The following is a 111100-nucleotide window of genomic DNA, read 5'->3' as shown; positions in this document are numbered from 1 at the left end:
TCTGAAATCATCGTGCCATAGGCGACCGAGCTGTTCGAGCCGCAGTAATAGCCCGGCCCGCCATCGGCGCCATAGCGCGGGCGGCTGGCGCGGAACGTGCTGCCGCCGTTGAGGCCCGACAGGCTGGCGCAGGTCGCCGCGCCGGGATCGAGATAGTCGGTATATTCATCGGTGCGCAGGAACGTGCGGCGCGCCAGCCCGCCAACCGGATCGTCCAACACCGAATCCTGCCGCGCCCGCTGATACTGCCACAGCGGCTTTTGATAGAGGCCTTCCACCCCGATCACGCCATGAAACGCGCCGGCATTCCAGCCGGTGGTCAAGGTCAGCCGGTGCGAGGCGCCGCCGCCGTGCTGCGTATCGCCATAACGATAGTCGATCCGCGTGCCATCGACGCTTTTCTTGAGCTGGAAATTGACCACGCCCGAAATCGCGTCCGAGCCATAGATCGCCGAGGCGCTGCCGCTCAACACTTCCACCCGCTCGATCAGGCCGACGGGAATGTTGGAAATGTCGGTGAAATTGCTCTGCCCGTTGAACGGCAGGGGAAAATCGGCGATCCGCCGCCCGTTGACCAGCACCAGGGTGTGGTTGGGGCCAAGCCCGCGCAAGTCCACCTGCTGCGCGCCGGGCGTGAAGGCCGCGCCATTGCCCGATTGCTGGCTTTGCGTTTCGCCGCCATTTTGCGTGAGCGCGCGCAGCAGATCGGGCACCGACTGATAGCCGTTGCGCAGAATGTCCTGCGCGGTCACGGCGGTGACCGGCGCGGGGCCTTCCATTTCCACGCGCGGAATGCGGCTGCCCAGCACGACGATCGCGCTTTCGGGCGTGCCCGGCTGGTCTGGCGTGGGGGATGAAGATGGCAACTGGGTGATCGCCGGCGTGCCGGCAGGCGCCTCTTGCGCATGAAGCGCCCCAGCCAGGGCAAGGCCGCCCCATGCACACCCTGCAACCAACCAAGCTTTTGACGTGCGCATTGTTGACAGCCCCCTGTGATCGCGCTTCGATAGGGCGGTTATGGTTGCAGGTGACAACCACTTGCAACGTAAAATCGCCAATTAATTCAGTATCAATCACAAGTGTTACACGCTAACCACAGCCACAAACGGCAAAACAGGGGCTTGAAAATGCAGTTTTTGCGCCGGGGCTTGATCACAGTGGCAAGTGTACTGGCCATGGCCAGCGGCGCGGCAAGCGCCTCGGAAGCGGGCTATACCCGCTATGTGATCGGTGATCTTGCCGCCCCCACCCCGGCCAAGGTGGCACCGGGCCTGCTGCTGGCCGGCGGCGGAGAATGGGACAGCGATGCGTTCCGCTGGTTCGTGGCGCAGGCCGGGCATGGCCATATCGTGGTGCTGCGGGCATCGGGCGCGGGCGATGCCGGCGATGAGTTCATGCACAGCATCGGCGGCGTCACTTCGGTCGAAACCTTCGTGTTCGACGATCGCAAGGCCGCAAGCGACCCGGTGGTGCTGGCCGCCGTGGCCAAGGCCGATGGCGTCTATATCGCCGGGGGTGACCAGGCCCGCTATGTGCGCTTCTGGCAGGGCACGCCGCTGGCCACCGCGCTCGACCGGCTGGCTGCCAGCGGGCACCCGATCGGCGGCACCAGTGCTGGCCTGGCGATCCTGGGCGCGCATGTCTATGGCGCGATGGACGGCGGCAGCGCCACGTCAGGCCCGGCCTTGCGCGACCCCCTGGGCGAGGGCGTGACGATGGTGGAGGATTTCCTGCACCTGCCGCGTATGGACCATGTCGTCACCGACACCCATTTCACCCGGCGTGATCGCCTCGGCCGCCTGATCGCCTTTGTGGCCAAGACCCGCGCGACCACGGCCGACAAGGCGGCCGTGGGCCTGGGCGTGGATGAAGGCGCCTCGCTGATCGTCGATGGCGCGGGCAAGGCCCGGCTCAAGGGGCCGGCCGGTACCTATGCCTGGCTGGTGCAGCCGGTCGGCGCGCCCGGTGCCAAGCCAGGCCAACCGCTCGATTGGCCGGCGATCAAGGTAACCGGGATCGGCCCTGACAGCGTGCTGGACTTGGGCACCCTGGCGGTTACGGCGCCGGCCTTTGCCGGCACCGCCAGCGTCAAGCAGGGCAAGCTGGCCGGCGTGCCCTATCCCGCCGATGCCGGCTGGTCGCTGGCGATTCACGGTGGCGCCGGCGCCGCACCGCGCGGGGAAACCACGCCAGCTGAAGATGCCTCGTATCGCGCCGGCCTCAAGGCCGCGCTCGCCGCCGGATCGGCCGTGCTCAAGGCCGGGGGATCGAGCCTGGACGCCGTGGAAGCGGCCGTGCGCGTGATGGAAGACGATCCGCAGTTCAACGCCGGACGCGGCGCGGTGTTCGATGCCGAGGGCAAGAACCAGCTGGACGCCGCGATCATGGACGGCAGCACTGGCGAAGCCGGCGCCGTGGCGGCGCTGACCACCACCAAGAACCCGATCCGCGCCGCGCGCGCCGTTATGGAGCATTCCCGCCACGTGCTGCTGGCCGGCGCGGGCGCCGACCAGTTTGCCCGCGAACAGGGCATCGAGCAGGTCGATCCCAAGTACTTCTTCACGCAAAAGCGTTGGAACGACTATCTGGAGTGGAAGAAGGAGCACGTCAGCGCGCTGTCGCCGCGTGTGCTCGATGCCACGCCGCGGCCCGAGCACCGCTATGGCACGGTTGGCGCGGTCGCGCGCGATGTCCACGGCCACCTTGCCGCTGCCACGTCCACCGGCGGCCTGACCGGCAAGCGCTGGGGCCGGATCGGCGATTCCCCGCTGATCGGCGCGGGCACTTATGCGATCGATGGCAATTGCGCGGTGTCTGCCACCGGCACGGGTGAATACTTCATCCGCCAATCCGCCGGCCGCCAGGTGTGCGACCGTATCGCCTGGCGCGACGAAAAGGTGGGCGAAGCCGCGCAGGACACGATCGACGAAATCGCCGAAATCGGCGGCGATGGCGGGCTGATCGCGATGGACCGCGATGGCCACGTGGGCTTTGCCCTCAACACCGCCGGCATGTTCCGCGGCTCGATCAGCAGCAAGCAGGCGCCCGAAGTGGCGATCTACGCGGATGAAAAGCCCGTTCATCCCTGATCTTTTGCTCCCCCTCCTCTTCAGAGGAGGGGGCTTTTTGCCCAAACTTAGTCCAGGTTGGGGCGCAGCCAGCGTTCGGCCACGGCCAGATCCACCCCGCGCCGCCCGGCATAATCGGCCAGCTGATCGCGCCCGATCGTGGCCACGCCAAAGTACTGGCTGTCGGGGTGGGCGAAATAGAAGCCGGAAACCGCCGCCGTGGGCAGCATGGCCTGGCTTTCCGTAAGGACGATCCCGGCATTGCCCGGCGCATCGAGCAGGTCGAACAGGATCGGCTTGAGGCTGTGATCCGGGCACGCCGGATAGCCGGGCGCGGGGCGGATGCCGCGATATTCCTCGCGGATCAGTGCCTCGTTGGTCAGCTGCTCGCCCGGCGCATAGCCCCACAGCGTGGTGCGAACGTGACTGTGCAGGCGTTCGGCGAAGGCTTCGGCAAAGCGATCGGCCAGCGCCTTGAGCAGGATGTCGGAATAGTCATCGTGCCCGGCCTGGAAGCGCGCCAGGTGCGGCTCGATCCCATGGATGCCCACGGCAAAGCCGCCTAGCCAGTCACCGGCGGGATCGATGAAATCCGCCAGGCAATAGTTGGCGCGGCCCCGGCTCTTGGCGAACTGCTGGCGCAGGAACGGCAAGCGCACCATCTGCTCGTCGTCGTCGGGGTGCAGCACGACATCGTCGCCATGGCGCGCCGCCGGCCAGAAACCGCAGACGCCCTTGGCCGTCAGCCACTTTTCGGCAACGATCTTGTCGAGCATGGCACGAGCATCGGCATAGAGACTGCGCGCGCTTTCGCCCACCACGGCATCGTCGAGGATCGCGGGATAGGTGCCCGCCAGTTCCCAGGCGCGGAAGAACGGCGTCCAGTCAAAGCATTCGACCAGATCGGCCAGATCCCATTCGGCAAAGACGTGCAGCCCGGGCTGCGCTGGCGGCGCCGGCTTGTGCGCGAATTCGGCGACAAAGCCATTGGCGCGCGCGTCTTCCAGGCTGAGCAGCTTGGAGCCGCCCTTGCCCGCGCGGGCATCGCGCACGTGCTGGTATTCGTCGGCCGTGGCGGCGATGAAACCTTCGGCCTGGGTATCGGACAAGAGCTGGCTGGCGACGCCCACGGCGCGGCTGGCGTCGAGCACGTGAACCACCGGGCCGTCATAGGCCGGATCGATGCGCAGCGCGGTATGCACCTTGCTGGTGGTGGCGCCGCCGATCAGCAGCGGAATGGTCATGCCGGCGCGCTGCATTTCCTCGGCCACGGTCACCATCTCGTCGAGCGAGGGGGTGATCAGGCCGGACAGGCCAATGATATCGGCATCCTGCTCGCGCGCGGTGTCGAGGATCTTGGACCACGGCACCATGACGCCGAGGTCGATCACTTCATAGCCATTGCACTGCAGCACGACGCCGACGATGTTCTTGCCGATATCGTGCACGTCGCCCTTGACCGTGGCCATGACGATGCGGCCCTTGGGGCGCGCGCCGGCCTGCTTTTCCGCCTCGATATAGGGGATCAGGTGGGCGACGGCCTTCCTCATCACGCGGGCCGATTTCACCACCTGCGGCAGGAACATTTTCCCTGAACCGAACAGGTCGCCCACCGTGTTCATGCCCTCCATCAGCGGGCCTTCGATCACCTCGATCGGGCGCCCGCCGCGCGCGGCAATCGCGGCGCGGGCTTCCTCGGTGTCTTCGACGATGTACTGGTCCATGCCCTTGACCAGGGCGTGTTCCAGGCGGCGCACCACGTCCCAGCCGCGCCATTCCTCGGCGGCCTTTTCTGCCGCCTTGTCCTTGCCCTTGAAGCTTTCGGCCAGCGCGATGAGGCGCTCGGTCGCATCAGGGTGGCGCATCAGCAGCACGTCTTCGCAGGCATCGCGCAAGACCGGGTCGATCTGGTCGTAGATGTCGAGCTGACCGGCATTGACGATGGCCATGTCCATGCCGGCGGGGATGGCGTGATAGAGGAACACCGAGTGCATGGCGCGGCGCACCGTCTCGTTGCCGCGGAAGCTGAACGAGAGGTTCGAAAGGCCGCCCGAGATATGCACGTGCGGGCAGCGTTCCTTGATCTCGCGCGTCGCCTCGATGAAATCGAGGGCGTAGCGGTCGTGCTCCTCGATCCCGGTGGCCACGGCAAAGACGTTAGGATCGAAGATCACGTCTTCGGGCGGAAAGCCGATACCCATCAAGAGGTCATAGGCGCGGCAGCAGATTTCCACCTTGCGCTCGCGCGTGTCGGCCTGGCCCTTTTCGTCAAAGGCCATGACAACCACGGCGGCGCCATAATCCATGCACAGCCGCGCGTGGTGCAGGAACGCGTCTTCGCCTTCCTTCATCGAGATCGAATTGACGATCGGCTTGCCCGAAACGCATTTCAGGCCGGCCTCGATCACCTCCCACTTGGAGCTGTCGATCATCACCGGCACCCGCGCGATGTCCGGCTCTGCCGCGATCAGCTTGAGGTAGGTGGTCATGGCCTCGACCGCGTCGAGCAGGCCCTCGTCCATGTTGACGTCGATGATCTGGGCGCCGTTTTCCACCTGCTGGCGCGCGACTTCCACCGCCTTGGCATAGTCGCCCGCCAGGATCAGCTTCTTGAACGCGGCCGAGCCGGTGACATTGGTGCGCTCGCCCACATTGACGAAACGCGAGCCGGAATTGGTCATCCCGGTGGTGTTCTGTTCGGTCATCACTTGATCATCACAAACGGTTCGAGGCCGGCAAGGCGGGTGAGCGGTTCGGGCTGGGCTAGGCTGCGCGGCGCAAGGCCGCTGACCTTGCGCGCCATGGCGGCGATATGCGCGGGCGTGGAACCGCAGCAGCCACCCAGCACGTTGACCTGGCCGGCCACGGCCCATTCGCCAACGAGGCCGGCAGTCGTGTCGGGCTCTTCGTCATACTGGCCCAGTTCGTTGGGCAAGCCGGCGTTGGGATAGATCATGATCAATGTGTCGGCGGTTTCGGCCAGCGCCTTCACATGCGGGCGCAACTGGGTGGCGCCGAACGAGCAGTTGAGGCCCACGGTCACCGGGCGGGCATGGCGCACGGCACACCAGAATGCCTCCACCGTATGGCCCGACAGGTTGCGGCCCGAAAGATCGGTCAGCGTCATCGACAGCATGATCGGCACTTCGCGGCCCAGTTGCCGCTCCAGTTGCTTGACCGCCATGATCGCGGCCTTGCAGTTAAGCGTGTCGAACACGGTTTCCACCAGGATGAAATCGGCGCCGCCCTCGACCAGCGCCTCGGCCTGCTCGCGATAGACCTCCACCAGGAAATCCCAGTCGATCTCGCGATAGCCGGGATCGTTGACATCGGGCGAGAGCGACAGCGTCTTGTTGGTCGGGCCGATAGCGCCGGCCACAAAGCGCGGGCGGCCATCGCGCGCGGCAAATTCATCGGCAACGCGGCGGGCCAGGGCGGCCGATTGCAGGTTGATCTCGCGCACGAGGTGTTCAGCGCCATAATCGGCCTGGCTGATGCGGTTGGCCGAAAAGGTGTTGGTTTCGGCAATATCGGCGCCGGCCTCGAAATAGGCGCGGTGAATCGCCTCGGGCACGTCTGGCCGCGTCAGCGCCAGGATATCGTTGTTGCCCTTCTGGTCGTGGGTGAGGCCCAGATTGCCGGCATAATCCGCCTCGGTCAGCTTGCGGTTCTGGATCTCGGTGCCAAAGGCGCCATCCGTGATCAGGATACGCTGGCGCGCCTGATCGAGCAGCGCGGCACGCGCCTGGCTGGGGGCAAGAGCAGTCATGCGGCATTCTCCAGGCCGGCAGCGCCGTGCGGGCGGCGGCCCAGCAGATGGCAGATGGCATAGCTCAGTTCGGCACGGTTGAGCGTGTAGAAGTGGAAATCGCGCACGCCACCGGCGTAGAGGCGGCGGCAGAACTCGGCCGAAACCGTGGCGGCCACCAGCTGGCGCGAGGCCGGGTGCGTGTCGAGCCCGGCAAACAGGCTTTCCATCCAGGCTGGCAGTGCCGCGCCGCAGGCAGCGGCAAACTTGCGCGTCTGGGCAAAGTTGGACACTGGCAGAATGCCCGGCAGCACCGGCGCGGCGATCCCGGCCGCAGCCAGCTTGTCCTGGAAACGGAAGAAGGTTTCCGGCTCGAAGAAGAACTGGCTGATCGCGCGGCTCGCACCGGCATCCAGCTTGCGCTTGAGATTGTCGATGTCTGCTTCCTGGCTGGGCGAATCCGGGTGGCATTCGGGATAGGCCGCCACCGAAATATCGAACGGGGCAATCGTCTTGAGCCCGGCTACCAGTTCGGCGGCATTGGCATAGCCATCGGGGTGCGGGGTAAACGGCACGCCAGGCGCGCCCATGTCACCGCGCAGGGCGACGATGTGGCGCACGCCTGCTTCCCAATAGGCTTCCGCCACGGCCCGGATTTCGGCCTTGCTGGCATCGACGCAGGTGAGATGCGCGGCGGCCGGCAGGCGCGCCTCGCGGATGATGCGGGCAACCGTGTCATGCGTGCGGTCGCGGGTGGAGCCGCCCGCGCCATACGTCACCGAGACGAATTCGGGCTGCAGCGGCGCCAGCGTCTGCACCACGTCCCACAGCTGTGCCATCAGCGCATCGGTCTTGGGCGGAAAGAATTCGAAGCTCACCCGGATATCGCCGGGCAGGCCGGCAAAAAGCGGGGTATCGAGCGCGGTGCGCGCCTCGCGCAGCTGGTCGTAGCGGGTCATGGGTCTCAGCTCTTGGTAAAGGCGGAAGCAGGAGGAACGGCAGCGGCAGCGGGATCGCGGCGCCGGGCGGTCCACAGCTTGACGATCAGTTCGTGCCCGGCCAGCGCCTGTTCGGCGAGCGGGGTAAACCCGGCATCGCCCAGCAGCTTGGCCATCTGCGCATCGGAAAAGCCTAGACGGGCGTGGGCATGGGCCAGGCGCAATTCCTCGCGATCGTGCGCGGCGAAATCGACCACGGCAATGCGCCCGCCCGGGGCGGTAACGCGCGCGGCCTCGGCCAGCACGGCCTCGGGCGCCAGGGCATAGTGCAGCACCTGGTGGAACAGCACCGTGTCAAACCCGCCATCGGCAAACGGCAGCGACAGGAAATCCCCCTGCACCAGATCGACCTGCCCGGCGGGCAGGCCCTGCAGGCGCGTGCGCGCCAGGCGCAGCATTTCCGGGCTCTTGTCGAGCGCGGTGACGTGGCTGGCACGCGGCGCGAGCAATTGCGCCATGCGGCCGGTGCCGGTGCCAACGTCGAGCAGGTGGCCGAGCGGCTGACCCGCGCCAGCCGCATCGAGCAAGCCGATCAGCGCGGCCTCCACCGGGCCATCGGCGATGTGCAGGCTGCGCAACTGGTCCCAATCGGCGGCATGGCGGGCAAAATATTCGGCCGCGCTCGCCTCGCGCGTGGCGCGGATCGCGTCGAGATGATGGCGATCCTCGCGCACTTCGCGGGCGAAATCAGCGTCCTCCGCCTCGGCCGCGGCGAGCACGCGGGCCAGCGCCGTGCCGAGTGCCGAGGGCGCCCCGCGTCGCGCGGTTTCTTCGGCAATCGCCGCGCGCAGGAACACCCAGCCACCCTCGCGCCGCCGTTCAGCGAGGCCCGCATCGCACAGGATTTTTACATGGCGCGAAACGCGGGGCTGGCTTTGCCCCAAGACCTGCGCGAGTTCACCCACGGCCAGCTCCATGCTGGCCAAGAGGCGCATGATACGCAGGCGCGTGGGATCAGCCAGAGCGCGCAAGGATTCGAGCAGGTTCATGAGCAGTGGCATATAAAGCAACCTTTATATCGGTCAATCCATATAAAGAGTTCTTTATATCCGTAAGCAAGCCTTACGAACGGCGCTGATCCGCCAAGGATGCCCAGCCAAGTTTGCCATTGGCTTGACACTGGCGCGCCGGTAATACCCATAGGGCAAGGTTCGGCCATGCGCCGACAGGAACGAACAAGGAAGCCCCCACGATGAAGAAGCTCTTCCCGACGGCCATTGCTGGCGTCGCCCTGGTCGCCGCCGCGCTGTCGCTCTCCGCCTGCGGCCGCTCGGACGATGCCTCGACGGAAGCCTCGCCCGACAACGTGGAAATGCCGGCCGACGAACTGCCCGCAACCGATGTCTCGGCTGCCGCCCCGGCCCCGGTCGATGCCCCCGCCGCCGATCCCAGCGCGGCCGCGCAAACCGCCGAAGACGCCGCCCGCAGCGCCGCCGACAATGCCGCCGCCGCAGCCGATGCCGCCAAGGCAGCCGCTGCGGCAGCCGAAGCGGGCGACGCCAGCGCGAACGGTGGCGCCAACAGCAACCCCAAGATGTAACAGGCCCATGGCGCGAAGCTGTGCCTCGCACTCTTCGCGCCAGCCTGCCCCTCATCTGACCATGCGCGCATTTCTGGCCCTAGCCCTCGTGCTGCCACTGGCGGCCTGCCAGCAGGATAGCGACCCCGGCCCCGGCGGCGTCACCCGCGGCGAAGCCCGCGCGCTCGATGAAGCCGCCACCATGCTCGACAGCCGCCCGGCCCCGCCGCCGTTGGTCGATGCTACCGTGCCGGCCGACGCGGCATCAGCGACGCCTTAGGAAGATGTTTCGCGCAGAGGCGCTGAGGCGCAGAGAGAATGGAATCTCTGCGCCTCAGCGCCTCTGCGCGAACAAAAATCGCCCATGTGCGGGCGTTCTCGCATTTTGCACAAGCAGAACAGCTGGACCGCGGATCAAGTCCGGGGTCCAGCTTGATAACGCGCGCTCAGTCTGCGATCACCGCTCCAACAACAGCCAGCCACCAATCCCGGTAACCCCGCCAAACCCTTAAACCTCCAGCGAGCAACCGCCGCAATCGTCGGTTTCGACCTGGATCGTGGTATGGCCGATGCCGAAATCATGCTCCAGATCGTGTGCCACATGGGCCAGGAATGCGTCGCCCGGGTGGCCCTGCGGCATGATCAGGTGCGCGGTCAGTGCGGTTTCGGTGGTGCTCATCGGCCAGATGTGCAGATCGTGCACCCGCGCCACGCCCGGCATGGCGGCCAGCGCGGCACTGACCTTGTTCGGATCGATCCCCGGGGGCACGGCCTGAAGCCCCAGCTTGAGCGAGTCGCGCGCCAGGCCCCAGGTGCCCACGGCAATCACCACCACGATGACCAGACTGGTCAGCGGGTCGATCCAAGTCCACCCGGTCATCGCCATGGCGAGGCCGGCGAGCACGACGCCTGCTGAAACCGCCGCATCGGCGGCCATGTGCAGATAGGCGCCGCGCAAGTTGATGTCGTGCTTGCTGCCGCGCATGAACAGCAGGGCGGTGAACGTGTTGATGACGATGCCGATCGCCGCCACGATCATCACCGGGCCGGGCGACACGGCCTCTGGCTCCATCAGGCGGCGCACGCTTTCCACCAGGATCGCACCCAGCGCCACCAGCAGCAGCGCGGCGTTGCCAAGCGCGGCCAGGATCGAGCTGGACTTGAAGCCATAAGTGAAGCGGCCCTGCGGCGGCCGCGCCGAGAGCACGCTGGCGCCCCAGGCCATGAATAGGCTGAGCACGTCGGACAGGTTGTGCCCGGCATCGGCAACCAGCGCCATCGAGCCACTGACGATGCCATAACCACCCTCGACCACCACGAACGCGGTGTTGAGCGCGATGCCCAGGGCAAAGGCGCGGCCGAAGCTGGCCGGCGCATGGCTGTGCCCCGGGCCATGATGGTGGCCATGGTCGTGGCCATGGTCATGAGCATGGGCGTGGTGGTGATCGTGATGGTGGCCGGCAGACATGGCGCCGGCTTAGCCACAAAAACCGCGCCGGCAAAATGAATTGCCGGCCATTTGCATCACCCTTGGCGCCAGCGCGCGGCAAAGAACCCGTCGATGCCGCCCTCTTGCGCCAGCATGCCAGGGTCGCTGCGCAGCCACCCTTGCGGCGTGGGCACGATGCCGGCGGGCAATTCGCCGTCCTGGATCGGCGCCGGATCGAGACCGGCAAAAGCGGCGGCCTGCGCTTCGCCCTCGGCCGGTTCGAGCGAGCAGGTGGCATAGACCAGCGTGCCGCCCGGCCGCAGCCAGGCAGCGCTGCGTGCCAGCATCTGGGCCTGCAACGCGGTCAACTCGTCCATCGCGGCTAGGCGGTGCAGCACATCGGGATGGCGTCGGCAGGTGCCGGTGGCGCTGCACGGCGCATCGAGCAGCACGGCATCGAACGGTTCATCGGGCTGCCATTTCAGCGCATCGGCCTGCACCACCGTGGCCGTCAGGCTGGTGCGCGCCAGGTTGGCCGACAGCCGCTCCAGCCGGCGCGCCGACTTGTCGAGCGCGGTGACGGTCCAGCCGGCGGCGGCCAGTTGCATGGTCTTGCCGCCAGGCGCGGCACAGAGATCGAGCACGCGCCGCCCCTCGCCCGCGCCGAGCAGGCGCGCCGGCAGGCTCGCCGCCAGGTCCTGCACCCACCATGCGCCCTCGGGAAAACCGCGCAGGCTCTCCACCGCCTGGCCGCGCGGCAGGCGAACATGGCCGGGCAACAGCGATAGCCCGCCCAGTTCCTCCACCCAACGCGCGGTTTCGCCTGCGTCGCGCAGGCTGAGATCGAGCGGCGGCGGGGTGGAGATGCCGGCGGCGATCGCGGCGGTACGGCCGGGCCAGGCCTGATCCCAGCGCGCGGCAACAGCCGCCGGCAGGGTGGGCGCATCGGGCAGCGCCGCTCCACGCTTGAGCAGCGCGGAAAACACGCCATGGGCCAGGCGGCGCGGACCGCCCATCAGCAGCGGCAGGCCCGTGGCGATCACCGCATGCGGCGGCAGGCCCAGGCGCAGCGCCTGCGCCAGCATCAGTTGCAGCACGGCGCGCGCCTTGGCATCGTCGGGCAGCACGGTCTGCGTGGCGCTGTCGATCAGGGCATCGAGATCGGGCAGCCAGCGCAGCGCCTCTTGCACGATGGCCATGGCCAGCGCGCGGTCATCGCCACGCTCGATCGCGCGCAGCACCGGGGGCGCCGCCTGGTCCAGCGGGTCGCCACGGCGCAACACGGCATCAAGCAGGCGCAGCGCGGCGCGGCGCGCGGGCACGCCGGGGGTCTCTTCGGTCTGTCGGATAGGGGCCATCTTCGCGCCTATCGCGCCTTATGCCCCATTTGGCAATTGCGCGCGGGGGCGCAAAGGCGCATGGCCTTGGCATGGACAAGCCGCTTCCCGCCAACCGGCAGCGCGCGACGCAGCGCCCTGCGCCGTTTGCCAAGCCCGCCCACTGGACCGATGCGCCGGCCCCGCCCCCGCGCGTGGCCGAGCCGACGCAAGATCCTGACGGCCTTGACCCAACCCGCTATGGCGATTGGGAAAAGAACGGGATTGCGATCGACTTCTGAACGGAGTGTCGGGCCGCCTCAGGCCAGGCCGAGACGATCAGCATAGATCAGCCGACCGGCGGCCAGGCGCCACAGTGCCTGGGTGAAATCCGCCTCGGGCAGGGCAAAGCAGCCATCGCTGCGCCCCAGCTTGCCCCATTTGGCCAGCATGTCCGGGTTGGCATACCACGCAGGGTGCACCACGATCGCGCGGTCCTGCGCCATGTTGTTATCGGGATCGACCCCGGTCAGACGGATCGAGCTGCCATATTTGCCGCGATACCATTCGTTGGTCACGAATGCCCCGCGCGAGGTCGCCAGGCTGTTGATCTGGTTCGAGAAGAACTTGAGAAAGCCATCATGCTCGGGATCAGAGCCACGGCCATGGGCCACTAGGATCGAATCGACCCGGCCAGCCTGCAGATCGGCAAAGTGGAAGCGCGGCAGCGAAGAGGGCAGCGAGAAATCGGCAATGCCGACCACATCGGTGTGCCACAAGAGATTGGCCACGCGATCGCGCTGCTGGGCCGCCACCTCCAGTACGCGGCGATGCTGCTGCGGCATCGACCAGGCCTGGGCAAACACGCGCGGTGCGCTGGCCACGCCGGCAAGCGCACCACCGGCGGCCACCATGCCGCGCAGCAGGCCGCGCCGTGACGTGCCTTCGGCGCGCGCACTGCCGGCTGCGGCGCCGGTCTTGTCTGCCAGATGCTGCTTCATATTCCGATCATGCCATGGTTTTCATGGGTGAAAGCTGAACAAGGTTACCACGGATCAACCTTGGCTTACAGCCCCCAGTTGCTGCAACGCAGCACTGTCTACCCGCATGATCCGCCATTCGTCCATCATGCGTGCGCCCAGTGACCGGTAGAACGCGATCGACGGCGCATTCCAATCGAGCACCGACCATTCCAGCCGCGCACACCCGCGCGCCACGGCAAGCCTTGCCAAGGCCTGCAACAGCGCCTTGCCCAAGCCGGCGCCGCGCGCCTCGGGCCGCACGTAAAGGTCTTCCAGATAAATTCCCGGCTTGCCTTCGAACGTGGAAAAGTTGTGAAAGAACAAGGCAAAGCCCTGCCCCACGCCGTCCTGCTCAGCCACCAGCACTTCGGCCATGGGGCGCGGGCCGAACAGATGCTCGCCTAGCGTCGCTTCGTCAAAGCGCACCGCATGCGAGAGCTTTTCATAGGCGGCCAGATCGCGAATAAGCTGCGCCACCAGCGGCAGATCGGCGCGCGTGGCCGGGCGCACGAGAGTGGTCATGGTGCAGCCACCAGCGCGTCAATGCCGATCCAGATCGTCATCGGCTGCCCGCCCATCGGTGGCGTGGCGGTGATCACCGCATAGGCATGGCCGCCGTCGCGCCGCGTTTCCTCGCCGGTCACGGCAAAGCCGAGCAGCGCCAGCGCGGTGTCCTTTTCCGCCGCGCTCACCACGTTCCAGGCGCGCTCGCGCGTTGCGCCGTCCTGGCCGCCGGTGATGCCGCGCAGGAGGATCAGGATCTGGGCGTGGCGCAGGCGCGCCTCATCGGCGCGGCCCAGGCGTGGCAGGGCCTGTTCTTCGAGATAGAGCGCATTGAGATTGAGCGGATCGATCGCGCGTTGCGCCTGCGCCATGGCGAGGCTGCGCGCCGGATCACGCTCGATCGTGGCCCAAGCCGATTGCGCCTGGTCCCATTCGGGCACGGTGCCGCCCAGGCGCACACGGTTCTGCCAGCGCAGCGCGCGGGCATCCACACTGGCATCGCCCTGCTCGAACCGCGCCAGCCCGGCCTGAAACGCGTCCTGCGCCAAGGCCGGCGCGGCCGCGAAGATCAGCGGCGCAGCCAACAGCACCACGGACGGCTTCACTCCGCCGGCTCGCCCACTTTGGCCGCTGCGGCATCGGCCGCCGCTTCCATCTCTGCCGCCTTGGCCTCGACCAGGGCGACGATATGATCGAGCATCTCTTCGGACTGCACGGTGTGATCGGTCACGCCCGAGAGATAGACCATGTGCTTGCCATTGCCGCCGCCGGTCAGGCCGATATCGGTTTCGCGCGCTTCGCCCGGGCCGTTGACCACGCAGCCCAGCACCGACAGCGAGATCGGCGTCTTGATGTGCTGCAGCCGGGCTTCCAGCGCCTCGACCGTGCGGATCACGTCAAAGCCCTGGCGCGCGCAGCTGGGGCACGACACCACGCGCACGCCGCGGGTGCGCAGGCCCAGGCTCTTGAGGATTTCAAAGCCGACGCGCACTTCCTCTTCCGGCTCGGCCGACAGCGAAACGCGCAGGGTGTCGCCGATGCCGGCCCACAGCAGATTGCCGATGCCGATCGCCGATTTGACCGTGCCGCCGATCAAGCCGCCGGCCTCGGTGATCCCCAGGTGCAGCGGACAATCGACTGCTTCAGCCAGGCCCATATAGGCCGATACCGCCAGGAACACGTCAGAGGCCTTCACCGCCACCTTGTATTCGTGGAAGTCGTGGTCTTGCAGCAACTTGATATGGTCAAGCGCGGATTCGACCAGCGCTTCCGGGCACGGCTCGCCATACTTTTCAAGCAGGTGCCGTTCCAGGCTGCCACCATTGACGCCGATGCGGATGGCGCAGCCATTGGCCTTGGCCGCGCGCACCACTTCGGCCACGCGATCGGCCGAACCGATATTGCCAGGGTTGATGCGCAGGCAGGCAGCGCCCGCGTCAGCCGCCTCGAGAGCGCGCTTGTAGTGGAAATGGATGTCGGCGATGATCGGAATGCGCGATGCCTTCACGATCTTGCCCAGCGCCGCCGTGCTCGCCACGTCGGGGCAGGACACGCGGATAAGATCGGCGCCGGCATCCTCGCAGCGGCGGATCTGGTCGATCGTGGCCACGGCATCTTCCGTAGGTGTGTTGGTCATGGTCTGGACGGTGATAGGGGCATCGCCCCCGACCGGCACGCTGCCCACCATGATCTGGCGGCTCTGGCGGCGCACGATGGTGCGCCAGGGACGGATCTCGCTCATGCTGCGGGCTTATACCGCGTGCCCCGCGCCATGGCCACCCGGCATGAAGGGTGTTCAGAGCTTGCAGGCGTAAAGAAATTCCGGGTCACAGTGGTTGCCCACCCAAAATTCGATATCGGCAATCTTTTCAAAGCCAAAGCGATGGTAAAAGCGCTGCGCATCGGGGTTGTCGCTATAGACCGTGAGCTGAATCTCGTCAGCGCCGCGATCGCGCGCGGTGGCCATCGCCCAATCCATCAGCTGCCGGCCCAGCCCGCCGCCGATGTGCGCGGGATCGGTATAAAGCTGCTTCAGCTCCAGGGGCTTTTGCGGGTGCGTGTAGTCGCGCGGCAGCGTGCTATCGAGGACCAGCTTGCAGAACGCGACCAGGCGCCCCTCATCCTCGATCACGGCGATGCGCATGCCCGGATCGGCGATCTGCCGCGCCGTTACCGCGTCGCTATGCGCCTCTTCCATGAACGCGGCAAAGTCTTCCGGCTTGTAGAGATGCTCGAACTTGGCCGAGATCGCGCGGCGGGCAAGGTCGGCCAGCGGCAAGGCATCAGCGGGGGTGGCAAGGCGTAGCGTCGTCATGCCAGGCTGCATAATGGCCTAGCGCGGCAATTGCTACCAATGGTTGCCTGCTGCCACGGCCCGCTTTTCCGCCGCCGAACTCACCCGGCCGAGCACGGCGTTGCGGTGGGGAAAGCGGCCAAAGCGCCAGACCATGCGCGCGTGCGCCACGGCAAAACTGCGGATATAGCTGCTGCCCAGCGCGGTGAAGCGGGCAACGCTTTCGCGCTGCACCACGCGGTCTTCGCTGTGCATCAGGGGCATCAGCAGGAATTGCCGCGCATCGCGGTCCAGCCCTCGGTCCCAGCCCCGGTGCAGGGCAACGCGGGTGAGCGCCAGGGCCAGATCGTCATAGGCAAAGGCCTGGGCGCTATCGCGAAAGGCATTGCGCGGCACCTGGTCGAACAGCAGGATCGCCGCGCGCAGTGTATCCCGATCCTTGGCCAGCTCGGTGAGCGGCTGCGCTGCGATCGGGCCGAGCAAGGGCGCGAAACGATCGGCGATCGCCGCGTCGATTGCGGGATCGTTGGCAAAGCGGGCCTGGGGTGACAACGCACGGAACCAGAAATGCAGCAGATCCTGCGCCCAGAAACGCGGCGTCGTCACCATCGATTGGCCTATCCGTCAGTTCGCCTGCGCCACTTTGTCGGGCTTGGTATAGGGAATGAACTTGTCGAGCCCGACGAACCCGCGCCAGAAACCGCTGGTGCGATCGCGCAGTTGCACGGTGTCGATCGCGCAGAGTTCCGAACCGGTTAGCCGGGTGACCAGGATATCATCGCTGCGCAGCGATTCGGCGCCCGTGCGCGGCTTCTGGACATAGAGCGTGCGGCCCGAATCATAGACGATCGCGGTCTTGTCAAATACCTGCGATCCGGCGACGGTGGGCATGTAGATGCAATCCACCGGCTTGCCCGGCACGCGCCCTTCCAGGCGCTTGTCCAGTTCCTGTTGCGGGGTCAGCCGCGGCTTGGCTTCGGCCATGGTTCCGGCCAGCGCCATGCTGCCCACGGCGAGCGAAAGAGCCAGCATTTTTGCCTGCTTCATCATGATTCGCCTCTTGGTCTTGCGTGTCTCGATCTTATGCCCGGCAGAATACCATGCCGGCGCTGAACTCCACCTGAAAAATGCAGGCGTCAGGCCGTGCCCCCCACCGTCAGCCCATCGACCAGCACAGTGGGCTGGCCCACGCCGGCCGGCACGCTCTGCCCACCCTTGCCACACACCCCGACGCCTTCATCCAGCGCGAAATCGTTGCCGATCCCGGTCACCCGCGTCAGCACGGTGGGGCCATCGCCGATCAGCGTGGCGCCCTTGATCGGATCGCCCAGCTTGCCGTTCTTGACGCGATAGGCCTCGGTGCAGGTAAACACGAACTTGCCGCTGGTGATATCCACCTGGCCGCCACCGAACGACTTGGCAAAGATGCCGTCCTTGACGCGCGACAGCAGTTCGGCCGGATCATCGTTGCCGCCGCGCATGAAAGTATTGGTCATGCGCGGCATCGGCGCATGGGCATAGCTTTCGCGCCGGCCATTGCCGGTCGGCGCCACACCCATCAGCCGGGCGTTGAGCCGATCCTGGATATAGCCTTTGAGGATGCCATCCTCGATCAGCACGTTTTCCTGGGTAGGCGTGCCTTCATCGTCGATCGAGAGCGAGCCGCGCCGGCCCTGCCCGCCCAGGCCGAGCAGCGTGCCATCGTCCACCACGGTCACGCCGGGCGCCGCCACGCGCTGGCCGATTCGCCCGGAAAAGGCGCTGGTGCCCTTGCGGTTGAAATCGCCTTCCAGGCCATGGCCAACCGCCTCGTGCAGCAACACGCCGGGCCAGCCCGGGCCGACCAGCACGGTCATCTCGCCCGCCGGTGCGGCCACGGCCGAAAGGTTGGTCACCGCCTGGTGCAGCGCCTGGTCGATGCCGCGGTTCCAGGTCTCGGGCAGGAACAGATCGTCATAGAGCCGCCGCCCACCGATCCCGAACGAGCCGGTTTCGCGGCGGCCCTGCTCTTCGACCACGACAGACACGTTGAGCCGCACCAGCGGGCGCACGTCATGCGCGATAAAGCCATCGGCGCGCACCACCTCGACCACCGACCATGAGCCGGAGAGCGAGGCAGAGACCTGCACCACGCGCGGATCGCGGGCGCGGGCGGCGGCATCGATCTGTTCGAGCAGGCGCACCTTGGCCTCGAACGGCACGCCATCGAGGGGCGAGGCATCGGTGTAGAGATGGCGGTTGTTGTTGCGCGGTGGCGGCGCGGGCTGGCCCTTGGCCGGATCGAGCAGCTTGAGCGTTTCGCCCGCCCGAGCGATCGCGGCGGCCGAAACCTCGTTGGCATGGGCAAAGCCGGTCATCTCGCCCGAAACGCCGCGCAGGCCAAAGCCGGCGTCGCGCGAATAGTCCGCCGTCTTCAGCCGCCCGTCGTCAAAGCCAAAGCTTTCGCTGGCCACGAATTGCAGGAACAGCTCGCCATCATCGCACGCGCCCAGCGCACCGCGCACCAGGCGTTGCGCGTCATCGGGGGTGAGCAGGCCAGGGCGATAGAGCAGCGAGCGGGTGTCGGCAGAAAGCGTCATCCTACCGATATAGGCACGCGCATGGCCGCTGGCCAGCGGCGTCCTGCCGGTGCGCCACAATTGGTGCGGCGCAACCGGTTAGCACCGGTTCAGGCGGCCTGCGTGGCGCCCGTGTCGGCCGGGCCGCCCTTGAGCACGAAGCGCTTGTCGCAATAGCCGCATTCGACATAGCCCTTCTCGTCGATCTCGAGCCACACGCGCGGGTGGCCAAGGGCGGAAGGCTTGAATGCGCCGGTCGTGCGGATGCCGCTCGACCCGTCGCAGCTGACGCGGGTGGCATCGGTGAAGATCGTTTCGGGTGGCTGGATCATGCCCCGCCGCCTAGCAAATGCCACCGCGCCGCACAATTGCCGTTTTGCCCCATTGAAGCCTTTACCTTGCGCGCGACTGGGGGCAGGAAGCGCGGCATGAACGCCCCCGCCTCCATCCCCGAAACCGCCGCCGAACCCGCCATCCGCATCCGCGACCTGGTCAAGCGCTATGCCGCCACGGGCAAGGCGCCGGCCAAGCTCGCGCTCGAAGGCGTCAGCTTCGATGTGCCGCGCGGGGAAATCTTCGGCCTGCTCGGCCCCAATGGCGCGGGCAAGTCCACGCTGATCAACACGCTGGCGGGCCTGGTCCTGAAAACCTCGGGCACGGTGGAAATCTGGGGCCACGATATCGATGCCGATCGGCGCAATGCCAAGGCGGCGATCGGCATCGTGCCGCAGGAAATCGTGTTCGACCCGTTCTTCACGCCGATCGAAGTGCTCGATATCCAGGCTGGCCTCTATGGCGTGCCCAAGCATCTGCGTCGCTCGATGGAACTGCTGCGCGCGGTGCACCTGGCCGACAAGGCCAAGGCCTATTCCCGCTCGCTGTCGGGCGGCATGAAGCGCCGCCTGCTGATTGCCAAGGCGATGGTCCACACCCCGCCCGTGCTGGTGCTGGACGAACCGACCGCCGGGGTGGACGTGGAGCTGCGCCGCCAGCTGTGGGAACTGGTGGGTGAACTCAATGCCGGCGGCGTGACCGTGGTCTTGACCACGCACTACCTGGAAGAAGCCGAGCAGCTGTGCGACCGCATCGCGATCATCAACCACGGTCGGTTGATCACCAACAAGCCGACGCGCGAACTGGTTGGCATGGCACGGGAAAAGGTCGTGGTGCTGACGCTGGACAAGCCGCTGGCACAGGCGCCGCAGCACCCCGCCTTCATCAAGGCGACCCTTAACGAAAGACAGGTGGAAATCACCTATGACAAGGATCGCAGCAACGCGGGTGAAGTCATGGCCCTGGTCCAGGCCATGGGCGTGCAGATCCTCGACGTATCGACCCGCGAAGCCGATCTGGAAGACGTGTTTGTGAGCCTGACCGCCGGCGCCTGAGACGCCGCTTCAGCGCCATGTGCGCCCAGCAAAAAGGGGGTGCAGCCACTGTGGCCGCGCCCCCTTTTTTTCGTCGGAAAAACCCCGTTGTTACTGGGCCTCGGCACCCTTTTCGTCCAGCGCTGGCGCCCGCATGGCGCGCCAGCCACCACCCTGGCGACGATAGATCCGCTTGCCGCAATGCACACATTCGGAATTGTAGTTGAAGCCATCCCAGGTGACTTTATCGCGCTGTGGGCGATGGCGGTTGAACAAGCACAGGACACGACCGAATACCATTTTTCGCCCGACTCCGATGGCACTTTTCAGATGGCGCACTCTTAACATTCCATCTGGTGAAAACGAAATGAAATTATAAGATATCTATATCTTAAGTTATATATCTCCCGTTCCGGCCTGCGGCCAGCACGGGCCACCGCGCGGCAAATCCCTTTCCAAACCCGGCCCGCGCGGGCAAAGAGGCGCGCGTGAGCATCAAGACCCCCCCTTTCTCGCACGGCCCAGCCATGAGCGGGCACGACGTTCTCATCATCGGCTCGGGCGCAGCCGGGCTTACCGCCGCGCTGGTTCTGGCGGAACGCTGCCGCGTCATGGTGCTGGCCAAGGGCCGACTCGACGGGGGGTCAACCGCGTGGGCCCAGGGTGGCATTGCCGCCGTACTCGACGAAGGTGACACTTTCGAGGATCACGTGCGCGACACGATGATCGCGGGATGTGGCCTCAACCGGCGGGAAACCGTGGAATACGTGGTGGAGCATGCGCCCGAGGCGATTGCCCGCTTGGGCGAAATCGGCGTGCCGTTCAACGAAGAGGCCGGCAGCCTGCACCTGACCCGCGAAGGCGGCCATTCGCACCGCCGCATCGTCCATGTCGATGATGCCACCGGCGCGGCCGTTCAGCAGGCGCTGATCCGCGCGGCGATGGCGCACCCCAACATCACGCTCAAGCCCGACATGGTGGCGATCGACCTTGTCACCGACCGGCACCGCGCCCACCCCAAGGGCGATCGCCGCGTGTGGGGCTGCTATGCCCTCAACACCGCCAGCGGCAAGGTCGAATGCCTCACCGCGCGCGCCACGATCCTGGCGACCGGCGGCGCGGGCCGCACCTATCTGTTCAGCACGGCCCCGCGCGGGGCAACTGGTGATGGCATTGCCATGGCCTGGCGCGCGGGCTGCCGCGTATCCAACATGGAATTCATGCAGTTCCACCCCACCTGCCTTTACAATCTGGAGGTCAAGAACTTCCTGATCACCGAGGCGGTGCGCGGCGAAGGTGGGCACCTCAAGATCCCGCCCGGCTTCCCCGGCGGTGGCGAGCGCTTCATGCCGCGCTTCGACCCGCGCGAGGAACTGGCCCCGCGCGACGTGGTGGCCCGCGCCATCGACCACGAGATCAAGCGACTGGGGCTGGACTATGTCCACCTCGACATCAGCCACAAGGATCCCGAATTCGTTCGCGGCCACTTCCCCAATATCTATGAGCGGCTGCTGGGTCTGGGCATCGACATGACGCGCGAGCCGATCCCGGTGGTGCCGGCGCAGCACTATACCTGCGGCGGCGTGCTGGTGGACCTGTCCGGGCGCACCGATCTCACCGGGCTCTATGCCGTGGGCGAATGCTCGGAAAGCGGGCTCCATGGCGCCAACCGCCTGGCATCGAACAGCCTGCTCGAATGCTTCGTGTTCGGCGACGCTGCCGCGCGCAACATTCTCGATTGCTGGGACGAGTTTTCACCCCCGCCCGAAGTGCGCGGCTGGGACGAAAGCCGCGTGGCCGATTCCGACGAAGACGTGGTGATCAAGCAGAACTGGACCGAGCTGCGCCGGTTCATGTGGAACTACGTGGGCATCGTGCGCACCAACAAGCGCTTGGAGCGCGCCGCCCATCGCATTGCCCTGCTGCAGAGCGAGATCAACGAATACTATGGCAATGTTCGCGTCACGGCCGATCTGATCGAGTTGCGCAACCTGCTCCAGGCCGCAGACCTGATCGTGCAGAGCGCGCGGGCGCGGCGCGAGAGCCGCGGACTGCATTACAACCAGGATTTCCCCCAGGCGCAGCCCGCCGCGCGCGAGACGATTCTGGTGCCCGGCTGACCGGCGGCCGGGCCCCTGCCCGGCCCCGCCATCAAGACCCTACTACCAGAAGTGGCGGCCCAGATAGATCAACAGCATCGCGCCCAGTACCGAGGCGAGGCAACCGGCGCGGTTGAACCCCTCGCTCACGCTGCCGCGTCCCGCCAGGCTCGATGCCAGGCCGGCCACCAGCGCGCCGCCGATGCCCAGCGCGATCGTGCGGGCAAGGCCAATCTCCACTGCGCCGGGATAGAGAAAGCGGGCGGCGATGCCGACCAGCAGCCCCGACAGCAGCATCGAAAGGATATCGCGCATTACTCGTTCCTCCTGTGCGAAGGTGCCGCGCCCGGCAGCGGCGTGCCGCCCAGCCCTGTGGTCCTCCACTTAGTACACCCCCTATGGGTAGTGCGGCTGGGGATATCGTGCCAGTGCCTCTGGACATCGTATTTTCCACAGCAAAGCCAGCGGGTACGAAAAATATTTCGGACCCGTCATTTTTCCCTTGAAGCCTTGGAAAGCCCGCGCGTCGCTGCACTGCAGCATGAGTGGGGCAGCGACGAAGCGAATCGTACTTGCGACGAATCGCGTAGCCCTTGAGGGCATGTGCCACTTGCCTGCCAGACCCGGTTCAAGCACTATGGGTTGTGGTCGTGGCCACGGAGGGCAACCAAACCTAGTTATATGTCAGGATGCACCCCATATAGGGTGCATGTGGCTCGTCCACCGTGGCGGAGCCTTTGACGTTGCTTGGGTTTTCGGCGTCGCGGCATGGCAGACAGGGATTCTGTTCCCTTTCTGTTTCAATTTATGGCATGATCGCGGGCGCGTTGAGTCGTCTCTCGTTCTGCCACCGAAGTCAGGCTGCAAGGGCCAGCACATGCTGGATCGCGCGGCCATTGGCAGTGTCAGCAATATCCGGTCCGTCACTCGCGGCGGGCCTCGTGCAAACGGGGAATGGAAAGTGAATTTCAGGACCGGGGAAATGAACGATGGAACGGCTGTGATGGCGCAGGACGAACTGGGACTGGAAGGTGGCCTGGCCACCCTCGAACGCGACGCCGCGCCGGAGACCCCGGCAACCGCAACCAAGGCCACGCGCAAGGCTGCGCAACCGGCGGAAGCAAAGGCAGTGGACATGCAGGCAGACGACAAGGGTAGCGCGGATCTGGTTTCGGCCGCGGCCGCGATCATGGCCAGCGCGACGAGCGATGCCGCAAAGGCCCCGCCAATCGATTCCAAGTCGGTCAACCCGCGCCGCTTTACCATCGTCACCGATGCCGCGCGCGACGCCAAGCTGACGATCTTCGGCAAGGACACGCTCGACGATCGCTATCTGCTGCCCGGTGAAACCTACCAGGATCTGTTCGCGCGCGTGGCCGATGCCTATGCCGACGACCAGGACCACGCCCAGCGGCTCTATGACTACATCTCCAAGCTGTGGTTCATGCCCGCCACGCCCGTGCTGTCGAACGGCGGCACTGGCCGCGGCCTGCCGATCTCGTGCTATCTCAACTCGGTGGAAGACAGCCTGGAAGGCATCGTCAAGACCTGGAACGAGAACGTATGGCTCGCCTCGCGCGGGGGCGGCATCGGCACCTATTGGGGCAATGTCCGCGGGATCGGCGAAAATGTCGGCCTCAACGGCAAGACCAGCGGGATCATCCCCTTCGTCCGCGTGATGGACAGCCTGACGCTGGCCATCAGCCAGGGCTCGCTGCGCCGTGGCTCGGCCGCATGCTATCTCGACATCTCGCACCCCGAGATCGAAGAGTTCCTCGAAATCCGCAAGTCTTCGGGCGATTTCAACCGCAAGGCCCTGAACCTGCACCACGGCGTGCTACTGACCGACGAGTTCATGGAAGCCGTGCGGGATGGCGCCGAATTCGCGCTGCGCAGCCCTAAGGACAAGTCGGTGCGCGGCAAGGTCGATGCCCGCTCGCTGTTCCAGAAGCTGGTCGAAGTGCGCCTGGCCACCGGCGAACCCTATATCGTGTTCTCCGACACCGTGAACCGCATGATGCCCAAGCATCACCGCGATCTGGGGCTGAAGGTTTCCACCTCCAACCTCTGCTCGGAAATCACGCTGCCCACCGGGATCGATCACCTCGGCAATGATCGCACCGCGGTGTGCTGTCTCTCCTCGCTCAACCTGGAAACCTGGGACGAGTGGCAGGGTGACAAGCACTTCGTGGAAGACGTGCTGCGCTTCCTCGACAACGTGCTGCAGGACTTCATCGATCGTGCGCCCGACGAGATGGCCCGCGCCAAGTATTCCGCCGCGCGCGAGCGTTCGGTCGGCATGGGCGTGATGGGCTTCCACTCGTTCCTGCAGAAGAAGGGCATTGCCTTCGAATCCGCCATGGCCAAGGCGTGGAACCTCAAGATGTTCCGCCATATCGCCGCCAAGGCCGACGAAGCCTCGCTGCTGCTCGCGCAGGAACGCGGCCCCTGCCCCGATGCGGCAGACATGGGCGTGATGCAGCGCTTCTCGTGCAAGATGGCGATCGCGCCGACCGCGTCGATCTCGATCATCTGCGGCGGTACCTCGGCCTGCATCGAGCCGATCCCGGCGAACATCTACACGCACAAGACGCTGTCGGGCTCGTTCGTGGTCAAGAACCCCTATCTGGAAAAGCTGCTGCGCGAAAAGTCCAAGGATTCCACCAATGTGTGGAATTCGATCCTGGAACGCGGCGGCTCGGTCCAGCATCTCGAGTTCCTCTCGGCCGACGAGAAGGCGGTCTACAAGACCAGCTTCGAAATCGACCAGCGCTGGCTGCTCGAATTCTCGGCCGACCGCACGCCCTATATCGACCAGGCGCAGTCGCTGAACCTCTATATCCCGGCTGATGTCGACAAGTGGGACTTGCTGATGCTCCACTTCCAGGCTTGGGAAAAGGGCATCAAGTCGCTCTATTACCTGCGCTCCAAGTCGGTGCAGCGCGCCGGTTTTGCCGGTGGCGTGGAAGCGGACAACACCGCCGAGGCACGCCGGATCGAGCTTGACGTCAAGCAGACCGATTACGAGGAATGCCTGGCCTGCCAATAAGTGCTTGCCAATAAGGGCCAACCGCTGACCGCCTGGCGATAGGTATTTATCGCTCGAGGCGCTTCATCGAGGCCATTGGGGAAACGAGGGGGCGATCGGCCAGCATGGCACGATCGCCCCTTCCGGCCCCACCCAGCGGTCCCACCCGCCGGAATCGCGCCATTCGCTATCCTGCCCGTGATCGTTACCCAGTGAGCGTCACCCATGCCGGACCACGCCAAGACCCTGCCGATGTTACAGATGGCGACATTTCGCTGCTTGCCCCGGCCGGCAACACACCGTCACAAGGCGGCACGGCCCGGCGATGCCAATGCCGGTATCGGCAGCGGGCCACAGGACCATAGGGGATCGTTCAATGCGCAAGTGGCACCGCTGGATTTCGGTGTTTTTCGGAGTCTTCCTGTTGTGGATCGCCGTGACGGGCACGCTCAGCCAGGTTGTTCCGCTGCTCAGCGGCGGGGACGGCGACCGGCCGGCCAAGACCATGGCGGATGCAACCCCGGCCAAGCCGGCGTTCGTCTGCCCGCCGGACTATATGTGCCGGCCCAAGCCCAAGGGCGGCAAGTCGGTCGTCGGGTTGCTGCACCATCTGCATTCGGGCGAAAGCTTTGGGCCGGTCGGGGTGCTGATCAGCACGCTGTCGGGCTTTGCGATGATCTTCTTCAGCTTTTCCGGGCTGTGGATGTACATCCAGATGTGGCGCAACCGCAAGGATCGCAACCTCAAGCCGGGCTGGTTCTGGAACTAGGCGACCACGGAAAAAGCGCCTCGCCACTTACGACGTGGAGCGAGGCGCCTTCCGGTCGCCAGGGACGACCTAGCCGCGAAGGGGACGCGGCTTTTCGTGAAACTTTACCCAATATGGGAAGCGGAAACCTACTTTTCCTCTTCCTCAAAGGTCAGGGCGACGTCGGCGTTGGCCGAAAGACGCACCGTGTCGCCCTCGACTCCGGCCACCAGGCCGAGCGACAGGTAATGATGGTGCCCTTCGTGGGCGCCGCTCTTGGCCTTGGTCAGCTTGATGCGATGTCCATCGACATGATCGACCGTGCCGACCGGGGCACCGTCTGCGCCGATGACGGCCATGTGCTCGCGAATCTGGCTTGCGATGGGATTGCTGTCGTTGCCGGTCATGCCCAGCCTCCTGCATTGTGTGGTGGTATGAGGGATGCGGGCCGTGTTCGCCCGTTTGCCCCTGTGCCCACAATGCCGCGCCGGGCCGGCCGTTCCCGGCATTATACCCTGCGATCGCATGCCGCGCCCGAATGGGCAGACACCGCAGGTTGGCGCAAACCGGAATGCGCCCGTCGTGCCGCGCAGTGCCGCCGCGCCGGCGCCCCGCCGCTTCGTTCTGGCCGATGGCGAAACCGCCCTGGCCCCTTGCCCATGCCCGTGCCCTCCAGGCCGGCTTTCCTTGCCGCCTGAAACAGCCCATATTCTTTCGAATTCCAACAGGATTGCCACCCATGTCCCTTCTTGAAGCCCGCAAGACCTACAAGCCCTTCGAATATCCCTGGGCCTATGAATACTGGAAGCGTCAGCAACAGATTCACTGGATGCCGGAAGAAGTGCCGCTGGGCGAGGATTGCCGCGACTGGGCGCAGAAGCTGTCGGACCACGAGCGCAACCTGCTCACCCAGATTTTCCGCTTCTTCACCCAGGCCGACGTGGAAGTGCAGGATTGCTACCACGAAAAGTATGGCCGGGTGTTCAAGCCCACCGAAGTGAAGATGATGCTGGCCTCGTTCTCCAACATGGAAACGATTCACATCGCGGCCTATTCGCACCTGCTCGACACGATCGGCATGCCGGAAAGCGAATACGGCATGTTCCTCGAATACGCCGAAATGAAGGACAAGCATGATTACATGCAGAACTTCGGCGTGGACAGCGACGAAGACATTGCCCGCACCCTGGCGATGTTCGGCGGCTTCACCGAAGGCCTGCAGTTGTTCGCCTCGTTCGCGATGCTGATGAACTTCCCGCGCTTCAACAAGATGAAGGGCATGGGGCAGATCGTCTCGTGGTCGGTGCGCGATGAATCGCTGCACTGCGAAGGCATCACCCGCCTGTTCAAGGAATTCTGCAACGAGCGCCAGTGCCTGACCAAGGCGGTGAAGGAAGACATCCTCGATTGCTGCCAGAAGACCGTGCGCCTGGAAGATGCCTTCATCGACCTGGCATTCGAGCAGGGCCCCGTTCCGGGGATGAGCCCCAAGGAAATCAAGCGCTACATCCGCTATATCGCCGATTGGCGCCTGGGCCAGTTGGGCTTTGATCCGATCTACATGATCGAGGAGCACCCGCTGCCCTGGCTGACCCCGCTGCTCAACGGGGTGGAGCACGCCAACTTCTTCGAAACGCGCGCCACCGAATATTCCAAGGCGGCCACGCGCGGCAACTGGAACGATGTGTGGTCGAACTTCGACAACCGCCGCAACGCCAAGGCAGCCAACACGCTCGAAGAACCGACCGAAGAAGACGTCGACATGTTCGGCGCGGCCGGCATCGCTGCCGAATAAGGCCCCGAACAGGGCATAGGCCTCACGCCAACGAGAGCCTCGTCCCGTGCGCCGTGCACGGGGCGAGGCTCTTGCGCATGGAGCGGCTGATCAGGCCGGCGGCGCCATGAACGCGGGCAAGGGGCCGATATCCTTGCCCGCCTTGCGTGCGGCCGCGGCCGCGGCGGCGATGAAATCCCAGACCGGCTTGCTGAAGCCGGGATCGGCCTCGCCCTGCCAGTTGTCCATGTCGGCATAGAGGCGGCTCGCCCCTTCCCACATCATCGGGCTGGCCTGGCGCGTGAACGGTTCGAGCAACGCCAGCCATTCCCGCACCAGCGCCAATGCGGCATCGCTGGCAGGATCAAGCGGCAACTTGGCCGCGATGCGACGCCCCAGTGCCTGCCACTGCGCATGATAGGCTGCTTGGTCAAACGGGGCCGCCCCGGGCATCGCCGCCTGCCAGTGGGACTGCTCTTCTGCCGTATAGTAGCGATCGAGCACCTCTTTCCACGCCTGTTGTCCATCTGTCATCATCGTATCTCCCTTGCGGATCAGCGAGCAGAGCGTCGCGGCATCGAGCGGCTCGCCTCGGCCGACGCGGGACAATGCGGAATCGATCAGCGTCAAAGCCTCGGTGATCTCGGCGGCCTGCTGCGCCAGGCGCACGCGCTGCGCCGACAGCAGGGCGGCCAGATCGATCGGCTTGCGATCGAACAGGCGCTTGATCTCAGCGAGGCTCAACCCGGCTTTCTTCAACGCCACGATGCGGTGGATGCGCTCAAGATCGGCCGGGCCGTACCAGCGCCGCCCGGATTGGGTGCGCAGCGGCGCCAAGAGCCCGCGCGCCTCGTAAAAGCGCAAGGCGCGGGCAGTCAGCCCCGTACGGCGGACCACGTCATCGATGGCAAACGAATCATCCATGACCGCGATCTAGCGGTTGACCCTGCGTCAACATCAACCCCCTTGGCGCGCGGCGCCACGGCAATGGCTCGGTTTCCGATCCACCACGCGTTGCGATGCCGATGCAAAACCACGATCCCATGCCACACCCGGCGCGCCGCAACCTGGCTACCCGGAAGCGGACGCAAGGGGGCGCTGGCAGATGACAGATGGCGCGCGCGCTGGCGCGACGGATCTCGGCGAAAGCCAGCACGTTACACAGCGGTTTGGCCTGCTCGATGCCTTGCGCGGCGTGGCGGCGCTGGTCGTGCTGGCCTATCACCTGGTGCAGCAGCACAGCCTTTCGGCCCTGCCCCATGCCGGGCTGGCAGTCGACTTCTTCTACACGCTGTCAGGCTTCGTCATCGCCTTTGCCTATCACGCGCAGGTGCGCGACGGGCGCTTGTCGCGGGCCGGCTTTGCCCGGGCGCGGGCGCGGCGGCTCTATCCCCTGCTGGCGCTGGGCACGGTGATGGGCTTTAGCGTGTTTCTGGGCGCGGTGTTCCTGCGCCACAGCGTGTCGTTGCGCGATGCCCTGCTCGCGCTCGGCTTTGCCCTCGCCCTGCTGCCCTGCCCGCTGTTTCCACAATGGCCCACTGCCTTTCCGCTCAACATGGCGGCATGGTCCCTCGCGTTCGAAGCCTATGTGAACATGGCCTATGCCCTTATCGCGCGGTTCCTGTCGCAGCAGGTGCTGCTCGGGCTGATCGGCCTGGGCGCCGTGCTGGTGGTGACAGACATCGCCCATTTCGGCCGCCTGATGGGCGGAACGGACAAAGCCGATTTTGCGTTTGGCGCAGCGCGGGTGGTCTATCCGTTCTTCACCGGCATCCTCATCTTCCGCTGGCGGCGCAGCCCCACGCGCCAGCACCCGTTGCTCGCCCTCATGCTGTGCGCCGCGCTTGCTGCCGCACTGCTGATCGCACCGGAACGCGGGGTCGGCCTTGATCCCGCCCTCTATGACGGCGCATTGGCGCTGCTCGGCTTTCCGCTGCTGGTCTGGCTGGCCTCCGCCGTTCCGCTCGATAAAAGGATGGCGCAGGCCGCGCACTGGCTCGGCCTGCTCAGCTACCCGATCTATATCCTGCAAGGCCCCGTGCTGCGCCTCGGTGTGGAGCTGGCCCGCCACGCCCCCTTGCCCGCGCCGGCCCTCGCGTGGGCGCAAGCTGTGGCCGTCATCGCCGTGGCCTGGGCCGCCACCCGCTGGTTCGACGCCCCCGTGCAAGCCTGGCTGCGCCGCGCAGAACGCCGGCGCCACGCCAAGGCAACGCCTGCCAACCAAGCCCAACCACCATTCCCGCCCGCCTTACGCTCATCACGGAGCTGATTTGCCTGCGGCCGCTCTGCTGGTGCATGATGCGCCGTGTTGGCGATGGGCTGCCGCTGAAGGGCCACCCAACACCGAATGATTGCAGCTTACTGACGTTAGTTTTCTGGCGTTTCGGCGCTACGGCCGACCTGACCTACGGGCAGCGGGGGGTAGCTCGCGACCAGTTTACGCCGTTCTGGTTGGCGGTGAGAACAACAGGTTGAGACAAAAACGGTCATCGTCGGCGTTGATGGCTACTCCGCAGCTAATGTCCACCTATCGCTAAGCGTAGGATGTCATTAGGAGACCGTAAGCGACAATGCAGGGTCGATTCCAGTCATCTTGACCGACACATCCCACAGCCGCCTGGCGAGCTGCGGATTCCTTGCGTCTTCGGAGGTCGTGCTTTCTCCCGAGGGACCTCGCAGCCCTGAAAAGCCAGTCGGCCCGTAATAGCCACCAGGCCTTATCCGACCCGTAGCCGCGTGCAATGCTCCCCAAGCGCCCATGGCAGGCTTGGCGAACAGGGCACCGATCATGATCATCACGATATTGCCCCACCAGCTGCTCCGGGCGAGGTTTGTTCCAACGAGACCCGGATGGCAGGCCACCGCCTCGACCGGCACGCCCGCCGCCCGCAAACGTCGGTCGAGCTCGAAGACAAAGAGCAGGTTTGCCAGCTTGCTGGCAGCATAGCGTGGAAGCCACTTGTAGCTGTTCCTTGCATCGAGATCTTCCCACTCGATCTTCGCGCCCTTATGCTGCCCGCTGCTTGTGACGACAATGCGGGATCCCGGCGTCTCCATGAGCTTGGGCAGGAGCAGCGCGGAAAGCGCGAAGCAGCCGAGGTGGTTGACCCCGAACGTCTGCTCGAACCCCTGGGCTGTCCGCCTCAGCTTCGGGTCCTGCACACCGGCATTATTGATCAGCACGTCCAGACGGGGCTCTGTGCCAGCTCGTTCGGCAGCGCGTCGCACACTCGCCAGGTCCGCCAGGTCGAGTGGTATGAACGCGAGATCAGCTGCCGGAGTCTCCCGTCGGATCCGGCGCATGGCCTCGGTAGTCTTCGCCTCATCGCGGCAGGCCAGGAGCACGCGCCCGCGCCGCTCGGCCAGCAGGCGAGCAACCTCGAACCCGATGCCGGTATTTGCTCCAGTGACCATGAAGCACTTGCCGGCCTGATCGGGCACATCCGCAGTCGTAAAACCTTCTTGCAACATGGATATCTCCTCGCTCTCGATGTGCCTGAGGCCTGTCGCTCTGGTGGGAATTGGCGGATGCTCGCGAAATTCGGTCAAGCGGACGCTGGGATGGAAGCAGCCTGACGGACGGCCGTGGCGATCTCGTCTTCGCCGCGGCCGCCATGGATCGCGATCCGTCCGCCAAAGACGAAGTGGGGGACCGAACGAACGCCAGCGGCAGCGGACTGCGCCGCCTCCTCCTCGACCCGCCGATGTTGCGCCGGGTCCAGCGCAAGTGCACGGGCCGCCTCGCGCTCAAATCCGTGACCTGCGGCAATGTCGGCGAGGACATCGGCATCAGATATGTTCTTCGCCTCCAGGAAATACGCGTCGCTGATGGCAACCGCGAGGGCATGGCCCGTTCCCGACGCCTGCGCGGCCAAGATCAGCCCGTGGGCTGCCTGCGTTCTGTACGCCCAAGGCTGACGGCTGAGATCAAGGTCCAGGCCAGACGCCCTCGCTTCCGCTTCGGGCCGTGCGAAGGCGGCCTTGGGATCGGTCACCCCGTACCGCGAGCGGAGCAGGTCAGGGATGTACAGGCCTTCCGCCGGCGCGTCGGGAAGCAGGAGCACCGGATGCTGTCGGATGTTCACCGCCAGATCAGGGAAACGTTCGGCCAGCACCTTGTCCAGCCGGTAATGCCCGATGATGCACCAGGGGCAGGTGATCTCGGTATAGAGGTCGATGTGCAACATGATGTCGTCCTTTCGCGGATCAGGCGGCCTTCTTGAGCACGGCGTGGAGTTGGGCTTCAGTGGCGGCGATCGCGGCCTGGGCCGCCTCCGGCCCGAGGACGGTGCCTTCGACGCGGATGACCTCGACGTCGGTCAAGCCGATGAAGCCCAGCAGGTGACGCAGATAGCCCGTCTGGAAATCGAAAGCGGCCCATTCACCTTGCGAGAAGATGCCGCCAGCGGCCGTGACCAGATAGACCTTCTTGCCAGTGAGCAGGCCGTGCGGGCCGGCCTCGCTGTAGCCGAAGGTCACGCCCGGCCAGGTGATATGATCGAACCAGGCCTTGAGCGGTGACGGCAGGCCGAAATTGATCATGCCCGAACCCAGGACGATGATGTCGGCGGCTTTGACTTCGTCGACCATGGTCTGTGCCAAGCCAACCGCCTCGACCTGGTCGGGTGTGCGTGCCTCGGCTGCAGCGACTCGGCCGTCTATATAGGCCCGGCCGATATGGGGTGGCGGATTGGCGGCGAGATTGCGGGTAATCACTGTTGCGCCAAGCCGTGCCTTGAGGCCCTCTGCGATCTCGTTGGCGAAGCGGCTGGACAGGCTCTCGGCGCCGCGGGGGCTCGAGGTGACGAGGAGAATATTGGTCATGGTTGCTCCAGGAGGGGTATGCTGGTATTGAATTGTTACTGACACTATTAAAGTGACCAACCAGCCCCTCGCAAGAAGGCACTCTCATGACACCTGGTGACATGGATTTCCCTACCCCCCATCCCGCAGGCGATTGTCGGATGGTGCGGGAGATCTTGGATCTCGTCGGGGACAAGTGGAGCCTTTACATCATTGCATCGCTCAAGGACGGGCCCGTACGCTTCAACGAACTGCGGCGTCGCATTGAAGGCATTTCGCAGCGAATGTTGACGATCACGCTGCGCGGACTGGAGCGCGACGGGCTGGTGAAGCGGACCTTGTTCCCCACAATCCCGCCGCGGGTGGATTATGAATTGACGGATGTTGGACGGTCATTGCTCGAACCGGTCATGGCACTCACCCTTTGGGCAAACGCCAATCAGCTGAATATCCAGCACGCTCGCGCCATTTATGATGCGGGCTAAGCTACGACCGGTAAAGCCGAAGACGGCCATTCGGCACCATGATCCCGAATGGCAGGAAAGTTGTCTAATTGATTCCCACATTGCCCTTCCTTTTTTCCCGTTCGCCAATGGTTGTCTTCGAGGTCATCGGGCAGCTGTGGCAGCTTCAGGTCCGAGCCTTCATGATCGCGGCCGAGCGGAATAGGTGGACGTCTCTGAGTCCCAAACGAGGTTTGATCCTCTACTTTTCTGACGAGATCGTCCTGGGCATGGCTGAACGGGATGAGGAACGCCGAGGATCAGGCCCAGCGAAACTCGGTCTCGTTCAGCCAAAGCTAATGGAGTAATGCGGCGAGCTTCCGTGCGACGGCCGTTCTGGCACGCCTGGGCCCTTTGGCTTCGGCGATTTTCCTGCCCCATGCCTGAAGGGCAAATGGCCGCTTCACCTGCGACAGTGCGACGTTGGCCGCTTCGTAAAGCGCCTTGCGCAACATGGGATCTCCCGCCTTCGAGATATGTCCGCTCACATCGCGTTCTCCCGATTGACTGCGTCGGGGGACAAGCCCCGCATAGGCGCCGACATCCTCGCTCCTTGCGAAGCGGTGGGGGTCTTCGATGGTAGCAGTGAAGGTGAGAGCCGTGATCGGGCCGACACCACGAATGCTCATCAGCCGGGCGCAGACCTCGTCCGCCTTCGCCCGATCGTTGAGCAGGCGATTGGAGGCGCGCAGTTGCTCCTCGATGGCTTCCATGGCGGCAATAAGCGGGGCGAACAGCGCCTTCAGATCCGGGCGCTGGGCGTAGAAGGCGGCCAGGCGTTCAGCACGCCGGCCCGGTGTTCTGGCGGTACCCATGCGCAAGCCGAACAGCTTCAGGAGCCCACGCAACTGATTGGCCATGGACGTGCGCGCGGTGATGAGCTGCGCGCGAATACGCAGGGCTGCCCTGTCGATATGCGTGGCCGACGCTTTCATGTGAACCCTCTTGTACCAGCCTGTACGCGCCAGTTGGGCAAGCCCTTCCGCATCGTGCACGTCGCTCTTGTTCACGCGTGCCGAAAGGACCCCCTTCGCGTGCCGCGCGCAGATGCATTCTATCGCGACAACGCGCTCGACCAGTCCGTGATACAGGAAAGTCGATAGCGTTCCTGTCTCCAGCACCACGCGGCTCAGCTCGGCACAATGCCTGTTGAGCCATTTGGCTAAAACGTCGGGATCGCTCACAACAACATCGCGACGTAGTACCTTACCGTCGGCGTCGACCACGCAGATATGCGTCGTCTTGTCGCTCACAGCCAATCCTGCGTACAACGGCATCGGTCACCCTCCTGCATTGAAGCGCCAAGGCGACTTCGTACCATGCACGAGGGTGGCTACATCAATTACGCGGCGTTCCAATTTCAGACGCAACCGATGCGATCAGGGCGAAGCCGTTTCCGCATGATACGGCGCCGGACGTCGCGCGCCCCTCAGATCGCCATCAAAGTGCCGAAGCCCTGCCTTGCCCTTCGGGCGCCAGCGCAGGGCTGGCGGCCGGGAGGAACTGCCCGCAGCCGCCATTTGCACCTTGGCAACCCCCTCACCCCAGGATCAAACCAGCGCGTTGGCGGAGGAGCCGAGTTCGGCGAAGTAGCGGGCCATGGCGTCGGCGGCTTTATCGGTGAGGGTGATGAAGGCGCGGCGGCGGTCGGTTTCGTCGTCCACGCGCTGGAGCAGGCCGGCGTCGGTCATCTGGCCGATCCAGCGCAGCGCGGTGGTGGGGGGCACGCCCGAGGCGATGCACAGCGAGGTAACCGAGACGCGCACGTGCTCCACACGGGCGGCGGTCAGATCGAGCAGCATGTCCCACGCCGGATCGGCGAACAGGTCGCCCTCGAAAAAGCGGGCGCGCAGCTGGCGTTGGCGGATGATCTTGCGCACCAGGCGCGGATCGGGCAGCGGCGGGCGGGCGGTGCGCACTAGGCGATCGGTGCCGTCATCAAGCTTGGCGGGACCGGCTTCCCCACCCTCTCCGTTGAAGTGGAACGCGGAGGCGCTTTCCACGTCGGCCGGGCCGCCCGTGGACAGCTGCTCCAGCCGGGCGGCTATGTTGGTGACCTGCTCGGTGAGGCGGAGCAGAGTGAGGCGGTCTTCCTCGCCCAGTTCGCGCACGCGGTTGCCGGTGCGGGCGAGGACGCGGCCCATGGCGATCACCCGCTCGGCCCGGCTGGGGGTGACCAAGATCTGCGCTTCCGACTGATCGAGGCACCCATAGACATCGTCGAGCGAGCCGATGCTGGTGGATACCACCAGTTGCGACCCACTTTGTGCCGCGCGAATATCGAGCCGGGACAGCGCGGCCAGTTCCAGCCCGTCAATCACCGGGCAATCGACCAAGACGACATCGCCCAGCCCGGGCGCGGCGGCGTCGGAGACAAGCCGTTCGAGATCGCTGGTCTGCGCCACGCGCAGGCCAGCCGCAGCGGCATCTTCGGCCATTTCGGCGCGCAGATAGCCACGATCGGCAAAGATCGACACCGCAAGCGGCTGAACCCCGCGCCCTTCCCCGGCGCCCCAGCCGAGCGAGCGCTCCTGCACCTGCTCGCCCGTCGCCCCGCTTTCGCCGGAAAACCCGTAATCAAAACGCGCCGCAGCCTGCCCCATTGTCCCCACTCCGTAAAATCGCGTATGCGAACACTTGCAGAACAAAGCAGGATCAGGTCAATGCCAGATGCCTCGGTTTTGGAGCGAGAGAGCCAGAGAGAGCTACTCAGGGCACGATATCTATGGGCGTTCCGTCGCCAACGCGCTGCCAGATTTCCTCGATTTCGGAGTTTGTCAGCGCGATACAGCCTTCAGTCCAATCACCAGGCGCGCGCAACGGGCCAAAACCGTTGGGCTGGCCATGCAGAAAGATCTGCCCACCAGGCGCGCGGCCGGCCGCCGCAGCATAGGCGCGGTCGGCGGCATCGGGATAGGATATGTGCAGCGAGAGATGATAGGCGCTGGCCGGATTGCCGTGATCGATGGTGTAATGCCCCTCGGGCGTACGGCCATCACCCTCGAAATGCTTGGGTCCGGTTGGCGCCGGACCAAGCTGGATGCCGGTGAAGACGCGCAAGAGGCGCCCTTCCGCATCGAGCAGGATAACGCGCCGCGCGGCCTTTTCCACGCGCACCCGCGCCACCTCTGCCCCGTCATCGGCGCTCTGGCCGGATATGTCCTGCGCCCGCGCGGGCATTTCATGCAAGAGCGGCGGCAAGGCCCAGAGGGCCGCCGCCGCACATGCCAATGCCAAGAGGGCGATGGAGCGGCGCATTGCGCCATCCTATCGCCTTGACCGAGGCGATCAATCCACGAAGGGATCGCGTACGAGAATGGTATCTTCCCGCTCGGGCGAGGTGCTGACCAGCGCCACGGGCGTTTCGATCAGTTCCTGGACGCGCTGGATGTACTTGATCGCCTGGGCGGGCAGATCGGCCCACGAGCGGGCACCGGCGGTGGTGTCCTGCCAGCCGTCCATTTCCTCGTAGATCGGCTCGACATTGGCCTGGTCGGCGGCGTGGCTGGGGAAATAGTCCAGCACCTTGCCATTGAGGCGATAGCCGATGCAGATCTTCACCTTTTCGAACCCGTCGAGCACGTCGAGCTTGGTCAGCGCGATGCCGGTGACGCCCGAAATGGCGCAGGACTGGCGGGTGAGCACGGCGTCGAACCAGCCGCAGCGGCGCTTGCGTCCGGTGACGGTGCCGAATTCGTGGCCGCGTTCGCCCAGGCGCTGGCCCACGTCGTCGGCCAGTTCGGTGGGGAACGGACCGGAGCCGACGCGGGTGGTATAGGCCTTGACGATGCCGAGCACGAAGCCGGTGGACGCCGGGCCCAGGCCCGAACCCGAAGCTGCCGTGCCCGACACCGTGTTGGACGAAGTCACGAACGGATAGGTGCCATGGTCGACATCAAGCAGCACGCCCTGCGCGCCTTCGAACAGGATGCGCGCGCCGGCCTTGCGTACGGCATTGAGGCGCTTCCACACCGGCTGCGCGAACTGCAGCACGTAAGGCGCGATGTCCTTCAGCTCTGCCAGCAACGCCGCGCGATCGACCGGCGGCTGGCCGAACCCGGCGCGCAGCGCATCGTGGTGGGCGCAGAGGCGATCGAGCTGCGCATCGAGCGCGTCGAGATGGGCGAGATCGCACACGCGGATCGCGCGGCGGCCAACCTTGTCTTCATAGGCCGGGCCAATGCCGCGCCCGGTGGTGCCGATCTTGCCGGCGCCGGCGGCCGTCTCGCGCAGGCCATCAAGATCACGGTGCAGCGGCAGGATCAGCGGGCAGTTGTCGGCAATGGCAAAGTTGTCAGCGTTGATTTCGACGCCTTGCGCGGTGAGCTTTTCGATCTCGGCCTTGAGCGCCCAGGGATCGAGCACCACGCCGTTGCCGATGATCGACAGCGTGCCGGTAACGATGCCCGAGGGCAGCAGCGAGAGCTTGTAGACCTGTTCGCCCACCACCAGGGTGTGGCCGGCGTTGTGGCCGCCCTGGAACCGCACGACCGCATCGGCGCGGCTGGCCAGCCAGTCGACGATCTTGCCCTTGCCTTCATCACCCCACTGGGCGCCGATCACGGTTACATTTGCCACAGATACACTCCTCCACCTGCCAGGTGGACCCGAACAGCGCCCTTCGACAGGACTCGGCGCAGCGGGTGGGTTGGGCGCGATGACGCGCAGGATGTGTGCGGGGGGCGCCCTAGTGGCACCGCCCCGCCAGAGTCAAGAGCCTGTCATGCCGCCGCAATGGCGACCGGGCCATCTGCCCCCAGAACGTGCGTGCAGCCCAGGGCCGCGGGTTCGTCCCCGGCGTCGAGCGCGGCGACAGTGCGCCAGCCGATCGCACGCAGCCGCGCGGCTGCAGCGCGATCGTGGCCCAGCGGCAGGAACAGCTTTTCGGCCGGCGCCTCGGCACTGGCGATCAAATCGATCAGCGCATCGGGATAGAGCGAAAAGCCGGTCGCCACTTCGCCCGCGCCACCATCTGGCGCGGCGATGCGATAGGTACCGCCCCGCCCCAGCGCGCCGCGCACGCCGTCGGCATAGAGCACGAAGCCGAACCACGACTGGTATTCAAAGCCATGGCGTTCGGAAGGATCGAGCGTCAGGCGGGCACGCCCATCGAGCCGCGCGGCGATCTCGCGCAGGGCAGCGATACGCCCGGCGAGCGCGCCGCCGGCATCGATCGCCGCCAGCTTTTCGATCGCGGTGTCGAAATCGCCCGTGGCATAGAGCAGCGGCACATAGGCCTGCCCACCGGCATCGACGAGGCCGCCGGCATCCTTGGTATCCAGTTCGCGCCGCACGGCGTCGATCTGGCCGGGGCCAAGCGGCAGGGCCTTGTCCGCCAGGGTATCGACGAGATCGGGCAAAGTGAAATCGACGCTGACGCCGGTGGCGCCGGCGGCCTGCAGCGCCTCGATCGCCACGGCGACCACTTCGGCGGCGGCGGCGACGTTGTCTGCGCCGATCACTTCAGCGCCGCACTGCAGCTTTTCGCGCGCGGGATCGAGCCCGTCGCCCTTGATGGTGACGACCTGCCCGGCATAGCACAGGCGCAGCGGGCGCGGCGCGGCGGCCAGGCGGGTGCCAGCGATGCGGCCGATCTGCGGGGTGATATCGCTGCGCAGCGCCATCATCCGCAGCGATTGCGGATCGACGAAGCGGAACATGCGGCGCGAACTGATCCCGGCCATGCGGCTGGCAAGCGAGCGTTCGAACTCGATCATCGGCGGCAGCACGCGGTCATAGCCGTGGCCTTCCATCACGCCATGGATCGTGCGCATCACGCGCGTGGCGGCGGCCGCCGCGCGCGGCAGGCGGTCTTCCAGGCCTTCGGGAAGCAGATCGGCGGGCAGGAGATCGGGATCGCGGGTGTCCATGGCCCGCGCCTTTAGCGGCATTGGCCGGCGCCGGGTAGGGAAAAAGCCATGCTCCGCACCTGTCCCGCGCCCACCCCCATCGAAAAGGCGGTGGGCATGCTCGACTGGACCCTGGGCAAGCTGGGCGCCAACAACCTGCTTGATTTCTATCCCGACAAGGTGCCGGCCAGCCTGCTGGCCACCAACGGCGGCGTGGCATTTCCTTCCTTTTCACCATTCGGGTTCAACAGACGCTTTCTCTATGCCCGTCTCGGCGTGAACTGGTAAATCGGGCGAATACCATTGGAACCTGAGGAGCGGCTGGAAACGGCCGCCCTTTTTGCTGTGGCGGCATGGCCCAAAAGGGCAGGCGCGTGGCAACGCGACCTTAACGCGAATCATGCCACCAATTTGGAGACAAAAAACAGGGGTCGTCCGATGCGCCATGCTTTCGCGCAAGAATTTACGTGCGCCACGCCAGCCGTGGCCACGACATCGCTGAGCGAGATTCTCGGCGCATTCTCCTATGCCCTCGATCTGACCGAGGGGCAGCCGGCCGGCCATTCGCTCCGCGCATGCTGGATCGCCAGCCAGATTGCCGTGGCGCTGGGCCTGTCGCCGGCAGATCGGCGCACCATCTATTATGCCACGCTGCTCAAGGATCTGGGCTGTTCCAGCAATGCCGCGCGCATTGCCGAGCTCTATCTGGCCGACGATCGCGCGTTCAAGCAGGCGTTCAAGCTGATCGGCCAGGGCCTGGGCCCGACGCTGGGCTTTGTCTTTCGCCGCACGGGCGCGGGCGGGCCCTTGCCAGCGCGCATGCGCGCGATCGCCACGATCCTGCGCGATGGCAGCCGCATCGCCACCGACCTGATCCAGACCCGCTGCACCCGTGGCGCCACGATCGCACGGCAACTGCGTTTTCCCGAAAGCGTTGCTGGTGCCATTGCCGCGCTGGACGAACATTGGGACGGCGGCGGCAAGCCGCTGGGCCTGGCCGGACACGCCATTCCCCTGCCCGCGCGGCTCGCCCTGCTGGCGCAGATCGCCGATGTGTTCCAGATGGCCGCCGGGCCCGAGGCGGCGCTGGCCGAAGTGCGGGCGCGGCGCGGCACCTGGCTCGATCCCGAACTGGTCGACGCGTTCGTGGCGATCAGCGCCCGCCCCGGTTTCTGGAGCGATTGCAACGACCCCGCACTGGAACTGCATGTCCAGGCGATGGAGCCGGTCGAAGCCCGTGTCGCGGTGGACGAAGCCTATCTCGACGATATCGCCGATGCCTTTGGCGCGGTGATCGACGCCAAGAGCCCCTATACCGGCGGCCATTCCTGCCGGGTGGGCCGCTATGCCACGGCGCTTGGGCGTGCGGTGGGCTTGGCTGACACCGAGTTGGGCGCGCTGCGCCGGGCTGCCGTGTTGCATGACGTTGGCAAACTGGCCGTGTCGAGCAGGGTGCTGGAAAAGCCGGGCAAGCTTGACGACGGGGAATGGGTGGAAATGCGCAGCCACGCCAGCCACACCACCGCAATCCTCTCGCGCATCGGCCCCTTGCGCGACATGGCCGCCGTGGCCGGCGCGCATCACGAGCGGCTGGACGGCATGGGCTACCCGCTGGGGCTCAATCACAGCCTGATCGCCACCGAGGCGCGCATCATCAGCGTTGCCGATTTCTATGACGCACTCACCGCCGATCGCCCCTATCGCGCCGCCATGCCAGTGGACCGCGCCCTGGCGGTCATGGAAGCCGAAGTGGGCAAGGCGATCGATGGCCCGTGCTTTGAAGCCCTGCGCGCCATGGTGGCCTGACCCTACCTGGGCCCGAGCTGCGCGGCGCTAAGCGGCTCAGGCCGGGTTCATCGCCGCCCGCGCACAGGCCAGGCCATGGTTGCGATCGGTTGCCTTGCACTGTTGATCTTCCCCATTCTCGGCCTGATCGCCGGGGGACTTTATGCCGGGCGCAGCGGCGCGGAATGGGGCGCGGCGATTGGCTTTGCCCTGGCCCTGGCGATCAGCGGCGCGATGAGCTGGGCCCTGATCAAGGCAGCGCACCGGCGATGAGGGTTCAGCCCAGCCGACGCAGGTTGGCGCGTACCTTGCGCCGGTAGGTCTGCACCACGCGCCGCGCCTGGCCGTGCGGCGTGGGCATGGCCTTGCCGGCCAGCAGCGCGCGCGAAGGGGCCAGCGCCAGATCCCACCATACCTGGCCCAGCGTTTCCACCTTTTCGGTCACCATGCGCTGGCTTTCAGACGCTGCGCGCGGATCGGCCAGCGCCAGCAGCCACATCCGCCGCGCAATGACCAGGGCCGCCTCGCTGCCCAGCATCATCTGCTGGTTCCACAACGGGATCATCGGGGCCAGCCAGGCGGCCGGCGAGGGAATGGTGGTGGTGCTGGTCATGCAGTGTCCTTGATCGGCGTGTGGCCGGTAAACGACTGGCCGCGGGCAAAGGTCCTGCGCCTGTTATTCCCCGGCGCTCAAAGGCTGTCCAGATAGGCGCGCACTGCCGTCTGCACATGGCGGAAACGATCACCACCCAGATGCTTGCCGCCAAACCAGCGCGTGACGATCACCAGATGATCGCGCAGCCCCTCGCGCTCCAGCATGCGCAGGATCACCATGCCCGCCCCGCTTTCGCCATCATCTTGCTTGATCGGCCCGGCCGCACACAGCAGGCCCCAGCTATTGTGTGTGGCCTTCGCGAACTTCTTGATGGCCTTGAGCTGCTCCACCAAGGCGCGCGCCTCTTCCGCCGAATCACAGGGCGCGCCGGAAACGGCATATTTCGAACCGCGATCGGAGACGATGTTGTCGAGCGTACGCATGGCTGCGGACCTGACGCAAAAAGGGCGGCGCCGCAAGGCACCGCCCTTTCCTGCCTTTCAGGCGTTGGCCCGCGCGCGGCGGGCCGCCCAAAGCAATTAGAACTTGAGCGCCTTGATCAGGCGCACGCCCTGGATTTCGCGCGCCTGGGCGAGCACGGCTTCGCTGACCGGGCTATCGACCGAGAGCAGCAGCACCGCTTCGCCACCGGCTTCGCGGCGGCCGAGGTGGAACGTACCGATGTTGATGCCGGCGGTGCCGAGCAGCGTCCCGATCGAGCCGATGAAGCCCGGCGCGTCGGTGTTGACGATGTAGAGCATGTCGCCATCGAGATCGGCCTCGATGCCGATGCCAAAGATTTCCACCAGGCGCGGCTGGCCGTTGCCGAACAGCGTGCCGGCCACCGAGCGGTCGCCCTGGCTGGTCGAGACGGTGACGCGCACCAGGGTGCGGTATTCGCCTTCGCGATCATGGCGCACTTCGCGCACGTCGAGCCCACGTTCCTTGGCCAGGAACGGCGCGTTGACCATGTTCACGGTGTCGGAATACTGCTTCATCACGCCGGTGAGCACGGCTGCGGTGATCGGCTTCTGGTTGAGCTGGGCAGCGGCGCCTTCCACCTCGATTGCGATCTTGGCGAGGTTGTCGTGCGCCAGCTGGCCCACCAGGGTGCCGAGCTTTTCGGCCAGCGCCATGTAGGGCTTGAGCTTGGGCGCTTCCTCAGCCGAAAGCGAAGGCATGTTGAGCGCGTTGGTGACGCCGCCGGTGACCAGGAAATCGGCCATCTGTTCGGCCACCTGCAGCGCCACGTTGACCTGAGCTTCGGTGGTCGAAGCGCCCAGGTGCGGGGTGCAGATGAAGTTGGGCGTGCCGAACAGCGGGCTGTCCTTGGCCGGCTCGTTTTCGAACACGTCGAGCGCGGCACCGGCGATGTGGCCGGAATCGAGCAGTTCCTTCAGCGCCTTTTCATCGACCAGGCCACCGCGCGCGCAGTTGACGATGCGCACGCCCTTCTTGGTCTTGGCCAGGTTTTCGGCCGAGAGGATATTGCGCGTCTGGTCGGTCAGCGGGGTGTGCAGCGTGATGAAATCTGCCTTGGCCAGCAGGGTATCGAGGTCAGCCTTTTCCACGCCCATTTCCACCGCACGCTCGGGCGTGAGGAAGGGATCGAAAGCGACGACCTTCATCTTGAGGCCGAGCGCACGGCTGGCAACGATAGAGCCGATGTTGCCCGCGCCGATCAAGCCGAGCGTCTTGCCGGTCACTTCCACGCCCATGAAGCGGTTCTTTTCCCACTTGCCGGCCTGGGTCGAAAGGTCAGCCTCGGGCAGTTGGCGGGCCAGCGCGAACATCAGGGCGATAGCGTGTTCGGCCGTGGTGATCGAGTTGCCGAACGGGGTGTTCATCACCACCACGCCCTTGGCCGACGCAGCCGGAATATCGACGTTGTCGACGCCAATGCCGGCGCGGCCAACAACCTTGAGGTTGGTCGCAGCTTCCAGGATTTCCTTGGTCACCTTGGTCGACGAACGGATCGCCAGGCCATCGTACTGGCCGATGATCGCCTTCAATTCTTCGGGCGTCTTGCCGGTGATCACGTCAACGTCGCAGCCGCGCTCTTCAAAGATGCGGGCAGCGTTGGGGTCCATCTTGTCGGAAATCAGAACCTTGGGCTTGGTCATGGTCTTTGCTCCATGGGAACGCCGGATGATGCGGCGCATGCCGGGAATGCCGGCAGGAATGGGGATTGGCTGTTTCATTCTTCCGTCATGCCGGACTTGATCCGGCATCCCGCTTCTTGAGCGTAGTACTGCCGCAAAAGGACAGCGGGACCCCGGATCAAGTCCGGGGTGACGCGAGAATGTTGATCCGCTGGAAAATCAGGCTTCAGCAGTGGCCGTCAGCTGGGCATAGGCCCAGTCGAGCCAGGGGCCGAGCGCCTCAACATCGGCGGTGTCCACCGTGGCGCCGCACCAGATGCGCAGGCCAGCGGGGGCATCGCGATAGCCCGCGATGTCAAAGGCGGCGCCTTCCTTTTCGAGCAGGCCGGCAAACTTCTTGATGAAGTCAGCGTCAGCGCCTTCGACGGTAAGGCACACCGAGGTGCGCGAGCGAATGCCGCTGTCGACCGCGAGATGGCCGAGCCAGCTGCGTTCGGCAACGATCTTGTCGAGCGCATGGGCGTTGGCCGTGCAGCGCGCCTTGAGGCCGTCGAGACCACCGACCGACTTGGCCCATTCCAGCGCGAAGATCGCGTCTTCCACCGCCAGCATCGAGGGCGTGTTGATGGTTTCGCCCTTGAACACGCCTTCGGCAAGCTTGCCCTTGGAAACCAGGCGGAACACCTTGGGCAGCGGCCAGGCCGGCGTATAGGTTTCCAGGCGTTCGACCGCGCGGGGGCCGAGGATCAGCACGCCGTGCGCGCCTTCACCGCCCAGCACCTTCTGCCACGAGAAGGTCGCCACGTCGATCTTGTCCCACGGAATGTCATAGGCAAAGACCGCGCTGGTCGCATCCGCAAAGGTTAAGCCTTCGCGATTGTCAGGGATCCATTCGCCATCGGGCACGCGCACGCCGCTGGTGGTGCCGTTCCAGGTGAACAGCACGTCATCGGCGAAATCGACCTTGGACAGATCGGGCAGCTGGCCGTAATCGGCGCGGAGCACGGTGGGCTCCAGCTTCAATTGCTTGACCGCGTCGGTAACCCAGCCTTCGCCAAAGCTTTCCCAGGCCAGCGTGGTCACGCCGCGGGCGCCCAGCATGGTCCACATCGCCATTTCGAACGCGCCGGTATCGGAACCGGGCACGATACCGATGCGGTGGGTGGCAGGCAGTTGCAGCACGTCGCGCATCAGGTCGATGGCGAGTTGGAGGCGCGCCTTGCCGATCTTGGCACGGTGCGAACGACCCAGCGATTCGGTGGCGAGTTTGTCCAGAGAATACCCCGGCGGCTTGGCGCACGGACCCGAGGAAAAGAAAGGACGCGCCGGCTTTGCGGCGGGAATACCAACAGTCATGTAGACTCTCCTCACAGAGAGCACGCGCGGCGTTGGGACCGCGTGGCCCGGCGCCGCTTCTAAGGACGCCAGCCGGGTTGTCAATCGACCCTGCAAAAAATGCTGCGCCGGCATGCTGCTGCGCGGTTCATCGCAAAAACTGCGGCAACGCGCATCTGCGGGCTTTCCATTTACCCTGCAGTAACCAAGACTGCGTCAGGCTTAACCTTATGGCACGACGCGTTCTTCTTGGCTGGGCCATGCTGCCGGTGATCACCCTTGCCGGCTGTGTCGATGCCCCACGCGGCCCGCGCCGGCCCGCCCGCTCGGTTTCGGCGCGCATGGTCTCGCACCCGGTCGTCCAGCCCGTGCCAAGCTCGGTCGCCACGCGCGCCTGCATGGTTTCGCTGCGCCAGAACGCGATCGGCTATGTGCCGGTGCCCGATCAGTATTATGGCGCCGGATGCAGCACACTCGGCAGCGTGCGCCTGGCCTATTTGCGCAGCGACAGCACGCAACTGGGCCTGGCCAATGCCGGGCCGGTGACGTGCCAATTGGCCAATGCGCTGCAAGGCTGGGCGCGCTTTGGCGTGGACCGCGCCGCACAACAGATTCTGGGTAGCCCGCTGGTCAAGATCGAGACGATGGGCAGCTACAACTGCCGCAACGTGGCTGGCACCGCGCGCCGTTCCGCCCACGCCACGGCCAATGCCATCGACATTTCCGGCTTCCTCCTCGCCGATGGCCGCCGCGTCACCGTACTGCGCGACTGGCGCGACGAAGCCCCCCAGATCCGCGCCTTCCTGCGCGCCATCCACACCAGCGCGTGCAAGCGCTTCAACACCGTGCTCAGCCCCGATTACAACGCGGCGCACCGCGATCACCTGCATCTGGAAGTGGGGAGTGGGCGGCCGCTGTGTGGGTGAGATGGTGGATTGGGCCTGACGCGGCGTGACGAAACGGCCTTTGGGCATTGTTAGAAAATCACTGCCGCTTCGGGCAAGGTGCCAAAGCTGAGCGCCCGGTATGGCAAAAAGCGCCCAGTTGTTGCCGTTCCAAGGTCGTGTATGATAACCATATGCGAGAGCGCTCTTGGCATCTTCCCGTGAAAATCGCTTTGCCCGTTTTGGCAGGGGGATTCTTGGCTGATTGGTTCTGGGCCAAGGACTTGAAGGAGGCCGCAAATCATTTTCCGATGCGCGCGATCACGATGCTCGCGCTGGTTTTGATCGGGTCGATGTTCCGACATTGGCGATCGAAAGGAAAGCGGAAGTTCCGCTAATCCTAACTTTTTCACCGCCTCAAACTGTTCGCAGCGGCCCTAAAGCCTCCGGTTGTTCATGAACGCGGAACGACGGCTTCCCACCATTTTTCGACGCTAAGCGCCGTTCCGGACACGACGCCATAGCATCATTTCAATTTCGACGGTGGCCAATCGATTATAATCCAGTCTGCACCGTCAATCGCAAAGTAGGTACTGTAACGGAACCATTTTCCGTGAATTTTTTGAGTCCATCGGCACTCAAATTCGGTTGGTTCTTCTGTGAATCCCTCACACCCCAACGGGCGAACATCTGCTGGCAAGACAAGCTTTTTTGTGTGCATCGCGATGGCCGCTGCCAACTCCGCAGCACTCGGCACTGGGCTTTTAGCTTCCAGCGCCGTGCTACTAGCGAGAGCAAGCACGAAAAAGGGGGGAAATAGTTTCATACGGAGGAGATAAAGCATCCATCGTGGCAAGCAACGTCCGCTTCCCACCGAGGCTGTGTAAAAACGCTTTGGCTGTTTTGAAGGAGCAGGCGCATGATGGCTACTTCGGCTCAGCCTTTCATCGCTGCGATCATTTTCGGGGCGCCGAGCATGTTGATGGCGCGCTTTAAATTGTAAGCGAGGACGTGGAGGCTCATTTCGGTGCTGACCTTCTCCAGGGTCCTGGTCTTGAAGTGACTTCTTCCCATCCAGTCCTTGATCGTGCCGAATACGTGTTCGACAGTTCGTCGTCGGATGCGCATGGCGTCGGGCATGCGCTCGAGCCTTGCCTGCATGGTCTCGATCACGTGTTCATGCTCCCATCGCTTGATCCGCCGTTCCTTGCCGGTCGTGCATTGCTGCTTGATTGTGCAAGCGCCGCAATGACTGGACCAGTAGGCATGGAGCCGCAGGCCCTGTTCGACCGTGGTGAAGCGGCGGGGGAGCGTCTCATCTGCAGGGCAGCGATAGCTGTCTGCGGCCGGCTCGTAGCGGAAATCCTGCTTGCCGAACCGTCCGTCGGCCTTGGCTCCGGAGGTAAGCGGTTTAGGGCAGATCGCGGTGATGCCTTCTTCCTCGCAGGCCAGCACCTCGACGCCTGAGAAGTAGCCGCGATCGGCGAGCACGGTCAGCTCGTTCGATCCGGTCGCCTCGCGTGCCTTGCGGCCTATGTCCGCCAGTTGCGAGCGGTCATGACCGACATTTGTCACCTCGTGCGCCACGATTATGTGACTGCCGGCATCGACCGCTGCCTGGAGGTTGTAGCCGACGAGCCCCGTTCCCTTCCCGGCACTCGCCATCGCCCGTGCATCCGGGTCGGTCAGCGAGATTTGACGGTCAGGTGCGTCCCCCACCACGCGCTCCATCTCCTGAAGCTCGCGCATCTGGCGGCGTAGCGCTTCGAGCCGTTCACCAAGTCGCTTAGTGCGGACCTGCGCCACCACCTCCTCCTGCCGGTCGGCAGTGTCGAGCAGGCCCAGATAACGTTCGATGCTCGCCTCGACCTGCTCCATCCGCCGGCGGATTGCTCCGGGCGTGAAGTTCCTGTCGCGCGTATTCACCGCCTTGAACCGGCTGCCGTCTACTGCCACCGTGCCGCTGGCGATCAGTCCCAGCTCGCGGCACAACACCACAAACTGGTGGCAACTCGCCCGGATCGCCTCGCCACTGTCGCGGCGGAAGTCGGCGATCGTCTTGAAGTCAGGCGCCAGCTTGCCTGTCAGCCACATCAGCTCCAGATTGCGCCCGGCCTCCCGTTCAAGCCGGCGGCTCGACTGCACCTGGTTGAGATAGCCATAGAGGTAGAGCTTGAGCATCGTTGACGGGTGGTACCCCGGACGGCCTGTCGCAGCCGCATCGCCGAAGCCTAGCGCCAACAGATCCAGCTCGTCGACGAACACGTCGATCACCCGAACCTGGCTGTCCTCGGCAACGTAATCGTCGATGCAGTCCGGCAAAAGCTGAACCTCCCGCCGATCACAACCCTCGATGAAACGCCCCATCTCACGCCCCCAAAGCAGGCCTGAAACATAGCAGATCACCGCGTTTCCACACAGCCTCCACCAATCTCGGCCATGGCCAGCACTGGACCTGTACCCGCCTTTACCTTCCAAGGCGCGCGCAGCAAACGTCGTTCCAGTCGTTGGGACAGTATGATTGATTTCGTGGAGAGGCGCAGAGACTCACTGATCTCCGCGCCTCTGCGCCTCTGCGCGTCAAAGCTTTTGTTGTATTCTCTTCATTGCCTGACGGCGCGTGACGTCGCAGCGCCCGGCCCGGCATTTTCGTGACGCGTTTGGGCGAACATGCCCCCTCCGACATCCCGGCGGGCTGTCACCTCCCCCACGGTGTGGGGGGATCTTGATGGCCTGCCAGAATCGAGAAAGGCGGGAGATCACGCTTCCCGCCTTCCTGAAGCCCCCCCTCAAGGCCGATGTCGCGTGTGCTTTCTGGCTTTAGGCTGCGTCGCCCAGGCCGGTCGCTTCGATCCGCAGGCGCACCGCCTCGGCGGCGTGGCGGGCGCCGAGTTTGCCCATCATCTTCATGCGATGGATTTCCACGGTGCGCGGGCTGATATCCAGGTCACGCGCGATGGCCTTGTTGCTGCAGCCTTCCGCCAGACGGTCGAGCACCTCGCGTTCGCGCAGCGAGAGGCGGGCGATGCGCTGGCGTGCCTCCGCGGCGCGGGCGCGTTGCACGCGGTGCGATTCGGCTTCGTGCGCGGCGCGGCTGATCGCCTCGTTGAGCGGACCAATCTGGTTGGGAATCGCCAGGTAATCGAGGGCCCCCGCCTTGATCGTGCGCACCACCGCCCAGGTTTCCGGGGCATTGCCAATGGCGATAACTGGCAGCCAGTGCCCGGCACGCATCATCGCCGCTATCAGCGCCGGCACTGCCTCTCCGGGCGGATCGTCATGCGCCAAAAGCAGCCCGGTACTAGGTGCGTGCGCCAGCAACTCGTCCGTACTGCCGTAAATTTCGGCATGATGTCCGGCGGCAAAGGCGAGACGAGCAAGCTGTGCCCGGCGGGCAGAGTCGCTATCGAGGATGTGGAGTGTGACACGTTCGACCATGGTTCCGAAGTAACCACTACGGGCTGCTTCCACGCCACGCATGAATGCTTCGAACTGAACGCTTCCGTCGAACTCAAGACCGGTTAGCTGCCCATATTCCTTAGGGAATTCGGCTCCGAAGCGGAGCCAACTATTTGGCTGAAGATCGCCGAGATATGACAACTTTGTTGACCTGCCCCTAAGTGTCCGCCGCACCCCAAGCTGTGGCGTTTCCCGAGGTTTGTTAATGACATATTGCGTTTCGAAACGTGAATTTTCGTCATTAACGCGGCGGTAATGATCCAGAGTGGCACATTATCCGATTAATCGAACCTATAGTCTGGCAGCTGATGGAACGCGTTGCGCAGCGCCTCGCTCCAGCTGGACGAAATCGCGTTGAAATAGGGATCGTCGGCGCGGATGCGGCGCTGGTGCAATGGCTCGAACTGGTCGCGCGCGATGACCGTCAGATCGAACGGCAAGCCCACCGAGAGATTGGCCGCAACGGTCGAATCGAACGAGACCATCAGCAGCTTGACCGCCTGTTCGAAATCCATGCCCTTGTCATAGCCGCGCAGCAGGATCGGCCGGCCATACTTGGTTTCACCGATCTGGAAAAACGGCGTATCGAAGCTCGCCTCGATGAAGTTGCCTTCGGGATAGATCATGAACAGGCGCGGCTCCATGTCCCTGATCTGGCCTGCCACGATCATCGTCGCGGTAAAGCGCGCGCCCTCGCCCTGCACCGGGCCGGACTGGCGCCCCTCGATCACGCCGCGCAACAGGTTGCCGACATGGGTGGCAACCTGGAACATGGTGGGCTCTTCGAGGATCGACGGACGCCGCTCGCTGGGCGCCTTGTTGCGCTCCTCAAGCTGGCTGATCACCGCCTGAGTCGTCGCGAGGTTGCCCGCCGTCATGATCGTGATGACCCGCTCGCCCGGCACCGACCAGGTAAAGCTCTTGCGGAATACCGAAATGTTGTCGACGCCCGAATTGGTGCGGGTGTCGCTCATCAGGACGAGCCCCTTGTCGAGCATCATCCCCACGCAATAGGTCATTGTCCGTCCCCGTCCGGCCGGCGCGCGCCGGTCGGTTCCCCACTATCCTACACCTGCGATGCCTGCCGCAATGCCCTTGGCGGCACCGTGGCCTTCACGCAGGGTCTTATTGTTCCATGCGCTGTTGTTCAACGGCCAGGCTGACATGCATCGCTTCGTCACGCGCGCCATAGCGGATGCCGGTGATCGGCGCGCAGGCCGTGTAATCACAGCCAGTCGCCAGGTGGACATAGCGCGCATCGGGGCAGATCGCGTTGGCGATATCGAAGCCGACCCAGCCCAGCCCCGGCACATGGGCCTGTGCCCAGGCATGGCCGGCATCCTGTTCCACCCGATCGTCCATCATCAGGTAGCCGCTGGCATAGCGCGCGGGAACACCCAGCAGGCGCGCGGCGGCGATGAACACGTGGGCCTGGTCCTGGCACACCCCGCGCCCGGCGGCGAGCACCTGCTCGGCCGAGGTGGCAACATCGGTGTGCCCGCTTTCATAGGCCACCGCCTCGCGCACCAAGGCACTGAGCGCATGGAGCCGGGCCAGCACGTCTTCCGCCTCTTGGGGCAGGGCATCGACCAGCGCGCGCACGCGCGCGCCGCCCCTCGTCAATGCGGTCTGCTCGGTAAAATGCCACAGCGGCAGATGGCCGGGCTGCTTGCCCATCACCCCGGCATTGTCGGCTGTCTGTACCACGCCCTGGCTGCGAATCACCACCTCGCGCGCGCCGGGCACGAACGAGATCAGCGTGACGCGGTTGCCGTTTTCGTCGTCATAGGACACCTCGGGCCGCGCGCCCTCCAGCTCGATCTCCCAGAACTCCGCGCTTTGCCCGCGGCAGGCCAGCGGGGTGAGGCGCAGGCGTTGCAGCCCGTGGGCCACCGGCGTGGAAAAGGTGTAGCGCGTGGTGTGGCTGATCGCGAGGCGCATGGGCGGCCTTCCCCTTTCCTTATTCGGTAAAGCGATAGTCGCGCTGGATCTGCTGCGCGAGGTGGTTGTTGGCGGCGATGAACTGGCCGATCACCTGGTGGAGCCCGTGCTCGAACACGCCATCGATGGTCTGGCTCTTGAGCTGCTCGTGCGTGCGCGCGGCAATCTCGTGCGTTTCCAGCCGATCGCCATACTCGGCCGCCAGCCGATCGAGATAGTCGCGCAACTGGGCATAGCAGAACGCCAGGCTGCGCGGAAAACGCCCGTCGAGCATGAGGAACTCGGCAATTCCGCGTGCCTCCATCCGTCCGGCGTTGAGCCAGCGATAGGCACGGTCCCCGGCCACGGCGCGCAGCACGTTGTCCCACTGCACGTTGTCCAGACTGGAGCCGACATAGGACACCGAAGGCAGCAGCACATAATACTTCACATCGAGCAGGCGCGCGGTGTTGTCTGCCCGCTCGATAAAGCTGCCGGCGCGGGCGAAGTAATAGATGTCGTTGCGCAGCATCGTGCCTTCCATCGCCCCGCGCACCAGGGTGGACTGGCGGCGAATCAGATCGAGCACGCCGCCCAGGCGCGTTTCGGTGACAGTGCGGGCCAGCTCCTGCTTGAGGATCATCCAGCTTTCATTGACCGCCTCCCACACCTCGCGCGTGATGCCGGTGCGAACCATGCGCGCGTTGTGGCGCGCCTGCTCGACCATGCTCAGCACGTTGCCGGGGTTGTCGCGATCGCGCAGGATGAAGTTGAACACGTTGCTGCCAGCATAGTCGCTGCCGAACTTGGCCTGATAGGCCCCCTGCAATCCCAGCGTGACGATGACCGAGCGCCATTCGTCGCTGGCATCGGCGGCGTCGCGGGTCAGCGCCATGCGAAAGCCGGCCTCTACCAGCCGCGCGGTGTTTTCCGCGCGTTCGAGATAGCGGAATAGCCAGAAGATGCCGTTGGCGGAACGTCCAAGCATTTTATCGTTTTCCCTTCCGCCTCAATCGTCCAGCACCCAGCTGTCCTTGGTGCCGCCCCCTTGCGACGAATTGACCACCAGCGATCCTTTCTTGAGCGCCACCCGCGTCAGGCCACCAGGCGTGATGTCGATCCCCTGCGGCGAGACCAGCACGAACGGGCGCAGGTCGACATGGCGCGGCGCCAGGCCGGCCTTGGTGAAGATCGGCACAGTAGAGAGCGAAAGCGTTGGCTGGGCGATGTAATTATCGGGATTGGCGCGCAGCTTTTCGGCAAACATCGCGATTTCCCGGCGCGACGAGGTCGGCCCGATCAGCATGCCATAGCCGCCCGAGCCGTGCACTTCCTTGACCACCAGGTCTTCCAGGTTGTCGAGCACATAGGCCAGCGAATCGGCCTCTGCACAGCGCCAAGTCGGCACGTTGGCCAGGATCGGCTTTTCCCCGGTATAGAATTCGACGATGTCGGGCATGAAGCTGTAGATCGCCTTGTCATCGGCGATCCCGGTGCCCGGCGCATTGGCGATGGTGATGCCGCCAGCGCGATAGACATCCATGATCCCCGAAACGCCCAGCACGCTTTCAGGCTTGAACGACAGCGGATCGAGGTAATCGTCGTCGACCCGGCGATAGAGCACGTCGATCGCCTGCCAGCCGCGCGTGGTGCGCATGGCAACGCGGCCGTTCTCCACCTTGAGGTCGCTGCCTTCGACCAGTTCGGCACCCATCTGGTCCGCCAGGAAGGCGTGCTCGTAATAGGCGCTGTTGAACGTGCCCGGCGTCAGCACCGCCACCACCGGCTTGTGCCCGCTTGCCGCCGGCGGGGCGCAGGCAGCCAGGCTGCGCGCCAGGCGGCGGGGATAATCGGAAACCTCGCGCACCCGCACCTTGGTGAACAGTTCGGGGAACATGGCCATCATGGTTTCGCGGTTTTCGAGCATGTAGGACACGCCCGATGGTGTGCGGGCATTGTCTTCCAGCACCATGAAATCGTCCTCGCCGGTGCGGACAAGGTCGATGCCGACGATGTGAGTATAGACGCCGCCCGGCGGGGTAAAGCCGGCCATCTGCGGCAGAAAGGCCTTGTTACCCTTGAGAACGCGTTCGGGCAGGCGCCCGGATCGGACGATTTCCTGGCGATGATAGAGATCGTGGAGGAAAGCGTTCAGCGCGCGCACCCGCTGCTCGATGCCCTTCGACAGGCGGCGCCACTGCGCGGCGTTGATGATCCGGGGGACCATGTCGAAGGGGATGAGGCGCTCTTCGGCGTCCTCGTTGCCGTAAACGTTGAAGGTAATCCCGGTCTTGCGGAAAAAGGCTTCGGCTTCGCCCGATTTTCGCCGCAGCAATTCTTGTGGCTGCTCTTTCAGCCACTCGCAATACCCGCTGTAGGCAGGGCGTGTGGAGCCATCGGCTTCAAGCATCTCGTCATAGGACGAGAGCGAGGATTTGGTCATGCAGAACCTCCCGTCTGGCCCATTGCTTGCACACGATTCGGCCGGCCGCAAGCACCGATGCTGCGCGTGCGAAACAATTGAATCCATCGTGGCGCAGGCCCTTGCACAGGGCGATGCGGCGTGGCAGCATCCGCGCCGCGCCGGTTCGCGCCAGTTTTAGTGTGTTTACTGGCAGGAAAACCGATCAGACCGCCCGGAACGGCGGAATCTGCCCCGACAGACTCAGTAGCGCGCGACTAGATCGACGAGTGTGCGGGCCACTTGCGGATGGGCGGCAAAGCCCAAATGCGTTACGCGCAGCGGCACGGCCAAATCGCGCTCGCCTGGCCAGCCGGCCGCGCTGCGCGGTGCGATGATCCCGTCGCGCGGGCTCCACAGTGCGATCGTCGGCACCGGCGGTTTGGTGGCCAGATCCTGGGCCATTGGCGCGTCGTCCACGCTGTGGCCGGCGACGACCTGATAGGCGCGCCAGGCATTGTTGGCGCGGCGGTCACCCGAAAAGGGTGTGCCCATGGTGATCACCAGGCCGACATGGTCCGGACAGGTCTTGGCCAGTTGGCGCGCGAACAGTCCGCCCAGGCTCCAGCCTATTAGAACCAATGGCTCGCCCTCGCGCCGGGCCATTGTCTCCACCCGCTCGGCCAGTCGTTCAAAGCGGTCCTCGCTCGATCCGAAATTGAAGCCCAGGCCCCAGTCGCTCACGCGATGGCCCGCGCTTTCCAGTGCCGTGGCCAGCGGCTTCATGCGCACTGGATGGGTGCCGAACCCGGGCAGCAGCATCACCGGCCGGGCATGGCGCGCGGGTGGATAGGAGGGCAGCGGCGCGCCGCGCGCGGCCTGCCAATGGTCAATCGGGGTGGCCAGTTCGCCGATCAGCCGCGGCCAGGCTGGGCCGCGCACGCCCTCGGGCCGGGGCGCAAATGCCAACGCACGCCGCCGCGCCAGGGCAGCACCCAGCGTTTCGAGGTGTGCCCACGCGCTGCGTGGCGGAGAGGAAGGTTGCGTGGCCATGGGAATCACCGGCAAACAGCTATCGGACGCCGGGAAGGAACGCCAGAAAGACGGAATTGTTTCAAATTCATGTCACATTCGCCCGATAGGCAAAGTGGCAGCCAGCTTCGCCAGCCCGGCGCGCGCCGTTCAAGGAGGCCCCATGATCACCGTCCACCACCTCAACAATTCGCGCTCGCAACGTGTGCTTTGGCTGCTGGAGGAACTGGGCTTTCCCTACACGGTGAAGCGCTATGAGCGCGACGCCAAGACGATGCTGGCGCCGCCCGAACTGCGCGCGGTCCACCCGCTCGGCAAGTCCCCGGTGATCGAGGACGAGGGCCGCATCCTGGCCGAAAGCGGCGCGATCGTGGAATACCTGGTGGACAAGGCCGGCGGGCAGTTGGGCGCCCCTACCGATGAGCAGGATGCGCTGCGCTATCGCATGTTCCTGCACTATGCCGAAGGGTCGTTGATGCCGCCGCTCCTGCTCAAGCTGGTGCTGTCGCGCGTGCCGATCATGGGCAAGATCGCCTTGAAGCGCATCCAGCCGATGATCGATGTGCATCTCGATTTCGTCGAGCGCGAACTGGCCAGCCGCCCCTGGTTTGCCGGTCCCGCCATGACCGCGGCCGACGTCATGATGAGCTTCCCGATCGAGGCCGCCCGCGCCCGTGCCGGCCTTGACCAAACGCGGCCCCACACGATCGCCTGGCTGGACACGATCCAGGCCCTCCCCGCCTATCGCCGCGCGATCGAAGTGGGCGGGCCTTACGCCTACGATTGAATGCGGCCGGCCGTGTTTCGCCTGAAATGCACACGAAGACACGAAGACACGAAGAAGTAAGTGCCTGGGCTTCGTGGCTTCGTGTGCGAACCAGCAAGGCTTGGTTGGAACGCGATTACGACAGGAGGCGGGTTACACCCGAAATCCCCCTTCCCTAGATCGCCGCGGCCTTTTCATCGGCGTCGGCCTGGGTTTTTTCCTGCGGGGTGCATTCACCCACGCGGTTGGACTGGGTGGCCACGTGCATGCGCATCTGCTTGCCGCCCGGGCCGCTGCCGGTCATGTCCATGTCCATGGTGAAGTGATCGCTGCCATAGGTGCCTTTGAGCGTGATCGTCTGCGTGCTGCCGTTGTGGCCGCAGTTGAGCACACCGTCGATCTTGCCATCGGCCATGGTGAAGGTCTTGTAGCGGCACGACTTGTCGGCCTGGCCGAAGAAATCGCCATCGGGGCGTGCGGCCTTTTCCTTGGTCAGGCATGACCGCTCGGCGCGGGCGTGGCCCATCGCGTCCTTCATTCCCGCCACCATTTCCGGCGGCATGCCGGGCATGTCGATATCGATCGCCTTGACCTGGGTGCTCCAGGCGCCAGGCTGAAACTTCACCCCCGCGCCCGCCACTTTGGCCGCCACTTCACCGGCATCGGCATCCTTGGCTACTACGGCCGGCTCTTTCTTGCAGCCCGGCAGCAGAACAGCCAGGGTCAGCAGGACAGGTCCGAGCAAGGCGGATGGGGTCTTGGCAATCATCGTCACTCTCCCGTTTGGGGACATGACGCTATCACGCTCACCGGGCCATGGCCATGGCGCGATCGGGCGCTTTGGGGCCGATTGCATCTGGGCCTGGTGTTCCCCATATGTTGCCCATGGCCGAAATCATCATCCGCAGGGGGCTGGAAGAGCCCGATACCTCTGGCAACTTTGTCCCGCACAAGCCGCAGCGGCCTGCAAAGCTGGAGCCGGGCCGCCCATTCAAGGTGGTGTCGGAGTATCAGCCGGCTGGCGACCAGCCCACCGCGATTGCCGACCTTGTCGCCAGCGCGCGCGAGGGCGAGCGCACGCAGGTGCTGCTGGGCGTGACCGGCTCGGGCAAGACGTTCACCATGGCCAAGGTGATTGAGGAATTGCAGCGCCCCGCCCTGATCCTGGCGCCCAACAAGATTTTGGCGGCGCAGCTTTATGGCGAGATGAAGAGCTTTTTCCCCGAAAACGCGGTGGAATATTTCGTCTCGTACTACGATTATTATCAGCCCGAAGCCTATGTGCCGCGCTCCGACACCTACATCGAGAAGGAAAGCTCGGTGAACGAGGCGATCGATCGCATGCGCCACTCGGCCACGCGCGCCTTGCTCGAACGCGACGACGTGATCATCGTCGCCTCGGTCTCGTGCCTCTATGGCATCGGCTCGGTCGAAACCTATTCGGCCATGGTGTTCGACCTCAAGAAGGGCGAAAGCGTCGACCAGGGCGAGATCGTGCGCAAGCTGGTCGCCCTGCAATACAAGCGCAACGACCATGCGTTTCAGCGCGGCACGTTCCGCGTGCGCGGTGACAACCTCGAAATCTTCCCCTCGCACTACGAAGACACCGCCTGGCGCGTGGCGTTCTTTGGCGACGAGATCGAGGAGATTGCCGAGTTCGACCCCCTTACCGGCAAGGCCGACACGCGCCTTTCCCAGGTGCGGGTCTATGCCAATTCGCACCACGTCACGCCCGGCCCCACGCTGATGCAGGCGCGCGAGGCGATCAAGTTCGAACTGGCTGAACGGCTCAAGGAACTTCATGCCGAAGGCAAGCTGCTCGAAGCACAGCGTCTGGAACAGCGCACCCATTTCGACCTGGAAATGATGGCCGCCACCGGTTCGTGCGCGGGGATCGAGAACTATTCCCGCTTCCTCACCGGCCGCCTGCCGGGCGAGCCGCCGCCAACCCTGTTCGAATACCTGCCCGACAACGCGCTGCTATTCGTGGACGAAAGCCACCAGACCGTGCCGCAGATCGGCGCGATGGCGCGCGGGGACCATCGCCGCAAGATGACCCTGGCCGAATACGGCTTTCGCCTGCCCAGTTGCATCGACAACCGCCCGCTGCGCTTCAACGAATGGGAGGCGATGCGCCCGCAGACCTTTGCCGTTTCGGCAACGCCCGGCAATTGGGAGATGGAACAGGCCGGCGGCGTGTTTGCCGAGCAGGTCATCCGCCCGACCGGGCTGATCGACCCGCCGGTGCTGATCCGCCCGGTGGAAGACCAGGTGCAGGATTGCATCAACGAATGCCGCCTCACAGCGCAGAACGGCTATCGCACGCTGGTGACCACGTTGACCAAGCGCATGGCCGAAGACCTGACCGAGTTCATGCACGAGGCCGGCCTGCGCGTGCGCTACATGCATTCCGACGTCGAGACGCTGGAGCGCATTGAACTGATCCGCGACCTGCGTCTGGGCGTTTATGACGTGCTGGTGGGCATCAACCTGCTGCGCGAAGGGCTCGATATTCCCGAATGCGGGCTGGTGTGCATTCTCGATGCCGACAAGGAAGGCTTCCTGCGTTCTGAAACCTCGCTGATCCAGACTATCGGCCGGGCCGCGCGCAACGTCGATGGGCGCGTGATCCTCTATGCCGATCGCATGACCGGGAGCATGGAGCGCGCGATCGCCGAAACCGATCGCCGCCGCGAAAAGCAGAACGCCTATAACGAGTTGCACGGGATCACCCCGGCCACAATCAAGCGCCAGATCGCCGATATCATCGCCGATACTGCCAGCCGCGACGGCGTGCTGGTGGACTTGGACGACGACAGCACCAACAACCTCGTCGGCCACAACCTGCGCAGCCACATCGAAGACCTCGAAAAGCGCATGCGCAATGCCGCAGCCGACCTGGAATTCGAAGAAGCCGGCCGCCTGCGCGACGAAATCCGCCGCCTGGAATCGACCGAACTTGGCCTGCCCGAAGGCGATCGCAAAGCACCCGTGGTCGGCCGCAGCAACGAAGGCAAGCCTGGCACCCGCAAGATGCGTTACGGCAAGACGCAGAAGAAATGGGGCAAGTGAGCGGCTGCTAACACGCCCTCTCCAACCCTTCCCGCAAGCGAGAGGGGCTTTGATCCTCCCTCCGCAAAGCGGGGGGAGGCGGCAGCAAGAGGCTGTCGGAGGGGGATGGTTGCCTGCCACGCTTGTCCACGATAGCAACCGCGCCATGATATCACGTAAGCCCGTTTGCCTGCTCGCCCTGTCCATCCTCGCCGCCTGCTCGCAGCAAGCCCCGACGCCGCAGGACAGCGGCACCCCGCTCAACGCCGTGCGTGTGCCTTTGCCGGAAAGCCAGCCTTTGCCGGCGGCCCCGGCGGGTAACGACAAGCCGGTCTGGGCCGGCGCCCCAGGTGGGGACAGCGTGCGTTTCGGCGCGCCGGGCGCGGGGCCTGATCTTTCGCTGTCCTGCCGCCAGGGCGTTCTGGTGGTAACCCGGCATGTGCCCGCCGAAGTGGGCGCGCAGGCGCTGTTTGCCCTGCAGGGGCGCAAGCGCATCGTGCGCCTGGCAGTGGATGCCACCTCGGTGCCGGGTTCGCCGGGCTATCTGTGGCAAGGCAGCCTGCCGGCGGGCGATCCGGCGGCCGAGGTGTTCGATGGACCGTTTACCGGCACCCTGCCCGATGCCGGCAAGATCAGCGTGCCGGGCAGCGATCTGGTGCGCGCGCTGATCCGCCGCTGCGGCGCGCGCCCGGCCACGGGGGCGACACCAGCCGCGCCCCAGGCCCAGGAATGAAGCTTTAGAGCTTCCCGAACTTGTCCTCATAGGCAGCGGTATCGCCGCTGCTCAGAAGCTTGGCCTGTTCCACCCAATTGTCGCGCGTGGGGCGGCCGGCAAACGCGCCAAGCTGCGCATCGATGCGGGCCACGTCCTCGTCGGTCCAGGCGGCGATCTGCGCAAACTGCGTCACGCCCAGGCTGGCCAGCAGCGTCTTGAGCTTGGGCCCCAGGCCCTTGATGCGGGTCAGGTCATCGCCAACGGCAGCCGACACGGCATCCGCCGGGGGCGCACTGGGTGGCGGCGGCACCGGAATGGCCGCGGCGGGCGGCGTATCGATCAGCGCCGTATTGCGCTGTGCCGGCGCCGCGCCTTCAGACAGGACATCGTTGAATTCGCGGCGTTCGGGTGCCTTGCCACCCCGGCGCAGCAGGAGGAATGCCACCACCAGCAGCAGCGCCACGGCGCCTGCCACCAGTTGCCAGTTGGCCTCGATCAGTTGCAGCATCGTCTAAAGGTTCCATGTCAGCAAAGCGAATGGAACTGCCATGGCAACAAGCACGCCGGGGAGCAAGCGGGGGCAGCGTGCATCATGCTGCCCCCGCCGGTCCGGTTCAGGCCAGCTCGGCCACCAGAAGCGCCGCCTTCTTGCGGCGGCGCCAGGCGTGGAGCAGCGGCTCGGTGTAGCCGCTGGGCTGGGTCACGCCTTCGAACACCAGGCCGCAGGCGGCGCGGAAGGCAAAGCTCGTGTCCCAGTTGCCCGCCATCGGCTCATAGGCCGGATCCCCGGCATTCTGCGCATCGACCTTGGCCGCCATGCGCCGCAACGCATCCATCACCTGCTCTTGCGTGCAGACCCCGTGCAGCAGCCAGTTGGCCAGGTGCTGGCTGGAAATGCGCAGGGTGGCGCGGTCTTCCATCAAGCCGACATCGTCGATGTCGGGCACCTTGGAACAGCCCACGCCCTGGTCGATCCAGCGCACGACATAGCCGAGCAACCCTTGCGCGTTGTTGTCCAGCTCGGCGCGGATTTCCTCTTCCGACCAGTTTGTACCATCGGCCAGTGGGATCGCCAGCAAGGCATCGAGCGCCGGAATGGGCCGCGCGGCGATCTCGGGGCGCAGGCCGAACACATCCACCTGGTGATAATGCGTGGCGTGCAGCGTGGCGGCCGTGGGCGAAGGTACCCAGGCGGTGTTGGCGCCTGTGCGCGGGTGGGCGATCTTTTCGGCGACCATGGCGCGCATGCGATCGGGCGCAGCCCACATGCCCTTGCCGATCTGCGCCTTACCAGACAGGCCGCAGGCAAGCCCAATGCCGACATTGCGCGCTTCATAGGCGGCGATCCAGCCGGCCTGCTTCATTGCGCCTTTGCGGATCATCGGACCGGCCTGCATCGCGGTGTGGATCTCATCACCGGTGCGATCGAGGAAGCCGGTATTGATGAACACCACGCGATCCTTCACGGCGGCGATGCACGCCGCCAGGTTGGCGCTGGTGCGGCGCTCCTCGTCCATCACGCCCACTTTCACGGTATGGCGCGGCAGGCTGAGCAGATCTTCCACGGCATCGAACAGGTCATTGGCAAAGGCCACTTCGTCAGGCCCGTGCATCTTGGGCTTGACGATGTAGATCGCGCCCTGCCGGCTGTTGCGGTGTTGGCCCAGGCGCATCACATCGTGCATGGCGATGGCGCTGGTGATCACCGCATCCATGATGCCCTCGGGAATTTCCGATCCATCGGGCAGCAGGATGGCGGGGTTGGTCATCAGATGGCCAACGTTGCGCACGAACAGCAGGCTGCGCCCCGGCAGGGCAAAGGCGGTGCCATCCGGAGCAGTCCAATCGCGATCGGGTTCCAGCGCGCGGTGCATGGTCTGGCCGCCCTTGGCGAATCGCGCGGTCAGATCGCCGCGCATCAGGCCGAGCCAATGGCGATAGGCCACCAGCTTGTCTTCCGCGTCGACCGCCGCGATCGAATCCTCCAGATCGACAATCGTGGTCAGCGCCGCTTCCAGCACTATATCGGCCAGGCCCGCCGCATCGCTGGCGCCGACCGGATGGGCGCGGTTGAGCACCAGTTCGATGTGCAGGCCGTTGTGGCGGAACAGCAGGCCGCCCGGCTTGTGCCCGACCCATTGCGCCGGATCAGCCAAGGCGGGCACGCCCTCCCCATCCCAATCGGCCCACGCCCCCTGCGCCAGCGGCAGGGTGGCGTCCAGAAAAGCGCGCCCCGCCGCGATCACCGCCGCGCCGCGCGCCGCGTCATAGCCACCCGGCCGGGCGGGCGCGGCATCCAATGCGTCCGTGCCATACCAGGCATCATACAGGCTGCCCCAGCGCGCGTTGGCGGCGTTGAGCAGGAAGCGATCGTTGAGCACGGGAACGACAAGTTGCGGCCCAGCCATGGCGGCGATTTCAGGATCGACGTCCTGCGTGCCCACGGCAAAGGGCGCAGGTTCGGGCACGATATAGCCGATCTCTTCCAGAAAGGCGCGATAGGCAGCGGGATCATGCGGCTGGCCCCGGCGCGCCATGTGCCAAGCGTCAATCGCGGCCTGGATCGTGTCACGCGTTTCCAGAAGCGCGCGGTTTACCGGGGTGAAACGCGCCACCAACCCGGCAAAACCCGCCCAGAACGCCGAGGCATCCAGCCCCAGCGGCGCCAGCACGTCGTTTTCCAGGAATGCGGCCAGCGCGGCATCCACCTGCAACCCGTCCCGCGTGGTGCGGGGGCGCAGGTCGGCAATTTCGGTAAACTCACCCATGGTCATCTGCCTTTGTCATCAAAACGGGCATGGCAATGCCGGCCATCGAACCGCATCCCTATCGGATACCGGATCTGTGCCGACCTGCCTATTGAACCTGGGGAGGAACACCCTTGTTCTGCCCGATTCGCGCCAGCTTGGCAACAGGGGTTCACCCCGCCTGCGCGAACGGCTAGGTGTGGTTTCCGATGCAACAGCTTTCCGCCACCGAGCAGGCCCTGCTCGCCCCGATCGACGGCGCCCCCCTGCTCGACCAGGTTCTGGCATGGAGCGCGATCAACACCGGCACGCGCCATCTTGCCGGCCTTGCCCGCCAGGCCGCGCTCCTGGCCGATGCCTTTGCCGCGCTGCCCGGCACGGTCGAACTGGTGGCGCCGGCCCCCGTGGAAACCGTGGCCGCCGATGGCACCGTGGGCCAGCTTGACCACGGCGCCCACCTGCTGGTGCGGGTACGGCCCGATGCGCCCCGGCGCTATCTGCTGACCGGGCACATGGACACCGTGTTCCCGCCAGGCGATCCGTTCCAGACCACGACTTGGCTCGACGACACCACGCTGGGCGGACCGGGCGTGGCCGACATGAAAGGCGGCATCGCCGTGCTGCTCGCCGCCCTGACCGCGTTCGAGCGCAGTGCGGTGGCGAACCAGGTCGGCTATGACGTGCTGATCAATTCCGACGAGGAAACCGGCAGCCTGTCATCCGCGCCGCTGATCGCCCAGGTTGCCGCCGGCAAGGCGGCGGCACTGACCTATGAACCATCGGCCCTGCCCGATGGCACGCTGGCGGGCGCGCGGGCAGGCAGCGGCAACTATGCCGCGGTAATCACCGGCCGATCCGCCCATGCCGGGCGCAACCCCGATGACGGGCGCAACGCCATCGTCGCGGCGGCAGACCTGGCGCTGCGGCTCAAGGCCCTGCACCGCCCCGGCCTGTCGGTGAACCCGGCGCGGATCGATGGCGGCAGCGCCAACAACGTGGTGCCCGACAAGGCCGTGCTGCGCTGGAACATCCGCCCTGCGGCCGAGGCCGATGCACAAGGCTTTGCCGTGGCACTGGGCGCGGCAGTGACAGAGGTGGAGCGCACACACGATGTGACGATCCACGTGCACGGCGGGATCAGCCGCCCACCCAAGCCATTGACAGAACCGGCGCTGGCGCTGTTCACCCTGGTGCGCGACTGCGGCGCGGCGCTGGGGCAGCCGATCGCCTGGAAGGACACCGGCGGCGTCTGCGATGGCAACAACATCGCCGCACTGGGGGTGCCGGTGGTGGATACGATGGGGGTGCGTGGCGGATCGATCCATTCGCCGCAAGAATTCCTGATCGTGCCCTCGCTGGCGGAGCGCGCGGCGCTGTCAGCACTGGTACTGCATCGGCTTTCCGGGGGAGAATAGCGCGCCATGACATTTCGTATCCGCGCCGCCCGCCCCACCGATGTGGAAGCCATGTACGAGATGGCCAAGCTCGGCGGCAGTGGCTTTACCAACCTGCCAGCCGATCGCGCCACCTTGCGCGCCAAGCTCGATCGCGCCGCCGCCTGCCTGGCCGACCCGCGCGAAAGCCTGCCCGACGGGCCGGGCGATGAACTGTTCGTGGTGGTGCTGGAAAACGTGGCGACCGGTGAATTGCGCGGCACCGCGCAGATCTTTGCCTGCGTCGGGCGCAGTGGGCCATTCTATTCCTATCGCCTCACCACGCTGACCCAGCACTCGAAGGAACTGAACCGCACGTTCCGCGCCGAGATGCTGCATCTTGCCACCGACCTCGAAGGATCGAGCGAAGTGGGTGGGCTGTTCCTCCATCCGGCAGAGCGCGCAGGCGGGCTGGGCATGCTGCTGGCGCGCAGCCGCTATCTGTTCATCGCCATGCACCGCGCCCGCTTTGCTCCGCGTATCCTGGCCGAACTGCGCGGTGTGATCGACGAGCGCGGCGGATCGGCGTTCTGGGACGCGGTGGGCGGCAAGTTCTTTGGCATGGGCTTTCAGGAAGCCGATCATTTCAACGCCTTGAACGGCAACCAGTTCATCGCCGACCTGATGCCCAAGCATCCGGTTTATGTGGCGATGCTGCCGGAAAGCGCGCGCACGGCCATCGGCATGCCGCACCTCAACGGCCGGCCGGCCATGCGGATGCTGGAGTCCGAAGGGTTCGCCTATGAAGGTTATGTCGACATTTTCGACGGCGGCCCGACGATGACGGCCCGCACCGATCAGGTGCGCTCCATCGCCGGCGCCACGGCGCAGACCGTGGCCCACATCGCCGCGCCCGAAGGCCATGGCCCGGTGCGCCGCGTGCTGGCCGCCACGGGGCGCCTCGCTACGTTCCGCTGCACGCTGGGCGAAGTGACGCAAGGCGCCGATGGCCTGGTAATCGATCCTGTCGCCGCCGCCGCGCTGGACGTGCGGCCGGGTGACACCGTGTGGCATGTGGACCGCTGAAGAACGGAACGAACAAGATGGCACTGCTGGAAATCAACTTCGACGGGCTGGTCGGCCCCAGCCACAACTACGCCGGGCTCAGCCTGGGCAACCTGGCATCGGCCAACCATGCTGGCCAGGTGTCCTATCCCCGCGCTGCTGCGCTGCAGGGGCTGGCCAAGATGCGCCACAACCTTGATCTTGGCTTGGTCCAGGGCGTGTTTGCGCCGTTGCCGCGCCCCAATCCGGGGCTCCTGGCGGCGCTGGGTCTTGCCGGACAAGAGCCGGCGGACGAGGCCGAACGCCGCCTGCGCGCGGCGGCCTGGTCGGCCAGCGCGATGTGGACGGCCAATGCCGCCACTGTCAGCCCCGCGCCCGATACCGCCGACGGGCGCTGCCATCTGTCTGCGGCCAACCTGGTGACCATGCCCCACCGCGCGCAGGAATGGCCCGACACGGTGCGCCAGTTGCGCCTGGCCTTTGGCGATGCCGCGCACTTTGCCGTGCACGATGCCGTGCCGCCCTGCTTTGGCGATGAAGGCGCAGCCAACCACATGCGCATGGCCACCAGCCATGGCGCCGCGGGCCTGGAAATCTTTGTTTATGGCCGCCCGGGCGGCGCCTTTCCGGCACGGCAGCATGAACAGGCCAGCCGCGCGATCGCCCGCGTCCATGGGCTCGATCCGGCGCGCTGCCTGTTCGTGGAACAAGCGCCAGAGGCGATCGCCGCCGGGGCTTTCCACAACGATGTCGTGGCCGTCGCCAACGAGCGCGTGCTGTTCACCCACGAACAGGCCTTCGCCGATCCCGAGGGCACCTATGCCGCGATTCGCCACCGCCTGCCCGAGGCCGAAATCGTCGTCGTGCCGGCCAGGGCGGTAAACCTTGCCGATGCCATCAAATCCTACCTGTTCAATGCCCAGCTGCTGACCCTACCGGGCGGGGAAATGGCGCTGGTGATCCCTCTGGAAGCCTGGGAAACACCATCAGTGCGCGGCTGGCTAGATACGATGCTGGCCGGCAATGGGCCGATTCGCCAAGTCTTGCCGGTGGACGTGCGCCAATCCATGGCCAATGGCGGCGGCCCGGCATGCCTGCGGCTGCGCGTGGTGGCCGATCCCACCACGGTCGATCCGCGCTTCCTGCTAGACAACGGACGAATCGACCAGCTGGAACAGGTGGTTGCTACACACTGGCCGGAGCAGATCGATGCTGGGGACCTGGGTCAGCAGGCCTTGACGAACACCGTGATCGCTGCCCGCGCGGCCCTGCTTGATGCCTTGGACCTGGCCGAACTGCACTGAGTGGAACTTCACGGAACCGACAGGCGTTGTGCTGCTGCCTATGGAATTGTCGCCCCCCTTTACAATGAAGGACGCGTTAAGCTTTAATGCGCCCGTATTCATTGGATTGGCACGAAGGTTGCTGATCGGGGTGGCGAGAAGTCCGGCGGATCGCCAACCCAGCATGGAGACAAGGGACAACGCATGCTCCGCAAGATTGGCCGCCTCTTCCTGATCAAGAATCGCTTCGAGGCGTTTGCGGTGATTTATGCGTTGGCCCTGGGCGCGGTAGAACGGGGGCAGGCTTATCTCACGCGCTTTCCCGGCTTTGGTGGCAAGCTGCTGTTCCTGGCCACGACCTGCGCGGTGTTCATGGCCGGCGCAAAGATTCTCGATTGCCTCAAGTTTGAACAGGCCCGCGCGGCGGAAAAGGCTCCCGAGCCAGAGGCTGCTCCACCTGGCTGATCACTCTCACGCGGCTGGTGGCATGCGCTGCAACGAAAAAGCCTCTTCGGCCCATGGCAGAAGGGGCTTTTCCTTTTTCGTCAGGCGGCCAGGCGACGATCCCCATCGCAATTGCCAGGCGGATCGAGATCCAGGGCATAGCCGAGCGTGGGCGCCACACCGTCGCGGGCCCGGCTGGCGCCAGGGCGAATCTCGCCGGTGGAGCGGAAGCCCAGCTTGGCCAGGACCCGGCCCGAGGCGGGATTGTCGAGGAAGTGGCGGGCCGCCACACGGCGATGGCCCAGCGTGGCCGCCAGCGTCAGCACTGCCCGCGCCGCCTCGGTGGCAAAGCCACGCCCCCAGTGGGCACGGGCCACCCAATAGCCGAGCAGCGGCGCCGCGCCGGGCGGGCCGTGCTCATCGGGCATCAGGCCCACGCTGCCAATCAGTTGCGCGCCTTCGGGGCCTGGCAGGGTAACGAAGAAATGCGGATAGCGGCCGTCCTGCGCCAGGGCAGCAAAGGCCCGCGCATCATCGGCACGATAGGGCCAGGGCGCCCGCGCCAGATGGCGCACCACCGCCTCGTCATCAATCAGGGCATAGAGTTCGGCCCAATCCTCGGGCCAACCCGGCCGCAGGAACAGCCGCTCGCTGCGAATGAACATCGGTAATCTCCAGTCAACCGCTCCCTTTCGCCGGATGCTTATGCACTTTCCGATGACAGGGATATTGCGTGCTGCGCCAAGTGCTTCGGTTTTCGAGGCAAATGGCGCCGTTGCGGATGAGGGAGACAAAGAAAAAGGGAGATGGGGCAAGGCCCCTCTCCCTCGTTCAGCCGGCGCGAAACCGGCGGGGCCATCCCATCAGGATGGCCCTTGGCATGACCATCCGCTTATTCGGCGGCTTCGGCCATAACGTCGACCGACACGTACTTGCGGCCAAGCTTGCCGGCGTGGAAACGCACGCGGCCGTTGGCAAGCGCAAACAGGGTGTGGTCCTTGCCGAGGCCAACATTGGCGCCGGGGTACACGCGGGTGCCGCGCTGACGGATGATGATGTTGCCGCCGACCACGTCCTGGCCGCCGAACTTCTTCACGCCAAGGCGCTTGGACTGCGAGTCGCGACCGTTGCGCGACGAGCCGCCTGCTTTCTTATGTGCCATCTCTGCTTACTCCGAACTGGCGCTCAGGCGACCGACACGATGCGCAGCAGAGTCATCTGCTGGCGGTGGCCGTTCTTGCGGCGATAGTTGTGACGGCGGCGCTTCTTGAACACCACGACCTTTTCCGACTTGGCTTGGGCGATGATTTCCGCCGAAACGGTAATGGCCGAAGCGTCGGCCAGTTCGCCATCCTTGCCAGCCAGCAGGACGTCACCGAGGGTGATGGTTTCACCGGCTTCGCCAGCCAGCTTTTCCACCGCGATCTTATCTCCGGCGGCCACCCGATACTGCTTGCCGCCCGTGCGCACAATTGCGAACATGGTTCTGCTATCCGTTTCAAATGCCTGACCCACCAAGCACCCCGATCGGCCAATTCCGAATCGCGGACAGCGGGCAATGTGCCGGTTCCCCGCAATCATGCGAAGCCCCGGAAAGAGCGGCGCGGATAGTCCAAGCGGGCCGGCATGTCAACGCCGGGGAAGTGGGAAATGCGCGAAGCAGGGCCCCTACCGCTGGCCATTGGCCGCCCACGTGCTATGGCACCGCCATGGCTTGCCTGTCCACTCGCTTCCTCGCCCTGCAACGGCTTTGCCTTGTTGGCCTGATCGCCGCCCCTGCCCTGGTCCTGGGCGGCTGCTCGCCCGATCGCGGGCGTTTTCCCTCGCTGGCGATTCGCCCTGCGGAACGCGCGTTTGGCCAGGCCAAGGCCGCGCCAGCCGATGCGGCGGCAGCAGCGCCGGCACCGATTCCCGCCGATGCCACGCTGCCCCAGCGCCTGGCCGCACTGGAAGAGCGTGCACGCGAGGCGGATGCCCGATTCATCGCTTTGGTGCCCGAAGCCACCCGCGCTGCCGCGCGTGCGCACAATGCCGCCAATGGCAGTGAGACCTGGAACCTGGCCCAAGTGGCGCTGGCCCGCCTCGAATCGGCGCGTAGCGACACCGCGATCGCTCTGGCTGATCTCGATCAGATGGCGACGGAAGCTGAAATCGCCGCTGTCGACCATCCCGGCCCCGATGCGGCGCATGTGATCAATACCCGCGATTCGGTTGCCGCGCGCGTGGCGCAGCAGGATAGCGTGCTGGCGCAGTTGAAGGGCTGACGCCCTACCAGCGCGCGCGGTCGGCCAAATCCTGGGTGCGCGGTTCGATCCAGCGCCAGCCGGACGCGGTCTTTTCCCGCTTCCAGAACCAGCTGTCGCTCTTGAGGTGGTCCATCACGAAATCGGTGGCGGCAAACGCCTCGCGCCGGTGGCGGGCGGCGGCGGCAACCATTACGATCGGATCGCCCGGCAGCATCACGCCATGGCGGTGGATCACCAGCAACCCTTCCAGGCTCCAGCGCGCCAGGGCCGTGGCCGCCAGCGCTTCCATCCCCGGCAGGGTAAGCGGGGCATAGTGGCGCAACTCCAGCGCCTCCACACCATCCCCATCGCCATCGCGCACTTGGCCCAGAAAACTGACAACCCCGCCAGCGCCGCCAAACCGCCCGGTAAAGGCAGCAAGCAGCGCGGCGGGGTCAAACGCCGCATCGGTGAGACGGACGTCTGCCGTCATGCCGATCAGCCGACGAACGCGCGTTCGATCACGAAATCGCCCGGCTTGGCGTTGGAACCTTCGACAAAGCCCATGCCTTCGAGCAGCGCGGCGAAGTCCTTGATCATGTCCATCGAGCCGCACAGCATGACGCGGTCGGTGGCGGGATCGAGGCGCGCCTCGCCGGGAATGCCCTCGAACAGCACGCCGCTTTCGATCAGCTTGTCGATGCGCACGTTGTTCTTGAACGGCTCGCGTGTGACGGTGGGCACATAGTGCAGCTGCTGCGCGGCCTGTTCGCCCACCAGCGGGTCTTCCGCAAAGCCGCTCGACAGCTCTTCGTTGAACGCCAGCTCGCTGACCTTGCGCACCGAATGCACCACGACGACCTGTTCATAGTATTCATAGACATCGGGATCGCGCGCCAGCGACAGGAACGGCGCCAGGCCGGTGCCGGTCGACAGCATGAACAGGCGCTTGCCCGGCAGCAGAGCATCGGTCACCAGGGTGCCGGTCGGCTTCTTGCCAAGATAGATCTGGTCGCCCGGCTGAATCTTCTGCAGGCGCGAGGTCAGCGGACCATCGGGCACCTTGATCGAGAGGAATTCCAGTTCCTCGGCCCACGCCGGGCTGGCCACCGAATAGGCGCGCAGCAGGGGGCGGCCGTTGTCGCCCTGCAGGCCGATCATCACGAATTCGCCCGAGCGGAAGCGGAACGAGGCCGGACGGGTCACGGTGAAGCTGAACAGACGCTCGTCCCAGTGCTTGACCGTGAGCACGGTTTCCACCGTGGCTGCGGCCGTGGGTTCGAGCGTGGCGACTTCCACCTGGGGCTGAGACATCGAAATGGCTTTCCTTGGCAATCGGCCCCGCACCCGCGATGGGATCAGGCCATGGGGCCGGGCAAGCTGGCCCGGCAAGCGCCGTTCCCATACGGATGCCGGGGCGCGCTGTCAAAAACCTGCCCTGCGAAAATAGCTTTCAGGGTCTAAAGTGGGTGGCATTGCGCACGGCGCCCTTCGACAGGCTCAGGGCGAACGGGGGGTAAGCCAACCAGCCGGAAGTCCGTTCGGGCTGAGCTTGTCGAAGCCCCCAAAGCCCCCGCCGCCTCAGCCGCCGCTCACCGGTGGCAGGAACGCAATTTCGTCATCCTCGCCCAGCACCATCGCTTCGCTTTCGCCCACCAGCTTGCCATTGAGCGCCCAGCGCACCCGCTCGCCCAACAAGTCGAGCGCCAGCGCAGGGTCGAGCCCGGCGAGGATATCGGCAAGCGGGCCAGGCGTGACAGCCATTTCCGCACAGCCGGCGCGGTCTTCCAGGCGGCCGAGAAACACGAGCTTGGCCATGGCGATCAGCCCCCGGTCGTCGACATATGGCGCGAAACCGCTGGGGCAGCACCAGCGCGGTCGATGGCAAAGGCGTGGCGTTCCTGCTTTTCGCCCATGGCGCGGGCAAAGGCATCGGTCAGCGCGGCATCGGGATCGTCAGAGCGCAGCGCGGCGCGCAGGTCGACACGCCCTTCCCCGCCCAGGCACATGTAGAGCTGGCCCGTGGCCGTAACCCGTACGCGGTTGCAGGTGGCACAGAAATTGCCCGTCAAAGGCGTGATGAAACCCAGCCGACCGCCGGTTTCGGCAATATCGACATAGCGCGCCGGCCCACCCGTGCTCACTGCGTTGGGCACCAGCGTCCAGCGCTGTTCCAGATCGCGGCGCACGGCATCGAGCGGGAGGTAATGATCGAGGCGATCTTCCTCGACATCGCCCAGCGGCATCACTTCAATCAGCGTCACGTCATGACCCTGGCCATGGGCCCAGGCGATCAGATCGGGCAATTCGTCCTGGTTCACGCCCTTGAGCGCCACGGCGTTGAGCTTGACCTTGAGGCCAGCCGCCCGCGCGGCCGCCAGGCCTTCTAGCACTTGGGGCAGGCTATCGCGCCGAGCCAGCGCGGCAAAGCGGCTGCGGTCGAGCGTATCAAGCGACACGTTGATGCGGCGCACGCCGGCTGCCACCAAATCGTCGGCAAATTCGGCCAGCCGGGTGCCATTGGTCGTCAGCGTCAGTTCCTGGAGCCCGCCCCCGCCCAGGTGGCGGCCCAGCGCGCGTACCAGATCGACCATGTCGCGCCGCACCAGCGGCTCTCCGCCGGTCAGGCGCAGCTTGGTGACGCCGCGATCGATGAACGCACGCGACACCTTGTACAGCTCTTCCAGGCTCAACACCTCGGCACGCGGCAGGAACGTCATGCGTTCGGGCATGCAATAGGTGCAGCGCAGGTCGCAGCGGTCTGTCACCGACAGGCGAAGATAGGTTATGGCCCGCGCAAAGCGGTCAACCAGAGGCGCGGGCGCTGTCATCGCTCGAGATATACGAAGTCCCGAGGGTAGGATTCAAGGCTTGCGCCGGCATCGACGAAAAGAGTTTGTCCGGTCACCGCGCGCGCCGTCGCCAGATAGTGCACGGCATCGGCGATTTCATCGGCCCCAGGCAGCCGCTTCAAGGGCATGATCTCTTCCAGGCGGTGCCACTGATCGGCGTCATAATCCTGCGTCGGCAGGATCAGCCCTGGCGCCACGCCGTTGACCCGCACGCGCGGCGCCAGCGCGCGCGCCAGGGTGCGCACCGCGGCATGCAGCGCCTGCTTGGACAGGGTGTAGCTCAACTGGTCGGGCACCGGGTTCTGCACGCGCTGGTCGAGAATATTGACCACGGCGCCTTCGTCCTCACCCAGCGCCTCGGCAAAGGCACGGGTCAGCAGCAGTGGCGCAAACAGATTGACGCCGAAATGCTGATCCAGCGCCTCGGGTGCGAGGCTGGCGATCGTGTCGTCCTGAAACAGCGACGCGCAGTTGACCAGAAGGCGCGGTGCCTGGCCGGCGCGGGCGATGACATCCGCCAGCATCGCGGCCGGAAAGGCGCTATCGCCCAGATCGCCTGCCAGGGGATGCACCGTCGCGCCCAGCCACTGCAGCTGGGCGGTGAATTCGGGATCGAAGGTGTGCGCATGGTGCGCGTGCAGCGCCAGGTCCCAACCCTCCTGCGCCAGCTTGCGGGCAATCGCGGCCCCGATTCGGCGCCATCCGCCAGTGACCAGCGCCAGCGGGCGTGGCGCGCTCATCCGCGGCGGGCGCGGGTAAGCGTCATGCCGATATCTTCTCCAGCCTCGCTGATGGCGAGCTTCACGATTTTCACTTCCACCTGGGTCACCCGCGCATCCTGTACGAACAACGTCTCACAGATGTGGTCTGCAACCGATTCGATCAGTTGGAAATGCACATCTTTGGGCAATCCGTCGCTCGCGGCGTGCTTGAGGTCCATGTAGTTCTTGCTCGCGGTCAGCGGGCAATCGGCCGTGTAGCGGTCCTGGGGACGCAGCCAGGCACGGATGGAGATCCGCAGGGGCTGCGGACGGCCGGTCTCTTCCGAATAGATCCCGGTCAGGACATCGGTTTCGACATTGGCGACTTCGAGGATCAGGCTGTCAGACACGCGCGCGCCATTGGCACTTGGCCGCGCGAATGTCCAGCATCAGCCGCGCTTATGCCGCGCGGTTCCACCGTGCGAAAATCGCCGTGGGCAGCACGCGCCCGCCCGGTCCTTCCTCGGCCAGGGCCAGATCGCCATGCTCGATCGTGCCGGGCAAGTGCGCCAAAGCCTCGGCCAGCAAGCCGCCAATGGCGAGCGAGGACATGCGCACGGCATAGACCGTCAGGAACAGGAAGCTGCTGTTGGCATCGAGCAGGCGGGCGCAATCGGCGATCAGGCCGGGCAGGCTTTCTTCCAGGCGCCACACTTCGCCTTCCGGCCCACGACCGAACTTGGGCGGATCGAGGATGATGCCATCGTAGCGCTTGCCCCGGCGCACTTCGCGCGCGGTGAACTTGGCCGCATCGTCAACGATCCAGCGCACCGGGCGGCCATCCATGCCCGAAAGCGCGGCATTGGCGCGGGCCTGGGCGACCGACTTTTTCGAGGCGTCGACATGGGTAACCGGGCCAAAGCGCGACAGCGACAGCGTGCCGACACCGGTATAGCCGAACAGGTTGAGCGTGGCGGCATCGTCACGCCCGGCCAAGCGTTCGCCCATCCAGTCCCACACCGGCGCCATGTCGGGGAAAAAGCCCAGGTGACGGAACGGCGTGCAGCTGGCGGTGAACTGCACCGCGTTCCACGCCAGCGGCCAGCCTTCGCGCGGCACCTGGCTGTCAAACAGCCAGCGCCCGCCGCCATCCTCGTCGGAACCGGGCACGAATTCGCCGTCGGCGGCCCATTCGCCCAGCGCCGGCGCCCACATCGCCTGGGGTTCAGGGCGGATGAAGCGATGCGGGCCATAGCGCTCAAGCTTGCGGCCATGGCCCGAATCGATGAGGGCGAAATCCCCCCAAGGCGATCCCACCATCAACTGCGGCTGGAGCGTAAGCACGGCCATCAGGCGTCCTTCTTGCCGATCTTGGGCCCGATCTTGGGTGTCGCGCGCTCGGTTACGTAGGCTGCCACGGCCTCATACGTGCCGGGCAGGTGGTCGCAGCGTTCCTGCCGTTCGAACAGATCGCCCACCCGCGCAGGCAGCGGCGGGCGCACGCCGGTGGCGCGCTCCACCGCATCGACGAACTTGGCGGGATGGGCGGTGGCCAGGGTCACCACCGGCACATCGGTCGGCAGCCCTTCGGCCACGCGCGCGGCATGCAGGCCGATCGCGGTATGTGGATCGAGCACTTCGCCGGCTGCCTCATAGGCCCAGCGCATGGCCTGGGCCATCTGTGCGGGATCGCAGCGCGCGCTGGTGAACAGGCCGCCGATCGCTGCACGCTGGGTATTGGTCAGTTGCAGCGCCTTGGTGGCATCGAACTGCTGCATCTGCGCAGCGAGGACCGCAGCATCGCGCCCGCAGGCATCGAACAGCAGGCGTTCGAAATTGGACGAGACCTGGATATCCATCGACGGCGCCGCCGTGGGCGTAACCGTGCTGGCCGAATAGTCCCCAGCCGACAGCGCGCGGTGGAGAATGTCGTTGATGTTGGTGGCCACGATCAGCCGCTCCACCGGCAGGCCCATCTGCGCCGCGACATAGCCGGCGAACACGTCGCCGAAATTGCCGGTCGGCACCGAGAAGGCCACCTTGCGGTGCGGCGCGCCCAGTTGCAGCGCGGCGGCGAAATAATAGACCACCTGCGACATCAGCCGCGCCCAGTTGATCGAATTGACCGCAGCAATGCCATAAGTGCCAGTGATCGCGGCATCGTTGAACATGCGCTTCACCATCGCCTGGGCATCGTCAAAGCTGCCGTCGATGGCGATATTATAGACGTTGGGCGCGATCATCGTGGTCATCTGCCGGCGCTGAACATCAGACACGCGGCCGTGGGGGTGCAGCATGAAGATATCGACCTTGGCGCGGCCGGCCACGGCGTCGATCGCGGCAGAGCCAGTATCGCCCGAGGTGGCGCCCACGATGGTCAGGTGATCCTCGCGCCGGGCCAGGAATTCCTCGAACAGCAGGCCCAGCATCTGCAAGGCCACGTCCTTGAATGCCAGAGTCGGGCCGTGGAACAGCTCGAGCACCCATTGCCGCTCGTCGAGTTGCTTGAGCGGGGTGACGGCGGCATGGGCAAAACGGCCATAGGCCTGGCCGGTCAATTCACGCAGGCGTTCGGGCGAAAGGCTGTCGCCCACGAAAGGCGCCATGATCCGCGCGGCCAGTTCGGCATAGGGCAGGCCAGCCATGGCGGCGATCTCATCATGGCTGAACTGCGGCCAGGCTTCGGGCACGTAGAGGCCACCGTCGGACGCGAGGCCCGCCAGCGTGACGCCTTCGAAATCGAGCGAGGCGGCCTGGCCCCGCGTGCTGACATACTTCATCGCCAATCCCCGTGTGCCGCGCCCACCGCAAGGGCAGCGCCCAATCATCACCGGCACGCCATCGCGCGCGTTGTCGTCAGCGCGGCGCCTAGCGCCCCGGGGGCATCGTGACAACCACCGCCGCGCCTTTCGCGCGCCGGCGCAGGGCCAGGGCATAGATCACCAGCGCTACCGCGGCGAACAGGAACCACTGCACCGCGTAGGCCAGGTGGTTGTTGGGAATGCCAGACGGATCAGGCGCGGCATTGGCGCCCAGGCCGGCAAGCGGCGGATCGGCAACCAGGCGGGTGATCTTGTGGAACGGGGCGATTCGGCCCGTGACCCGCCCACCATCCCATTGCGGCGGATGCGGATCGCGCGACCAGCCCAGTTGCACCAGCGCGGGCATGCCACCCGGCGCCTGGCAGTGGGCAATGTGCACATAGCCGCTTTCACCCGCAGCATTGCGGCCGCCCACCGAATCCCACAGGCCAGGCTGCACCCGGCAATCGAACGTGGCGCGACGATAGAGCACGGCCTTGCCATCGCCAGGCACCGGAAACGGGACGGGCGCGGGATTGACCAGCGCGGCGGCAAAGCGCGCCAGCAGCGCCTCTTTCTGCACCTTGCGCTGCAATTGCCAGAAACCCAGGCCGATCATCACCGCCACGGCCAGCAGCACGATCACGGTGGGCAGCACGGGAACGCGCCGCATCAGCCCTGCCCTCGCGGTGCCACACGCGCGGCTAGCACGGCGGCGCGCACAGCACGCACTGCAAGGCCCACCAGCAATGCGCTCGCCGGACCCCAGACCAGCGGATAGACCCACAAGGGCAGGCGCCAGATATCATCGACCCGCAGCGCGGAAAACACCAGCAGTGCCACCAGCGGGATGACCACCGGATAGAGCGCGCGCCCGCTTGCCTCGTGCACGGCCAGCGGCTCGCCACAGGCGCGGCAGTGGTCGTTGAGCTTGGGCGGCTCCCACACCCGGCCGGCCCAGACCATGCCGGGCGTATTGCAAGCCGGGCACGTGCCGTGGCGCGCCACCTGCCACCAGCCTGGCCCGGTGGCCGATCTGCTGCTCCCGCTGTTTTCGCTCATGATCATCGGGATAGCGCCCGCGCCCGGTCCGGTCCAGCTTGCACATGGGCCATTTCCCACGCTACCCGGTTGCATCTGCAACAGGAGTATCGTGCCGCCGTGACCGTTCATCGTCTCCCGCTGCTGGCCGCTCTCTTGCTTGGCGTGGCCCTGCCAGCCCATGCGCAGGCGCCTGTCCCCGCGGTTGCTGCCAGTGCTTCCGCGGACGCCGCGTTCTATGCCCTGGCCGATGCTGAATGGACCTGGCGCCAGGCGCAGTTTGGCGATGGCGAGAACGACGATCGCCCCAGCTATCGCCTGCCCGATGTAAGCGCTGCCGCTCAGTCCGCGCGCGAGGCGCGCTGGGCGCAAACGCTGAAAGCGCTGGGCGCCATCGACCAGGGCGCGCTCTCGCCGGCCGCGCGCGTCAACTATGCGATCTATCGCTACCAGATCGAAACGCTGCTTTCGGCGCAGCGCTTTCACGAGTGGGAAAAGCCGCTCAATTCAGACACCACGTTCTGGGGCAACCTGGCCGATACCGCACGCACGCCGTTCCGCAACGAAAGCGAAGCGCGCGCCTATATCGCCATGCTGCATGCCGTGCCGCGCTATTTCGCGCAGCAGATGGCCAACATGAAGGCGGGGCTGGCACGCGGATTTACCGCGCCGCAAGTCACGCTCAAGGGCCGCGATCTGTCGCTGCTGCCGATAACGGACGCCAAGACCGCCGATGCCAACCCGTTCTTCGAGCCGTTCAAGGCCCTGCCTGCCAGTATTCCGCAGGCCACGGCCAAGGCCCTGACCGACGAGGCACGCACGGCGATCACCAGCGAAGTCGTGCCGGCGCACCGCGCCCTGCTCGCCTATCTGCGCAGCGATTATCTGCCCCATGCCCGCACCGGCCTTGCCGCCCAGGGCCTGCCCCAAGGGAAAGACTATTACCAGGCGCAGATCCGCGAATATACCACCACCGACCTGACGCCCGACGCGATCCACCAGATCGGCCTGGCCGAGGTGGCCGGGATCCGTGCGCAGATGCAGGAGATCATGACACAGGTGGGCTTTACCGGTGACCTGCCCGCGTTCCTGGCCAAGCTGCGCAGCGATCCGCAGTTCGTTGCGAGCAGCCCTCAAGATCTGATCAACCGTGCGGCATGGATCGCCAAGACGTTCGACGGCAAGGCAGCCGACTGGTTTGGCCGCCTGCCGCGCAAGCGCTTTGCCATTCGCCCGGTGCCCGCCGACATTGCCCCGTTCTATACCGCCGGGCGCGGCGGGCCGGGCGTCTATCTGGTCAACACCTGGAACCTGCCAGCACGCCAGCTCTATTCGCTGCCCGCCCTCACCCTGCACGAAAGCGCGCCAGGCCATGCGTTCCAGATGTCATTGGCATCGGAAAACAAGGGCCTGCCGGCCTGGCGCCAGCGCACCTACATCTCTGCCTATGGCGAAGGCTGGGCGCTCTATTGCGAAAAGCTGGGGGTGGAGATGGGCATCTACACCACGCCCTATGAACGCTTTGGCATGCTGTCGTACCAGATGTGGCGTGCGGCGCGGCTGGTGGTCGATACCGGCATTCACGCCAAGGGCTGGACGCGCGAACAGGCGCTGGCCTTCCTGCACGATAATACCGCCCTGTCGGATCACGAGATCGAGACCGAAACCGATCGCTATATCGCCTGGCCCGGCCAGGCGCTGAGCTATTACCTGGGCGAAATGGCCATCGTGGAGGATCGCGCCCGCGCGGAAAAGGCGCTGGGCGACAAGTTCAACATCCGCGCCTTCCACGATGCCGTGCTCGAGCTGGGCTCAGTGCCGCTGCCTGTGCTGCACGCCCGGATCGATCGCTTCATCGCCGAGGGTGGCAAGGGTCCCTATCCTGACGAGGAATGAGGCAAAACCGTGCCGGCGCGGTCAGGCTGCCAGCGGCAGACGCAGCGTGGCAACCAGGCCCACGACCTGGCCCGCGTGCCAACGGTTGGCGAGGACGAGCGAGCCGCCGTGCTGGTCGGCAATCGCGCGGGCCAGCGTCAGGCCCAGGCCCGTGCCGCCGGTCGCGGTATTACGCGAGGCCTCCAGCCGGGTGAACGGCTCCAGCATGCGCAGGATATCGCCTTCGGGAATGCCCGGGCCATCGTCCTCGATGCGCAGCACCGCCTCCCCGTCTTCGCGCGCCAGTGACACGCGCGCCCGCTGGCCATAGCGCAGCGCGTTGGACACCAGGTTGCGCATGGCGCGGCGCAGCCAGGTGGCGCGCAGCGGCAGAACGATGCGCACGGTGTCTTCCAGCGTCACATCCTCGCCCATATCCTCGTATTCGCCCATGACATCGGCGACGAGGGCCGAAAGCTCGGTGGTCTCCAACGGGTCAGACGGACGGCCAACCCGGGCGAGCGAGAGAATGTCGTCGAGCGAGCGGTTGATATCCTCGATCGTGGCGGCCATGCGGGCGCGCTCGTTCTCGTCCTCCACCGCCTCGATCCGCACGCGCAGCGCGGCCAGCGGCGTTTTCAAATCGTGGCCGATCGCGCCCAGCATCACGTCCTTTTCATCGAGCAGACCAACAATGCGCGCTTCCATGGCATTGTGGGCCACGATCAGGCGGCGGATATCATCAGGCCCCTCGGGTTCGAGCTGGCCATCGGCATTGCGTTCGCGGGCAAAGGCTTCCACTCGCCCGGTCAAGGCCTTGAGCGGCCGCGCAATGCGCCGCAGGATCAGCGCCACCGCGCCAACCAGCACGAAATAGAGCAGCACCGTCTGCATCAGCAGCGAGAGGATCACTTGGCGCTCATTGGCCGGCGAAAGGATGCGCGCAGTGAGCCAGGTGCCATCGGGCCGCTGGATCGAGGCGATGATCAGGCGCGCTTGCGGCCGATGATCGCCAAAGCTTTCCAGCCGCTTGCTGACATCGCCAAACCACGCCCCAACAATCGCATCCGCCTGGGGATCGCGCTCCACCACCAAGACCTGGCGATGGACCAGACCCTGGGTTTCCAGCACATCATGCAACGCGCTCGCCACGTCGCTGCGCTGGCGGTCGCCCGGCCGCTCTGGCGAAGTGGCATCGACGCGCACGCGCAAAGGGCGCGGCAGGCGCCAGATATCGTCAGGCGGCGGCCCGTGCGGGCGGCCGTCAGGCGGGCGGTTTTCGCGTGGTGGCTGGCCGATCAGGCGAAATGCCGCCTCGTTCACGGTCAGTTGCACGCGCCGCTCGTTCTGTTCGCGCCAGATCAGCGCGGCCGAAAGCCCCTGCGCCACCAGCAGCGCCAGCGCGATCGCCAGGAGCATCTGCCCCTGCAGGCTGCGCGGTGCGCGCGATATGGTCCAGGCAGGCCAGCGCAGCATCAGTCGCGGCCTGCCACCTTGCGCACTTCGGTCGCGAGCATGTAGCCGCCGCCCCACACGGTCTGGATCAGTTGCGGATTGCGGCTGTCTTCCTCGATCTTGCGGCGCAGGCGGCTGATCTGGTTGTCCACCGCGCGATCGAACAGATGCGCCTCGCGGCCCTGGACCATGTCGAGCAGGCGATCGCGATCGAGCACCTGGCGAGGATGATCCAGAAACGCCATGAGCAGGCGAAATTCGGCCGAGGAAATGGCGACGACCGCGCCTTCGCGATCGGTCAGCCGGCGCTTGAGCGGATCGAGCGTCCAGCCTTCGAATTCATAGACCAGCGCTTCGGGGGCATCGACGGCCACGCGCGCGCTGCGCCGCAGGACCGAGCGTATCCGCGCCACCAGTTCGCGCGGGTCGAACGGCTTGACCACGTAGTCGTCAGCGCCAATCTCGAGGCCGACGATGCGGTCGGTGGATTCGCCCTTGGCGGTGATGAAGATCACTGGAAGCGCCCGGCTTTCGGCCAGGTGCCGGCACAGCGACAGGCCATCCTCGCCCGGCATCATGATGTCGAGCAGCACGAGGTCGAACATTTCTCCCGCGATCCGCGCGCGGGCTTCCGCCGCGTTGCCCGCCTGGACCACGGCAAAGCCCTGGCGAACCAGATAGTCCGCCAGCACTTCGCGCAGGGCTGCTTCGTCGTCGACCAGAAGGATGCGGGTTACCGCTGCCTCGCTCATACCTGCGCTGCCCGGTGATCAGTTGCCGGCCGGCGGGGGCGGCGGCGGGCCGTCCATGCGCTCGCCATCGCGCCAGCGCGGACCGCCAGGGCCGCCTTTCCCGCCCCAGCGGTGGCCCTCACGGCCAAATGCGGCGCGGATTTCTTCGCGGGTAAGCTTGCCATCATGGTTGGTATCGGCCCTGTCGAATTGCGATTTGACCGCCGCATCATACGCAGCGCGGGTCACCGCGCCATCCTTGTCACGCAGGGCAGCGTGCAAAACCGCGCCAAACCCGCCCATGCGCATGCCGTGCCAGCCGTGGCGCCCGCCTTCGGGGGCCATGCCGCCCGGTGGTGGTGGCGGCGGCATGTCGCCATCACGGCCAGCCATGGGGGGCATGCCCGGCTTCATCATGTGATGCTGCGCCATGAATTCGGCGCGGCTGATCACACCATCGTGGTTGGTGTCGATCGCATCGAACCGCTGCGCGAGGCGCGCATCGCGGTCGGCCTGGTCGATCTTGCCGTCCTTGTTCACGTCCATCCTCTGCCACAGGGCATCGGCTTGCGCCTGGGCCTGCGCCCAGGTGATGCCACCATCGCCCATAGCGCGGCCAGGCGCAGCGGGATCGGCCTGTGCCGGCGCGGAGGCTGCGGCGGCATAGAGCGCGCCAGCCCCCGCGAGGGCGGCAAGGGCCCCACCAAGGCCAAGGACGCTTTTCTTCATCTGGGCAAACTCCGGACAGACAAGGGCACCGATCGCCATTGATGACGGTATCGGCACCGCAAAAGACCTGGGGGATGAGGAAGCTGCGGCGCCGCCATGCCGAAAGAGGCTAGGGACTAAGGGGGAGGGACACCCCTTCCGGCCGTGGGGACTGAAGTGGCGGGCACCGCAGCTTCCATGGCTCATTGTATAGGCCGTGGATGTCGCGCGATTATGTCGGGACAGGGGGTATTTTGTCGCCAATTGTCGCATCATTTCGGCAGGGGACCACGCTTCCCGCCTGACCCAACTATCTATCCAAACCAATAACTTGAAATAGTTAAATGCTCGGTGAAAACCGCCAAAGCCGCTGCATCTCCGGCAATTGTGGCGGGTGATTGTCCAGGCCGTGAAATAAGACCGATACATTCACGGCAAACGGCGCGAAGCCCCCTTCCCCGCCCGCGCCGCTGTGCCGGGTTGTGCGGCTCAGGACGTGCCCATCACGAAGGCATTGAGCTTGTTGCCATCGGGATCACGAAAATAGGCAGCATAGAACCCGCCATCACCGCGCGGGCCAGGAGCGCCTTCACAGCTGCCGCCATTTGCCAGGGCCAGGGCGTGCAGCCGATCGACCTGCGCCGGCTCCTTGGCTTCGAACGCGACCATGACGCCATTGCCCACGGTGGCCGGCTGCCCATCGAACGGCTTCATCAGCGCCACCCCGGCGGCGCCACCGGCCGTACCCCAGGCAATCGCCCCGGGCCATTCGAACATGCGCCCCGTGCCCAGTTCGGCCGCAAGCGCGTCGTAGAACGGTGCCGCCCGCTCCAGATCGTTGGTTCCCAGGGTGACATAACCGATCATCATCGCTCTCCTTGCAGCGAGTCGCCACCACAAGAACGTATCATGAACACAGCCGATCGCAAGATCAGATGGGCGCGCAGGCAGCCTCCAGCCAGGCGCGGTCTTCACCCTCGAGCAGCGGCGCCAGCAGCGCCTGGGTGCGCGCGTGATAGTCGTTCCACCACGCCCGCTCGGCCGGGGTCAGCAGGGCAACATCCACCAGTGCGCGGTCGATCGGGACGAAGGTAAGCGTTTCGAACCCGCAGAACGCGCCTTCCGCACCGGCGATCATGCGCTCTTCCACCAGGATCAGGTTCTCGATGCGGATGCCGTATTCGCCCGCCTTGTAATAGCCCGGCTCGTTGGACAGGATCATGCCGGGCAGCAGGCCCTGCCCGGTGCCGGCCTGCGCGCCCGATGCCTTGGCAATGCGCTGCGGCCCTTCATGCACCGCCAGGAAGCTGCCCACGCCATGGCCGGTGCCATGGGCATAATCGAGGCCGGCCGCCCACAGGAACTGGCGGGCAAAGCTGTCGAGCGCGCCACCAGGCGTGCCCTGCGGAAACACCGCCTGGTCCAGCGCGATATGGCCCTTGAGCACGCGGGTAAAGCGGTCCTTGACCTCGGCCGGCGCCTCGCCCGGCCCGATCCACACCGTGCGGGTGATATCGGTAGTGCCATCAAGGTACTGCCCGCCCGAATCGACCAGATAGACGCTGCCCGGCGCGATCGCGCGGTTGGACTGTTCGTCCACGTGATAGTGCGGGATCGCCGCATTGGGGCCGGCGCCCGAAATGGTGTCGAACGACAGGTCCTTGAGCAGGCCGGTCTTCTCCCGCTCGGCATGGAGGCGCGCGGCAGCGGAAAGTTCGGTTTCACCGCCCTTGGGCGCGGTCACCGACAGCCAGTGCAGGAACCGGCTTACCGCCGCGCCATCACGCGCCTGGGCGGCGCGGTGACCGGCCTGTTCCACCGGGTTCTTGCGCGCCTTGGGCAGCACGGTGGGATCGGTGAGCGTGAGAACCCGCGCTTCCGCCCCTTCCAGCGCGCGGAACACGGCCGCGACCGCGCGTTCCGGGTCGACCGCCACGGTCTTGCCCGCCAGCGCCGTCAGTGCCGGCACGAATGCCGCGCGATCCTGTACGCGCACGGCATTGCCCAGGTGCGCCACGAGCGCGGCATCAACCTTTTCGGGCGCAATGAACAGATCGACTGTGCCATCGGCATGGGCCACCACGAACGAGAGCGCCACCGGCGTGCGATCGACATCGGCGCCGCGCATGTTGAGCAACCAGGCCACGCCATCGAGCGCGGTGACCACTGCCGCGTCGGCGCCGTTGTCCGTCAGCCACTGTGCCAGCATGGCGCGCTTTTCAGCGACGCTTTGCCCGGCGTGGGCGTCGGCATGGGGCACGGCCAGCGCCGCCGAGGGCGCGGGCCGGTCCTGCCACACAGCGTCGATGGGATTGCTGTCCACGGCCACCAGGCTGGCGCCCTTGGCTTCCAGCGCCTTGGCCACGCCATCGGCCCAGGGCTTGGCATGCAGCCAGGCATCATAGCCGATCCGCGCGCCGCGCGCCGCATGCTCGCCCAGCCAGGCTGCCGGGCTGGTCTGCGGCACGGACTGGTATTCATAGAGCCGCCCGTCCACCTGCTCGCGCACCTGGATGGTATAGCGCCCATCGACGAAGATCGCCGCGCGATCCTTGAGCACCACCGCCGTGCCGGCCGATCCGCCAAACCCGGTGAGCCAGCCGAGCCGCTGCGCATAGCCGCCGACATATTCGCTCATGTGCTCGTCGGAAATCGGGATGACGAAGCCATCCAGCCCGCGTCGTCCCAGCTCGGCGCGCAGTGCTTCCAGGCGGGCTTCGTGGGTTTGCATCAACATGGCGGGGCGTCCTTGGGCGTAATGGGCAGGTAACTGGTTGGCATTGTAACCACCTGATGCGGCAGACGCCAGAGGCGCGCCTTGCAGGCCGGGCACAGGCACCATAGATGGCGGAGATGACCGCAGCCACCCCTATCGCCGCCCAGCCCCCCGTTGCCGCAAAAAAGCCGCACAGCATCAGCCATCATGGCGTGACGATCACCGACGATTACGCCTGGTTGCGCGATCCCGGCTATCCCGAGGTCAAGGATCCCGAAATCCTCGCGCACCTCGAGGCTGAGAACGCCTGGTTCCAGGCGCATATGGCCCCGCGCCAGCCGCTGATCGACCAGCTCTTTGCCGAAATGCGCGGACGCATCAAGGAAGCGGACAAGTCCGTGCCGCAGAAGGACGGCAACTGGGTCTATTGGATCGAGTACGAGGAGGGCGCGGAATACAAGAAGTGGTGGCGCCGGCCGGTCGACGCGGCCGACGACGGCAGTGCCGACGAGTTGCTTCTCGACGAAGTGGCCCTGGCGCAGGGCCATGACTATTTCCGCCTGGGTGCCATCTCGGTGTCCAACGATGGGCGCCTGCTGGCCTGGTCGGTGGACGATAACGGCTCGGAACGCTTCAACGCGCGGATCAAGGTGATCGCCAGCGGAGAAATCCTGCCCGACGAAATCCCCGGCACCAATTCAGGCCTGATCTGGGTCAAGGGCGATACGGGGCTGGTCTATAGCCTCGCCAACGAGAACTGGCGCACCGACAATGTGCGCCTGCACTGGCTGGGCCAACCGCTCGACCAGGACGTGGAACTCTACCATGAGGATGACGAAGGCTTTCGCGCCGGCGCCGCGCTTTCCGCCAACGAGAAGTGGCTGATCGTATCGACCGGCGACCATGAAACCAACGAAGTGCGCCTTATCCCGGCCGATGATCCGCTCCAGGCGCCGATCCTGGTGCGTCCGCGCGAAAAGGGCGTGGAATACGATGTGGACTTGCACGGGGAGACGCTGTTCGTCCACACCAACGACACCCACGAGAATTTCCGCCTCGCCACCGCGCCGCTGGCCGACCCTGCCAGCTGGACCACGCTGATCGCCGGCAGCGACGATTTCTATCTCACCGGGTTTGAACTGTTCCGCGATTTCTATGTCGTCGAAGGCCGCGTGCGCGGGCTCGATCGCATCGAGGTGCGCTATTACGACGATCCGGCGCGGATCGAGCCGATCGCCTTTCCCGAGGCGAGCTATGAAGCGAGCCTGGGCGACAACCCGGAATGGGCCACGCAGACGCTGCGCGTGGGCTATGAATCGATGGTCAGCCCGTCTTCGGTCTTTGACTATGACGTGCCCAGCCGCACGCTGACCCGGCTCAAGGTCCAGGAAATCCCGTCGGGCTATGAGGCCAGCCGCTATGAGACGGCACGGCTCGATATCCCTGCCCGCGATGGCACGCTGGTGCCGGTCTCGGTGGTGTGGCGCAAGGACCGTCCGGCCGGCGGGCCGCTGCATCTCTATGGCTATGGCGCCTATGGCATTGCCATCGGGCCGGGCTTTTCCACCACGCGCCTCTCGCTGCTCGATCGCGGCATGGCCTATGCCATTGCCCACATTCGCGGCGGCGATGATCTGGGCCGGGGCTGGTACAAGGCCGGCAAGCTGGACGCGCGCACCAACACGTTCAACGACTTCATCGACGTGGCGCGCGGCCTGATCGACCATGACTTTACCACGGCGGGGCGGATTTCGGCCTCGGGCGGTTCCGCCGGCGGCGAGCTGATGGGCGCGGTGATCAACCAGGCGCCCGACCTGTTTGGCGCGGTCGTGGCCGATGTGCCGTTTGTCGACGTGCTCGCCACGATGCTCGACGAAAGCCTGCCGCTCACGCCGGGCGAATGGCCGGAATGGGGCAACCCGATCGACGATGCGGCCGCCTTTCACCTGATCCGGTCCTATTCGCCCTATGACCAGGTCAAGCCGCAGGCCTATCCGCCACTGATGGTCACCGCCGGCCTCAACGATCCACGCGTGACCTATTGGGAGCCGGCCAAGTGGGTCGCGCGCCTGCGCGAGCTGAAGACCGACAGCAATCCGCTGATCTTCAAGACCAACATAGGCGCGGGCCACGGCGGCAAATCCGGCCGCTTTGAAAGCCTCAAGGAAGCGGCCGAGGAATTCGCGTTCCTGCTGACCGAACTGGGCATCGAGGGCTAAAACCAAAGCCGTAGATGAACTCAGTCCATCAGATCCCGTTCGGGCTGAGCTTGGCGCAGCCCTCTGGCAGGGCGCGTCGTGCTGGCGCCCTTCGACAAGCTCAGGGCGAACGGGCGAGGTGTTTTGGGTTTGCCTCCCCTTTCCTCGCGTGTTCGGGCGCAAGCGCAACAAGCCTGCCAGGCTTGCCCCAAACAAAAACCCCCGCTGTCGCCAGCGGGGGTTTTTCATAGCTCCGAGACGGAAAGCCTCAGGCAGCCTGTTCCTTGCCCTTGAGGACCTGGACCGGCTCCTTGCGGCCATCGACCACGTCCTTGTCCACCACCACTTCGGTCACGCCGTCGAGCGTGGGCAGATCGAACATGGTATCGAGCAGCAGGCCTTCGACGATCGAGCGCAGGCCACGCGCGCCGGTCTTGCGCTCGATGGCCTTCTTGGCAATCGCTTCCAGTGCCTCGTCGGTGAAGGTCAGCGTCACGTCTTCGAGTTCAAACAGCTTGGCGTACTGCTTGACCAGCGCGTTCTTGGGTTCGCGCAGGATCTGCACCAGGGCCGCCACATCAAGATCGTTGAGCGTGGCGATGACCGGCAGACGGCCGATGAATTCGGGGATGAGGCCGAACTTCTGAAGATCTTCCGGCTCTGCCTTCTGCAGCAGTTCGCCCACGCGGCGCTTGTCGGGATCGGCGACATGGGCGCCGAAACCGATCGAACGCTTCTGCAGGCGATCGGCGATGATCTTTTCCAGGCCGGCAAAGGCGCCGCCGCAGATGAACAGGATGTTGGTCGTGTCCACCTGCAGGAATTCCTGCTGCGGATGCTTGCGCCCACCCTGCGGCGGCACCGAAGCCGTGGTGCCTTCCATCAGCTTGAGCAGCGCCTGCTGCACGCCTTCGCCCGACACGTCGCGCGTGATCGACGGGTTCTCGGCCTTGCGGCTGATCTTGTCGATCTCGTCGATGTAGACGATGCCGTGCTGGGCCTTCTCGACATTGTAGTCGCTGGCCTGCAGCAGCTTGAGGATGATGTTCTCCACGTCCTCGCCCACATAACCCGCTTCGGTCAGCGTGGTGGCGTCGGCCATGGTGAACGGCACGTCGAACGTCTTGGCGAGCGTCTGGGCCAGCAGCGTCTTGCCCGAGCCGGTGGGGCCAACGAGCAGGATGTTGGACTTCGACAGCTCGATGTCGCCACCCTTGCCGCTGTGCTTCAGGCGCTTGTAGTGATTGTGCACCGCCACCGAGAGCACGCGCTTGGCGCGGTCCTGGCCGATCACATAATCATTGAGCGTCTCGAAGATATCGCGCGGCGTGGGAACGCCACCGTCCTTCTTGCCGGCGATGCCCTGCTTGGTCTCTTCCCGGATGATGTCGTTGCACAGCTCGACACACTCATCGCAGATAAAGACCGTCGGCCCGGCAATGAGCTTGCGCACCTCATGCTGCGATTTGCCGCAGAAGCTGCAGTAGAGCGTGCTTTTAGAGTCCGATCCGGAAAGCTTTGTCATTCTTCAATCCCAGGCGCCCCTCCACGAGGGGCGGGCCCGGCTATCCTACTACCCCAAGGGTATTAATCAACCGGACACGAAACGAGGTGATGGTATCTGCCACGCGGCTCCTTTCGCAACGCTTAAGGAGCCGGGGCAGAAGAGAAAATCAGGCCGAAGGCGCCCCGCCGGTGCCGCTTTCGACGCCGACCTGTTCAGATTGGGGACGCGATTCGAACACCTTGTCGACCAGACCGAAGGCCAGAGCCTCGTCCGCTTCGAGGAAGGTATCGCGGTCCATCGCCTTCTCGACCTCTTCCAGGCTCTTGCCGGTGTACTTCACATAGAGGTCGTTCATGCGCTTCTTGATGCGCAGGATTTCACGGGCCTGGATCTCGATATCCGAAGCCATGCCCTGCGCCCCGCCCGAAGGCTGGTGGATCATGATTCGCGCATGCGGCAGCGCGATGCGCATGCCCGGTTCGCCCGCGGCGAGCAGGAAGCTGCCCATCGAGCAGGCCTGGCCGATGCACACGGTCGACACGCGCGGGCGGATGTACTGCATGGTATCATGGATCGCCATGCCCGCCGTCACCACGCCACCGGGCGAGTTGATGTACATCGAGATGTCCTTCGAGGGATTTTCCGACTCGAGGAACAGAAGCTGGGCGACGATCAGCGACGCCATGTGGTCTTCCACCTGGCCGGTCACGAAGACGATGCGTTCGCGCAGCAGGCGGCTGAAAATGTCGAAGCTGCGTTCGCCACGGCTGGTCTGCTCGACGACGACCGGGACGAGCGCGCCAGTCACCGGATCAGCGTGGAACTTTCCTTGGGCAGAGCTGCTGCCGAACACGTCGAGCATGGGAATCCTCATCTGGTTGCGATGGCCTATGTCGCGTGCCAGCAAAGGATGTTCAAGGGCATTAACCGCGAATGCGCGGGAATGCGTGGATATTGGACCAGATTCGGGCGCCTTTCGCCGCGTGGTCAGACCTGCACCCGCGCCCGCAGGGCTTCGAGTGCAGCCAGTTGCGCTTCCATCGCCCGCAGGCGGGCCTCGGTTCGGGCCACCCGCTCGCGCAACTCGCGGCTGCGCCTGCTACCTGGCAGCAGCCGTGCCAGGAATCGACCCGCGTCGCCCAGACTGGCGGCCATGGCATCGAGCAGGCCCTGGCGCGGCACGACCGGCGCGCGGTGGCGCGGCAGGGGGCTGCGATCATCGGGCGCAACCCAGTGCACGCCAGGCGGCGAAGGCTGCAGCAGTGGCGGCGCGGCATGCATCTCGGCCGGCGGCGCACAAGCGGCCGCGACTTCACGTGTGGTAGCCGCGGAACGGCGCGCGTGTTCGGCGGCGATCATCGCGCGGCGCTGCGCCTTGCGCGCGGTGCGGGTGCCCGGACGGGGCGGCAGATCGCGATGCGGCGCCTTGCGCGGCGGCTCTTGGCGACGCGAATCGTGACCTGGCCGATCACGATCGGGCTGCCCTTGCGGTATGGTGGCCGGCCCGCGCGGCGCGATGAACGGCGCGCGCAGCGGCGGCGTGGCGGGCAGTGCGGGCGGAATCATCCCCGCCGGCCAGGCCGCCGTGGTGATGATCGCGCCACGATGGGGCGGCAGGATGAGATCGGACGGAAAGGCCGGCGTGGCAGCCTGGGCCAGCAGGAATGGCCGGGTAAAATCGGCCTTGGCCCGCTTGCTGGCGGCCTTGGCGGCAGGCGGACTGACTGCTGGCGGACCGGCAGTTGGCGGAACGGCAGATGAAACTGGCGCCTTGGCCGGCACACGCTGGCCGGATCGAGCGCCCTTGCGATTGCGCACGGTATGCATCGGCAGATCCCCCCGGGTTCCGATGTGACCGATTCTCTCATGCCAGGAATCACCGCGCCAATCCGCATGATGCCTGAGGGCAAACACCTAAAAGCAAACGGGGCGCCACCGTTGCCGGCAGCGCCCCATTTTTGTTTCTTGATCAGGCCGTGTGGCGCTGGATCAGGCGTCTTCGCCTTCGGCGGTCGCCTTCTTGGCGGCCTTCTTCTTGGCGGGCTTGGCTTCGCCTTCAGCGGCGGGTTCCGCCTCGGCGTCGGCCGCAGCCTTCTTCTTGGCCGGAGCCTTCTTGGCGGGCTTGGCCTCTTCGGCTTCGCCAGCCGCTTCGGTTTCGGCTTCGGCCTTCTTGGCCGCCTTCTTCTTGGCGGGCTTGGCTTCGGCCGGAGCGGCAGCGGCGCCTTCCTCGGCTTCAATCGCGGCCTGGAGCTCTTCGCGGGTCACTTCGCGCTCGCTGACTTCGGCCTTGTCGAACAGGAAGTCGACGACCTTGTCTTCATAGAGCGGGGCGCGCAGCTGGGCAGCGGCCAGGGGCTCGGAGCGCACATAGTCGATGAAGCGCTGACGATCCTGTTCGCGGTACTGCTGGGCCGCCTGGCGGATCAGCATTTCCATTTCCTGCGCAGTGACCACCACACCGTTGGCCTGGCCGATTTCCGACAGGAGCAGGCCCAGACGCACGCGACGCTCGGCGATCTTGCGGTAATCGTCCTTCTCGGCTTCGATTTCCTTGAGCGCTTCCTCGGGGTTTTCCTCGTTCTGCGCTTCCTGGGTCAGCTGCTGCCAGATCTGCTCGAATTCGGCTTCCACCATCGAGGGCGGCACGTCGAAGTCATGGCCGGCAGCCAGCTGGTCGAGCAGGGCGCGCTTCATCTGGGTGCGGGTCAGGCCGGCAGTTTCCTGCTCCAGCTGGCCCTTGAGCAGGCCACGCAGCTGTTCCAGGCTTTCCAGGCCCAGCGCCTTGGCGAAATCGTCGTCAGCAACGAATTCACCCGGATTCTTCACCGCCTTGACCGTGATGTCAAAGGTGGTTTCCTTGCCGGCCAGGTTGGCGGCGGGATAGTCCTCGGGGAAGGTCACGGTAATGACCTTTTCGTCGCCGGCCTTGGCGCCAACGAGCTGTTCCTCGAAACCGGGGATGAAGCGGCCAGCGCCGATTTCCAGCGCCTGGTCTTCAGCCGCGCCACCTTCGAAGGGTTCGCCGTCCAGCTTGCCGAGGAAGTCGATGATCAGCTGGTCGCCGTCCTTGGCTTCCGCGCCTTCGGCAGCGTCGCTGAACTTCTTCTGGCCGGCGGCGATGCGGTTCACCGCTTCGTCCACCTGGTCTTCGGTCACGGGCACGACCAGCTTGTCGAGCTTGAGCCCATCGAGCGCGGGCGCTTCGACCTTGGGCAGCACTTCGAGGCTGACGGTCAGCTTTGCGTCCTGGCCTTCTTCATAGCCTTCGCCCAGCGACACGTCCGGCTGCATCGCGGGACGCAGCTGGTGGTCGGCCACCAGCTTGTCCATCGCTTCGCGAATCGTGGTCTGCAGGGCTTCCTGGTGCAGGGCCGGGCCGTGCATCTTCTTGACCAGGTTGGCCGGCACCTTGCCCGGGCGGAAGCCCGGCATGCGCACCTGGGGGGCGATCTTCTTGATTTCACCTTCCACGCGCGCGGCAATGTCCGCCGCCGGAATGGTCACGGCGTAGGCGCGCTTCAGGCCCTCGTTGCTGGTTTCGACGATCTGCATCCTGATCCAACTTTCTCGACTGACGCCGTGACAGGCGCCTCAAAATCCGTGCAAAGCCGGGGGGTGAACCCTGGTGCGGGCGAAGGGACTCGAACCCCCACATCTTGCGATACTGGAACCTAAATCCAGCGCGTCTACCAGTTCCGCCACGCCCGCATCCGGCAAAAAGCGAGCGGTGCCCCTATCGCAGCCGGGTGAAAAGCACAAGCCCGGCGCGCTTTCCCCCTGGAACAAGCGCGCCCACGCGGGGAACAAGCACCCTGGCGCGCGGTTGCCCGTTCATGCCCGCGCGATTTTCGCGTGGCAAAGGTCCGGCAAAACAGACCGGTCGCAAGGAGCATCTGCCATGGCCAGCACACCCCCGCCCGATCGCATCGACCCGCAATCGCCGCCCGACGTTCCGCCGGCGATCACCCCGCAGGAAACCCCCGAACCGGCGCCCAGCGAAACCCCGCCGGTAACACCCGACCGGATCGACCCGATCAGCCCGGACGAATTCCCCGCGCCCGACTGACCGGCTTTCCAGCAGGCGTTCAGAGCAGCTTGCCCAGCAAGGCCAGCCATGACGCCTGCGCCACCAGGCCCTGGGCTGCGGGCGGCGGCGCCATGGCCGCGGTGCCGCCGCATTCCAGGCAATAGACTTGCGCACCTGCGGTGCTGTTGAGCCGGCCCAGATCGGCCAGCACGCGCCAACCCAGTGCCTGCTGCCGCTGGGCGAGCAGCCCGGTGACATCGCCCGCCGCGCGGCTATCGGTGCTGCCATCATCGCCCATCAGGCCCGACAGGAAGCCTTGCCAGCCCCCGGGATTGCTGCCCAAAAATTCGGCGTGCCAGCTGTCCGCCTTGGCGGCCTTGGCCGCCCAGGCCACGGCATCTTCCAGTTCACCGAATTGATCGACCAGGCCGATCTGGCGCGCGGTGCCACCATCCCACACCCGGCCCTGCGCGATCTTGTCGATGTCCTGCGGGCTCTTGTGCCGGGCATCGGCCACCAGGCGCAGGAACCGCGCGTAATAGCTTTCTACCGAAGCCTGCGAGAGCGCCTCGAACTGCGGGCTGAGGCCGCCAACCACATCGGGCTGGCCCGAGAGCGGCGTGGTGCGCACACCGTCCGCGGTCACGCCATAGCTCGCCAGCGTGTCCTCAAAGCTCGGGATAACGGCAAATACGCCGATCGAACCAGTGATCGTCGCCGGTTCGGCAAACACCCGCTGCGCCGGGGTGGAGACCCAATAGCCCCCGCTTGCCGCAAGGTTGGCCATCGAGACCGCGACCGGCAGCCCCTTGGCGCGGGCCCGGGCAATCGCCGCACGGATGCGCTCTGCTGCCGTGACCGAGCCGCCGGGCGAATCCACCCGCACCACCAGCGCGGCGTAGTTGCCGCTGGCCACGGCCTGGTCGATCAGGTTGGCAATGCGCGTGCCGCCAGCCGAGCCCGGCCCGGCATCGCCATCGACGATCGTGCCGGCCACGGTGACCACGGCAATCGCCTTGCCAGTCGTCGGGGCGGGCTTGTCGGCGAGATATTGCGCCAGGGTAGAGCCCTTGTAGCCGCCCTCGCCCGCCGCCGGATCATGGCCGACCAGGTCGCCCACGCGCTTGCCGAAGGCGATCTTGTCACCCACCTTGTCGACCAGCCCGGCCTTGACCGCGGCCTGGGCCATGTCGCCACCGCTCTGCGCCAGCCATTGCGCCGGATCACGCGTGACCAAGTCGATATTGGCCTTGGGCCGCGCCTTGGTCACTTCCGCCTTCCAAGCCGACCACAGCGCGCCATAGATCGCGGAGAGGTTCTCCTTGGCCTCGGGTGAGGCATCGCTGCGGGCATAGGGTTCCACCGCAGACTTGTAGGTGCCCACCTTGAAGATGTGCGCCTTGACCTTGAAGCGGTCCATCAAGGCCTTGTAATAGAGTTGCGAACCGCCTGGCCCGGTGACCACTGCCCCGCCGATCGGATCGACCCATGCCTCGCTGGCGTGGGCCGCCAGCTGCACCGCATCGTCGGTATAGAGCAGCGCGCGCACCAGCACCGGCTTATGCGCGGCGCGCACCTTGTCCATCGCCGCGCCGATTCGGCTCATGTGCACCTGACGGCCGCCGGTGAACTGCTCCAGATCGATCACCACGGCCTTGATGCGGCTGTCATCGGCCGCCGTCTCGATTGCGCGGGCCACGTCGCGAGCCTGGAATTCGTGGGCGGGCGCCTCTCCCGACAGCAGCAGCTGCGCCGGTGCCAGCGCGCTGCGTTCTTCCACCACGCTGCCGTCCAGCGTGATGGTCAGGGCGCCATCGCGGACCTGGCCGGGCGTGGGCCGCAGCGTCAGCGCGGCATAGAGCGCCCAGAAGAACAGCAGGAGGAACAGGAGGACAAGGCCATCCTTGATCGCGACGAGGACTTTCCAGACCGAGCGGGCAAATTTCATGGGGGATATCTAGCCAGCCGGCGCGGCCCGCGCCAGTCGAAACACTTGTCGGGAAGGCCGCGCAGGTCTAGGGCGTGGTCTTCGATGCACCCATCGAGCCAATCCCCCTCGTCAGCCAGCCCGGCGCGCAGCTATCCTGCGGGCGGCCTTGCCTTTCCCCACCGCGATCTGACCGGAATCGGCCAGCTTGCCCGGCACGAGATCCTCTACCTGCTGGACGAAGCGGAGCAGTGGGTGGAACTCAACCGGCAGTCGCAAAAGCGGGCCGACCTGCTTTCGGGCCTGACCATCATCAACGCCTTTTTCGAAAACAGCACGCGCACGCTGCTGTCGTTCGAAATCGCCGGCAAGCGGCTGGGCGCCGACGTGGTCAACATGCACGCGGCCACGTCCAGCGTGAAGAAGGGCGAAACGCTGATCGACACGGCGATGACGCTCAACGCCATGCGGGCAGACGCCATCGTCATCCGACATGCCAGCTCGGGCGCGGTGCGGCTGATTGCCGAAAAGGTCGATTGCCCGGTGCTCAATGCGGGTGATGGCCAGCACGAACACCCCACCCAGGCGCTGCTCGATGCGCTGACCATCCGCCATGCGCTGGGCCTGCCCAAAGGCAGCGATCTCAACGGTCTGCGCGTGACGATCTGCGGCGATATCCTGCACAGCCGGGTGGCGCGGTCCAACATCCTCTCGCTGACCGCGCTGGGTTGCGAGGTCAGCGTTTGCGCCCCGCCCGCGCTGATGCCGGCCGAAATCGAGGTGATGGGCGTCAAGGTATTCCACGATTTCGACGCTGCGCTCAAAGGCGCGCAAGTGGTGATGATGCTTCGCCTGCAGATGGAGCGCATGCAGGGCCAGTTCATCCCCTCCCCGCGCGAATATCGCCACCTCTATGGCCTCTCGCTCGATCGCCTGGCCCAGGCTGAAGCGGGCGCGCTGGTCATGCATCCCGGGCCGATGAACCGGGGGATCGAAATCGACAGCCAGGTGGCCGATCATGTCGAACGCAGCCTGATCACCCGCCAGGTGGAAAGCGGCGTGGCGATCCGCATGGCCTGTCTGGAAGTGCTCACCCGGCGCGCCCGGCAATTGCCCGGCTGGGAACCGCTGGGCGGAGAAAACGCATGACGCCGCAACCCCTTGTCATCACCAATGGGCGCCTGGTCCTGCCCACCGGAGAGCCGATGGCCGCCGATCTGCGCTGCCAGGGCGGGCGCATCGTGGCGCTCGGTGCCGAGGCCGTGGCCCAGGATGGCGATGCCGTGTTCGATGCGCGCGGCGCGCTGGTTGCGCCGGGCCTGGTCGATCTGGGCGTGTTCGCGATCGACAAGCCGGCGTTTCATTTTGGCGGAATTACCCGCGCCGCGCTGATGCCAGATCAGGGTCCTCCCCTCGATCACCCGGCGCGGGTGCGGTTTGCAGCGCAATCGGGCAAGCCCGATTTCTGGGTCCACCCCCTCGCCGCTGCCACGCGCGGACTCGAGGGTGCTGAACTCGCCGAACTGGCGCTGATGCGTGATGCCGGGGCGCGCGCGGTCAGCACCGGTCGCCGCTGGATTGCCGATTCGGGCGTGATGCTGCGCCTCTTGTCTTACTGCGCGATGCTCGACCTTGTCGTGGTGACCCATGCCGAGGACGATGGCATCACCGGCCATGCCGTGGCAACCGCCGGCGAAGTGGCGACGCGGCTGGGCCTGCCCTCCGCCCCGGCCGAGGCGGAAAGCCTGGCCGTGGCGCGCGATATCGCGCTGGCGGAAATGACCGGCGCGCGCCTCCACATCCGCCAGGTCACCACGGCCAAGGCGCTCGATCTGGTGCGCGCGGCCAAGCTGCGCGGCGTGCAGGTGACGGCAGGCGTTACCCCGGCCCACTTCATGCTGTCGGACTTGGAACTGGTCGATTTCCGCACGTTTTGCCGCTTTTCCCCACCGCTGCGTGCCGATGACGATCGCAAGGCAGTGATCGCGGCCATCGGCGATGGCACGATCGACGTGATCGCCTCGGGCCACGACCCGCGCGGGCCGGAAGACAAGCGTCTGCCCTTTGCCGATGCCGAGCCGGGCATGGCAGGCGCAGAAACCCTGCTCCCGCTGACGCTGACCCTGGTGCGCGACGGCGTGATCGACATGGCCCGCGCCTTTGCCCTGCTAGCCGGCAATCCCGCCGCGCTGCTCGGCGTCAACGCCGGGCGCCTGGCGGTGGGCGCAGAGGCCGATCTGGCGGTGATCCACCCCACCCGACCCTGGGTGGTCAATTCCGACAAGATGGCCGCAAGCGCTGGCAACACCCCGTTCGACCGCCGCCCGGTCGAAGGGCGCGTGCTGGCGCTGTGGAAAGGCGGCGCGCGGATCGACTAGGGTGGCCCCACGCCCACAACTTGTGCATCTTCCTCCTTCATGGCCTCGGCAGCGGGGCTCCAGCGCCAGAAAAGGTACGCATCATGTCGAAAGTTCCAGTCCTTGTTACCGGCGGCGCAGGCTATATCGGCAGCCACGCCGTGCTGGCGCTCAAGGATGCCGGCTGGCCGGTTACGGTGATCGACAATCTGGTAACCGGATTTCGCTTTGCCATTCCCGATGGCGTGCCGTTCTACCAAGGCGACATTGCCGATCAGGACCTGCTGGCGCGCATCATCGCCGAACAGAACATCGGTGCGATCATGCATTTTGCCGGCTCGATCATTGTGCCGGAATCGGTGAGCGATCCGCTCAAGTACTACCACAACAACACCGCCAAGACCCGCAGCCTGATCGAGGCGGCGGTGACCGGCGGCGTGAAGCATTTCATCTTTTCCTCCACCGCCGCCACCTATGGCGTGCCCGAAGTGTCGCCGGTGACCGAGGACAGCGCCAAGCAGCCGATCAATCCTTATGGCATGTCCAAGCTGATGAGCGAGATCATGCTGGCCGACACGGCGCGCGCGCATCCGCTCAACTTTTGCGTGCTGCGCTATTTCAACGTTGCCGGCGCCGATCCGCAGGCGCGCACCGGCCAATCGACGGCCGGGGCCACGCATCTCATCAAGGTGGCGGTGGAAGCGGCTCTGGGCAAGCGTGAGAGCGTTGGCGTGTTCGGCACCGACTTTGCCACGCCAGATGGCACCGGCGTGCGCGATTACATCCATGTCTCCGACCTCGCCAATGCGCATGTGCTGGCGCTCGATGCGTTGATCGCCGATCCGGCCCGCTCGCTTACCATGAACTGCGGCTATGGCCGGGGCTTCTCGGTGCTGGAAGTGCTCGACGCGGTCGACCGCGTGACCAACATGAAGATCGCGCGCGTGCTGCAAGGCCGCCGCGCCGGCGATCCCGACTCGCTGATTTCCGACAACAGCCGCATCAAGGCGACGCTGCCCTGGGTGCCGCGCTATGCCGATCTCGATACGATCATTGCCCATGCCATTGCCTGGGAACGCAAGCTGACCGAGATTCGCGGCGAGAACTCGGCCGGCTGACCGGAAACGTGATGGAGCTGCGCGCGCTCAATCACTGCGCGCAGCTGCCACGACTTGCGCCGCCAGCCACAGGCGAATCGCCCCGGCGAGGCCCGGCGGGGTCGGACTGGCGATGCGTTCGGCATCGATTCGCGCGACCAGCGCATTGAGCGGCAGGCCTTCAGCCTCTGCCGCGCGGCGCAGCAAATCCCAGAACAGCGGTTCCAGGCTGATCGAGGTCTTGTGCCCGGCGATTTCGACCGAGCGCTTGACCGGGGGATGATAGGGACTGGTCATGCCGCAGGTGACGGGCGGCACGCGCGGTGCCGCCCGCCAAACATCAGTACATGTGCTGGCCACCATTGATCGACATCGTCGATCCGGTAACGAAGCCGCCCTCTTCCGAAGTCAGGAAGGCAACGCCACGCGCGATTTCGCTGGCCTGGCCGAGGCGGCCGGTGGGAATGCGGGCAACGATCTTTTCCAGCACGGCGGGCGGCACCGCCGCGACCATGTCGGTATCGATATAGCCCGGCGCGATGGCATTGACCGTCACGCCATACTTGGCGCCTTCCTGGGCCAGGGCCTTGGTAAAGCCATGAATGCCGGATTTGGCTGCGGCATAGTTGACCTGGCCATACTGGCCGGCCTGGCCGTTGATCGAGCCGATGTTGACGATGCGGCCCCAACCACGATCACGCATGCCCTGGAATGTGGCCTTGGCCATGTTGAAGCAACCGCCCAGGTTGATGCGCATGACCTCGTTCCAGTCATCGAAGCTCATCTTGTGCAGCACGCCATCGCGGGTGATGCCGGCGTTGTTGACCACGATGTCGATCGCGCCCACTTCGGCCGCCACGCGGGCGCAGCCTTCCATCGTCGCTTCGTGATCGCCCACGTCCCAACGGTAGGCCTTGATTCCGGTCCGTTCGGTAAAGGCCTTGGCCTTTTCCTCGTTGCCCGCATAGTTCGCAACGACGGTTCGTCCCTGTTCCTGCAAGGCAAGGCAGATCGCTTCGCCGATACCCCGGGTTCCGCCCGTTACGATGGCCACTCGCGTCATTCTTGTACTCCCGTACTTCACCAGCTTGGAGAGCGGCTAGGCTAGGGTGATGACACCCGCGCGACAAGCCGGCTTGCGTCCAAACCGATAAATTTCTTCGACGAATATCGATAAGCAATGGCGCAGGATTGAGGCAGTGATGCTGCGGCCGGCAAACGCAGCAAATGCGCCTGCTCGTCCCATGCGGAGCACGGCCACGCGCAGGATGGTGCTGGCGCAGCTTGCAACAAAAAGGCCCGCCGAAGCGAGCCTGTTGTTCCACCGAAATGGAGAAGATCGCGGGGGCAATGCGGCGATCAGAAGCGGAACTGCGTTCCGAGGTAAACCGCCTGGCTGTCCTGGCGCGCATCGGTCAGCGGGTGCAGGCGATCGCGGTCCGAGGAGTAGCGAACACCCGCAGTCACATCGAGATTGCGCGTCAGGCGATAGCTGCCACCGAAATCGACCTGGTAATCGCCCTGGGTTTCCAGCGTGCGCGGGGCGCGGCCGGCGCGCTCCTTCTCGTCCAGCGCGATGCGCGGCGCGAGACGGCCAGTGCTGCCCGTGGTGGCAGCGGCCGACGGCGTGGCCACGGCAAAGTGATTGAGATCGGGCATGTCGAGGCGCTGCGTATCACGGTCGAAGCCGTCGCCGGTGCCAAGGCCGCTGGTCACGGCAAAGCTCTGATAGCCGCGCGCCATGCCCAGGTTGAAGGCATTAGGCACGATGCGCAGCGGGGTGCCGTTGCCGGCAGCGCCGCCGATGTTGCCGAGCACCCCACGCACCGAGATCGCCCGGGCAACTTCCGGGTTGACCCGCACAGCTACGGTGATGGCGCGGTCCGCACGCGAATCTGCGCCGGCCGGCGTGAAGCGGAACATATGGCCGTTGCCAAAGCCACGCACGGTGATCGCGGCAGCCAGCTTGGGATCGCCCGAAGCCGGGGTGAACGAACCGATGCCGCCGCGCGCCGCCAGGCTGACCTGGGCAAGCGGCTTGAACGAGCCAGTGACGGCACTGCTGACCGTGGGGGCGATGACCAGACCAGCGGCAATGCAGGTGGCGGCGAGCAGCGGCGCCCGCAGCGCGCGCGGCAGCACGGAACGGCGCAAGCCCTGCGCGTTCGCCTTTTTGCTGCCCCTGCCGCTCATGTTCCTGCCTGCTTCCTGTCTTTGGTCGTTGCGAATCACATCATGCATCATGCGATCGATGTGGCCGGTAAAACGACGCTAACATGACGAAGGCATGACACTCCACTGTGATGTACTCCTTCGCCCCGGTGATTTCCAGATTGGAAACGTCGGAACCGCCAAGGATTTCCCGCGCTGTGGCCAAGTAGTGACACCAATGCCGGACCACCCGCCCGAATGCCCCGGATTGCGGGCCAAAGTGCATCCACCCACACTTGCTGCAATCGGTTTTGGTCGCCCGCTCGTTCACCAGGCATTCACCCTCCCAACCGCTTCAACCGTCAGCGCCATAGACCCTTGCACGCCGGGGATTTGCCGGCTCTGATGAAACAATGCGCGCGTCCTGGCAACGCGGCTTGCCGGGCGGCGTGCCGGGGTGATAGAGGCGTGGCCAATCAACCGTGCAAGGCCACGGGAAATTTTTCTCTGCCGTGCGCCAGCACGGTTTTATCATCGCCGCGGGGATGACCGCCGCTGCGCCAGACAGGACAGGATTGACGTGACGATCAGCGCCATCGCCCGCCACAATACCACCGCGGCCCCTGCCACTGCACCGGCTGATGCCGCCGGCCAGATCCGTGGCGCCAGCCGGACGATCGGCCGCGCGCTTACCGTCGGCCTCCTGGCCGTGGCGATTGCTGGCTGTGCCAGCCATGGCCACAAGAAGCTCGGCAAGCTCGAGCGCATGCGTGCCGATATGGCGTCGAGCAAGGTGACCACAATCGGCGTGAATGCCTACCTATGGCGCGCCACCCTCGATTCGCTGTCGTTCATGCCCCTGCTGCAGACCGACAGCAACGGCGGCGTGATCGTCACCGACTGGTACACCAGCCCACGCAACCCGGGCGAACGCATCAAGGTGACCGTGTCGATCCTCGACCAGGATCTGCGCGCCGACGCCCTGCGCGTGGCAGCGAGCCGCCAGATTTCCCAGAACGGTGTGTGGGTCGATGCGCCGGTCCAGGCCGCCACCGTCCAGAAGCTGGAAGATGTGATCCTGACCAAGGCGCGCGACCTGCGCCGCCAGGCGCTGCCTTCGGGCATCAACTGACCGACCAAACCCGCATCGACCGAAACGGTGGCACGCCCGGCAGCGGCACGCGCTTGCGATAAGGCGTGCCGCTTCCTAAAGAGCGCGCCATGACTTCCGCCCCGTCTTCAGAACCCACCCGTTTCGATTCCGCAACCGCCGATCTGCGCTGGCAGAAGGCGTGGGACGATGCCCAGTCTTTCCGCGCTGACGATACGAGCGCGAAGCCGCGCAGCTATGTGCTCGAGATGTTCCCCTATCCGTCGGGGCGCATCCACATCGGCCACGTGCGCAACTATACCATGGGTGACGTGCTGGCGCGCTACAAGCGCATGATCGGGCACGAAGTCTTGCATCCCATGGGCTGGGACGCGTTCGGCATGCCGGCGGAAAACGCCGCCATGGAAAAGGGCGTGCATCCGGGCGGCTGGACGCGCGAAAACATCGCCAACATGAAGGCGCAGCTCAAGCGCCTGGGCTTTGCCCTCGACTGGAGCCGCGAAATCGCCACGTGCGAGCCGGAATATTACGGGCATGAACAGGCCCTGTTCCTTGATCTCTATGCGGCAGGCCTGGTCTATCGCAAGGAATCGGCGGTCAACTGGGACCCGATCGACCACACCGTGCTCGCCAACGAGCAGGTGATCGACGGGCGCGGCTGGCGCAGCGGCGCGCTGGTCGAAAAGCGCAAGCTGAACCAGTGGTTCCTGAAGATTACGGATTTCGCCGACGAACTGCTCGAGGGGCTGTCCAGCCTCGACAAGTGGCCGGAAAAGGTGCGGCTGATGCAGGAAAACTGGATCGGCAAGAGCCAGGGCCTGCAATTCGCGTTCGACCTGTCGAACGGGGACAGCCTGGAGGTCTATACCACCCGCCCCGACACGATCTTTGGCGCCAGCTTCGTCGCCGTGGCCGCCGATCACCCGGTGGCGCAGGGCGTGGCCGCAGGCAATCCCGCCGCGCAGGATTTCATCGCCCTGTGCAAGCAGGGCGGCACCACTGCGGCCGAGCTGGAAACCGCGGAAAAGCTGGGCTTTGACACCGGCATCACCGCGCGCCATCCGCTCACCGGGGCGGCGCTGCCGGTCTACATCGCCAACTTCGTGCTGATGGACTATGGCACCGGCGCAATCATGGCCGTGCCCGGGCACGACCAGCGCGACTTCGACTTCGCCACAAAGTATGGACTGCCGATCCTGCGCGTGGTCGCCACCGATCCCGCCGACGCCGACAAGCCTTTTGGCGCCGAAGCCGAAGCGGGCGATGGCGTGCTGGTCAACTCGCAATTCCTCGACGGGATGAGCGTGGCGCAGGCCAAGAAGGCCGTGATCGACCGCGCCCAGGGCGAAGGCTGGGGCCAGGGCCAGACCGTGTGGCGCCTGCGCGACTGGGGTGTGAGCCGCCAGCGCTATTGGGGCACGCCGATCCCCTTCGTGCACTGCGAAGTGTGCGGCGTGGTGCCGGTGCCCAAGAAGCAGCTGCCGGTCACCCTGCCCGAAGACGTGGATTTCTCGGTGCCGGGCAATCCGCTCGACCGCCATCCCACCTGGAAGCATGTGCCCTGCCCGCAGTGCGGCCACGCCGCGCGGCGCGAGACCGACACACTCGACACCTTCGTCGACAGCTCGTGGTATTTCCTGCGCTTTGCCAGCCAGCCAGCCGATCGCCCGTTCGATCCCGACGTGATCAAGCAGTGGCTGCCAGTGGAACAGTATATCGGCGGCATCGAGCATGCGATTCTGCACCTGCTCTATGCCCGGTTCTGGACCCGTGCGCTGGCCCGGATTGGCAAGATCGAGGTGACCGAGCCGTTCGGCAGCCTGTTCACGCAAGGCATGGTCACGCACGAGACCTATTCGCGCGTCGATCCCGCCAATGGCCAGCCGATCTGGTACGCACCGGGCGAGGTGGAGCGCACGGGCGACGGGGCAACGCTCAAGGCTGATGGCCAGCCGGTGGAAATCGGCCGCGTCATCAAGATGTCGAAGTCCAAGAAGAACGTGGTGGACCCCGACGATATCGTGGCCCGCTATGGCGCCGACGCGATCCGCTGGTTCATGCTGTCAGACAGCCCGCCCGAGCGTGACCTGCCTTGGTCGGAAGCCGGAATCGAGGGCTGCGCGCGCTTCGTGCAGCGGTTGTGGCGCCTGTTTGCCCAGGCCGATGCCAGCGCCACGGGCGAGGACAAGGCGCTCGATCGCAAGGTCCACCAGACGGTGCATGCCGTCGCGCTGGATATCGAGGCACTCGGCTTCAACAAGGCCGTTGCGCGCATCTATGAGCTGACCGGCGCCACCGAAAAGGCCGCGCCCTCGGCCAGCCGCACCCAGGCGATCCGCACGCTGCTGCTGCTCGTGGCGCCGATGATGCCGCATCTGGCCGAAGAAGCCTTTGCCACGCACGGCAGCGGCCTGGTGGCCGACGCCGCCTGGCCGACGGTCGATCCGGCCCTGCTGGTCGACGACGAAGTGACCGTCGCCGTTCAGGTCAAGGGGAAGCTGCGTGATACGCTGACCGTTGCCAAGGGCACCGCGCGCGAGGAACTGGAAGCCCTTGCGCTGGCATCCGACAAGGTGCAGCGTGCACTCGACGGGGCAGCTGTGAAGAAGGTAATCGTGGTGCCCGATCGATTGGTGAACCTTGTTGTCTAAGTCCCGCATCACGCTCTGTCTGGCCCTGTTCTGTCTGCCGCTGGCCGGCTGCGGGTTGCAGCCGATGTATGCCGGCGGCGGATCGGGCGCCGTGGCACGGGCGGTGTCTGCGGTGGACGTGGCGCCGATCGCCGGCAAGTCTGGCTGGCTGGTGCGCCACGCCCTCACCGACCGGCTGGGCAGCGGGGGCAAGCAGCCGCAGTACCGCCTCGACGTCCGCCTTGACGAAAAGCTTCAGGGCCTGGGCCAGCTGTCGGACGACACCATCACGCGCGAACGGCGCACCATGCGTGCGCGCTATCAGCTGGTCGATCTGGGCAACGGGGCAGTCGTGCTCGATGCCACGGCATCGGCCGACGCCGGCCTTGACGTGGTATCGAGCGAGTATTCCGTGATCGCGGCAGAACAGACCGCGCAGGAAAACCTCTCGCGCGAGATCGCCGACCAGATCATCACCCGCGTCGCCACCCGGCTGCGCGAAAAGACCCAGGGCACTGCGCCTGTCGCCGTGCCTGCCGCCCCCGCGCCTTCGTCCTCTCCTGCCCCCGGCCAATAGGCCGATCGCCGTGAAGGTTACGCAAAAGACTTTTGCCGGCGCGGCTGCCCGCGCCGCGCAGGATTGCCGGATCTTCTATTTCTGCGGCCCCGACGAAGCCGGGGCAGCCGATGCCGCCGCTCGCATCGCCGGCCTCCTGGGCGAAGCGGAGCGGGTGGAACTGGCCGGGGCGGAACTGCGCCGCGATCCTGTACGCCTGGCCGACGAAGCGCGCTCGGTTTCCCTGTTTGGTGACCGCCGCCAGATCCACGTGCGCACCGCCGGCGATGAAGTGTTCGATGCCGTCGAAACCCTGCTGGCAAGCCCGGTCGACGGCTGGCCGGTGCTGATCGTTGCCAGTGCGGCCACTGACAAGTCGCGCGTGGCCAAGTTGCTGGGCGATCGCGGTGATGCCCTGGTCGGCATGTTTCATCCGCCCGATCTGCGTTCAGTGGTCGAAGCGGTGCGTGACATGGCTGGTGCGGCCGGCCTGCGCATGACCGGAGACCTCGCCGAGCGCATCGCCCGCGCCACCGCGCTCGACACCCGCATGGCGCGCAGCGAGGTGGAAAAGCTGGCGCTCTATCTCGATGCCAGCCCGCAATCGCCACGCACGGCCGATGCCGCCGCACTTGATGCCATCGGCGCATCGACCGAAGACGATGGCATGATGCCGGTGGTCAATGCGGTGCTGTCTGGCGAGAGCCGCCGAATCGGCTCTGAACTGGCGCGCGCGCGCGAAATGGGAATTAACCCCGTCGGTTTGCTGCTTGCGTTCGAACGACGGGCCGCACAATTGGCGCAACTTGCCGGGCGCATGGGAAGCCGCAGCGATATCAACAGCTTCCTGGAACAGGAAATGGCTGCGAGGCGTGTGTTCTTTCGGGACAAACCCGATCTGGCAAATCAGCTCAAGCGCTGGCGGGGGCGCCGCCTGGAACGCCTGCTGGAACGGCTGATTTCCTTGCATCGCAGCCTTCTAGCTGACAGTCGCAACGCGGATCTGGCGCTTTGGCAGGCCCTGGCGGAAATTGCGCGGGCTGCAGCGCGCTGAACTGGTCGGATCGTCGCTATAGGTGCCGCTGGAGAACCGTGCTAAGCATAAATACTTGCCATTGTGGGGTAAGCCTGTAGATATTGCAGCGCAACAAAGACCTTTTCGGACGCAGTGTCGGCCACGATTCGGCCGGTTAGGGCGTAATGGCCTTACCTGCGCCCATAAACGACGGCTGCTTCATGGCGGCAGCGGCATCAAAGGACAGTGAGACCGGCAATGACCACGCTAGATCTCCCGGCCCAGACGGCGCAAGCCAGTTATAGCGAGCAGCGTTCTACCAATCCGGCACGCCTCAAGCTGCCGCTTGCTGCCTCACTCGAGCATCGGCGCCTACAGTGCTATTTGATGCTCATCCTGCTCGACGCGCTGATGATCGTGGCCGCGATGCTGGGCGCCAGCGAAGCAAAATATGGCATGACGCCGGCCTTCGAAGTGCGGCAACTTGGCCTTTTGTTGCCTTTCTATGCTATCGCGGGGTTGGCTTTCGACGCTTATTCGCTGTCCGCACTTACCTCGTCGCGCTTCAGCCGTCACCGTGCGTTTTTCTCGCTGCTTGCCGCGTTTACAATGCTGATCTTCATTGCCTTTTTCGCCAAGGTCTCCGATCAGATCTCTCGCGTATCCACCGGCATCAGTTTTCTCGCCTGCGCATTCGCGCTCATCCTGGGACGCACTGCGATGCAACCGCTCATTCGCAAGATGTGCGGGCCCACTGCGCAAAACGTCCTCATTCTCGATGATGGTGGATTGCCCGTCCGCGTTCCTCATGCGTGGCATGTTGACGCTCGCCAGCACCGCTTAGTTCCTAATCGCAACGATCCGCACATGCTCGATCGTCTGGCCATGTTCATGACCAATATGGACCGCGTGCTGGTGAGCTGCCCGCCAGAACGGCAGATGGAATGGGCCATGGTGCTCAAGGGCGCCAACATTACCGGTGAGCTAATCGACGAAACGGTAGTGGCCATGGGCGTACTCGGTGCACGCCGCGTTGATGACACTGGCTCTCTAGTAGTATCGGCAGGGCCGCTGGGCATGCGCGGTCGCGCAGCCAAACGTGCGATGGATCTGGCTATTGCCGGACCGGCCGTCTTGTTCTTAACGCCCCTGCTGCTGACCATTGCCTTACTGATCTATCTGGAAGATCGCGGCCCGGTCTTCTTCAAGCAACAGCGCCAGGGTCGCAATAACCGGCTGTTCTGGATCTACAAGTTCCGCTCTATGCGCGTGGCGCAGCTTGATTCAGCTGGTGCCCGCTCAGCCAGTAAGGATGACGACCGTATCACCCGCATCGGCCGCCTGATCCGCCGCACCAGTATCGATGAATTACCCCAGTTGCTCAACGTATTGCGCGGCGACATGAGCATTGTGGGCCCACGCCCGCATGCCTTGGGTTCGCTTGCTGGGACCAAGCGCTTCTGGGAAGTCGATCCGCGCTACAATCAGCGCCATTCGCTCAAGCCAGGCCTGACCGGGCTGGCTCAGGTTCGCGGCTTCCGCGGCGCTACCGATACAGAGGCGGACCTGTCTGGCCGCCTCCAGGCTGATCTCGAATACTTGGACGGCTGGACTATCTGGCGCGACGTGCAGATCATGTTCGCCACGTTCACCGTGCTCGTACACGACCGTGCCTTTTAGCCTCGCAACCTGACCGGAAACCAAATGGGGCCTTGCCGTCAGGCTAGCTTAGTGGCCTGCGCCGGCGTTAGTCAGTCGGATGGACCAACAATAATGCTGAGCCCCAACGTTATGACCGCCTCTGCCGTTGTGCACTGAGCCACCGGGCTATCAAATTCCAGTCTAACCGAGCGTCGGCGGTTCGAGCCTCCTTTGCAACGCTGTGACGCTCGATTAGCCGAGCGAGTTGATGACCCGCCGGGGCATCGAGACAACATCCCACCTGCTTCAACGAGGGCTTCCGCGACGGGTTGCTGGCGCCGCACTTTCTCGGTCTCAACAACGCGGACGTGGTTCTGTGTCCAGTGGGTGGCAGGTTTTTGCACGCCTTGTACGATGGGCTGTTCAGGCTTACCCGCGAGTCATAGCGGGAGCGGGGGCGCGCGCGACGCAGCTGCGATCGGCAGCTGGAGCGTCAAAATTATCGAAAGCGGTGCGCCCAACGTACCATCTGACTGTAAGGTGGGGCGGTGAGTCAGAAGGAAAATTGAATGGCGGCAAGGGCCGTCGTCGAACAACAACCAGACCGCTTCAAGATATCCTGCCATTGCAAGCCTTCGTTTGTACGACATAATGATACGCGCACGTCTGCATATTTCGAGGGACGACCCCAGTGCTGCGCCAAAGTGTTCGCCCACCGTAAGACGCCAAATTGAAGGCGGAACGACATATAGCTCAACTGGGCGCCGTGGCAGTGTGGAACTTAGCCGACGACACCCACCTTAAGGCGATCACGATTGGAGCTTGGGTAGCCGATCCGTGCCATCGCACGGCCTTGCCATGCCTTTGTATCTCACCGAGGAATTGTCACACGACATCGCCCAAGCGTTTGATCTGTCGAACTTGCATAGGGCTCTGCAGCGCGCCAGCAGACGCATGGGCTTCGACCATTTTGCGCTCAATTTCGATTTGCATCATCACGGCGCATCGCCCGATGGTGTGCTTCTGCACGACTATCCCGACGCCTGGGCGAAGGTCTATGTGGCGTTCGACCTTGCCGGCCGGGATCCTGTCAGGCGGGCGTGCGACAAGAGCCTGACCGGTTTTGCCTGGCGAGACTTGTCCCACCTCATCCCCATGACCAAAGGCGATCGCCAGATGCTGGACATTGGCCGTGAGGTCGGTCTTGCCGATGGCTATACTATTGGCAGGCATCTTCCTGGCGAATCGAGCGGCTCCTGCAGTTTCGTCATGCGCGCCGAACGAAGCTTGCCACAGGGCATGCTGATGGTTGCCGAACTGATCGGCGCGATCGCCCTCGCCGCGGCACGCCGCCTGACCGTCGGACCAACCACGCCGCCGCAGGTCCAGTTCACCGATCGCCAGCGCGAGTGCGTGCTGTGGGCAGCGCGCGGCAAGACAGCCTACGAAACCAGCATCATTCTCGGGATCAGCGAGGAAACGGTCATCCAGCATCTCAAGATGGCGCGCGAACGCAGTGCCCTGCATTCGCGCCATGAGCTGACGACCTTCGCCCTGCTCTGTGGCTTCATCGGCTACCAGGACATTTTCCCATGGTGGTGGCGTGCGGGTCGACGATCGGGCTGACCGAAGAACCGGCCGCAGCATCCCCATTCCTTGGTATGGTCGGCTGCGCTGCGACGTGATGGGATCTGGTCATGCCACAACGGGGATGACCACCATGCTACCCAACCCGATGCTGTCGCGAGCCCGCCCACAGCCAAGCCCTCCGGCGCCTGTCGATGTCGAGACCAAAGCCCTGCGCGCGATGTTTGCCGCCCGCAAGCGCGTCTTCGTCGATCTGCTGGGCTGGGACTTGCCGGTTCTCGCCGGTCGATTTGAAGTCGATCAGTTCGACAATCCGTGCGCCGAATACCTGGTTCTGGCCGACACGGACGGAAACCATTGCGGCTCGGCGCGGTTGCTGCGCAGCGATGGTCCGCACCTACTCGGTGACCTCTATGCCCACCTGTGCCCCGCTGGCGTCCCCTGCGGGCCGGGTATCCGCGAGATCACGCGTTTTTGTCTCGATCCCGCTCTGGGCGCCGTCGCACGACGCAAGACCCGCAACCAGCTGGTTACGGCGCTAGCCGAACACGCGCTGGCCCACGGCATTGCCGCCTACACCGGTATCGCTACGCATGCCTGGTTCGAGCAGATTGCCCGGTTCGGCTGGGTCTGCCGCAAGCTCGGGCCCGCCGGCGACCTGCGCGCCAGCGATCTCGTCGCGCTGCAGATCACGATCGACGACCAGACGCTGCCCGGCCTGATCGCTGGCGGCGTCTACGACCGGGCTGCCCGTGTCCTGCATCGTGCAGGAGACTTGGCATGACCAGCACGCGGCTCGCAGCCGATCTCGCCGTGCTGGATCGCGACGGCTTCGTGATCGTCCCCGATGCCGTGCCGCGCGCCTGGATCCGAGCATTGGATCGCGAACTGGCCGATGATTTCGCGGCAACGCCTTATGCCAGAGGCGACTTCTACGGCCACAGGACCAAGCGCTTCGGGCGGCTGCTGATCCGCGCCGATCGGGTGCAGGACCTGGTGCTCTGTCCGCATATCCTGGCATTGGCCGAAGCCGTGCTGGGCACAGCCTGCGAGCGCATCCAGCTCAATGTTGCCCAGGCCATCGCCATCCATCCTGGCGAGCGCGCGCAATTTCCCCATGCCGACCAGGACATGTGGGGCGGCGTCAAAGGCACCCACGAATTCCTGCTCAATGTCATGTGGCCTCTCACCACGTTCACCGCCCGCAATGGTGCGACGCGGCTCTATCCCGGCACCCATCGCCGCCCGCCACACGCGCTCGATGATCTGCCCGCCCCGGTGGTCGCGGCCTGCCAACCCGGAGCGGCGATCTGCTTCCTCGGGTCCACCGTCCATGGTGGCGGCGCCAACATCACGACAAGACCGCGCAGGGGTATCGTTATCGGTTACAGCCTGGGCTGGCTCAAGCCTTATGAAAACCCGTTCCTCGCCTACCCGCCGGCCATAGCGCGGCAGTTTCCGCGTCCACTGACCGAACTCCTCGGCTATGTTCAGCACCGTCCCAACCTCGGCAATTTCGAAGGGCAATGCCCGTCGCTGCTGCTCGAGGACACTGTTCCGGCAGGGCTCGGCGCCGTCGATGCGCTGCGCCCCGACCAGGCGAGCATGCTGGCCGCATTTGCAAGGCATGACGCTTGAGCCCGGCCCACGTCTTCGAGCCGACCTATCGCGCCTTGCGCGAGCGCTTGCTGACGGCCACCTGGCCACCAGGCACGCGGCTGGAGAGCGCCCGCCTGGCCGCGCAATTGATGGTCAGCGCCACGCCGGTGCGCGACAGCCTCAACCGCCTCCTTGGCGAAGGGCTGGTCGTGCTGCATCCCGGTCTGGGTTTTCTGGTGCCGCGCCTGCTCGAGCAGGATGTGCGCGATCTTCTCACCTGCCAACACCACATGCTGCTGCACGCGCTTGAAGACGCAACACGTAGCGGACTGGACCACAGTGTGGCGGCTGCGGACAACACGGCCGACACGCCACTGACAACGCGTCGGCGCGCGCTGATCGCCGATCTTGCGCAGGCCTGCCGCAACCGGGCCTGGGGCTATCTTGCGCAGCAGATCGACGATCGCCTTGCCCCGGTGCTTCATCACGAAGCGGAGGTGCTGGAGGATGTAGCAGCCGAACTGGACAGCCTGGAGGAGACCTGGTCCCGGGCCCGAGACGGCGGCGCGCCACTGGCGACGCTGATTCCGCTGCTGGGCAGCTTTGCGCAGCGACGCATTGCTGCAGCAAGCGCCCTGCTCGTCCGCCTTGCCGGCTAAGCGCTTGTCAGTCCTGGCATGCTGCGCCATGATGGCGCTGGCTGCCGATCGCTGGCGCGGCAACCTGGGAATGGCTCCCGCCAGACATCATGCACGCCTGACCAAGCGGTCGGGCGGCTGCCGCACCACCGGGAACGGCTTCCCTGCGGTGCCTTGGCAGCACAGTCCTGAACCAAGCGACGTGCCTTCCGGCGCGTCGTTCGGTGTGCCGGCACGGAAACGGCCGTGTCTTCATCCTCGGGGCGCCCCGCTCCGACCGAAACCCTGCTTGGCCGCGCCTATCGCGCGGAGCGGCCCGGATTGCTGCGTTTCCTGCGCCGCAAGGTCGATCCCGATCTGGCAACCGACCTGCTCCACGATGTCTTCGTGCGCGCGCTGGGTAGCGCCGACGCGGATCGCCTGGCCAACCCCGCAGCATTCCTGCGCAAGGTTGCGGGCAATCTGCTGATCGACCGAGCCCGCCGCGCAGCGCGCCACCCTGCCCCGCTGGCTCTGGCAGAAACCGAGGAACCCGCCGTTGCACCGGAGCAGGGATTGGCGCTCGAAGCTGCCGAACTGCTCGCTTTGTACGAGGCCGCCGTACAAGCGCTTTCACCACGCACCCGCGAAGTTTTCCTGATGCACCGCGTCGATGGCCAGACGTATCGCGAAATCCATGAGGCGCTTGGCATTTCCGTGGCAACGGTCGAATATCACATGATGAAAGCCCTTGCTGCAATTGCCCTGGCCGTGGAACCGGCGCGATGACCACTGTGCCGCCAACCGGCCCAGAGATCGACCTGATCGAGGAAGAGGCGATCGCCTGGTTCGTGGTGCGCCAGGATGCCGAAGGATTCACCCGGCAGGAAGAATTCGAAGGCTGGATTGCGCGCAGCGCCGCCCATGCCGCAAGCTACGCGCGCATCGAGCGTCTGTATCGCGATGCCGCCATCCTGCAGGTTTCGGACCGCTATGGTGCTGACCGCCACGAACCGACGATCGCTGCGGCACAATCCCGGCACCGGCACGGGCTGCTCATTGCCGGGCTGGTGGCTGTCGCCGTTGCAGGCCTCGGTTTGCTCCTGGATGCATGGTCCGGGAGCGAGCAGCCATCCTCGCCAGCACAAGTGCTCGCCAGCGACAACGGCGCGATCCGCAGCATCCATCTGGCTGACGGCTCGACCATTACCCTCGATGCGGCCAGCCGCGTGGAGGTCCGCCTGAGCGGCAGCCAGCGGCGCTTCGCGCTGGTCAACGGTCGTGCGCGTCTCGATCTGGTCAAGGACGGCCGCCCGTTCATCGTTACCGCAGCGCAGGAAGAAATTGCCGGGGACACAGCGCTGCTCGATGTCGAGACCAGCGGCAAAGCAGGCCAGGCCGTGCTGTGGCGTGGCGCAGCCCAGGCCAGGCCACTCTGGCATGACGCGGCACTGCGGTCCGATGCTGCCCCCCTGCGAGCGTCAACCGCACGCGCCCTTGGCCCCCACGCCGGACACCAGGTATCCCCGCGTGATGCGGTCGGCAGCCGCGACTGGCCGAGCGGATGGGCCGAATATCGTGCGCTGCCGCTCGGTACGCTCGCCGAAGTCGTCAACAGCTATGGCCACACCCCGTTGCGGATCGACGATCCCGCTGTCGCCAGCGCGCTTGTCTCCGGCCGCTTCCGCCTGACCGATCCGGATGCCGTGGCACAGCGCTTGGCCGACGTGTTCAATCTCGTGATCATGCGACGCGCAGACGGCATTCATCTCGCCGCACGAAAATAATTTTGCTCGCCCCCTAAGGTGTCCGCTGTGGCCGGCGTCGAACCCTGCATCGCACACGCATCAAGCGTGGCCAACGATGAGGGAATACAACCATGTCGAGACGCCTTGGACCCCAGTCCTTCCTGCTGGCAAGCGCAGCGCTGCTGCTGATCCAGCCTGCCGTGACTCTCGCAGCCCCGGCGCCGCGCTACAGTTTCGATCTGCCAGCGCAGGATCTGGGCGAGGCGCTGCGCGCGGCCGCCGCGCGCGCCGGCTGGCAGATCTATGCGCCCGCGCAAGCGGTGAATGGCCGTATGGCGCCGCCGCTGCATGGCACGATGTCGCTGCCCGAAGCGGTCGACACACTGCTCGCAGGCAGCGGTCTGGTGGCGCACTTTTCCGGCCAGACCGTGACGATCCGGGCCGCGGGCACAGCCGATGCGGCAACACAGGCCACGAGCGATGCGCCGATCGTAGTCACCGGCACCCGCATTCGCGGTGCGGCGGTGGCCGCACCGGTGATTCAGGTCTCGCGCGCCGATATCGTCGCTGCAGGCCAGACCGATCTGGGCCAGGCGCTGCGCGCGCTGCCGCAGAACTTCGGCGGCGGCCAGAACCCGGGCGTG

Annotated in this window: 110 protein-coding genes and 1 tRNA gene (2 of these 111 cut by a window edge); 41 read left to right on the top strand and 70 right to left on the bottom strand. The window is 65.5% G+C overall.

What is annotated here, in order from left to right; translation table 11 throughout:
* On the bottom strand, positions 1 to 956 hold the 5' end (the start) of the coding sequence (locus tag FHW97_RS00830) for a TonB-dependent siderophore receptor (RefSeq protein ID WP_253941506.1). 1870 nt of this gene lie to the left of the window's left edge; only the first 956 of its 2826 coding nucleotides appear in the window; the start codon lies at positions 954 to 956; the stop codon falls past the left edge of the window.
* 201 nt (positions 957 to 1157) lie between these two features.
* On the opposite strand from FHW97_RS00830, the gene FHW97_RS00825 reads away from it, so the two are divergent.
* A complete protein-coding gene (locus FHW97_RS00825; RefSeq protein ID WP_370525304.1) occupies positions 1158 to 3089 on the top strand; it encodes an isoaspartyl peptidase/L-asparaginase in 1932 nt (643 codons plus the stop codon).
* 47 nt (positions 3090 to 3136) lie between these two features.
* On the opposite strand, the gene metH is transcribed toward FHW97_RS00825, so the two are convergent.
* Genes metH through FHW97_RS00805 form a run of 4 tightly spaced genes read right to left on the bottom strand, consistent with a single transcriptional unit; the run spans position 3137 to position 8815 of the window.
* Entirely contained in the window at positions 3137 to 5773 is a 2637-nt protein-coding gene (metH, locus tag FHW97_RS00820) for a methionine synthase (protein ID WP_370525305.1), read from the bottom strand.
* Positions 5773 to 6837 carry a homocysteine S-methyltransferase family protein gene (locus FHW97_RS00815; RefSeq protein WP_171797751.1) on the bottom strand — a complete coding sequence of 355 codons (1065 nt, stop codon included), beginning with the start codon at positions 6835 to 6837 and terminating at the stop codon, positions 5773 to 5775. The genes metH and FHW97_RS00815 overlap by 1 nt, the downstream gene beginning before the upstream one ends.
* A complete protein-coding gene (gene metF / locus FHW97_RS00810; protein ID WP_169041703.1) occupies positions 6834 to 7775 on the bottom strand; it encodes a methylenetetrahydrofolate reductase [NAD(P)H] in 942 nt (313 codons plus the stop codon). Before metF ends, FHW97_RS00815 begins: the two co-directional genes overlap by 4 nt.
* A gap of 5 nt (positions 7776 to 7780) precedes the next feature.
* On the bottom strand, positions 7781 to 8815 hold the full coding sequence (locus FHW97_RS00805) for a metalloregulator ArsR/SmtB family transcription factor (RefSeq protein WP_169041702.1): 1035 nt from the start codon (positions 8813 to 8815) through the stop codon (positions 7781 to 7783).
* Between the two features lie 191 nt (positions 8816 to 9006).
* On the opposite strand from FHW97_RS00805, the gene FHW97_RS00800 reads away from it, so the two are divergent.
* Positions 9007 to 9354, top strand: a complete 348-nt coding sequence (locus tag FHW97_RS00800) for a hypothetical protein (RefSeq protein ID WP_169041701.1) — start codon at positions 9007 to 9009, stop codon at positions 9352 to 9354.
* Positions 9355 to 9415: 61 nt separating this feature from the next.
* Positions 9416 to 9613: a hypothetical protein gene (locus FHW97_RS00795; protein ID WP_169041700.1), complete on the top strand. Its 198-nt coding sequence runs from the start codon at positions 9416 to 9418 to the stop codon at positions 9611 to 9613.
* 228 nt (positions 9614 to 9841) lie between these two features.
* Here the strand turns inward: FHW97_RS00795 and FHW97_RS00790 are convergent, their stop codons facing one another.
* Together FHW97_RS00790 and FHW97_RS00785 are read right to left on the bottom strand one after the other, a co-directional pair.
* Entirely contained in the window at positions 9842 to 10801 is a 960-nt protein-coding gene (locus FHW97_RS00790; RefSeq protein ID WP_062786881.1) for a cation diffusion facilitator family transporter, read from the bottom strand.
* Positions 10802 to 10857: 56 nt separating this feature from the next.
* Complete coding sequence (locus tag FHW97_RS00785; RefSeq protein WP_171797750.1) at positions 10858 to 12120, bottom strand: RsmB/NOP family class I SAM-dependent RNA methyltransferase; 1263 nt, start codon at positions 12118 to 12120, stop codon at positions 10858 to 10860.
* A 71-nt stretch (positions 12121 to 12191) separates the two neighbouring features.
* Between FHW97_RS00785 and FHW97_RS00780 the strand changes: the two genes are divergently transcribed.
* Positions 12192 to 12380, top strand: coding sequence for a DUF1674 domain-containing protein (locus tag FHW97_RS00780; protein ID WP_028658353.1), 189 nt, complete (start codon positions 12192 to 12194; stop codon positions 12378 to 12380).
* Between the two features lie 18 nt (positions 12381 to 12398).
* Here the strand turns inward: FHW97_RS00780 and FHW97_RS00775 are convergent, their stop codons facing one another.
* The 9 genes from FHW97_RS00775 to FHW97_RS00735 all read right to left on the bottom strand — a co-directional run bounded on the left by FHW97_RS00775 (position 12399) and on the right by FHW97_RS00735 (position 18787).
* On the bottom strand, positions 12399 to 13079 hold the full coding sequence (locus tag FHW97_RS00775; RefSeq protein WP_253941504.1) for a murein L,D-transpeptidase catalytic domain-containing protein: 681 nt from the start codon (positions 13077 to 13079) through the stop codon (positions 12399 to 12401).
* 54 nt (positions 13080 to 13133) lie between these two features.
* On the bottom strand, positions 13134 to 13622 hold the full coding sequence (locus FHW97_RS00770) for a GNAT family N-acetyltransferase (protein WP_169041698.1): 489 nt from the start codon (positions 13620 to 13622) through the stop codon (positions 13134 to 13136).
* On the bottom strand, positions 13619 to 14209 hold the full coding sequence (locus FHW97_RS00765; protein ID WP_169041697.1) for a hypothetical protein: 591 nt from the start codon (positions 14207 to 14209) through the stop codon (positions 13619 to 13621). The genes FHW97_RS00770 and FHW97_RS00765 overlap by 4 nt, the downstream gene beginning before the upstream one ends.
* Entirely contained in the window at positions 14206 to 15345 is a 1140-nt protein-coding gene (gene ispG / locus FHW97_RS00760) for a flavodoxin-dependent (E)-4-hydroxy-3-methylbut-2-enyl-diphosphate synthase (protein ID WP_062786895.1), read from the bottom strand. The genes FHW97_RS00765 and ispG overlap by 4 nt, the downstream gene beginning before the upstream one ends.
* 54 nt (positions 15346 to 15399) lie before the next feature.
* Positions 15400 to 15918, bottom strand: coding sequence for a GNAT family N-acetyltransferase (locus FHW97_RS00755; RefSeq protein WP_169041696.1), 519 nt, complete (start codon positions 15916 to 15918; stop codon positions 15400 to 15402).
* Positions 15919 to 15951: 33 nt separating this feature from the next.
* The gene (locus FHW97_RS00750) at positions 15952 to 16506 is read right to left on the bottom strand and encodes a DUF924 family protein (RefSeq protein ID WP_022678143.1); all 555 of its coding nucleotides are present in this window, start codon (positions 16504 to 16506) and stop codon (positions 15952 to 15954) included.
* Positions 16507 to 16521: 15 nt separating this feature from the next.
* Positions 16522 to 16944: a hypothetical protein gene (locus FHW97_RS00745; RefSeq protein ID WP_022678142.1), complete on the bottom strand. Its 423-nt coding sequence runs from the start codon at positions 16942 to 16944 to the stop codon at positions 16522 to 16524.
* Between the two features lie 89 nt (positions 16945 to 17033).
* Positions 17034 to 18476 (bottom strand): metalloprotease TldD, encoded by a 1443-nt coding sequence (gene tldD, locus FHW97_RS00740; RefSeq protein WP_169041694.1) that lies wholly within the window; start codon positions 18474 to 18476, stop codon positions 17034 to 17036.
* Between the two features lie 89 nt (positions 18477 to 18565).
* Positions 18566 to 18787 (bottom strand): zinc-finger domain-containing protein, encoded by a 222-nt coding sequence (locus FHW97_RS00735; RefSeq protein WP_022678140.1) that lies wholly within the window; start codon positions 18785 to 18787, stop codon positions 18566 to 18568.
* Between the two features lie 96 nt (positions 18788 to 18883).
* On the opposite strand from FHW97_RS00735, the gene FHW97_RS00730 reads away from it, so the two are divergent.
* The gene (locus tag FHW97_RS00730) at positions 18884 to 19843 is read left to right on the top strand and encodes an ABC transporter ATP-binding protein (protein WP_054132697.1); all 960 of its coding nucleotides are present in this window, start codon (positions 18884 to 18886) and stop codon (positions 19841 to 19843) included.
* 90 nt (positions 19844 to 19933) lie between these two features.
* Here the strand turns inward: FHW97_RS00730 and FHW97_RS00725 are convergent, their stop codons facing one another.
* Positions 19934 to 20161, bottom strand: coding sequence for a hypothetical protein (locus tag FHW97_RS00725; protein ID WP_171797749.1), 228 nt, complete (start codon positions 20159 to 20161; stop codon positions 19934 to 19936).
* Positions 20162 to 20349: 188 nt separating this feature from the next.
* Between FHW97_RS00725 and nadB the strand changes: the two genes are divergently transcribed.
* A complete protein-coding gene (gene nadB / locus FHW97_RS00720) occupies positions 20350 to 21942 on the top strand; it encodes an L-aspartate oxidase (RefSeq protein ID WP_022678137.1) in 1593 nt (530 codons plus the stop codon).
* A 42-nt stretch (positions 21943 to 21984) separates the two neighbouring features.
* On the opposite strand, the gene FHW97_RS00715 is transcribed toward nadB, so the two are convergent.
* A complete protein-coding gene (locus tag FHW97_RS00715) occupies positions 21985 to 22236 on the bottom strand; it encodes a GlsB/YeaQ/YmgE family stress response membrane protein (RefSeq protein WP_022678136.1) in 252 nt (83 codons plus the stop codon).
* A gap of 667 nt (positions 22237 to 22903) precedes the next feature.
* Here FHW97_RS00715 and FHW97_RS00710 point away from each other — a divergent pair.
* Together FHW97_RS00710 and FHW97_RS00705 are read left to right on the top strand one after the other, a co-directional pair.
* Positions 22904 to 24970: a ribonucleoside-diphosphate reductase subunit alpha gene (locus FHW97_RS00710; protein WP_211183254.1), complete on the top strand. Its 2067-nt coding sequence runs from the start codon at positions 22904 to 22906 to the stop codon at positions 24968 to 24970.
* Between the two features lie 355 nt (positions 24971 to 25325).
* Positions 25326 to 25718, top strand: a complete 393-nt coding sequence (locus FHW97_RS00705; protein ID WP_169041692.1) for a PepSY-associated TM helix domain-containing protein — start codon at positions 25326 to 25328, stop codon at positions 25716 to 25718.
* Positions 25719 to 25846: 128 nt separating this feature from the next.
* Here FHW97_RS00705 and FHW97_RS00700 read toward each other — a convergent pair whose 3' ends face one another.
* Positions 25847 to 26104 carry a DUF2171 domain-containing protein gene (locus FHW97_RS00700; protein WP_054132693.1) on the bottom strand — a complete coding sequence of 86 codons (258 nt, stop codon included), beginning with the start codon at positions 26102 to 26104 and terminating at the stop codon, positions 25847 to 25849.
* Between the two features lie 332 nt (positions 26105 to 26436).
* Between FHW97_RS00700 and FHW97_RS00695 the strand changes: the two genes are divergently transcribed.
* Positions 26437 to 27492 (top strand): ribonucleotide-diphosphate reductase subunit beta, encoded by a 1056-nt coding sequence (locus FHW97_RS00695; protein ID WP_169041691.1) that lies wholly within the window; start codon positions 26437 to 26439, stop codon positions 27490 to 27492.
* 90 nt (positions 27493 to 27582) lie between these two features.
* Here FHW97_RS00695 and FHW97_RS00690 read toward each other — a convergent pair whose 3' ends face one another.
* On the bottom strand, positions 27583 to 28395 hold the full coding sequence (locus FHW97_RS00690; protein WP_171797748.1) for a MerR family transcriptional regulator: 813 nt from the start codon (positions 28393 to 28395) through the stop codon (positions 27583 to 27585).
* Between the two features lie 181 nt (positions 28396 to 28576).
* Between FHW97_RS00690 and FHW97_RS00685 the strand changes: the two genes are divergently transcribed.
* Positions 28577 to 29740: an acyltransferase gene (locus tag FHW97_RS00685; RefSeq protein ID WP_169041689.1), complete on the top strand. Its 1164-nt coding sequence runs from the start codon at positions 28577 to 28579 to the stop codon at positions 29738 to 29740.
* 281 nt (positions 29741 to 30021) lie between these two features.
* Here FHW97_RS00685 and FHW97_RS00680 read toward each other — a convergent pair whose 3' ends face one another.
* From FHW97_RS00680 to FHW97_RS00670, 3 genes are all read right to left on the bottom strand, one after another.
* A complete protein-coding gene (locus FHW97_RS00680) occupies positions 30022 to 30942 on the bottom strand; it encodes an oxidoreductase (RefSeq protein ID WP_171797747.1) in 921 nt (306 codons plus the stop codon).
* 74 nt (positions 30943 to 31016) lie between these two features.
* Positions 31017 to 31658: a DsbA family oxidoreductase gene (locus tag FHW97_RS00675; RefSeq protein ID WP_171797746.1), complete on the bottom strand. Its 642-nt coding sequence runs from the start codon at positions 31656 to 31658 to the stop codon at positions 31017 to 31019.
* Between the two features lie 19 nt (positions 31659 to 31677).
* Positions 31678 to 32295: an FMN-dependent NADH-azoreductase gene (locus FHW97_RS00670; protein ID WP_171797745.1), complete on the bottom strand. Its 618-nt coding sequence runs from the start codon at positions 32293 to 32295 to the stop codon at positions 31678 to 31680.
* Between the two features lie 140 nt (positions 32296 to 32435).
* Here FHW97_RS00670 and FHW97_RS00665 point away from each other — a divergent pair, with 140 nt between their 5' ends.
* Positions 32436 to 32759 carry a helix-turn-helix domain-containing protein gene (locus tag FHW97_RS00665; protein ID WP_253941503.1) on the top strand — a complete coding sequence of 108 codons (324 nt, stop codon included), beginning with the start codon at positions 32436 to 32438 and terminating at the stop codon, positions 32757 to 32759.
* A 314-nt stretch (positions 32760 to 33073) separates the two neighbouring features.
* Here FHW97_RS00665 and FHW97_RS00660 read toward each other — a convergent pair whose 3' ends face one another.
* The 5 genes from FHW97_RS00660 to FHW97_RS00640 all read right to left on the bottom strand — a co-directional run bounded on the left by FHW97_RS00660 (position 33074) and on the right by FHW97_RS00640 (position 38647).
* Positions 33074 to 34054 carry an IS110 family transposase gene (locus tag FHW97_RS00660; RefSeq protein ID WP_253941502.1) on the bottom strand — a complete coding sequence of 327 codons (981 nt, stop codon included), beginning with the start codon at positions 34052 to 34054 and terminating at the stop codon, positions 33074 to 33076.
* Positions 34055 to 34327: 273 nt separating this feature from the next.
* Positions 34328 to 35380, bottom strand: a complete 1053-nt coding sequence (locus tag FHW97_RS00655; protein WP_169041685.1) for a winged helix DNA-binding protein — start codon at positions 35378 to 35380, stop codon at positions 34328 to 34330.
* Positions 35381 to 35486: 106 nt separating this feature from the next.
* Positions 35487 to 36035 carry a murein L,D-transpeptidase family protein gene (locus FHW97_RS00650; protein WP_370525306.1) on the bottom strand — a complete coding sequence of 183 codons (549 nt, stop codon included), beginning with the start codon at positions 36033 to 36035 and terminating at the stop codon, positions 35487 to 35489.
* A gap of 30 nt (positions 36036 to 36065) precedes the next feature.
* Positions 36066 to 37355: an adenylosuccinate synthase gene (locus FHW97_RS00645; RefSeq protein WP_169041684.1), complete on the bottom strand. Its 1290-nt coding sequence runs from the start codon at positions 37353 to 37355 to the stop codon at positions 36066 to 36068.
* A 143-nt stretch (positions 37356 to 37498) separates the two neighbouring features.
* Complete coding sequence (locus tag FHW97_RS00640) at positions 37499 to 38647, bottom strand: ATP phosphoribosyltransferase regulatory subunit (protein WP_169041683.1); 1149 nt, start codon at positions 38645 to 38647, stop codon at positions 37499 to 37501.
* A 48-nt stretch (positions 38648 to 38695) separates the two neighbouring features.
* Between FHW97_RS00640 and FHW97_RS00635 the strand changes: the two genes are divergently transcribed.
* The 3 genes from FHW97_RS00635 (at position 38696) to FHW97_RS00625 (ending at position 40684) form a co-directional block, all read left to right on the top strand.
* A complete protein-coding gene (locus FHW97_RS00635) occupies positions 38696 to 38914 on the top strand; it encodes a hypothetical protein (RefSeq protein ID WP_169041682.1) in 219 nt (72 codons plus the stop codon).
* 195 nt (positions 38915 to 39109) lie between these two features.
* Positions 39110 to 40432 (top strand): HD-GYP domain-containing protein, encoded by a 1323-nt coding sequence (locus tag FHW97_RS00630; RefSeq protein WP_370525307.1) that lies wholly within the window; start codon positions 39110 to 39112, stop codon positions 40430 to 40432.
* Positions 40433 to 40507: 75 nt separating this feature from the next.
* Positions 40508 to 40684 (top strand): hypothetical protein, encoded by a 177-nt coding sequence (locus tag FHW97_RS00625; protein ID WP_171795524.1) that lies wholly within the window; start codon positions 40508 to 40510, stop codon positions 40682 to 40684.
* Positions 40685 to 40688: 4 nt separating this feature from the next.
* Here the strand turns inward: FHW97_RS00625 and FHW97_RS00620 are convergent, their stop codons facing one another.
* The 4 genes from FHW97_RS00620 to FHW97_RS00605 form a co-directional block, all read right to left on the bottom strand.
* Entirely contained in the window at positions 40689 to 41024 is a 336-nt protein-coding gene (locus FHW97_RS00620; protein WP_253941501.1) for a hypothetical protein, read from the bottom strand.
* A gap of 77 nt (positions 41025 to 41101) precedes the next feature.
* Positions 41102 to 41449: a YigZ family protein gene (locus tag FHW97_RS00615; protein WP_169041679.1), complete on the bottom strand. Its 348-nt coding sequence runs from the start codon at positions 41447 to 41449 to the stop codon at positions 41102 to 41104.
* Between the two features lie 96 nt (positions 41450 to 41545).
* Positions 41546 to 43129: a phosphoglycerate dehydrogenase gene (gene serA, locus FHW97_RS00610; protein ID WP_169041678.1), complete on the bottom strand. Its 1584-nt coding sequence runs from the start codon at positions 43127 to 43129 to the stop codon at positions 41546 to 41548.
* 198 nt (positions 43130 to 43327) lie between these two features.
* On the bottom strand, positions 43328 to 44464 hold the full coding sequence (locus FHW97_RS00605; RefSeq protein WP_054132684.1) for a phosphoserine transaminase: 1137 nt from the start codon (positions 44462 to 44464) through the stop codon (positions 43328 to 43330).
* Positions 44465 to 44673: 209 nt separating this feature from the next.
* On the opposite strand from FHW97_RS00605, the gene FHW97_RS00600 reads away from it, so the two are divergent.
* Positions 44674 to 45369, top strand: a complete 696-nt coding sequence (locus FHW97_RS00600; RefSeq protein WP_253941500.1) for an extensin family protein — start codon at positions 44674 to 44676, stop codon at positions 45367 to 45369.
* A 484-nt stretch (positions 45370 to 45853) separates the two neighbouring features.
* On the opposite strand, the gene FHW97_RS00595 is transcribed toward FHW97_RS00600, so the two are convergent.
* The 8 genes from FHW97_RS00595 to FHW97_RS00560 all read right to left on the bottom strand — a co-directional run bounded on the left by FHW97_RS00595 (position 45854) and on the right by FHW97_RS00560 (position 54160).
* On the bottom strand, positions 45854 to 46153 hold the full coding sequence (locus FHW97_RS00595) for a hypothetical protein (protein WP_171797744.1): 300 nt from the start codon (positions 46151 to 46153) through the stop codon (positions 45854 to 45856).
* Positions 46154 to 46263: 110 nt separating this feature from the next.
* The gene (locus tag FHW97_RS00590; RefSeq protein WP_171797743.1) at positions 46264 to 47694 is read right to left on the bottom strand and encodes an IS1182 family transposase; all 1431 of its coding nucleotides are present in this window, start codon (positions 47692 to 47694) and stop codon (positions 46264 to 46266) included.
* Positions 47695 to 48147: 453 nt separating this feature from the next.
* Positions 48148 to 48765: a response regulator transcription factor gene (locus FHW97_RS00585; protein ID WP_028658342.1), complete on the bottom strand. Its 618-nt coding sequence runs from the start codon at positions 48763 to 48765 to the stop codon at positions 48148 to 48150.
* A gap of 302 nt (positions 48766 to 49067) precedes the next feature.
* On the bottom strand, positions 49068 to 49805 hold the full coding sequence (locus tag FHW97_RS00580) for a proteasome-type protease (protein WP_022678113.1): 738 nt from the start codon (positions 49803 to 49805) through the stop codon (positions 49068 to 49070).
* A 106-nt stretch (positions 49806 to 49911) separates the two neighbouring features.
* A complete protein-coding gene (locus FHW97_RS00575; protein WP_171795520.1) occupies positions 49912 to 50727 on the bottom strand; it encodes a transglutaminase family protein in 816 nt (271 codons plus the stop codon).
* Positions 50728 to 50746: 19 nt separating this feature from the next.
* Positions 50747 to 51694 carry an alpha-E domain-containing protein gene (locus FHW97_RS00570; protein ID WP_171795519.1) on the bottom strand — a complete coding sequence of 316 codons (948 nt, stop codon included), beginning with the start codon at positions 51692 to 51694 and terminating at the stop codon, positions 50747 to 50749.
* A 21-nt stretch (positions 51695 to 51715) separates the two neighbouring features.
* The gene (locus tag FHW97_RS00565) at positions 51716 to 53149 is read right to left on the bottom strand and encodes a circularly permuted type 2 ATP-grasp protein (protein ID WP_171797742.1); all 1434 of its coding nucleotides are present in this window, start codon (positions 53147 to 53149) and stop codon (positions 51716 to 51718) included.
* A 222-nt stretch (positions 53150 to 53371) separates the two neighbouring features.
* Entirely contained in the window at positions 53372 to 54160 is a 789-nt protein-coding gene (locus FHW97_RS00560) for a triacylglycerol lipase (RefSeq protein WP_171795518.1), read from the bottom strand.
* 142 nt (positions 54161 to 54302) lie between these two features.
* Between FHW97_RS00560 and FHW97_RS00555 the strand changes: the two genes are divergently transcribed.
* Positions 54303 to 54926: a glutathione S-transferase family protein gene (locus FHW97_RS00555; RefSeq protein ID WP_171797741.1), complete on the top strand. Its 624-nt coding sequence runs from the start codon at positions 54303 to 54305 to the stop codon at positions 54924 to 54926.
* Between the two features lie 154 nt (positions 54927 to 55080).
* On the opposite strand, the gene FHW97_RS00550 is transcribed toward FHW97_RS00555, so the two are convergent.
* Complete coding sequence (locus FHW97_RS00550) at positions 55081 to 55650, bottom strand: DUF3617 domain-containing protein (RefSeq protein WP_171795517.1); 570 nt, start codon at positions 55648 to 55650, stop codon at positions 55081 to 55083.
* 140 nt (positions 55651 to 55790) lie between these two features.
* On the opposite strand from FHW97_RS00550, the gene uvrB reads away from it, so the two are divergent.
* Together uvrB and FHW97_RS00540 are read left to right on the top strand one after the other, a co-directional pair.
* Positions 55791 to 57977, top strand: coding sequence for an excinuclease ABC subunit UvrB (gene uvrB / locus FHW97_RS00545; protein ID WP_171797740.1), 2187 nt, complete (start codon positions 55791 to 55793; stop codon positions 57975 to 57977).
* A gap of 145 nt (positions 57978 to 58122) precedes the next feature.
* The gene (locus FHW97_RS00540) at positions 58123 to 58689 is read left to right on the top strand and encodes a hypothetical protein (RefSeq protein WP_171797739.1); all 567 of its coding nucleotides are present in this window, start codon (positions 58123 to 58125) and stop codon (positions 58687 to 58689) included.
* Between the two features lie 4 nt (positions 58690 to 58693).
* On the opposite strand, the gene FHW97_RS00535 is transcribed toward FHW97_RS00540, so the two are convergent.
* Both FHW97_RS00535 and FHW97_RS00530 read right to left on the bottom strand, forming a co-directional pair.
* A complete protein-coding gene (locus tag FHW97_RS00535) occupies positions 58694 to 59179 on the bottom strand; it encodes a hypothetical protein (protein ID WP_171797738.1) in 486 nt (161 codons plus the stop codon).
* A gap of 106 nt (positions 59180 to 59285) precedes the next feature.
* A complete protein-coding gene (locus FHW97_RS00530) occupies positions 59286 to 61439 on the bottom strand; it encodes a malate synthase G (RefSeq protein ID WP_171797737.1) in 2154 nt (717 codons plus the stop codon).
* A gap of 188 nt (positions 61440 to 61627) precedes the next feature.
* Here FHW97_RS00530 and FHW97_RS00525 point away from each other — a divergent pair, with 188 nt between their 5' ends.
* From FHW97_RS00525 to FHW97_RS00510, 4 genes are all read left to right on the top strand, one after another.
* Positions 61628 to 62833: a hydrolase gene (locus tag FHW97_RS00525; RefSeq protein ID WP_171797736.1), complete on the top strand. Its 1206-nt coding sequence runs from the start codon at positions 61628 to 61630 to the stop codon at positions 62831 to 62833.
* Positions 62834 to 62839: 6 nt separating this feature from the next.
* Positions 62840 to 63877 carry an arginine N-succinyltransferase gene (locus FHW97_RS00520; RefSeq protein ID WP_171795511.1) on the top strand — a complete coding sequence of 346 codons (1038 nt, stop codon included), beginning with the start codon at positions 62840 to 62842 and terminating at the stop codon, positions 63875 to 63877.
* 17 nt (positions 63878 to 63894) lie between these two features.
* Positions 63895 to 65160, top strand: a complete 1266-nt coding sequence (locus tag FHW97_RS00515; protein ID WP_171797735.1) for an N-succinylarginine dihydrolase — start codon at positions 63895 to 63897, stop codon at positions 65158 to 65160.
* A gap of 183 nt (positions 65161 to 65343) precedes the next feature.
* Positions 65344 to 65604: a hypothetical protein gene (locus FHW97_RS00510; protein ID WP_171797734.1), complete on the top strand. Its 261-nt coding sequence runs from the start codon at positions 65344 to 65346 to the stop codon at positions 65602 to 65604.
* 80 nt (positions 65605 to 65684) lie between these two features.
* Here the strand turns inward: FHW97_RS00510 and FHW97_RS00505 are convergent, their stop codons facing one another.
* The 3 genes from FHW97_RS00505 to rplU all read right to left on the bottom strand — a co-directional run bounded on the left by FHW97_RS00505 (position 65685) and on the right by rplU (position 67065).
* Positions 65685 to 66248: a GNAT family N-acetyltransferase gene (locus FHW97_RS00505; protein WP_054132264.1), complete on the bottom strand. Its 564-nt coding sequence runs from the start codon at positions 66246 to 66248 to the stop codon at positions 65685 to 65687.
* A 227-nt stretch (positions 66249 to 66475) separates the two neighbouring features.
* Positions 66476 to 66745 carry a 50S ribosomal protein L27 gene (gene rpmA, locus FHW97_RS00500; RefSeq protein WP_171795508.1) on the bottom strand — a complete coding sequence of 90 codons (270 nt, stop codon included), beginning with the start codon at positions 66743 to 66745 and terminating at the stop codon, positions 66476 to 66478.
* 23 nt (positions 66746 to 66768) lie between these two features.
* Positions 66769 to 67065 carry a 50S ribosomal protein L21 gene (gene rplU / locus FHW97_RS00495; protein ID WP_022678098.1) on the bottom strand — a complete coding sequence of 99 codons (297 nt, stop codon included), beginning with the start codon at positions 67063 to 67065 and terminating at the stop codon, positions 66769 to 66771.
* A gap of 227 nt (positions 67066 to 67292) precedes the next feature.
* Here rplU and FHW97_RS00490 point away from each other — a divergent pair, with 227 nt between their 5' ends.
* Positions 67293 to 67847 carry a hypothetical protein gene (locus FHW97_RS00490; RefSeq protein ID WP_022678097.1) on the top strand — a complete coding sequence of 185 codons (555 nt, stop codon included), beginning with the start codon at positions 67293 to 67295 and terminating at the stop codon, positions 67845 to 67847.
* Positions 67848 to 67851: 4 nt separating this feature from the next.
* Here the strand turns inward: FHW97_RS00490 and FHW97_RS00485 are convergent, their stop codons facing one another.
* The 10 genes from FHW97_RS00485 to FHW97_RS00440 form a co-directional block, all read right to left on the bottom strand.
* Positions 67852 to 68301 (bottom strand): molybdenum cofactor biosynthesis protein MoaE, encoded by a 450-nt coding sequence (locus tag FHW97_RS00485; RefSeq protein WP_022678096.1) that lies wholly within the window; start codon positions 68299 to 68301, stop codon positions 67852 to 67854.
* A 5-nt stretch (positions 68302 to 68306) separates the two neighbouring features.
* Positions 68307 to 69122, bottom strand: a complete 816-nt coding sequence (locus FHW97_RS00480) for a ferredoxin--NADP reductase (protein WP_171797733.1) — start codon at positions 69120 to 69122, stop codon at positions 68307 to 68309.
* A gap of 267 nt (positions 69123 to 69389) precedes the next feature.
* Positions 69390 to 69626, bottom strand: a complete 237-nt coding sequence (locus tag FHW97_RS00475; protein WP_022678094.1) for a MoaD/ThiS family protein — start codon at positions 69624 to 69626, stop codon at positions 69390 to 69392.
* 5 nt (positions 69627 to 69631) lie between these two features.
* Positions 69632 to 70639 (bottom strand): GTP 3',8-cyclase MoaA, encoded by a 1008-nt coding sequence (gene moaA, locus FHW97_RS00470; protein WP_171795222.1) that lies wholly within the window; start codon positions 70637 to 70639, stop codon positions 69632 to 69634.
* Positions 70636 to 71400: an SDR family oxidoreductase gene (locus FHW97_RS00465; protein ID WP_171797732.1), complete on the bottom strand. Its 765-nt coding sequence runs from the start codon at positions 71398 to 71400 to the stop codon at positions 70636 to 70638. The genes moaA and FHW97_RS00465 overlap by 4 nt, the downstream gene beginning before the upstream one ends.
* Positions 71397 to 71771 carry a dihydroneopterin aldolase gene (locus FHW97_RS00460; protein ID WP_022678091.1) on the bottom strand — a complete coding sequence of 125 codons (375 nt, stop codon included), beginning with the start codon at positions 71769 to 71771 and terminating at the stop codon, positions 71397 to 71399. The genes FHW97_RS00465 and FHW97_RS00460 overlap by 4 nt, the downstream gene beginning before the upstream one ends.
* 49 nt (positions 71772 to 71820) lie before the next feature.
* Positions 71821 to 72711 carry a class I SAM-dependent methyltransferase gene (locus FHW97_RS00455; RefSeq protein WP_171797731.1) on the bottom strand — a complete coding sequence of 297 codons (891 nt, stop codon included), beginning with the start codon at positions 72709 to 72711 and terminating at the stop codon, positions 71821 to 71823.
* The gene (gene thrC / locus FHW97_RS00450) at positions 72711 to 74141 is read right to left on the bottom strand and encodes a threonine synthase (protein WP_171797730.1); all 1431 of its coding nucleotides are present in this window, start codon (positions 74139 to 74141) and stop codon (positions 72711 to 72713) included. The genes FHW97_RS00455 and thrC overlap by 1 nt, the downstream gene beginning before the upstream one ends.
* A gap of 88 nt (positions 74142 to 74229) precedes the next feature.
* Complete coding sequence (locus tag FHW97_RS00445; RefSeq protein WP_171797729.1) at positions 74230 to 74835, bottom strand: SURF1 family protein; 606 nt, start codon at positions 74833 to 74835, stop codon at positions 74230 to 74232.
* On the bottom strand, positions 74835 to 75224 hold the full coding sequence (locus tag FHW97_RS00440) for a DUF983 domain-containing protein (RefSeq protein ID WP_171797728.1): 390 nt from the start codon (positions 75222 to 75224) through the stop codon (positions 74835 to 74837). Before FHW97_RS00440 ends, FHW97_RS00445 begins: the two co-directional genes overlap by 1 nt.
* A gap of 99 nt (positions 75225 to 75323) precedes the next feature.
* On the opposite strand from FHW97_RS00440, the gene FHW97_RS00435 reads away from it, so the two are divergent.
* Positions 75324 to 77099 (top strand): DUF885 family protein, encoded by a 1776-nt coding sequence (locus tag FHW97_RS00435; protein ID WP_370525308.1) that lies wholly within the window; start codon positions 75324 to 75326, stop codon positions 77097 to 77099.
* A gap of 21 nt (positions 77100 to 77120) precedes the next feature.
* On the opposite strand, the gene FHW97_RS00430 is transcribed toward FHW97_RS00435, so the two are convergent.
* The 5 genes from FHW97_RS00430 to FHW97_RS00410 form a co-directional block, all read right to left on the bottom strand.
* The gene (locus FHW97_RS00430; protein ID WP_022678084.1) at positions 77121 to 78554 is read right to left on the bottom strand and encodes a HAMP domain-containing sensor histidine kinase; all 1434 of its coding nucleotides are present in this window, start codon (positions 78552 to 78554) and stop codon (positions 77121 to 77123) included.
* Positions 78554 to 79285, bottom strand: a complete 732-nt coding sequence (locus FHW97_RS00425) for a response regulator (protein ID WP_022678083.1) — start codon at positions 79283 to 79285, stop codon at positions 78554 to 78556. Before FHW97_RS00425 ends, FHW97_RS00430 begins: the two co-directional genes overlap by 1 nt.
* 18 nt (positions 79286 to 79303) lie before the next feature.
* Complete coding sequence (locus FHW97_RS00420; protein ID WP_158271907.1) at positions 79304 to 79993, bottom strand: EF-hand domain-containing protein; 690 nt, start codon at positions 79991 to 79993, stop codon at positions 79304 to 79306.
* A 468-nt stretch (positions 79994 to 80461) separates the two neighbouring features.
* Positions 80462 to 80839 carry a VOC family protein gene (locus FHW97_RS00415; protein ID WP_028658330.1) on the bottom strand — a complete coding sequence of 126 codons (378 nt, stop codon included), beginning with the start codon at positions 80837 to 80839 and terminating at the stop codon, positions 80462 to 80464.
* 64 nt (positions 80840 to 80903) lie between these two features.
* Positions 80904 to 82703 carry an aminopeptidase P family protein gene (locus FHW97_RS00410; RefSeq protein WP_054132315.1) on the bottom strand — a complete coding sequence of 600 codons (1800 nt, stop codon included), beginning with the start codon at positions 82701 to 82703 and terminating at the stop codon, positions 80904 to 80906.
* A 113-nt stretch (positions 82704 to 82816) separates the two neighbouring features.
* Here FHW97_RS00410 and FHW97_RS00405 point away from each other — a divergent pair, with 113 nt between their 5' ends.
* Positions 82817 to 84907, top strand: coding sequence for a S9 family peptidase (locus FHW97_RS00405; protein ID WP_171797727.1), 2091 nt, complete (start codon positions 82817 to 82819; stop codon positions 84905 to 84907).
* A gap of 247 nt (positions 84908 to 85154) precedes the next feature.
* Here FHW97_RS00405 and clpX read toward each other — a convergent pair whose 3' ends face one another.
* The 5 genes from clpX to FHW97_RS00380 form a co-directional block, all read right to left on the bottom strand.
* The gene (clpX, locus tag FHW97_RS00400; RefSeq protein WP_022678079.1) at positions 85155 to 86411 is read right to left on the bottom strand and encodes an ATP-dependent Clp protease ATP-binding subunit ClpX; all 1257 of its coding nucleotides are present in this window, start codon (positions 86409 to 86411) and stop codon (positions 85155 to 85157) included.
* 148 nt (positions 86412 to 86559) lie between these two features.
* Positions 86560 to 87255, bottom strand: coding sequence for an ATP-dependent Clp endopeptidase proteolytic subunit ClpP (gene clpP / locus FHW97_RS00395; protein ID WP_022678078.1), 696 nt, complete (start codon positions 87253 to 87255; stop codon positions 86560 to 86562).
* 125 nt (positions 87256 to 87380) lie between these two features.
* On the bottom strand, positions 87381 to 88220 hold the full coding sequence (locus tag FHW97_RS00390; RefSeq protein ID WP_062786990.1) for a hypothetical protein: 840 nt from the start codon (positions 88218 to 88220) through the stop codon (positions 87381 to 87383).
* Positions 88221 to 88382: 162 nt separating this feature from the next.
* Positions 88383 to 89945, bottom strand: a complete 1563-nt coding sequence (gene tig, locus FHW97_RS00385) for a trigger factor (protein ID WP_054132274.1) — start codon at positions 89943 to 89945, stop codon at positions 88383 to 88385.
* A gap of 71 nt (positions 89946 to 90016) precedes the next feature.
* Positions 90017 to 90101 (bottom strand) — tRNA-Leu (locus FHW97_RS00380).
* 190 nt (positions 90102 to 90291) lie between these two features.
* On the opposite strand from FHW97_RS00380, the gene FHW97_RS00375 reads away from it, so the two are divergent.
* The gene (locus FHW97_RS00375; protein ID WP_022676538.1) at positions 90292 to 90459 is read left to right on the top strand and encodes a hypothetical protein; all 168 of its coding nucleotides are present in this window, start codon (positions 90292 to 90294) and stop codon (positions 90457 to 90459) included.
* 19 nt (positions 90460 to 90478) lie between these two features.
* On the opposite strand, the gene sppA is transcribed toward FHW97_RS00375, so the two are convergent.
* A complete protein-coding gene (gene sppA / locus FHW97_RS00370) occupies positions 90479 to 92368 on the bottom strand; it encodes a signal peptide peptidase SppA (protein WP_171797726.1) in 1890 nt (629 codons plus the stop codon).
* An 84-nt stretch (positions 92369 to 92452) separates the two neighbouring features.
* Between sppA and FHW97_RS00365 the strand changes: the two genes are divergently transcribed.
* The 3 genes from FHW97_RS00365 (at position 92453) to galE (ending at position 95822) form a co-directional block, all read left to right on the top strand.
* On the top strand, positions 92453 to 93496 hold the full coding sequence (locus FHW97_RS00365) for an aspartate carbamoyltransferase catalytic subunit (RefSeq protein ID WP_022676536.1): 1044 nt from the start codon (positions 92453 to 92455) through the stop codon (positions 93494 to 93496).
* Positions 93493 to 94725: a dihydroorotase family protein gene (locus FHW97_RS00360; RefSeq protein WP_171797725.1), complete on the top strand. Its 1233-nt coding sequence runs from the start codon at positions 93493 to 93495 to the stop codon at positions 94723 to 94725. The genes FHW97_RS00365 and FHW97_RS00360 overlap by 4 nt, the downstream gene beginning before the upstream one ends.
* 83 nt (positions 94726 to 94808) lie before the next feature.
* Positions 94809 to 95822 carry a UDP-glucose 4-epimerase GalE gene (gene galE / locus FHW97_RS00355; protein WP_171797724.1) on the top strand — a complete coding sequence of 338 codons (1014 nt, stop codon included), beginning with the start codon at positions 94809 to 94811 and terminating at the stop codon, positions 95820 to 95822.
* Positions 95823 to 95849: 27 nt separating this feature from the next.
* On the opposite strand, the gene FHW97_RS00350 is transcribed toward galE, so the two are convergent.
* The 3 genes from FHW97_RS00350 to FHW97_RS00340 form a co-directional block, all read right to left on the bottom strand.
* A complete protein-coding gene (locus FHW97_RS00350; protein WP_171797723.1) occupies positions 95850 to 96098 on the bottom strand; it encodes a ribbon-helix-helix domain-containing protein in 249 nt (82 codons plus the stop codon).
* 43 nt (positions 96099 to 96141) lie between these two features.
* Positions 96142 to 96864 (bottom strand): acetoacetyl-CoA reductase, encoded by a 723-nt coding sequence (phbB, locus tag FHW97_RS00345; RefSeq protein WP_022676532.1) that lies wholly within the window; start codon positions 96862 to 96864, stop codon positions 96142 to 96144.
* Between the two features lie 296 nt (positions 96865 to 97160).
* Positions 97161 to 97955 (bottom strand): hypothetical protein, encoded by a 795-nt coding sequence (locus FHW97_RS00340; RefSeq protein ID WP_253941499.1) that lies wholly within the window; start codon positions 97953 to 97955, stop codon positions 97161 to 97163.
* 712 nt (positions 97956 to 98667) lie between these two features.
* On the opposite strand from FHW97_RS00340, the gene FHW97_RS00335 reads away from it, so the two are divergent.
* From FHW97_RS00335 to FHW97_RS00280, 12 genes are all read left to right on the top strand, one after another.
* Complete coding sequence (locus tag FHW97_RS00335; protein WP_370525312.1) at positions 98668 to 99084, top strand: DUF3576 domain-containing protein; 417 nt, start codon at positions 98668 to 98670, stop codon at positions 99082 to 99084.
* Between the two features lie 89 nt (positions 99085 to 99173).
* Positions 99174 to 101714 carry a leucine--tRNA ligase gene (leuS, locus tag FHW97_RS00330; RefSeq protein ID WP_107716860.1) on the top strand — a complete coding sequence of 847 codons (2541 nt, stop codon included), beginning with the start codon at positions 99174 to 99176 and terminating at the stop codon, positions 101712 to 101714.
* A 64-nt stretch (positions 101715 to 101778) separates the two neighbouring features.
* A complete protein-coding gene (gene lptE, locus FHW97_RS00325; RefSeq protein ID WP_169042056.1) occupies positions 101779 to 102270 on the top strand; it encodes an LPS assembly lipoprotein LptE in 492 nt (163 codons plus the stop codon).
* 10 nt (positions 102271 to 102280) lie between these two features.
* Entirely contained in the window at positions 102281 to 103303 is a 1023-nt protein-coding gene (holA, locus tag FHW97_RS00320) for a DNA polymerase III subunit delta (RefSeq protein WP_171797722.1), read from the top strand.
* A 219-nt stretch (positions 103304 to 103522) separates the two neighbouring features.
* Positions 103523 to 104944: an exopolysaccharide biosynthesis polyprenyl glycosylphosphotransferase gene (locus FHW97_RS00315; RefSeq protein WP_253941498.1), complete on the top strand. Its 1422-nt coding sequence runs from the start codon at positions 103523 to 103525 to the stop codon at positions 104942 to 104944.
* A gap of 819 nt (positions 104945 to 105763) precedes the next feature.
* On the top strand, positions 105764 to 106531 hold the full coding sequence (locus FHW97_RS00310; protein WP_171797721.1) for a LuxR family transcriptional regulator: 768 nt from the start codon (positions 105764 to 105766) through the stop codon (positions 106529 to 106531).
* 109 nt (positions 106532 to 106640) lie between these two features.
* A complete protein-coding gene (locus tag FHW97_RS00305) occupies positions 106641 to 107276 on the top strand; it encodes an acyl-homoserine-lactone synthase (RefSeq protein ID WP_171798148.1) in 636 nt (211 codons plus the stop codon).
* Entirely contained in the window at positions 107273 to 108130 is an 858-nt protein-coding gene (locus tag FHW97_RS00300) for a phytanoyl-CoA dioxygenase family protein (RefSeq protein WP_171797720.1), read from the top strand. Before FHW97_RS00305 ends, FHW97_RS00300 begins: the two co-directional genes overlap by 4 nt.
* A complete protein-coding gene (locus FHW97_RS00295; RefSeq protein ID WP_171797719.1) occupies positions 108127 to 108750 on the top strand; it encodes a GntR family transcriptional regulator in 624 nt (207 codons plus the stop codon). The genes FHW97_RS00300 and FHW97_RS00295 overlap by 4 nt, the downstream gene beginning before the upstream one ends.
* Positions 108751 to 108975: 225 nt before the next feature.
* Complete coding sequence (locus FHW97_RS00290; protein ID WP_183533710.1) at positions 108976 to 109497, top strand: RNA polymerase sigma factor; 522 nt, start codon at positions 108976 to 108978, stop codon at positions 109495 to 109497.
* Positions 109494 to 110495, top strand: a complete 1002-nt coding sequence (locus tag FHW97_RS00285; protein ID WP_171797718.1) for a FecR domain-containing protein — start codon at positions 109494 to 109496, stop codon at positions 110493 to 110495. The genes FHW97_RS00290 and FHW97_RS00285 overlap by 4 nt, the downstream gene beginning before the upstream one ends.
* A gap of 92 nt (positions 110496 to 110587) precedes the next feature.
* Positions 110588 to 111100 carry the 5' end (the start) of a TonB-dependent receptor gene (locus FHW97_RS00280; RefSeq protein WP_171797717.1) on the top strand. Its footprint extends 2046 nt past the window's final position, so the window shows 513 of its 2559 coding nt (coding positions 1-513); the start codon lies at positions 110588 to 110590; its stop codon lies beyond the right edge, outside the window.

The organism is Novosphingobium sp. SG754 (assembly GCF_013149315.1).
Lineage (GTDB): Bacteria > Pseudomonadota > Alphaproteobacteria > Sphingomonadales > Sphingomonadaceae > Novosphingobium > Novosphingobium capsulatum.
Note: the sequence above shows the minus strand (reverse complement) of the source record. Positions and strands in the feature narration are given on the sequence as shown.

Bases quoted from the DNA above. Each gene is read 5' to 3' on its own strand.
- FHW97_RS00715 (WP_022678136.1), bottom strand. From the start codon at position 22,236: ATGCGCGATATCCTTTCGATGCTGCTGTCGGGGCTGCTGGTCGGCATC.
- FHW97_RS00800 (WP_169041701.1), top strand. From the start codon at position 9,007: ATGAAGAAGCTCTTCCCGACGGCCATTGCTGGCGTCGCCCTGGTCGCC.
- FHW97_RS00770 (WP_169041698.1), bottom strand. From the start codon at position 13,622: ATGACCACTCTCGTGCGCCCGGCCACGCGCGCCGATCTGCCGCTGGTG.
- FHW97_RS00510 (WP_171797734.1), top strand. From the start codon at position 65,344: ATGCTCCGCAAGATTGGCCGCCTCTTCCTGATCAAGAATCGCTTCGAG.
- FHW97_RS00410 (WP_054132315.1), bottom strand. From the start codon at position 82,703: ATGCAAACCCACGAAGCCCGCCTGGAAGCACTGCGCGCCGAGCTGGGA.
- FHW97_RS00615 (WP_169041679.1), bottom strand. From the start codon at position 41,449: ATGCGTACGCTCGACAACATCGTCTCCGATCGCGGTTCGAAATATGCC.
- sppA (WP_171797726.1), bottom strand. From the start codon at position 92,368: ATGAAATTTGCCCGCTCGGTCTGGAAAGTCCTCGTCGCGATCAAGGAT.
- FHW97_RS00530 (WP_171797737.1), bottom strand. From the start codon at position 61,439: ATGGGTGAGTTTACCGAAATTGCCGACCTGCGCCCCCGCACCACGCGG.
- FHW97_RS00420 (WP_158271907.1), bottom strand. From the start codon at position 79,993: ATGAAGAAAAGCGTCCTTGGCCTTGGTGGGGCCCTTGCCGCCCTCGCG.
- rplU (WP_022678098.1), bottom strand. From the start codon at position 67,065: ATGTTCGCAATTGTGCGCACGGGCGGCAAGCAGTATCGGGTGGCCGCC.
- FHW97_RS00780 (WP_028658353.1), top strand. From the start codon at position 12,192: ATGGACAAGCCGCTTCCCGCCAACCGGCAGCGCGCGACGCAGCGCCCT.
- FHW97_RS00455 (WP_171797731.1), bottom strand. From the start codon at position 72,711: ATGGCCGTGCTTACGCTCCAGCCGCAGTTGATGGTGGGATCGCCTTGG.
- FHW97_RS00430 (WP_022678084.1), bottom strand. From the start codon at position 78,554: ATGCTGCGCTGGCCTGCCTGGACCATATCGCGCGCACCGCGCAGCCTG.
- clpP (WP_022678078.1), bottom strand. From the start codon at position 87,255: ATGCTCGACGTGTTCGGCAGCAGCTCTGCCCAAGGAAAGTTCCACGCT.
- FHW97_RS00565 (WP_171797742.1), bottom strand. From the start codon at position 53,149: ATGACCAAATCCTCGCTCTCGTCCTATGACGAGATGCTTGAAGCCGAT.
- FHW97_RS00365 (WP_022676536.1), top strand. From the start codon at position 92,453: ATGCACCCATCGAGCCAATCCCCCTCGTCAGCCAGCCCGGCGCGCAGC.
- galE (WP_171797724.1), top strand. From the start codon at position 94,809: ATGTCGAAAGTTCCAGTCCTTGTTACCGGCGGCGCAGGCTATATCGGC.
- FHW97_RS00755 (WP_169041696.1), bottom strand. From the start codon at position 15,918: ATGACGACGCTACGCCTTGCCACCCCCGCTGATGCCTTGCCGCTGGCC.
- FHW97_RS00775 (WP_253941504.1), bottom strand. From the start codon at position 13,079: ATGAAGCAGCATCTGGCAGACAAGACCGGCGCCGCAGCCGGCAGTGCG.
- FHW97_RS00710 (WP_211183254.1), top strand. From the start codon at position 22,904: ATGAACGATGGAACGGCTGTGATGGCGCAGGACGAACTGGGACTGGAA.
- FHW97_RS00525 (WP_171797736.1), top strand. From the start codon at position 61,628: ATGCAACAGCTTTCCGCCACCGAGCAGGCCCTGCTCGCCCCGATCGAC.
- FHW97_RS00795 (WP_169041700.1), top strand. From the start codon at position 9,416: ATGCGCGCATTTCTGGCCCTAGCCCTCGTGCTGCCACTGGCGGCCTGC.
- FHW97_RS00585 (WP_028658342.1), bottom strand. From the start codon at position 48,765: ATGGTCGAACGTGTCACACTCCACATCCTCGATAGCGACTCTGCCCGC.
- FHW97_RS00445 (WP_171797729.1), bottom strand. From the start codon at position 74,835: ATGCGGCGCGTTCCCGTGCTGCCCACCGTGATCGTGCTGCTGGCCGTG.
- FHW97_RS00405 (WP_171797727.1), top strand. From the start codon at position 82,817: ATGGCGGAGATGACCGCAGCCACCCCTATCGCCGCCCAGCCCCCCGTT.
- FHW97_RS00415 (WP_028658330.1), bottom strand. From the start codon at position 80,839: ATGATCGGTTATGTCACCCTGGGAACCAACGATCTGGAGCGGGCGGCA.
- FHW97_RS00560 (WP_171795518.1), bottom strand. From the start codon at position 54,160: ATGGCCACGCAACCTTCCTCTCCGCCACGCAGCGCGTGGGCACACCTC.
- rpmA (WP_171795508.1), bottom strand. From the start codon at position 66,745: ATGGCACATAAGAAAGCAGGCGGCTCGTCGCGCAACGGTCGCGACTCG.
- FHW97_RS00535 (WP_171797738.1), bottom strand. From the start codon at position 59,179: ATGCTGCAACTGATCGAGGCCAACTGGCAACTGGTGGCAGGCGCCGTG.
- FHW97_RS00375 (WP_022676538.1), top strand. From the start codon at position 90,292: ATGGCCAGCACACCCCCGCCCGATCGCATCGACCCGCAATCGCCGCCC.
- FHW97_RS00590 (WP_171797743.1), bottom strand. From the start codon at position 47,694: ATGGGGCGTTTCATCGAGGGTTGTGATCGGCGGGAGGTTCAGCTTTTG.
- FHW97_RS00300 (WP_171797720.1), top strand. From the start codon at position 107,273: ATGACCAGCACGCGGCTCGCAGCCGATCTCGCCGTGCTGGATCGCGAC.
- FHW97_RS00790 (WP_062786881.1), bottom strand. From the start codon at position 10,801: ATGTCTGCCGGCCACCATCACGATCACCACCACGCCCATGCTCATGAC.
- FHW97_RS00665 (WP_253941503.1), top strand. From the start codon at position 32,436: ATGGTGCGGGAGATCTTGGATCTCGTCGGGGACAAGTGGAGCCTTTAC.
- metH (WP_370525305.1), bottom strand. From the start codon at position 5,773: ATGACCGAACAGAACACCACCGGGATGACCAATTCCGGCTCGCGTTTC.
- FHW97_RS00540 (WP_171797739.1), top strand. From the start codon at position 58,123: ATGATATCACGTAAGCCCGTTTGCCTGCTCGCCCTGTCCATCCTCGCC.
- FHW97_RS00785 (WP_171797750.1), bottom strand. From the start codon at position 12,120: ATGGCCCCTATCCGACAGACCGAAGAGACCCCCGGCGTGCCCGCGCGC.
- FHW97_RS00310 (WP_171797721.1), top strand. From the start codon at position 105,764: ATGCCTTTGTATCTCACCGAGGAATTGTCACACGACATCGCCCAAGCG.
- FHW97_RS00675 (WP_171797746.1), bottom strand. From the start codon at position 31,658: ATGTTGCACATCGACCTCTATACCGAGATCACCTGCCCCTGGTGCATC.
- FHW97_RS00690 (WP_171797748.1), bottom strand. From the start codon at position 28,395: ATGGATGATTCGTTTGCCATCGATGACGTGGTCCGCCGTACGGGGCTG.
- FHW97_RS00485 (WP_022678096.1), bottom strand. From the start codon at position 68,301: ATGACGGCAGACGTCCGTCTCACCGATGCGGCGTTTGACCCCGCCGCG.
- FHW97_RS00505 (WP_054132264.1), bottom strand. From the start codon at position 66,248: ATGTTCATTCGCAGCGAGCGGCTGTTCCTGCGGCCGGGTTGGCCCGAG.
- FHW97_RS00745 (WP_022678142.1), bottom strand. From the start codon at position 16,944: ATGAAGCAGGCAAAAATGCTGGCTCTTTCGCTCGCCGTGGGCAGCATG.
- FHW97_RS00475 (WP_022678094.1), bottom strand. From the start codon at position 69,626: ATGGCCAAGCTCGTGTTTCTCGGCCGCCTGGAAGACCGCGCCGGCTGT.
- FHW97_RS00595 (WP_171797744.1), bottom strand. From the start codon at position 46,153: ATGAAACTATTTCCCCCCTTTTTCGTGCTTGCTCTCGCTAGTAGCACG.
- FHW97_RS00700 (WP_054132693.1), bottom strand. From the start codon at position 26,104: ATGACCGGCAACGACAGCAATCCCATCGCAAGCCAGATTCGCGAGCAC.
- FHW97_RS00660 (WP_253941502.1), bottom strand. From the start codon at position 34,054: ATGCCGTTGTACGCAGGATTGGCTGTGAGCGACAAGACGACGCATATC.
- tldD (WP_169041694.1), bottom strand. From the start codon at position 18,476: ATGACGCTTTCTGCCGACACCCGCTCGCTGCTCTATCGCCCTGGCCTG.
- FHW97_RS00315 (WP_253941498.1), top strand. From the start codon at position 103,523: ATGACCACGCTAGATCTCCCGGCCCAGACGGCGCAAGCCAGTTATAGC.
- FHW97_RS00490 (WP_022678097.1), top strand. From the start codon at position 67,293: ATGGCTTGCCTGTCCACTCGCTTCCTCGCCCTGCAACGGCTTTGCCTT.
- FHW97_RS00750 (WP_022678143.1), bottom strand. From the start codon at position 16,506: ATGGTGACGACGCCGCGTTTCTGGGCGCAGGATCTGCTGCATTTCTGG.
- FHW97_RS00650 (WP_370525306.1), bottom strand. From the start codon at position 36,035: ATGCGCCGCTCCATCGCCCTCTTGGCATTGGCATGTGCGGCGGCGGCC.
- FHW97_RS00670 (WP_171797745.1), bottom strand. From the start codon at position 32,295: ATGACCAATATTCTCCTCGTCACCTCGAGCCCCCGCGGCGCCGAGAGC.
- FHW97_RS00705 (WP_169041692.1), top strand. From the start codon at position 25,326: ATGCGCAAGTGGCACCGCTGGATTTCGGTGTTTTTCGGAGTCTTCCTG.
- FHW97_RS00465 (WP_171797732.1), bottom strand. From the start codon at position 71,400: ATGAGCGCGCCACGCCCGCTGGCGCTGGTCACTGGCGGATGGCGCCGA.
- FHW97_RS00555 (WP_171797741.1), top strand. From the start codon at position 54,303: ATGATCACCGTCCACCACCTCAACAATTCGCGCTCGCAACGTGTGCTT.
- FHW97_RS00805 (WP_169041702.1), bottom strand. From the start codon at position 8,815: ATGCCACTGCTCATGAACCTGCTCGAATCCTTGCGCGCTCTGGCTGAT.
- FHW97_RS00285 (WP_171797718.1), top strand. From the start codon at position 109,494: ATGACCACTGTGCCGCCAACCGGCCCAGAGATCGACCTGATCGAGGAA.
- FHW97_RS00605 (WP_054132684.1), bottom strand. From the start codon at position 44,464: ATGACTGTTGGTATTCCCGCCGCAAAGCCGGCGCGTCCTTTCTTTTCC.
- leuS (WP_107716860.1), top strand. From the start codon at position 99,174: ATGACTTCCGCCCCGTCTTCAGAACCCACCCGTTTCGATTCCGCAACC.
- FHW97_RS00425 (WP_022678083.1), bottom strand. From the start codon at position 79,285: ATGAGCGAGGCAGCGGTAACCCGCATCCTTCTGGTCGACGACGAAGCA.
- uvrB (WP_171797740.1), top strand. From the start codon at position 55,791: ATGGCCGAAATCATCATCCGCAGGGGGCTGGAAGAGCCCGATACCTCT.
- FHW97_RS00580 (WP_022678113.1), bottom strand. From the start codon at position 49,805: ATGACCTATTGCGTGGGGATGATGCTCGACAAGGGGCTCGTCCTGATG.
- ispG (WP_062786895.1), bottom strand. From the start codon at position 15,345: ATGAGCGAGATCCGTCCCTGGCGCACCATCGTGCGCCGCCAGAGCCGC.
- FHW97_RS00685 (WP_169041689.1), top strand. From the start codon at position 28,577: ATGACAGATGGCGCGCGCGCTGGCGCGACGGATCTCGGCGAAAGCCAG.
- FHW97_RS00305 (WP_171798148.1), top strand. From the start codon at position 106,641: ATGCTGTCGCGAGCCCGCCCACAGCCAAGCCCTCCGGCGCCTGTCGAT.
- FHW97_RS00570 (WP_171795519.1), bottom strand. From the start codon at position 51,694: ATGCTTGGACGTTCCGCCAACGGCATCTTCTGGCTATTCCGCTATCTC.
- FHW97_RS00635 (WP_169041682.1), top strand. From the start codon at position 38,696: ATGCTCCGCACCTGTCCCGCGCCCACCCCCATCGAAAAGGCGGTGGGC.
- FHW97_RS00480 (WP_171797733.1), bottom strand. From the start codon at position 69,122: ATGTCTCAGCCCCAGGTGGAAGTCGCCACGCTCGAACCCACGGCCGCA.
- nadB (WP_022678137.1), top strand. From the start codon at position 20,350: ATGAGCGGGCACGACGTTCTCATCATCGGCTCGGGCGCAGCCGGGCTT.
- FHW97_RS00620 (WP_253941501.1), bottom strand. From the start codon at position 41,024: ATGACCAGCACCACCACCATTCCCTCGCCGGCCGCCTGGCTGGCCCCG.
- lptE (WP_169042056.1), top strand. From the start codon at position 101,779: ATGTATGCCGGCGGCGGATCGGGCGCCGTGGCACGGGCGGTGTCTGCG.
- FHW97_RS00360 (WP_171797725.1), top strand. From the start codon at position 93,493: ATGACGCCGCAACCCCTTGTCATCACCAATGGGCGCCTGGTCCTGCCC.
- FHW97_RS00520 (WP_171795511.1), top strand. From the start codon at position 62,840: ATGACATTTCGTATCCGCGCCGCCCGCCCCACCGATGTGGAAGCCATG.
- FHW97_RS00440 (WP_171797728.1), bottom strand. From the start codon at position 75,224: ATGAGCGAAAACAGCGGGAGCAGCAGATCGGCCACCGGGCCAGGCTGG.
- metF (WP_169041703.1), bottom strand. From the start codon at position 7,775: ATGACCCGCTACGACCAGCTGCGCGAGGCGCGCACCGCGCTCGATACC.
- thrC (WP_171797730.1), bottom strand. From the start codon at position 74,141: ATGAAGTATGTCAGCACGCGGGGCCAGGCCGCCTCGCTCGATTTCGAA.
- FHW97_RS00575 (WP_171795520.1), bottom strand. From the start codon at position 50,727: ATGCGCCTCGCGATCAGCCACACCACGCGCTACACCTTTTCCACGCCG.
- FHW97_RS00640 (WP_169041683.1), bottom strand. From the start codon at position 38,647: ATGGACACCCGCGATCCCGATCTCCTGCCCGCCGATCTGCTTCCCGAA.
- FHW97_RS00515 (WP_171797735.1), top strand. From the start codon at position 63,895: ATGGCACTGCTGGAAATCAACTTCGACGGGCTGGTCGGCCCCAGCCAC.
- clpX (WP_022678079.1), bottom strand. From the start codon at position 86,411: ATGACAAAGCTTTCCGGATCGGACTCTAAAAGCACGCTCTACTGCAGC.
- FHW97_RS00735 (WP_022678140.1), bottom strand. From the start codon at position 18,787: ATGATCCAGCCACCCGAAACGATCTTCACCGATGCCACCCGCGTCAGC.
- FHW97_RS00600 (WP_253941500.1), top strand. From the start codon at position 44,674: ATGGCACGACGCGTTCTTCTTGGCTGGGCCATGCTGCCGGTGATCACC.
- FHW97_RS00350 (WP_171797723.1), bottom strand. From the start codon at position 96,098: ATGACCAGTCCCTATCATCCCCCGGTCAAGCGCTCGGTCGAAATCGCC.
- FHW97_RS00680 (WP_171797747.1), bottom strand. From the start codon at position 30,942: ATGTTGCAAGAAGGTTTTACGACTGCGGATGTGCCCGATCAGGCCGGC.
- phbB (WP_022676532.1), bottom strand. From the start codon at position 96,864: ATGACGCGAGTGGCCATCGTAACGGGCGGAACCCGGGGTATCGGCGAA.
- FHW97_RS00655 (WP_169041685.1), bottom strand. From the start codon at position 35,380: ATGGGGCAGGCTGCGGCGCGTTTTGATTACGGGTTTTCCGGCGAAAGC.
- moaA (WP_171795222.1), bottom strand. From the start codon at position 70,639: ATGACAGCGCCCGCGCCTCTGGTTGACCGCTTTGCGCGGGCCATAACC.
- FHW97_RS00730 (WP_054132697.1), top strand. From the start codon at position 18,884: ATGAACGCCCCCGCCTCCATCCCCGAAACCGCCGCCGAACCCGCCATC.
- FHW97_RS00625 (WP_171795524.1), top strand. From the start codon at position 40,508: ATGGTTGCGATCGGTTGCCTTGCACTGTTGATCTTCCCCATTCTCGGC.
- FHW97_RS00815 (WP_171797751.1), bottom strand. From the start codon at position 6,837: ATGACTGCTCTTGCCCCCAGCCAGGCGCGTGCCGCGCTGCTCGATCAG.
- FHW97_RS00390 (WP_062786990.1), bottom strand. From the start codon at position 88,220: ATGCATACCGTGCGCAATCGCAAGGGCGCTCGATCCGGCCAGCGTGTG.
- FHW97_RS00695 (WP_169041691.1), top strand. From the start codon at position 26,437: ATGTCCCTTCTTGAAGCCCGCAAGACCTACAAGCCCTTCGAATATCCC.
- tig (WP_054132274.1), bottom strand. From the start codon at position 89,945: ATGCAGATCGTCGAAACCAGCAACGAGGGCCTGAAGCGCGCCTACGCC.
- serA (WP_169041678.1), bottom strand. From the start codon at position 43,129: ATGACCAAGCCCAAGGTTCTGATTTCCGACAAGATGGACCCCAACGCT.